The organism is Mucilaginibacter sp. cycad4, assembly GCF_034263275.1.
Lineage (GTDB): Bacteria > Bacteroidota > Bacteroidia > Sphingobacteriales > Sphingobacteriaceae > Mucilaginibacter.
The window spans coordinates 173014-288356 of sequence record NZ_CP139559.1 but is presented as its reverse complement, the minus strand read 5'-3'; the positions used below and the strand labels follow the sequence as shown (position 1 = coordinate 288356).

104 protein-coding genes (1 of these 104 running past the window's edge) are annotated in these 115343 nt (G+C 43.3%); 41 read left to right on the top strand and 63 right to left on the bottom strand.

The annotated features are described in order from the left end of the window. Nucleotides 1–342: 342 nt before the first annotated feature. The 11 genes from SNE26_RS01295 to SNE26_RS01245 all read left to right on the top strand — a co-directional run bounded on the left by SNE26_RS01295 (nt 343) and on the right by SNE26_RS01245 (nt 10446). Nucleotides 343–2025 carry a S8 family serine peptidase gene (locus SNE26_RS01295; protein ID WP_321557583.1) on the top strand — a complete coding sequence of 561 codons (1683 nt, stop codon included), beginning with the start codon at nt 343–345 and terminating at the stop codon, nt 2023–2025. Nucleotides 2026–2312: 287 nt separating this feature from the next. Next, nucleotides 2313–3398 (top strand): Glu/Leu/Phe/Val dehydrogenase, encoded by a 1086-nt coding sequence (locus SNE26_RS01290; protein WP_321557582.1) that lies wholly within the window; start codon nt 2313–2315, stop codon nt 3396–3398. A 57-nt stretch (nt 3399–3455) separates the two neighbouring features. Next, nucleotides 3456–4403, top strand: a complete 948-nt coding sequence (gene nusB / locus SNE26_RS01285; protein WP_176628507.1) for a transcription antitermination factor NusB — start codon at nt 3456–3458, stop codon at nt 4401–4403. Between the two features lie 9 nt (nt 4404–4412). After that, the gene (locus SNE26_RS01280; protein ID WP_321557581.1) at nt 4413–4844 is read left to right on the top strand and encodes a DUF1573 domain-containing protein; all 432 of its coding nucleotides are present in this window, start codon (nt 4413–4415) and stop codon (nt 4842–4844) included. 16 nt (nt 4845–4860) lie between these two features. Then, complete coding sequence (gene yajC / locus SNE26_RS01275; RefSeq protein ID WP_321557580.1) at nt 4861–5193, top strand: preprotein translocase subunit YajC; 333 nt, start codon at nt 4861–4863, stop codon at nt 5191–5193. 168 nt (nt 5194–5361) lie between these two features. Continuing rightward, the gene (locus SNE26_RS01270; RefSeq protein WP_321557579.1) at nt 5362–6312 is read left to right on the top strand and encodes a YbbR-like domain-containing protein; all 951 of its coding nucleotides are present in this window, start codon (nt 5362–5364) and stop codon (nt 6310–6312) included. Beyond that, entirely contained in the window at nt 6312–6908 is a 597-nt protein-coding gene (coaE, locus tag SNE26_RS01265) for a dephospho-CoA kinase (RefSeq protein WP_321557578.1), read from the top strand. The genes SNE26_RS01270 and coaE overlap by 1 nt, the downstream gene beginning before the upstream one ends. Further along, nucleotides 6908–7846 carry an MBL fold metallo-hydrolase gene (locus SNE26_RS01260; RefSeq protein WP_321557577.1) on the top strand — a complete coding sequence of 313 codons (939 nt, stop codon included), beginning with the start codon at nt 6908–6910 and terminating at the stop codon, nt 7844–7846. Before coaE ends, SNE26_RS01260 begins: the two co-directional genes overlap by 1 nt. Next, on the top strand, nt 7846–8022 hold the full coding sequence (locus SNE26_RS01255; RefSeq protein ID WP_321557576.1) for a DUF5522 domain-containing protein: 177 nt from the start codon (nt 7846–7848) through the stop codon (nt 8020–8022). The genes SNE26_RS01260 and SNE26_RS01255 overlap by 1 nt, the downstream gene beginning before the upstream one ends. Nucleotides 8023–8079: 57 nt before the next feature. Further along, complete coding sequence (locus SNE26_RS01250; protein WP_091175216.1) at nt 8080–8529, top strand: MarR family winged helix-turn-helix transcriptional regulator; 450 nt, start codon at nt 8080–8082, stop codon at nt 8527–8529. A gap of 627 nt (nt 8530–9156) precedes the next feature. Beyond that, nucleotides 9157–10446 (top strand): IS4 family transposase, encoded by a 1290-nt coding sequence (locus SNE26_RS01245; RefSeq protein ID WP_321555129.1) that lies wholly within the window; start codon nt 9157–9159, stop codon nt 10444–10446. Nucleotides 10447–10710: 264 nt separating this feature from the next. Here SNE26_RS01245 and SNE26_RS01240 read toward each other — a convergent pair whose 3' ends face one another. The 8 genes from SNE26_RS01240 to holA form a co-directional block, all read right to left on the bottom strand. After that, on the bottom strand, nt 10711–11796 hold the full coding sequence (locus SNE26_RS01240; RefSeq protein ID WP_321557575.1) for a family 10 glycosylhydrolase: 1086 nt from the start codon (nt 11794–11796) through the stop codon (nt 10711–10713). Beyond that, the gene (locus SNE26_RS01235) at nt 11789–12928 is read right to left on the bottom strand and encodes a carbohydrate-binding family 9-like protein (RefSeq protein WP_321557574.1); all 1140 of its coding nucleotides are present in this window, start codon (nt 12926–12928) and stop codon (nt 11789–11791) included. Before SNE26_RS01235 ends, SNE26_RS01240 begins: the two co-directional genes overlap by 8 nt. Further along, the gene (locus SNE26_RS01230) at nt 12925–13332 is read right to left on the bottom strand and encodes an EVE domain-containing protein (RefSeq protein ID WP_090528071.1); all 408 of its coding nucleotides are present in this window, start codon (nt 13330–13332) and stop codon (nt 12925–12927) included. Before SNE26_RS01230 ends, SNE26_RS01235 begins: the two co-directional genes overlap by 4 nt. 137 nt (nt 13333–13469) lie before the next feature. Next, the gene (locus SNE26_RS01225; protein ID WP_321557573.1) at nt 13470–13997 is read right to left on the bottom strand and encodes a hypothetical protein; all 528 of its coding nucleotides are present in this window, start codon (nt 13995–13997) and stop codon (nt 13470–13472) included. Nucleotides 13998–14271: 274 nt separating this feature from the next. Next, the gene (locus tag SNE26_RS01220; RefSeq protein ID WP_321557572.1) at nt 14272–15102 is read right to left on the bottom strand and encodes a sulfotransferase; all 831 of its coding nucleotides are present in this window, start codon (nt 15100–15102) and stop codon (nt 14272–14274) included. 24 nt (nt 15103–15126) lie between these two features. After that, complete coding sequence (gene cysC / locus SNE26_RS01215) at nt 15127–15687, bottom strand: adenylyl-sulfate kinase (protein WP_321557571.1); 561 nt, start codon at nt 15685–15687, stop codon at nt 15127–15129. A 281-nt stretch (nt 15688–15968) separates the two neighbouring features. Then, nucleotides 15969–16343, bottom strand: a complete 375-nt coding sequence (locus SNE26_RS01210) for a hypothetical protein (protein WP_321557570.1) — start codon at nt 16341–16343, stop codon at nt 15969–15971. Nucleotides 16344–16365: 22 nt separating this feature from the next. Then, nucleotides 16366–17388, bottom strand: coding sequence for a DNA polymerase III subunit delta (gene holA / locus SNE26_RS01205; RefSeq protein ID WP_321557569.1), 1023 nt, complete (start codon nt 17386–17388; stop codon nt 16366–16368). Nucleotides 17389–17819: 431 nt separating this feature from the next. Between holA and SNE26_RS01200 the strand changes: the two genes are divergently transcribed. Then, nucleotides 17820–18272, top strand: coding sequence for a type I restriction enzyme HsdR N-terminal domain-containing protein (locus SNE26_RS01200; RefSeq protein WP_321557568.1), 453 nt, complete (start codon nt 17820–17822; stop codon nt 18270–18272). 233 nt (nt 18273–18505) lie between these two features. After that, entirely contained in the window at nt 18506–20326 is a 1821-nt protein-coding gene (locus SNE26_RS01195; RefSeq protein WP_321557567.1) for a sugar-binding domain-containing protein, read from the top strand. A gap of 682 nt (nt 20327–21008) precedes the next feature. Here the strand turns inward: SNE26_RS01195 and SNE26_RS01190 are convergent. Further along, nucleotides 21009–22814, bottom strand: a complete 1806-nt coding sequence (locus tag SNE26_RS01190) for an ATP-binding protein (RefSeq protein WP_321557566.1) — start codon at nt 22812–22814, stop codon at nt 21009–21011. Nucleotides 22815–22913: 99 nt separating this feature from the next. Further along, nucleotides 22914–25649 (bottom strand): valine--tRNA ligase, encoded by a 2736-nt coding sequence (locus SNE26_RS01185; protein ID WP_321560064.1) that lies wholly within the window; start codon nt 25647–25649, stop codon nt 22914–22916. Between the two features lie 542 nt (nt 25650–26191). Here SNE26_RS01185 and SNE26_RS01180 point away from each other — a divergent pair. The 4 genes from SNE26_RS01180 (at nt 26192) to mnmD (ending at nt 31530) form a co-directional block, all read left to right on the top strand. Then, complete coding sequence (locus SNE26_RS01180) at nt 26192–28267, top strand: M13 family metallopeptidase (RefSeq protein WP_321557565.1); 2076 nt, start codon at nt 26192–26194, stop codon at nt 28265–28267. A gap of 157 nt (nt 28268–28424) precedes the next feature. Further along, nucleotides 28425–28871: a DUF1569 domain-containing protein gene (locus tag SNE26_RS01175; protein WP_321557564.1), complete on the top strand. Its 447-nt coding sequence runs from the start codon at nt 28425–28427 to the stop codon at nt 28869–28871. A gap of 261 nt (nt 28872–29132) precedes the next feature. Further along, a complete protein-coding gene (locus SNE26_RS01170; protein WP_321557563.1) occupies nt 29133–30479 on the top strand; it encodes an MBL fold metallo-hydrolase in 1347 nt (448 codons plus the stop codon). 373 nt (nt 30480–30852) lie between these two features. Further along, nucleotides 30853–31530 carry a tRNA (5-methylaminomethyl-2-thiouridine)(34)-methyltransferase MnmD gene (gene mnmD, locus SNE26_RS01165; protein ID WP_321557562.1) on the top strand — a complete coding sequence of 226 codons (678 nt, stop codon included), beginning with the start codon at nt 30853–30855 and terminating at the stop codon, nt 31528–31530. An 8-nt stretch (nt 31531–31538) separates the two neighbouring features. On the opposite strand, the gene SNE26_RS01160 is transcribed toward mnmD, so the two are convergent. Together SNE26_RS01160 and SNE26_RS01155 are read right to left on the bottom strand one after the other, a co-directional pair. Further along, nucleotides 31539–32099, bottom strand: coding sequence for a hypothetical protein (locus tag SNE26_RS01160; RefSeq protein ID WP_321557561.1), 561 nt, complete (start codon nt 32097–32099; stop codon nt 31539–31541). 55 nt (nt 32100–32154) lie between these two features. After that, the gene (locus tag SNE26_RS01155; RefSeq protein ID WP_321557560.1) at nt 32155–32358 is read right to left on the bottom strand and encodes a hypothetical protein; all 204 of its coding nucleotides are present in this window, start codon (nt 32356–32358) and stop codon (nt 32155–32157) included. Between the two features lie 138 nt (nt 32359–32496). Between SNE26_RS01155 and mazG the strand changes: the two genes are divergently transcribed. The 5 genes from mazG (at nt 32497) to SNE26_RS01130 (ending at nt 36784) form a co-directional block, all read left to right on the top strand. After that, complete coding sequence (gene mazG, locus SNE26_RS01150) at nt 32497–33300, top strand: nucleoside triphosphate pyrophosphohydrolase (RefSeq protein WP_321557559.1); 804 nt, start codon at nt 32497–32499, stop codon at nt 33298–33300. Between the two features lie 75 nt (nt 33301–33375). Beyond that, the gene (locus tag SNE26_RS01145; RefSeq protein WP_321557558.1) at nt 33376–33804 is read left to right on the top strand and encodes a hypothetical protein; all 429 of its coding nucleotides are present in this window, start codon (nt 33376–33378) and stop codon (nt 33802–33804) included. A gap of 169 nt (nt 33805–33973) precedes the next feature. Beyond that, on the top strand, nt 33974–34528 hold the full coding sequence (locus SNE26_RS01140) for an RNA polymerase sigma factor (RefSeq protein WP_090528126.1): 555 nt from the start codon (nt 33974–33976) through the stop codon (nt 34526–34528). Then, nucleotides 34521–36041, top strand: a complete 1521-nt coding sequence (locus SNE26_RS01135) for a hypothetical protein (protein WP_321557557.1) — start codon at nt 34521–34523, stop codon at nt 36039–36041. The genes SNE26_RS01140 and SNE26_RS01135 overlap by 8 nt, the downstream gene beginning before the upstream one ends. Next, the gene (locus SNE26_RS01130; protein ID WP_321557556.1) at nt 36038–36784 is read left to right on the top strand and encodes an outer membrane beta-barrel protein; all 747 of its coding nucleotides are present in this window, start codon (nt 36038–36040) and stop codon (nt 36782–36784) included. Before SNE26_RS01135 ends, SNE26_RS01130 begins: the two co-directional genes overlap by 4 nt. A 174-nt stretch (nt 36785–36958) precedes the next feature. On the opposite strand, the gene SNE26_RS01125 is transcribed toward SNE26_RS01130, so the two are convergent. From SNE26_RS01125 to SNE26_RS01115, 3 genes are all read right to left on the bottom strand, one after another. Next, nucleotides 36959–37894: an IS3 family transposase gene (locus SNE26_RS01125; RefSeq protein WP_321554647.1), complete on the bottom strand. Its 936-nt coding sequence runs from the start codon at nt 37892–37894 to the stop codon at nt 36959–36961. An 8-nt stretch (nt 37895–37902) separates the two neighbouring features. Further along, a complete protein-coding gene (locus SNE26_RS01120) occupies nt 37903–38304 on the bottom strand; it encodes a hypothetical protein (protein ID WP_321555051.1) in 402 nt (133 codons plus the stop codon). A gap of 121 nt (nt 38305–38425) precedes the next feature. Beyond that, nucleotides 38426–39577, bottom strand: a complete 1152-nt coding sequence (locus SNE26_RS01115; protein WP_321557555.1) for an FtsX-like permease family protein — start codon at nt 39575–39577, stop codon at nt 38426–38428. A 349-nt stretch (nt 39578–39926) separates the two neighbouring features. Between SNE26_RS01115 and SNE26_RS01110 the strand changes: the two genes are divergently transcribed. Together SNE26_RS01110 and fmt are read left to right on the top strand one after the other, a co-directional pair. Then, nucleotides 39927–40973, top strand: a complete 1047-nt coding sequence (locus SNE26_RS01110) for a DUF1343 domain-containing protein (RefSeq protein WP_321557554.1) — start codon at nt 39927–39929, stop codon at nt 40971–40973. A 33-nt stretch (nt 40974–41006) separates the two neighbouring features. After that, nucleotides 41007–41924 (top strand): methionyl-tRNA formyltransferase, encoded by a 918-nt coding sequence (fmt, locus tag SNE26_RS01105; RefSeq protein ID WP_321557553.1) that lies wholly within the window; start codon nt 41007–41009, stop codon nt 41922–41924. A gap of 353 nt (nt 41925–42277) precedes the next feature. Here the strand turns inward: fmt and SNE26_RS01100 are convergent, their stop codons facing one another. From SNE26_RS01100 to SNE26_RS01060, 9 genes are all read right to left on the bottom strand, one after another. Beyond that, complete coding sequence (locus SNE26_RS01100; RefSeq protein ID WP_321557552.1) at nt 42278–44236, bottom strand: M1 family metallopeptidase; 1959 nt, start codon at nt 44234–44236, stop codon at nt 42278–42280. Nucleotides 44237–44671: 435 nt separating this feature from the next. Further along, nucleotides 44672–45547, bottom strand: a complete 876-nt coding sequence (locus SNE26_RS01095; RefSeq protein ID WP_321554928.1) for an IS3 family transposase — start codon at nt 45545–45547, stop codon at nt 44672–44674. Nucleotides 45548–45576: 29 nt separating this feature from the next. After that, complete coding sequence (locus tag SNE26_RS01090) at nt 45577–45957, bottom strand: hypothetical protein (RefSeq protein ID WP_321554927.1); 381 nt, start codon at nt 45955–45957, stop codon at nt 45577–45579. Between the two features lie 129 nt (nt 45958–46086). Then, the gene (locus tag SNE26_RS01085) at nt 46087–47349 is read right to left on the bottom strand and encodes an anthranilate synthase component I family protein (protein ID WP_321557551.1); all 1263 of its coding nucleotides are present in this window, start codon (nt 47347–47349) and stop codon (nt 46087–46089) included. 180 nt (nt 47350–47529) lie between these two features. Continuing rightward, on the bottom strand, nt 47530–48807 hold the full coding sequence (locus SNE26_RS01080; RefSeq protein ID WP_321557550.1) for an adenylosuccinate synthase: 1278 nt from the start codon (nt 48805–48807) through the stop codon (nt 47530–47532). After that, a complete protein-coding gene (locus SNE26_RS01075; RefSeq protein WP_321557549.1) occupies nt 48807–49436 on the bottom strand; it encodes a nucleotidyl transferase AbiEii/AbiGii toxin family protein in 630 nt (209 codons plus the stop codon). The genes SNE26_RS01080 and SNE26_RS01075 overlap by 1 nt, the downstream gene beginning before the upstream one ends. Further along, nucleotides 49391–49684, bottom strand: a complete 294-nt coding sequence (locus tag SNE26_RS01070; RefSeq protein ID WP_321557548.1) for a hypothetical protein — start codon at nt 49682–49684, stop codon at nt 49391–49393. Before SNE26_RS01070 ends, SNE26_RS01075 begins: the two co-directional genes overlap by 46 nt. A 4-nt stretch (nt 49685–49688) precedes the next feature. Further along, the gene (locus SNE26_RS01065; protein WP_121231377.1) at nt 49689–50156 is read right to left on the bottom strand and encodes a transcriptional repressor; all 468 of its coding nucleotides are present in this window, start codon (nt 50154–50156) and stop codon (nt 49689–49691) included. A gap of 171 nt (nt 50157–50327) precedes the next feature. Next, on the bottom strand, nt 50328–52550 hold the full coding sequence (locus tag SNE26_RS01060; RefSeq protein WP_321557547.1) for a bifunctional (p)ppGpp synthetase/guanosine-3',5'-bis(diphosphate) 3'-pyrophosphohydrolase: 2223 nt from the start codon (nt 52548–52550) through the stop codon (nt 50328–50330). 109 nt (nt 52551–52659) lie between these two features. Here SNE26_RS01060 and SNE26_RS01055 point away from each other — a divergent pair, with 109 nt between their 5' ends. From SNE26_RS01055 to bshB1, 3 genes are read left to right on the top strand one after another with little or no spacing between them, the layout of a single operon-like run. Next, nucleotides 52660–53274: a DUF4294 domain-containing protein gene (locus SNE26_RS01055; protein WP_321557546.1), complete on the top strand. Its 615-nt coding sequence runs from the start codon at nt 52660–52662 to the stop codon at nt 53272–53274. A gap of 4 nt (nt 53275–53278) precedes the next feature. Then, complete coding sequence (locus SNE26_RS01050) at nt 53279–53785, top strand: glutathione peroxidase (protein ID WP_321557545.1); 507 nt, start codon at nt 53279–53281, stop codon at nt 53783–53785. A gap of 13 nt (nt 53786–53798) precedes the next feature. After that, a complete protein-coding gene (gene bshB1 / locus SNE26_RS01045; protein ID WP_321557544.1) occupies nt 53799–54524 on the top strand; it encodes a bacillithiol biosynthesis deacetylase BshB1 in 726 nt (241 codons plus the stop codon). A gap of 102 nt (nt 54525–54626) precedes the next feature. Here bshB1 and SNE26_RS01040 read toward each other — a convergent pair whose 3' ends face one another. Both SNE26_RS01040 and lat read right to left on the bottom strand, forming a co-directional pair. Next, on the bottom strand, nt 54627–55064 hold the full coding sequence (locus tag SNE26_RS01040) for a hypothetical protein (RefSeq protein ID WP_321557543.1): 438 nt from the start codon (nt 55062–55064) through the stop codon (nt 54627–54629). Between the two features lie 224 nt (nt 55065–55288). After that, nucleotides 55289–56620 carry an L-lysine 6-transaminase gene (gene lat / locus SNE26_RS01035; RefSeq protein ID WP_321557542.1) on the bottom strand — a complete coding sequence of 444 codons (1332 nt, stop codon included), beginning with the start codon at nt 56618–56620 and terminating at the stop codon, nt 55289–55291. A 497-nt stretch (nt 56621–57117) separates the two neighbouring features. Here lat and SNE26_RS01030 point away from each other — a divergent pair, with 497 nt between their 5' ends. Next, nucleotides 57118–59217, top strand: coding sequence for a PAS domain S-box protein (locus SNE26_RS01030; RefSeq protein WP_321557541.1), 2100 nt, complete (start codon nt 57118–57120; stop codon nt 59215–59217). A gap of 83 nt (nt 59218–59300) precedes the next feature. Here SNE26_RS01030 and SNE26_RS01025 read toward each other — a convergent pair whose 3' ends face one another. After that, a complete protein-coding gene (locus SNE26_RS01025) occupies nt 59301–60191 on the bottom strand; it encodes a pyridoxal-phosphate dependent enzyme (protein ID WP_321557540.1) in 891 nt (296 codons plus the stop codon). 75 nt (nt 60192–60266) lie between these two features. Between SNE26_RS01025 and SNE26_RS01020 the strand changes: the two genes are divergently transcribed. From SNE26_RS01020 to SNE26_RS01010, 3 genes are all read left to right on the top strand, one after another. Then, complete coding sequence (locus SNE26_RS01020) at nt 60267–61301, top strand: RluA family pseudouridine synthase (RefSeq protein WP_321557539.1); 1035 nt, start codon at nt 60267–60269, stop codon at nt 61299–61301. A gap of 75 nt (nt 61302–61376) precedes the next feature. Further along, the gene (locus SNE26_RS01015) at nt 61377–62213 is read left to right on the top strand and encodes an aminotransferase class IV (protein WP_321557538.1); all 837 of its coding nucleotides are present in this window, start codon (nt 61377–61379) and stop codon (nt 62211–62213) included. 205 nt (nt 62214–62418) lie between these two features. Continuing rightward, on the top strand, nt 62419–63483 hold the full coding sequence (locus tag SNE26_RS01010; protein ID WP_321555889.1) for an IS110 family transposase: 1065 nt from the start codon (nt 62419–62421) through the stop codon (nt 63481–63483). A 548-nt stretch (nt 63484–64031) separates the two neighbouring features. Here SNE26_RS01010 and SNE26_RS01005 read toward each other — a convergent pair. After that, complete coding sequence (locus SNE26_RS01005) at nt 64032–64829, bottom strand: DUF3050 domain-containing protein (RefSeq protein WP_321557537.1); 798 nt, start codon at nt 64827–64829, stop codon at nt 64032–64034. A 494-nt stretch (nt 64830–65323) separates the two neighbouring features. Here SNE26_RS01005 and SNE26_RS01000 point away from each other — a divergent pair, with 494 nt between their 5' ends. Further along, entirely contained in the window at nt 65324–66631 is a 1308-nt protein-coding gene (locus SNE26_RS01000) for an IS110 family transposase (RefSeq protein WP_321555135.1), read from the top strand. A gap of 563 nt (nt 66632–67194) precedes the next feature. On the opposite strand, the gene SNE26_RS00995 is transcribed toward SNE26_RS01000, so the two are convergent. The 5 genes from SNE26_RS00995 to SNE26_RS00975 all read right to left on the bottom strand — a co-directional run bounded on the left by SNE26_RS00995 (nt 67195) and on the right by SNE26_RS00975 (nt 70817). Continuing rightward, nucleotides 67195–67800: a DUF2071 domain-containing protein gene (locus SNE26_RS00995; RefSeq protein ID WP_321557536.1), complete on the bottom strand. Its 606-nt coding sequence runs from the start codon at nt 67798–67800 to the stop codon at nt 67195–67197. 50 nt (nt 67801–67850) lie between these two features. After that, nucleotides 67851–68651: a M48 family metallopeptidase gene (locus SNE26_RS00990; RefSeq protein ID WP_321557535.1), complete on the bottom strand. Its 801-nt coding sequence runs from the start codon at nt 68649–68651 to the stop codon at nt 67851–67853. A gap of 5 nt (nt 68652–68656) precedes the next feature. Next, the gene (plsY, locus tag SNE26_RS00985; RefSeq protein ID WP_321557534.1) at nt 68657–69310 is read right to left on the bottom strand and encodes a glycerol-3-phosphate 1-O-acyltransferase PlsY; all 654 of its coding nucleotides are present in this window, start codon (nt 69308–69310) and stop codon (nt 68657–68659) included. 103 nt (nt 69311–69413) lie between these two features. Continuing rightward, a complete protein-coding gene (gene nadC, locus SNE26_RS00980) occupies nt 69414–70259 on the bottom strand; it encodes a carboxylating nicotinate-nucleotide diphosphorylase (protein ID WP_321557533.1) in 846 nt (281 codons plus the stop codon). A gap of 162 nt (nt 70260–70421) precedes the next feature. Continuing rightward, complete coding sequence (locus SNE26_RS00975; RefSeq protein WP_321557532.1) at nt 70422–70817, bottom strand: DUF4783 domain-containing protein; 396 nt, start codon at nt 70815–70817, stop codon at nt 70422–70424. Between the two features lie 195 nt (nt 70818–71012). Between SNE26_RS00975 and gpmI the strand changes: the two genes are divergently transcribed. Both gpmI and SNE26_RS00965 read left to right on the top strand, forming a co-directional pair. Continuing rightward, on the top strand, nt 71013–72536 hold the full coding sequence (gene gpmI, locus SNE26_RS00970; RefSeq protein WP_321557531.1) for a 2,3-bisphosphoglycerate-independent phosphoglycerate mutase: 1524 nt from the start codon (nt 71013–71015) through the stop codon (nt 72534–72536). A 28-nt stretch (nt 72537–72564) separates the two neighbouring features. Then, nucleotides 72565–73089: a hypothetical protein gene (locus tag SNE26_RS00965; protein WP_321557530.1), complete on the top strand. Its 525-nt coding sequence runs from the start codon at nt 72565–72567 to the stop codon at nt 73087–73089. 22 nt (nt 73090–73111) lie between these two features. Here SNE26_RS00965 and SNE26_RS00960 read toward each other — a convergent pair whose 3' ends face one another. Continuing rightward, complete coding sequence (locus SNE26_RS00960) at nt 73112–73756, bottom strand: tetratricopeptide repeat protein (protein WP_321557529.1); 645 nt, start codon at nt 73754–73756, stop codon at nt 73112–73114. A gap of 369 nt (nt 73757–74125) precedes the next feature. Here SNE26_RS00960 and lon point away from each other — a divergent pair, with 369 nt between their 5' ends. After that, the gene (gene lon / locus SNE26_RS00955) at nt 74126–76600 is read left to right on the top strand and encodes an endopeptidase La (RefSeq protein ID WP_321557528.1); all 2475 of its coding nucleotides are present in this window, start codon (nt 74126–74128) and stop codon (nt 76598–76600) included. 136 nt (nt 76601–76736) lie between these two features. On the opposite strand, the gene SNE26_RS00950 is transcribed toward lon, so the two are convergent. Beyond that, nucleotides 76737–77168: a DUF1801 domain-containing protein gene (locus tag SNE26_RS00950; protein WP_321557527.1), complete on the bottom strand. Its 432-nt coding sequence runs from the start codon at nt 77166–77168 to the stop codon at nt 76737–76739. A gap of 207 nt (nt 77169–77375) precedes the next feature. Here SNE26_RS00950 and SNE26_RS00945 point away from each other — a divergent pair, with 207 nt between their 5' ends. Continuing rightward, entirely contained in the window at nt 77376–78335 is a 960-nt protein-coding gene (locus SNE26_RS00945) for a lipid A deacylase LpxR family protein (protein ID WP_321557526.1), read from the top strand. A gap of 74 nt (nt 78336–78409) precedes the next feature. On the opposite strand, the gene arfB is transcribed toward SNE26_RS00945, so the two are convergent. Then, nucleotides 78410–78826, bottom strand: coding sequence for an alternative ribosome rescue aminoacyl-tRNA hydrolase ArfB (gene arfB / locus SNE26_RS00940; protein WP_321557525.1), 417 nt, complete (start codon nt 78824–78826; stop codon nt 78410–78412). Nucleotides 78827–78897: 71 nt separating this feature from the next. On the opposite strand from arfB, the gene cmk reads away from it, so the two are divergent. Further along, nucleotides 78898–79575 (top strand): (d)CMP kinase, encoded by a 678-nt coding sequence (gene cmk, locus SNE26_RS00935; RefSeq protein ID WP_321557524.1) that lies wholly within the window; start codon nt 78898–78900, stop codon nt 79573–79575. A gap of 105 nt (nt 79576–79680) precedes the next feature. Here the strand turns inward: cmk and SNE26_RS00930 are convergent, their stop codons facing one another. Next, entirely contained in the window at nt 79681–80154 is a 474-nt protein-coding gene (locus tag SNE26_RS00930; RefSeq protein ID WP_321557523.1) for a dCMP deaminase family protein, read from the bottom strand. A 112-nt stretch (nt 80155–80266) separates the two neighbouring features. After that, complete coding sequence (locus SNE26_RS00925) at nt 80267–81901, bottom strand: MFS transporter (RefSeq protein WP_321557522.1); 1635 nt, start codon at nt 81899–81901, stop codon at nt 80267–80269. 168 nt (nt 81902–82069) lie between these two features. Here SNE26_RS00925 and SNE26_RS00920 point away from each other — a divergent pair, with 168 nt between their 5' ends. After that, nucleotides 82070–82726, top strand: coding sequence for a LysE family translocator (locus SNE26_RS00920; protein WP_090531882.1), 657 nt, complete (start codon nt 82070–82072; stop codon nt 82724–82726). Nucleotides 82727–82954: 228 nt separating this feature from the next. On the opposite strand, the gene SNE26_RS00915 is transcribed toward SNE26_RS00920, so the two are convergent. The 3 genes from SNE26_RS00915 to SNE26_RS00905 all read right to left on the bottom strand — a co-directional run bounded on the left by SNE26_RS00915 (nt 82955) and on the right by SNE26_RS00905 (nt 88426). Beyond that, nucleotides 82955–84862: an amidophosphoribosyltransferase gene (locus tag SNE26_RS00915; RefSeq protein WP_321557521.1), complete on the bottom strand. Its 1908-nt coding sequence runs from the start codon at nt 84860–84862 to the stop codon at nt 82955–82957. Nucleotides 84863–85034: 172 nt separating this feature from the next. Then, nucleotides 85035–87014: an amidohydrolase family protein gene (locus SNE26_RS00910; protein WP_321557520.1), complete on the bottom strand. Its 1980-nt coding sequence runs from the start codon at nt 87012–87014 to the stop codon at nt 85035–85037. A gap of 803 nt (nt 87015–87817) precedes the next feature. After that, on the bottom strand, nt 87818–88426 hold the full coding sequence (locus SNE26_RS00905; protein ID WP_321557519.1) for an alpha-ketoglutarate-dependent dioxygenase AlkB: 609 nt from the start codon (nt 88424–88426) through the stop codon (nt 87818–87820). Between the two features lie 316 nt (nt 88427–88742). Here SNE26_RS00905 and SNE26_RS00900 point away from each other — a divergent pair, with 316 nt between their 5' ends. Both SNE26_RS00900 and SNE26_RS00895 read left to right on the top strand, forming a co-directional pair. Then, nucleotides 88743–90752 carry a KUP/HAK/KT family potassium transporter gene (locus SNE26_RS00900; RefSeq protein ID WP_321557518.1) on the top strand — a complete coding sequence of 670 codons (2010 nt, stop codon included), beginning with the start codon at nt 88743–88745 and terminating at the stop codon, nt 90750–90752. A gap of 298 nt (nt 90753–91050) precedes the next feature. After that, a complete protein-coding gene (locus SNE26_RS00895; protein WP_321557517.1) occupies nt 91051–91590 on the top strand; it encodes a dihydrofolate reductase family protein in 540 nt (179 codons plus the stop codon). 290 nt (nt 91591–91880) lie between these two features. On the opposite strand, the gene SNE26_RS00890 is transcribed toward SNE26_RS00895, so the two are convergent. From SNE26_RS00890 to SNE26_RS00810, 17 genes are all read right to left on the bottom strand, one after another. Next, nucleotides 91881–93188, bottom strand: coding sequence for an ammonium transporter (locus SNE26_RS00890; RefSeq protein ID WP_321557516.1), 1308 nt, complete (start codon nt 93186–93188; stop codon nt 91881–91883). 95 nt (nt 93189–93283) lie between these two features. Further along, nucleotides 93284–94777: an NADH-quinone oxidoreductase subunit N gene (locus tag SNE26_RS00885; RefSeq protein ID WP_321557515.1), complete on the bottom strand. Its 1494-nt coding sequence runs from the start codon at nt 94775–94777 to the stop codon at nt 93284–93286. Nucleotides 94778–94800: 23 nt separating this feature from the next. After that, entirely contained in the window at nt 94801–96405 is a 1605-nt protein-coding gene (locus SNE26_RS00880; protein WP_321557514.1) for an NADH-quinone oxidoreductase subunit M, read from the bottom strand. Nucleotides 96406–96410: 5 nt separating this feature from the next. Next, complete coding sequence (nuoL, locus tag SNE26_RS00875) at nt 96411–98474, bottom strand: NADH-quinone oxidoreductase subunit L (RefSeq protein ID WP_321557513.1); 2064 nt, start codon at nt 98472–98474, stop codon at nt 96411–96413. Nucleotides 98475–98612: 138 nt separating this feature from the next. Then, nucleotides 98613–98918: an NADH-quinone oxidoreductase subunit NuoK gene (gene nuoK / locus SNE26_RS00870; RefSeq protein WP_091222011.1), complete on the bottom strand. Its 306-nt coding sequence runs from the start codon at nt 98916–98918 to the stop codon at nt 98613–98615. Beyond that, nucleotides 98915–99463 (bottom strand): NADH-quinone oxidoreductase subunit J, encoded by a 549-nt coding sequence (locus SNE26_RS00865; RefSeq protein WP_321557512.1) that lies wholly within the window; start codon nt 99461–99463, stop codon nt 98915–98917. Before SNE26_RS00865 ends, nuoK begins: the two co-directional genes overlap by 4 nt. Next, nucleotides 99460–100050, bottom strand: a complete 591-nt coding sequence (locus tag SNE26_RS00860) for a 4Fe-4S binding protein (RefSeq protein WP_321557511.1) — start codon at nt 100048–100050, stop codon at nt 99460–99462. Before SNE26_RS00860 ends, SNE26_RS00865 begins: the two co-directional genes overlap by 4 nt. Before the next feature lie 111 nt (nt 100051–100161). Further along, a complete protein-coding gene (locus tag SNE26_RS00855) occupies nt 100162–101232 on the bottom strand; it encodes a complex I subunit 1 family protein (RefSeq protein ID WP_321557510.1) in 1071 nt (356 codons plus the stop codon). A gap of 364 nt (nt 101233–101596) precedes the next feature. Next, nucleotides 101597–102445, bottom strand: coding sequence for a glutamate racemase (gene murI / locus SNE26_RS00850; RefSeq protein ID WP_321557509.1), 849 nt, complete (start codon nt 102443–102445; stop codon nt 101597–101599). A 66-nt stretch (nt 102446–102511) separates the two neighbouring features. Continuing rightward, on the bottom strand, nt 102512–103024 hold the full coding sequence (locus SNE26_RS00845) for an OmpH family outer membrane protein (protein WP_321557508.1): 513 nt from the start codon (nt 103022–103024) through the stop codon (nt 102512–102514). A 223-nt stretch (nt 103025–103247) separates the two neighbouring features. Continuing rightward, complete coding sequence (locus SNE26_RS00840; protein ID WP_112567111.1) at nt 103248–103760, bottom strand: OmpH family outer membrane protein; 513 nt, start codon at nt 103758–103760, stop codon at nt 103248–103250. Nucleotides 103761–103808: 48 nt separating this feature from the next. Then, the gene (locus tag SNE26_RS00835) at nt 103809–104339 is read right to left on the bottom strand and encodes an OmpH family outer membrane protein (RefSeq protein ID WP_321557507.1); all 531 of its coding nucleotides are present in this window, start codon (nt 104337–104339) and stop codon (nt 103809–103811) included. A gap of 16 nt (nt 104340–104355) precedes the next feature. Further along, nucleotides 104356–106908: an outer membrane protein assembly factor BamA gene (gene bamA / locus SNE26_RS00830; RefSeq protein WP_321557506.1), complete on the bottom strand. Its 2553-nt coding sequence runs from the start codon at nt 106906–106908 to the stop codon at nt 104356–104358. A gap of 63 nt (nt 106909–106971) precedes the next feature. Next, complete coding sequence (locus SNE26_RS00825; RefSeq protein WP_321557505.1) at nt 106972–107712, bottom strand: isoprenyl transferase; 741 nt, start codon at nt 107710–107712, stop codon at nt 106972–106974. Nucleotides 107713–108093: 381 nt separating this feature from the next. After that, nucleotides 108094–108621: a biopolymer transporter ExbD gene (locus SNE26_RS00820; protein WP_321557504.1), complete on the bottom strand. Its 528-nt coding sequence runs from the start codon at nt 108619–108621 to the stop codon at nt 108094–108096. 176 nt (nt 108622–108797) lie between these two features. Further along, nucleotides 108798–109583, bottom strand: coding sequence for a DUF6089 family protein (locus SNE26_RS00815; protein ID WP_321557503.1), 786 nt, complete (start codon nt 109581–109583; stop codon nt 108798–108800). Nucleotides 109584–109592: 9 nt separating this feature from the next. After that, entirely contained in the window at nt 109593–110474 is an 882-nt protein-coding gene (locus SNE26_RS00810; RefSeq protein WP_321557502.1) for an NAD kinase, read from the bottom strand. A gap of 269 nt (nt 110475–110743) precedes the next feature. On the opposite strand from SNE26_RS00810, the gene SNE26_RS00805 reads away from it, so the two are divergent. After that, complete coding sequence (locus SNE26_RS00805) at nt 110744–111406, top strand: helix-turn-helix transcriptional regulator (protein WP_321557501.1); 663 nt, start codon at nt 110744–110746, stop codon at nt 111404–111406. Nucleotides 111407–111482: 76 nt separating this feature from the next. Here the strand turns inward: SNE26_RS00805 and SNE26_RS00800 are convergent, their stop codons facing one another. The 5 genes from SNE26_RS00800 to SNE26_RS00780 all read right to left on the bottom strand — a co-directional run. Next, entirely contained in the window at nt 111483–112145 is a 663-nt protein-coding gene (locus SNE26_RS00800; RefSeq protein ID WP_321557500.1) for a CBS domain-containing protein, read from the bottom strand. Beyond that, the gene (locus SNE26_RS00795) at nt 112146–112919 is read right to left on the bottom strand and encodes an alpha/beta hydrolase (RefSeq protein WP_321557499.1); all 774 of its coding nucleotides are present in this window, start codon (nt 112917–112919) and stop codon (nt 112146–112148) included. Nucleotides 112920–113136: 217 nt separating this feature from the next. Further along, nucleotides 113137–113586, bottom strand: a complete 450-nt coding sequence (locus SNE26_RS00790; RefSeq protein WP_091172583.1) for a GatB/YqeY domain-containing protein — start codon at nt 113584–113586, stop codon at nt 113137–113139. Between the two features lie 135 nt (nt 113587–113721). Then, the gene (locus tag SNE26_RS00785) at nt 113722–114480 is read right to left on the bottom strand and encodes an SDR family oxidoreductase (RefSeq protein WP_321557498.1); all 759 of its coding nucleotides are present in this window, start codon (nt 114478–114480) and stop codon (nt 113722–113724) included. Nucleotides 114481–114825: 345 nt separating this feature from the next. Then, nucleotides 114826–115343: the 3' portion of an outer membrane beta-barrel protein gene (locus tag SNE26_RS00780; RefSeq protein WP_321557497.1), read on the bottom strand. Its footprint extends 217 nt past the window's final position; the window shows 518 of its 735 coding nt (coding positions 218–735); its start codon lies beyond the right edge, outside the window — the gene reads right to left on this strand; it ends in the stop codon at nt 114826–114828.

Below are 115343 nucleotides of genomic sequence, written 5' to 3'. Positions count from 1 at the left end.
GAAATTTGGCAATACATTTTAGCTAAAGGATCAACCACACATAGAATATAAAGCAGCAGTGAGTTCTTGACGCAAGTCGGGCATTGCCTATATCCAGCGTCAATATCCCGCACGTCACTAATAGTAACATCAATTAAAATTCGGGAACCAAAAGCTTTCGGATACTAACCGAAGCTTTCTGATTTATAACAGACCTTTAATATTATTGGTTTATAAATACCAGGCTCGTAAAATCAAACATGATGCCTGGTATTTCCTGCAATAACAGTACCTTCGCCGCGTTTACAAAACAGAAATGGGTAACATTGATCTGCTTTTATAATTTAAAACAAACCTTAACCTTTGACCAAAACACCTTTCCCGCTCCTGATGACTGCCAAATTATGTACACTGCCTTTATACTTATTACTACTAATATGTTTCGTTTCAACCGGATGTAAAAAGACCGACAATCTCCCGAAGGCAGCTACAACAATAGTTATTAATCCATCTTCTTTAAACGTAGTTAAAAATCCGGCCTATTCTTACCGGTTAACGACTACGGTTAGCAATGGTTCCGGGGCTGCACAAATTACCTGGAGTTCTGAAAACACCAGGATAGCAACAGTTACTGCCGATGGATTGGTTTCATGCTTAACGGCAGGGCAAACCAATATTGTTGCTACCCTTGCAGATGGAAAAACCTCGGCAAAATGCAAAGTAACCATTGCCGACAATAATGATTACAAATACAGGCTCATACTTAAAGATAAAGGCTCATCTGCTTATTCAATAAGTAAACCTTCCGAATTTTTATCAGCGCGGGCAATTGAGCGTCGCCGAAAACGCAATATCCCGGTTGATGAAACAGACCTCCCGATCTCTGCCGATTATATTAAAGCGATAAAACAAATAGGCGGTGTGATAGTGGCGCAAAGCAAATGGCTTAATACAGTTAGTGTAAATACATCTGACGAGTTTTTAGTAGATAAATACAAAGCATTGCCATTTGTAAAAGATGTAATATTGGTATGGGAAGGGCCAAGGCCGGCTGCTATACCAGCTAAATACACGGATATACCGCAGTTAGGTTCAAACCAAACCGCCAATACACCGCTTGACTATGGCGCAGCGACAGCAAATATCAGCACATGCAACGGGCAGGTCCTGCACAACAAAGGCTTTAAAGGTGCCGGGATAGACATTGCCGTTATTGACGAGGGCTTTATCAACCTGAAAAACAATCCGGCCTTCAACAATATCAGCATAAAGGGGGCAAAATCTTTTGTTTATGAAAGTCCCGATCCTTACGCCATTGATAACCATGGCATATGGGTTACATCATGCATGGCGGTCAACAAACCCGGAACCTATGTGGGTACTGCGCCCGAAGCAAATTACTGGTTATTCCATACTGAGGATGCACTGACAGAGTATCCTATTGAAGAAGATTACTGGGTTAATGCCATTGAATATGCCGATAGCGTTGGGGTAGACATTGTTAATTCATCGCTTACTTATACAAATAATTATTACCTGCCCCAAGCCAAGTATAAATTTGAGGATATGGACGGAAAAACTGCGATGGCCACCAGGGCAGCCAACGTTGCCTTTAACAAAGGAATTTTTATTGTATGCTGTGCAGGTAACGACGAGCAATGGATAGGTACCCCGGCCGATTCACCTGGCGTACTGACGGTTGGTGCAGTTAACCCAGCGGGTATTATTGCCCCTTTCTCAACATTTGGAATAACGGTTGATGGACGTGTTAAACCCGATATTGTAGCAGTAGGCTTAGGAGCCGGTGTGATAAACCCTGCCGGTGTTGCGGAATCACGAATGGGTACATCCTATTCCAGCCCTATCATGTGCGGCCTGGCTGCCTGTTTATGGCAGGCGTATCCAAAACTCAGCAATAAAGATCTGCTCATAGTACTCAGAAAATCGGCTAACAAATATAATAACCCGGTTATGCCTTACGGCTATGGCCTTGCCGATATGCAAATAGCTATGGACCTTGCCAAAAACATATCAGATACTAAATGATGCGATTGTTGAAATAACATGAGTATTTTCTTAACTGGAGCACAACTATCCATTAGTACCTGGCCAATTGATTTTGAGGCGGAACCGCAAACCCAATTGGCCGAAGTAATCATACAAGGCGATTATTGATGTTATTAATATCGTTTATGGTATGGGAGCTGAGCGTACTAATTGTTACAGATACTTATTTAATAGTAATTTCATACTTACACCTCACTTAATATCTTTGCCAGTATTAAAAAAAACCTCTACTTTTGTGCGCTTAAAGACATTTACTTACAGTACTAATGCCTGAACAACATCCACCGGAATCCATATTTAGCCAGCTTGACGCTTTCGGGCATAAGAAAGTTGTTTTTTGTACCGATCCTGATACCAATCTGAAAGCTATTATTGCTATCCACAATACTACGCTTGGCCCTGCATTTGGCGGCGTGCGTATGTGGGCCTACAAAACCGAAGGCGACGCCCTTAATGATGTATTGCGTTTAGCCAAAAGCATGACCTACAAGGCTGCTATAGCAGGCCTTAACCTTGGCGGCGGTTATTCGGTAATCATCGGCGATTCGCGCCAGGACAAGAACGAGGCTTTACTGCGTAAATTTGGCCGCTTTATCAAAAACCTTAACGGCGAATTTATTGCGGCCGAAGACGTGGGCACCAACCCGCGCGATATGGAGTACATTAAAATGGAAACCAATCACGTTACCGGTGCCCCCGAAAATATTGGCGGCAGCGGCGACCCATCGCCTATTACAGCTTTGGGCGTTTTGATGGGCATTAAGGCTTGCGTAAGGGAAATGTACGGCAGCGATAGTTTAACCGGTAAATCGGTTATTGTACAGGGTATTGGCCACGTGGGCGAAAACCTGGTACGCCTGCTGAGGGACGAAAACGTAAAAGTTTACGCCAGCGATATTAACGAAGAGCGCGTAAGCCAGATCTCCAAAAAATATGGCGCACAGCCGGTATCAAACAATAATATTTTTGATATCGATGCCGATATTTATGCACCATGCGCCATGGGCGGTACGGTGAATACACAAACCATTGCCAAATTAAAGTGCGGCATTATAGCCGGCTCGGCCAATAACCAGCTGCTTGACGAAAACGTGCACGGGCAAATGCTGCTTGATAAAGGTGTACTTTTTGCCCCCGATTATGTGATCAATGCAGGCGGTATTATCACCGGTTATTCGGAGTTGATGAATTTCAATAAAAAGCGTACCTTACAGCTTACAGAAAATATTTACGAAGCTACACGCAATGTCTTAAAGCTGTCAAAGGCCGAAAACATTCCAACCATTAGCGCAGCCAATAAAATAGCCGAAAAACGCATTGAAGACATCAGGAAAGTAAAATCATCCTATTAAAACAATTAATTTTTATATAAACCGTTTGCATAAGCAAACCAAATCGTTCTTACAAAAATGTTAAACAGAAGGCACCTCCGGGTAAAGGTATTACAGGCACTGTACGCGTATCATCAATCAGATACGAAAGATGTTAAGCTATTCGAGAAAAATATGCTAAGCAGCATTGACCAGGTTTACGAAATGTATATCTGGATGCTATCATTAATTAATGAAGTAGTAAGCTTTGCCGCGAATGACGCGCAGGAACGCGCCAACAAACACCTCCCTACCGCCGATGACTTAAATGCAAACCTTAAAATACTCACTAACAGGTTTATCCTGAGCCTGAATGATAATAAGGAATACATTACAGCCTGGAAAAAGTACAAAGTTGACTGGACCTTTGAGCCCGAACTTGCAAAATCTCTTTTTATTATCCTTAAAAACTCACCCGAGTATGCCGAGTATCTTGCCAAAACAGGCGATACACTGCAAACAGACAAGGATATCATTAAATTCATTTTCAAAAAGGTTATCCTTAAATCGTCATTAGCCGAGCAGGTTTTTGAAGACAGGTTTATTTTTTGGCCTGTTGATAAAGATGTGCTCCAGGCGCTTATTGCCAAAACGTTCAAAAACTTTTCGCATGATGATTACAAGCTTAACCAGCTTGCCGAAATTACCGGTAACTGGGTTGAAGACCGCGAGTTTGTGGTAAACCTGTTTCAGCAAAGCATCAGGTACAATGAGGCTTACCATGAGCTGATAGCCGCCAAAACCCAAAACTGGGAGCCGGAGCGTATTGCCATGATGGATACCCTGTTAATGAAAATGGCTATAACCGAGTTTATTAACTTCAATTCTATCCCGGTTAAGGTTACTATAAACGAGTACCTTGAAATATCAAAAGAGTTTAGCACGCCTAAGAGTAATTCATTTATAAACGGTATCTTGGACAAGATTTTAATAGAGCTTAAAGCCGAAAACAAGATCAAAAAGATAGGCCGTGGCTTAATAGAATAATATTAAAAAATGAAAAAACTATTTTTAAGCTTAGTAGCAGCGGGCGTGTTATTATCGGCCTGCAACAGCAGCACAGCCGGTAATTCATCAACAACTACCGCTGATAGCGCGGCAAGTGCAGCCAATGCACCGGTAGCTAAATTTGAAAAAGAAAGCCACGATTTCGGCAAGATCAAAGAAGGCGACAAGGTATCGTACGATTTCAAGTTCACCAATACCGGTAAATCGCCGTTAATTATTACCAACGCGCGTGCTACCTGCGGCTGTACTACCCCTACCTGGCCAAAAGCACCAGTTAAACCCGGCGAAAGCGGCGTGATCAGCGTTACTTTTAACAGCGCAGGCAAAAGCGGTTTACAGGATAAACAAATAACCGTTACAGCAAACACCCAGCCCGCCGAAACTATGGTACATTTAATTGGCGAGGTTTTAAAAAAATAACAATTAATTTAAACAAATGATAGCTACTATTTTATTACAAGCCTCAGCAGGCGGCGGCTTAGGCAGCTACGGTTCATTGGTGCCAATGGTACTGATCATCGTGGTATTTTATTTTTTTATGATCCGCCCGCAGGTTAAAAAGCAAAAAGATCAAAAGAAATACGTTGAAGAACTAAAAAAAGGCGACAGGGTTATAACCACAGCCGGTATCCATGGCCGTATCATTGATTTGAACGATGCTACATTTTTGGTTGAGGTTGAAAACGGTAAAATCCGCTTTGACAAATCGGCCATATCACTTGAGGCTTCAAAGGCATTGAACACCCCGGCGGTTGAGAAAAAAGCTTAATTCTTTTAAGGCGAAAGGTTAAAGGTAAAAGGCGAAAGGCAGAAGCCGGTCGCTTGATACCAGAAACCTTTACCCAGATAAAATAAACAATGACGAAAGGTTAAAGGAAAAGGAACGCATGAAAGTGCTTGACCTTTCACCTTTAACCTTTCGCCTTTAACCTTAAATATGGCAATAGTAAAATTATCGGCAACAGAACGCAGGCGGCTCTCGGTATTTTTTACCTGTTTGTCGCTGGCCATCATTGCCTGGATTTTTACTACGCTTTCCGATCCTCTTCCTTACAGGGTAAAAAAGGTTTTAACTTTTAAAAATGCTCCGCAAAGGCGGGCTTTTCATTCGCTGCAGCCTGATACTGTGGATGCAACCATACAGGGTACCGGCTGGCAAATGCTGTTCTCCAGGATCAACAGCGATAATAAGCCGCTAACTGTTGACCTCCGCTCGCTCGAAACCCGAAATTATGTGGTTATTGACAGCACGCAACTTAAGCAGATCAACATAGGGAAAGACCCGGCCAACCGGATCTTATCCATTGACCCTGATACGCTTTATTTTGATTTCAGTAACCGCCTTATCAAAAAAGTCCCTGTGCAGCTTACCATGGGCGTTAGCTATCAAAAGCAATTTGCCGTATCGGGCAATATAACGGTGCGGCCGGCTTATGTAACCGTGAGCGGCCCTATTGAGCGCCTGAAGCAAATCACTTCGTGGAAAACAGACTCGCTTAAATTTAGTAATGTTAATGAAACCATTAATACCAGGGTTAATTTAAAGCCCAGCAATGAGGGCAACCTGAATGTTTATCCCCGCTCGGTACAGGCTATTGTCCCGGTTGATGAATTTACAGAAAAAACGCTGGAGATCCCGGTAAAGCTGATCAACAACAACAGTTATTATAACGTAAAAGTATTTCCGCAAAAAATTAAAGTAACCTTTACCACATCCTTAACCCGGTATGCCGATATTGATGAAGACCTGTTTGAAGCCGTTGCCGATCTTAACCTTTGGCGCGATAAGGGTTATACAGCCTTGCCGGTAAAACTTATCCATATGCCGCCCTTTTGTAAAGTTGTAAGGGTGTTTCCTGCCAATATTGACTTCTACATAAAAAAATAATGCTTAAAATAGGTTTAACCGGTAATATAGGCAGCGGCAAAACAACCGTGGCCCAGGTATTTGAGCTGCTTGGCATCCCTGTTTTTTATGCCGATGATGAAGCTAAAAAAGTAATGGTTACCGATAGGCTGCTTATTGAAGGTATTAAACAAGCTTTTGGCGCACAGGCCTATTTTGATGATGGCAGCCTGAACCGCAAGTATATATCGGGAATAGTTTTTAACAATAAAGCCGAACTTGAAAAACTTAACGCCCTGGTACATCCTGCCGTGTTCAGGGCTTTTGATAGGTTTGATCAGCTGCACAAGGATGCCCCTTATGTAATCCGCGAAGCAGCCATTTTATTTGAAAGCGGTTCATACAAAATGTGCGACAGGGCCATTATGATCACCGCTCCGCTTGAAGCCCGCATTGCCCGTGTTATGGAGCGCGACGGCATTAGCCGGGCCGATGTTGAAAACCGCGAGGCCCGCCAGCTATCGCAGGATGAAAAACTGAAACTGGCCAATGATGTAATTATAAACGACGGTAAACAGCTGGTTATACCCCAGGTACTGGCCCTGCATGAACTGTACTTATCGCTTGCCCGCAATTAATGATACTTGACGATTTTGTTTCTTTTGACGAAAAAGGGCTGTACTGCAAATACGGCGACTTTTATATCGACCCTCAACTGCCTGTAAAAACTGCCGTAATATCCCATGCCCATGCCGATCATGCCATAAGCGGTAACAACAACGTTTACTGCACCCGTGCCACAGCAAGCATTATGCAGCTAAGGTATGACCGTACCGCTGCTAAAGTTTTTAATATCGCGGCTTTTAACCAGCCGTTTGAGGTGGGCAGGGTTACGGTAACACTGATCCCGGCGGGGCATATGCTTGGTTCGGCACAAATACTGATGGAGTATGAAGGCTCAAGGTATTTATACACCGGCGATTATAAACTACAGCCCGATGCCACCTGCGAACCTATTGAATGGGTTACCACCGATGTGCTGATCACCGAAAGCACCTTTGCCAATCCGGCGATTATCCATCCCGATCCTGTTGCCGAAATCCGCAAGATCAATGATATCAAAAGCAACATTTTGCTTGGTGCGTATGCACTGGGTAAAAGCCAGCGGTTGATCAATCTCATTACCGAACATGTTCCGCAAAAAAAGATCCTGGTACACCATAAAATAATGCCCATCAATGCCATTTATGAACAGATGGGCTTCCACCCCGGCAAGTATCAAATTTACGGGCGCAAACTGATGAAGGTGCAGGATGAGTTTGTTTATATTGTGCCGCCTTTTACTTTCGACAGCTACATCAGGGCCACGGGAGTAAAACGCCTTTTTGCATCGGGATGGAAAAACCTGCAGGTTAACAGCCAGGATACCCTCTTTATATCCGACCATGTGGACTGGAACGATATCCTGCAAACCATCGTCGATACCAAACCCAAACAGGTGTGGACACTTCACGGTAAGGGCGATCATCTGAAAGCTTATTTTAAAGATGATATCTTTGTAAAAATTCTGAACTGATGTTGCAGGAAGGCATTGATTATTATATCAACAAAGACGGCAATTTTGTTTTTACGGAAGCATACCATTTAAAGCGGGGCTATTGCTGTAAAAACAAGTGCCTGCATTGTCCCTGGGGTTATGGCAAGGTAAAATTGTTTGGAAATAACACTGAATCAGATGATAGCGCTAAATAAATCAATGTTAAATTAAAAATAATTAAACATATTTGCATCCCATTCATTACTACTATTATGCGAATAGAAGACGAAATACAAAGTACCAATTTTGAAGACAACTACCACAAAGTAGCCATTAACGTGGCATACACGCAAGGTTGGCTGGCTAATTATTTTCGTTGCCATTTTGAAAAACATAATATTACCCAGCAGCAGTTCAATATACTGCGCATCCTGCGCGGCCAATATCCAAAACCAGCTACCATAAATTTGCTGAAGGAAAGGATGATTGATAAAATGTCGGATGCATCGCGCATTGTTGACCGCCTTGTTCAAAAAGGCCTGGTGTCACGCTGCACCAATAATAAAGACAGGCGCGCCGTGGATATCCGCATCAGCGAAGAAGGCCTTGCAACCCTTTCAAAAATGGATGCCGAGTTTAAAACTAAGGAGATCCTAAGCAATAACCTCACCGAAGATGAAGCAGCAACGCTAAGTGATCTATTGGACAAAATGCGGGGATAAGCTTTTGAGGCGGTTGATTTGAGGCGAAAGGGAAAAGGTTAAAGGCGAAAGGTTTTTTGCCTTGATTGCACCAATCAAAAAAAATGTCATTTCCTTTGGTCTAACAAGAGAAAAATAATAGAAATAGTTATTGTTGGAAAAGGGGGGTGCAGGGGGTGTTAAAAACTAAAAAGTTAACGTCCCCTCAGGGTCTCTCGCAGAGGACTCTGAGGCATACGCTATGCGGATTCACTATTCTGAATATCCTGGCAGATGTTTAGAATGTGGTGAACCTCAGGGTCCTCTGCGAGAGACCCTGAGGAGACATGAAAACCACGTCATTGCGAGGCACGAAGCAATCGCGGACTATACAGAGCGACTCTGCTGATCGGGGATTGCTTCGTGCCTCGCAATGACGGTGTGAGAAACAATGGGGATATTTTATGCCTTAAAAGCCGCTACTTCATCCTTCAGTATCGCCAGCACTTCCGGCCTCCCCCGCTGCCGCAAGCCCAATGTCATTAAGTTAGCGAATAAGTTACTAATAATCAGTTATTTATCTTTATTTAATTGATTATTTTTCCTATATTTAATTCATAATCAATTAGTTAAAGTGCAAAAAAAACCTCATTTTTAATCATAGAAAAATTGAGGGAGACAATTTTCAGCAAGGAGCTTGCTCTGAAGTTTAAGATGAATGAACAAGACTTTACCAGGAACAGAAAGCAGCCTTTTAGTTCAACTTTGCTATTTATGTTCAATTTATTAAGAAGAAGCCTTGCCATTGAAATAGATGGCTTCGTACGTTATTTGAATGAGCATTTTTCTTTTGGCAATGCCCGCTCTTTTACCTCAAGCGCTTTTATTCAGAACCGGAAAAAGATCGATCCAGCCGTTTTCAGTCACCTTTCAAATGTGATTATTGAGAACTTTTACACGACAGACAACGAGACGGCAAACTATTTAAATGGTATTAGGATACTGGTTGTTGATAGCACCAAACTTACTTTACCTTATACTGCCGAATTAAAAAAGTGCTATGGCGTAATGAAAAATCAGTCCACAGTGGAAGTTGTACAAGCAAGAGCATCTGTTTTATACGATGTTTTAAATGGCTTAGTCTTAGATGCAGCTTTAGATGGTTTGAATAAAGGGGAAAGGGAACTCGCGCTAAGGCATAACCAAAAATGGAAAAAGAAAGACCTGATCATATATGACAGAGGATACCCTTCTTACGATTTTATACATGAGCATGTTAAATTGGGGGCTGATTGTTTGATACGGGTAACAGTAGCGAATTTTTCGTTCGCTACTACCTTTGTAGCCGGCGGTAAGAAATCTGTAGTTACGGAAATATATCCCTCAGAAAGTCATTCACTAAAAGATAAGGATTATGATAAAAATACTCCGTTAAAAGTGCGTTTATTAAGGGTTGACCTTCCGAGCGGAGAAGTAGAGGTACTGATAACAACTTTGTTGGATAGTACTAAATACCCTGCTAAACTGTTTAAAAAGCTATATTTCATGCGATGGGGAGTTGAGACCTTTTATGATGAATTAAAGAACAAACTTAAGGTCGAACACTTCACAGGTTACTCACAAGCGAGCATATTGCAGGATTTTTATTGTGCCATTTTTATCAGCAATCTTCAATCGGTTATTGTAAATGATCTGGAACCGGAATTGTCTATACAAAATGAAGCCAAAAAATACGATTACAAGGTAAATACAAACCTCTCTTATGGGTTCTTAAAAAACAGGATATTAGAATTGCTTTGTAAACAAGCCCCTTTAGAATCTGTATTTCAGGAATTAGAAGCTTTGTTTATTAAACATACTATCCCGGTGAGAAATAATCGAACGTTCCCAAGACATGCCGGTAAATACAGAGCCAGGATCAGACCTAAAGTAACTAAAAATCAAAAAGATGCAATCTAAAACCAACTTAACTTAATGACATTGGCCGCAAGCCTCCCGGCTTGTGGCCCGCGTTTGGTCAGCAGCTCAATGAGACGCTTGCATAGCTTAGCATGATGGCCACAAGCGAGGACGCTTGTGGTAGCGATAGTTTACGTTACAAACGTAAACCCACGTTAAGCACTCGTTACAAACGAGCGCAAGAAATAAACTATACAGAGCGGCTCTGCTGATCGGGGATTGCTTCATGCCTCACAATGACGGTGTGAGAAACAATGGGGTATTTTATGCCTTAAAAGCCGCTACTTCATCCTTCAGTATCGCCAGCACTTCCGGCCTCACATTACCGAAGAAAGACACACCCATAGCCCCATTTTTCAACGCCACCTGGATGCCGAGGCGAATTTCGTCGTCGCTTTTAAAATCAGATAAATACAAGCCTGCATACAGCGGGAACCTTCCGGCCAGGAAATGAACGCCTTCGGCTACGGCATTGCCTATCCAGCTTACGCCTTCTTTATAAAAACCGTGGTATATCATGGGGCAGATGCCATCCATGTTCCAGTTTGTCCAGTCCTGCCTTACGTTACGGCGGGCTACTTCGGGTGTTGGGAATACGGCTGCAGTTATTTGTTTTTTATGCTGGTGGGCCACGGTCGAGATACCGTTAACCACCCGGGTAATATTGTTGTACCTGAACAAGCGCCACGAAAGGCTGGCTTCGGGGTATTGGATCTGGTCAAGATCCTGGTTATATTCTTCTTTGAATTTGGCTTTGCAAACATCGCAGTAGCAAAAGTCATATTCGGGCAGCTCTTTGGTTTGCTCAATTTTATATTTATCCCAAAGGTTTACCGGTAATACAACATCGCAGTAACGTACGTAATCCAGATGGATACCATCGATATAATCTTTGGCTAAAATATCATCGACAGTTTTGGTTAAATACTCCTGCACTTCAGGGCGCGACGGGCAAAGCCAGCGGTAATACTGCACATAAGGCGGATGATCGGCACATGATTCGCCTTTACGGTTTTTGCTGTACCATTCGGGCTTTTCGTTTACCAGCTCGGCACGGTTAAAAGTCCAGATCCAGCGGTGGGCTTCCAGGCCTTTAGCTTTGGCAGCGCGGAAATGGCGCTCGCTGTCGTTCTCGAAAAATATGCCGGTTATACCCGATGCTTTGTAGGAAGCGTAACGGGTGGCCAGCTCGTCATCAGTATCTTTCTGGTTAGGGTTGATCCATACCCAGTTTTTCATGGCCTTTTTCTTGCTGCTTTTGGCAGCTTCAACAGCGGCATTGCTTACTAAGGGCAACTGGGCAGCCACGCCGGCCAGTAAACCGGCCTTTAAAAATTCGCGCTTATTCATGGAGTTTAGGGATTATCTGTTGCTGCACCAGGCCATCCTGGTCAATGGTATAGGTGGCATTGGTTTTAGTATCACTAATATAAGTTATAAACTGATGAGCGGTTGCTTCGAGCTTAAGTTCGTTAGCATGGCCTGCAACTGTTACCTTATTTTCAATACCTAATTTGTTTAACGAGGTGAGGTACTCATGATGATCTTTAAACCACTGCTTTTGCTTGTAATAAACCAGCCACAGGTATTTCTTTTGCTCTTCGGCATAAGGCATTTTAAACGCAGCCTCATCAAACTCATGATCGCTAAACAGCAGATAGCCCCAGCGTTCGGGGTAATGCATGTTGATAAGTCCCTGGTTGCTCCATACCCAGTTATGCTCCGGCAAACCATGCCCGGCATTATCCTGCAGCTTTACATATTTGCCGTTCTGCACTTTAGTATCATACTGCACCCGCGAAAAATTGATACGCCACGTGGTGCCATCTTTTATCACAGCCCGGTTAAAGCCGCCGGCTATGGCTTTAAATGGAATAGCCATTTCAACCGTCCAGCCTTGATCAGTATCCGAAGGATCATTTAGCGTGCCCTGAACTTTTACCGCCGACCGTAACCCATGCGTATCCCAACCGGTTACAGCAGCCCCGTTATTACGATAAGGCCTGGTTAAAAACAAATCGAAAATGGTGTTGAGGGCATTCACCTCAATTTCAAAATATTTATGCGTGCTGTTAGTGGGATCGATAAACAACTCAAAGTCATTGTCGCGGTAAACAATATCATCATGATGTTTAAGCGTAGCCCAAACATGTGGATCTCTGATCCGGGCTGCTACATACAGGCAGCTATCACCCCAAAGCATTTTAACGTTGGTTTGCAGCGGCGGCTGTGGTTTAAGGCGGCCTTCAATATCCTGGAAATCTTTAGTCCATTTGGCCTGCTGCCATACAGCATCTTCCACATCGCCATCAATTACCGGTGCTTGCTTAACATGCTTTACAACGTAGCTTTCAGGAACAGTAAATAGATCAGGAAAACCTTGAAAAACATCCTGTGCCTTCACCAGCCCGGGCAGTGCAAATAAAGCAGCAGTTAATACCGGTTTAATAAAATGGCTCGGGCGGGCGCTTATCCATTTCATTTACTGCCCAGCGCTAAGATATAATCAAACTCTTCGCGCTTTACACCCATCACCGATAAACGCCCCTGCCTTACCAGTCCTATATCCTGTAATTTAGGGTCGGCTTTGATCTGCTCAAGGGTTACCGGGGTTTTCAGGGCTTCAACCGGGGCCAGGTCAACAACTACCCAATTGGTATCATCGGTTGTGGGGTCCTGGTAGGCTTCCTTCACTACTTTGGCTATACCTACAATCTCTTTTCCTTCGTTGCTGTGGTAAAATAAAACCAGATCGCCTTCCTTCATTTCCCTGAGGTTATTGCGTGCCTGGTAATTGCGCACGCCATCCCAAAAGGTACGACCATCCTTATTAAATTTTTCCCAGCTATATTTAAAGGGCTCACTTTTTACTAACCAATGTTGCATTTGTACGGTATAATTTTTTTGTAGCGTAAAAATGTAAAAAAGGGAGCACAAACTAAAATGCCCTATGGACATACAGGGCATTGTTACATTGAAATTACGGGGTGGAGTGGTAATGTAGGGGTTAATAAACCCATTACTTATTCATTACTGGTCAACAACTGGGTTAACCTTTTAGCGTTCTGCGCATTGATAGCGTTTGTTAAGGGAACAGAGGTATAAACAGCTATTCCCTGGTCGTCATCGGGGTGATAACTCAGCATGAGTTTTACCGTGCGCGAATCCCACAGGTAAACGTCCTGGTAATCATCGGGTTTTGCAGTGAAGGTACCGTACCAGTGCAAAAATTTACTGAGCATTTTGTATCCCTGGTTGCGGTTAAAGAAAACATAAATATTTACAATTTTATTTTGCCAGGTACGTACACATATATGGCTTGCTATTAACCCACCTTCCAGTTCCAGTTGCTTGTCAGAGTGATATTCATAGGTAACACAGCTATCAGCGTCAGGCTTGCTGCCTTCACCATCAATGTAAGTTAAACCCTGCTCCTGCTCGCCGGTTAATAAACCGCCTAAATTAAATCCGCCAATCCCGTTGCGGGCCCTTAAATAGGCCAGCGACCCAACTTTCCCCGCCTGCGAAAAACCCGGCGAATGTAAACACATGATAATCAAAAGCCCCGTAACTACTCTGTAGGGCAAGTAGCAAAAAAACTTAGCTTTCATATCCTCCTCCTTCGTTTTACAATGGCTAAATCAGCACCGTAACAGGGGGGGTACTTAAGCCATTGAGTAAAACGAATTTGAAGAAATAATTAGCTGATTATCAAACCCTAATAACGATTGTATCACAAATTGAGCTGCTTTTACACTTTATTGCACAGATATCTGTTTACTTCTTTCGCAACAATGTATAATAAACCGAAAAAAACTTTAGATACTAATCAGTCAGCATATATTCTTTAAGCTCAGCCTGTAATTTTACGGCCTGCGTAATGAGGGATTTATCTTTGATGTACTGCTCAAAAGCGACATCGGGACCGATAAGGTTTTCTTTAAAAATGTCCTTAAATCTTGAGTACTTTAATGCCAGGTTCCACTTGCTTTTCATGTATTCAAAAACCTGTTCATCCTCGTCTTTCAGCATCGAATAATTAATAACTACAAAAGCATTCCGGGGCAGTGTTTCAATACCTTTCAGAATGTCCCGGTTATAAGCTATCCAAACTTTTAAGTATTCGGTAGCGTATTCATTATAAAACTGCGCCATGCGGCGCGACCGTCTGAATTTCATCCATACCAGCCTTGAAAAATATTTACGCGCCATGTATCTGTCTTCCACCCATTTAAATTCGCGCCGCAAAAGTGAGCTCACTACCGACTGATAATCGCGCAGGATAACCAGGTAGCAGGCATCGGGCAGCAGTTCTTTATATACATCCAGGAACAGGCAGGTCCGCGGGTCCTTCCAGCCCCATTGGTCGTACAACTGTTGTTTAACTTTAATGATGCTTTTAAGCTTTTCCTTTTCGTACAAGGTAAACTGCGCCACATGCTCAACCGTAAGCCCCGTTGTTGGCAGGTTATGACCGGCCAGGATCTCTTCGTGCATTTTTAAAAATTCGATATCCTCAAAATGCCCTTCAACATTGCCGTGCCCGCCGGGCACCAGTTTTTCGCCTGTTTGCAGGCCGCATTTGCTTAACCATTGGGTAATAAGCGAGGTTCCGGAACGGTGCATCCCGGTAATGATCAGTACTCTTTTTTGCATAAATCTTTATAAGCTCCTTTTTTGTCAGGAATAGCTTGGTATCTTATTAGTCTGCTTAACAGGATGCAGGTTATTTATAATATAATAAAGCAGTGAAGAGGTACTTTGTTGTATGGTATAATTGCAGGTATCAATATACAGGTCGGGCTTAACAGGTACATCAAACCTATCGTTAACACCTGTCAGGTTAGTTAGTTTATCAGGATGCCCATCGGGCAGCAGCGCCCTTTTGTACAAGCCTTTGGTATCGCGGCTTATCAACTTTTTCACGGGGCAATCAATATGAATAATGCTTACATGGTTATATTTTTCGGCAAGTTCCTGCCTGATATCATCATATGGATTTATGGCGCTCACAATGGTAACAATACCCTGCGCGCTGAAGCGGCTGGCTACAAACCCGAGGCGGCGAATGTTTTCGTTCCGGTCTTCTTTACTAAAGCCCAGGTCGCGGCAAAGTGCTGCGCGGTACTCATCACCGTCAATGATTTCAATTTTAATACCCAGGCTTGTTAATTCGGCGGCTACACTTTTTGCCAAAGTAGTTTTTCCCGCACCTGATAATCCGCAAAATAAAAGTATCATGCCTTAATTTTTTATTTAGTATGCCTTATTGATCAGCTTAACATATTGCTTAGGATAAGTGAACTTAGGAAATTAATCGGCTGATGAATTTTGTTACATTGTAAATAATCAATTACATGTAAACCAGGGAGGTAGAAAGTCAGGCTAAAAATCGGCCTATACCGGCTAAAAATGAAGTTTTAATAAATAACCGTATGTATACGGTCAAACACTAACCAACGCTACACTTAACAAAAATGTTACATTATTTAACTTATTAGAAATGATCCTGGAGCGCTTTTTTAAATTTCTTTAGCAACAGGCTTCTCTTTATCCGGCATGAAAAGCAAAACAAGGGAACCTATTTGCAGCAGGTCGATTATGACAGCGATGCAGCCCGCATATATGTTTGCCTTAAAAGTTGCGGGCAGATTTATAACATCAGGTGTTATGGTTAAGATTAGTAAGCCTAATAACAGCCATTTTGCCCATTTATAACCCCGTCTGATAAAAAAAGCCAGTAAAAGTAAAATACCCAGCGCAATGCAGGTAGCTAAAGCGATTTGAAAAGAAGCCGACCTTCCCCCGTTCAAATAATAATAAACCAGGTACAAAACCGCCGATACGCGGATCATGCCGGATGCTATATTGGCTTTTGATTGGGAGGATAGGGTCATAACAGTTAAGGTGAAAGTAATATCAATGCAAGATCTTAAACATCAGCTCTTTCATCAGCTCCCCATGCGGGGCATTTGATTCAACACCTTTGCTTTTCAGATCATACTCGCGCAGGTAACTGATCACCTGGAAAACTTTACCGAGCGGGTAGTTGCGGGCGGCCTGCTCATAATCTTTTATAAAATAAGGATTAACACCCATTTCACGGGCGAGGTTTTGCGGGGTCTTATCCTTCACATAATGGTACACCAGCACCTTGCTAAAAAAGTTGTTCAGGTTGCCCAGCACCAAAACAATAGGGTTTGATTTGGGATTGGCTTCAAAGTAATTGATGATCTGGTTTACCTTGTAAGCATCTTTTTTAGTAAGCGCCGTTTGCAGTTCAAATACATTGTACTCCTTACTGATACCAATATTATCCTGGATATGCTTCAGGGTAATCTCCTGCCCGGAGCTAACATTCAGCATCAGTTTTTCGAGCTCATTGGCTATTTTGGACAGATCGTTACCCAGGTACTCGGCAATCATGGCCGATCCCTGCTGGTTCATTTTATAGCCTTTATCGCTTACAAACCCCTCAATCCAGGCCGGCACCTTATTGTCATACAACGTAGCCGACTCAAAGATAAGCCCATTCTTTTCAATGGCCTTATAGGTTTTCTTGCGCTTATCAAACTTGCCGTACTTGTAGCAAAAAACAAGGATGGTGCTTGGCAGGGGATTTTCGAGATAACTCAATACCGGGTCGATGCTTTTTTTATTATCATCGTCCTTTCCCCATTTCATGTCCTGTGCCTCTTTTACCAGCACCACCTGATAATCGGCCATCATGGGGTAACGCTTGGCAGCGTTGAGCACGGTCATGATGTCGGTATCCTTGCCATAAACTACGGTTTGGTTAAAGCCGCGTTCATGTTCGGGCAATACATGGTGCTCAACGTAGTTGCTTACCAGGTCGATAAAATAAGGTTCCTCACCATGCAGCAGGTACAGTGGTTTAAACTTACGGTTCTTAAGGTCCTTTAATATCTCGGCAGCAGTCATATTTCGCAGTCAAAAGTACTAAGTCGAAAGTCAAAAGTGGAATGTATTTTTATTTAGGGAAATAAGGTGTCGGAAATCATCCTATTTTTTGTCAGCAGAAAAGTTTCGGGCGAAAACAGGCAGAACAATGATGGCCTTGTGCGATGGTAAAGGCATCAGCGAATTTTGTCGCAGGGGAGGTGTAAAGGTCGGGCAAAATTTAGCAGCCGCGGTTCTGCCTGTTTTGCAGCGGGGCCTGTGCGGCAAAGAAACCTCTCTGCTGACTTGATTTATTCGCAGATTATTTTTGTTTTATCGGTACTCATGAGTCCGCTACGCTCAGTTTTTGGTTACTTTTGTATCAAGACAAAAGTAACAGCCCTCCCGCGGCAATTGAGCGGGCCAATGTTCTTTGTTAATGACATTACTTATTGTTTACTCCTAATTGAAAAATGCTCCAACCGCTTAACCTCCCACCCTACCCTTTTAAAATAAGCGACGATAACGGCACACTGACCCTTTTTGACGAGATCCGTAAGAAAACCATCATCATTACGCCCGAAGAGTGGGTACGCCAGCATTTTGTACAATACCTTATCAAACAAAAAAGCTACCCCCGCTCATTAATTAAGCTGGAAGGCGGCCTTAAGCTCAATACGCTGCAAAAACGTACCGACATTGTAGTTTTTAACTCCAGCGGCGAACGCATTTTAATGATTGAGTGCAAAGCCCCATCGGTAACTATCGATCAAAAAACCTTCGACCAGATTGCCCGGTATAACATGGTGCATAAGGTTCCATTGCTGGCGGTAAGCAATGGCCTGCAGCATTATTATTGTACCATTGATCATGAAAAATGTACTTACCAGTTTATTGAGGAGTTGCCGGGGTATGTTAAGGGTTAGCGCAAAATATATGGAATCGTCATTGCGAGGTACGAAGCAATCCCTAACTGTACAGGGAAACTTGCATAGCTGCCCTGCTAATCGGGGATTGCTTCGTACCTCGCAATGACGCTTTTTGGAATAGCCCTTTAATTAAAGGGCTGCATTAATTTATCCTCAATAAAATGTTATGATTACAGTTATCTAATCCCTATTTTGGCGTTCATAACCTCATCAATTATAACATCCTTACTATGAAAATTTACAGCAAAGCAATTGTATTGGCTTCAGTACTGATAGCTGTCAGTTGTATAGCATCTGCCCAGGAAGCTAAACTCCCTACTCAATGGACAAATACCGCCCTACAAGCTGAAATCCCGTTGTCTGAATACCCCCGCCCTCAGTTGCAACGCAACGACTGGCTCTGCCTTAACGGACATTGGGATTACCGTGGCGGTAAAGCCGCCCCTAATGCTTTGAATCCTCAAACGCCGGCATCTTTTGATGACAAGCCGGATAAAATACTTGTGCCTTATTGCCCTGAATCGGTATTATCCGGTGTACAGCGTAAACAGGAGATTAATATGTGGTACCGCCGAAACTTTGAAGTGCCCGAAAAATGGCAAAACAAACACGTTATTATTCATTTTGGGGCAGTAGATCATGACGCCACCGTTTTTGTGAATGGTAAAAAAGCAGGTTCGCACTCGGGCGGGTACGATTCATTCAGCTTTGACATTACCTCATATCTTAACAAAGGCAGTAATACCCTTATTGTTGCCGCTCATGACCCAAATGATGGCAAAACACCATCGGGCAAAAACGGCCCGCGCGGCGACTATACCTTTTCGTCGGGCATCTGGCAAACCGTTTGGCTGGAACCCGTAAATGAATCATATATTAAAAACATCCGCCTCTTGCCCGACGTTGAAGGCAAACGCTTAAAAGTATTTGTTAATAGTACTGGTACGGGCAAGATCAGGGCAGTTGCCTTAAACAATGGCAAAGAAGTTTCGCAGGTTAGCGCAACAGGCGGCTCGTATTTCTATATGCCAATTGACAACCCTGTTTTATGGTCGCCCGATTTTCCGTTTTTGTACGACCTGAAACTTACGCTTTACAATGCCGACGGCGGCGAAGCAGACGAGGTTAAAAGCTATTTCGGTATGCGCGATATTAAACTGGGTAAGCTTAATGGCGTGATCAGGCCGCTCATAAATGGCAAATTCATCATGCAGCTCGGCTTGCTTGACCAAGGCTACTGGCCCGACGGAGTTTTAACCGCGCCTACAGAAGAAGCCCTTAAGTTTGATATACAATACACCAAAAAGGCCGGCTACAACCTGATCCGTAAACACATGAAAACCGAGCCGCAGCGTTTTTATTACTGGGCCGATAAAATGGGGCTATTGGTTTGGCAGGATATGCCGGCCATATGGTATCAGAATGAAGATACTACCAAAAACAGGAAGGTTTACCGGAAGGAATTAAAAGCCATTATTGACGATCATTATAACTCGCCTTCCATTATTACATGGGTACCCTTTAATGAAAACTGGGGCGCCTTTGATGTGAACAGTATCACCAATTGGGTTAAACAATATGATCCGTCGCGATTGGTTAACGGCAACTCGGGCTTTAACAATAACCCCAGCTACCAAAAACCTTACGGCGATCCGGGCAATGGCGATTATGTGGATACACATATTTATGTTGGCCCGTACGGTGCCTCTGTTCCGGATGGCCGCCGGGCCGCCTCGCTGGGCGAATTTGGGGGCGTTGGCCTGTTTGTTCGCGGGCATATGTGGCCGGTTCACAATAATGCCTACGATTACGAACCAACCAAAGCCAGGCTTACCGACCGTTACGTTTTTTTACTTGATGAAGTAGAGCAGCTTATGAAATATAAAGGATTAAGTGTTGCCATATATACCCAAACCACCGATGTTGAACACGAAGTAAACGGCGTTTTAACCTACGACAGGGCTGTTGAAAAAATGGAGATAGAAAGGGTACGGGAAGTGAACCAGGCTGTAATTAAGGAGGGGGATAAATTGAATAAGAGCCCCCTCTAATCTCCCCCGGTAGGGGAGACTTTTTTGTTGTTAGTTTTTGAAGCCCTCCCCGGAAGGGAGGGCTTGGGTGGAGCTTACACCACCTACTCCACGCGTTACGGCGTTACGTAAGCAACCAAAAAGCTTAATATAGTAATATGAAATAACGTGATTAAAAGAGTATTAGGGATTGTTAGTGACAACACCATAAGTGTTCGGAAGATTCTTAATTCCCTCCCCTGGGAGGGGCGCGGCTGGATTGCGTAGTGGCAGGGAGGGGTTTATACGCCATTGCAAGCGAATAAGCCTGTCGATGAAACCCCTCCCTACACCCTCCCTGGGGCTACAGTGTGTACACATCTTTTAAATAAAAGAAAATGTCATTTCGATTGAGCAGGGGCGGGCTAAGAAGTGGGGCGAAAGAGAAATCTTCTACATCAGGCTCTACAATCATACTTATAAAAGCAGGGCGTAGAAGATTTCTCCTCACCCCCCTGCGCGCGAATTCTCCCACCAGGTTCGTTCGAAATGACATTTTTTTCAATTATTGATAGAATTTAAAAGATGTGTACACACAGTAGCTCCCAGGGGAGGGAATCGCACATCCCTACGCTTTTTTATTTCTTCCGAACATTTATAGTGACAACACCAACGATGGCGTTGTTTTTAAAGCCCTCCCTTCCGGGGAGGGTTTGGGTGGGGCTTACACCTTATTCAAAGTATAATTACTAAGCTTCTCCAGCAGCTCATCCGGTTTAAATGGCTTGGATACATAGTCGTTCATGCCGGCCTCGTATACCTGTTCTTTGATATCAAAAAGTGCGGAAGCAGTAAGTGCTATGATGGGTATGCCCGATTTTTTAGGATCGGCCATTTTACGGATCTCTTTAGATGCATCAAAACCGTTCATCACCGGCATCTGGAGGTCCATTAATACAATGTCAAAATTGCCATATTGCATAAACTCAACTGCCCGTTCGCCATTTTCGGCAATGGTTGGGTTTATATTCCACTTGCTCAGCAATTTCTTCATCAGCATCACATTAACCATATTATCTTCGGCAATAAGCACACGCAAACAGGCCAGCGGGTTTTTTGCCGATTGTTTAGCTTCCGGCGCAGCCACTACTACGGGCAATACTTCTGTTGATACAGGAAATTCCATATGAAAAGAAAACTCTGATCCTTGTCCCATTCTGCTGTTAACGGTCATTTGCAGTTCCTGCAGCTCGAGCAAACGCTTAACTATGGCCAGGCCAAGCCCGGTGCCGCCATACTCGCGGGTAGTAGCCAATGACTCCTGCGTAAATGGCTCAAATATATTTTCAAGGTTCTCTTTTTCGATACCGATGCCTGTATCCCTTACCGAAAAATTTACGGTAACGGTATTATGCCTGTCTTCCACACAAGTAACCCTCACCCATATGTTTCCCTGCGGCGTAAATTTTATAGCGTTGCTCACCAGGTTAAAAATGATCTGGGTAATGCGGGTAGGGTCGCCAAAAAGCACTTTGTCTTTCAGCGAGCTATCAACATCAAGCTTAAAAAGCAGTCCTTTCTCTTCGGCCTTCAGTATTTGCCCGCCGCAAATATTATGCATCAGCTCAATAAGGTTAAAGCGGATGTTTTCAAACACCACTTTCCCCGATTCAATTTTGCTGAAATCAAGCACGTCATTGACAATGGCTAACAGGTTATTGGCCGAAAACTTAAGAATTTCGAGGTTCTCCCGCTGGTCGGGCCGCGGGCTGCTCATCATCAGCAAATTACTCATCCCTATAACCGCATTTAACGGCGTACGGATTTCGTGCGACATGGTTGACAGGAACTCCGATTTGGCCTGGGCCGATTTTTCTGCCTTTTCAATAGCCGTTTCCATCTTATTGTAAAGCCTGGCCTGCTCCCTGCTGCTATCTTTAAGGTGCTTGATATTTTTTAAGAAGGCAGTATAAAAATGACTATGGATAAAAATGAGCAGTATAAAATTGGCAAACAGGCTGATGATGATGGTAGACTGGTCAATTTTATTAGGTTTTATACTAATAATGTACCCGCTGTTGTACTCAATGATCATAAATACCAAAACCGGTACCGTATTAAGCAACGAGTACATGAGCCCCCATTGCTGGCCAAGCATATAATAGCTGAATACGATGACAATAATAATTACCTGCACGGTAATGATATTTACCGTTTGCATAGAGGCATAAACCAGGCTGGTATTAACAAGGGTACCCACAATAAGCAGGGCATGCGCTGCGCCGCGCCAGTCGGGCCGCCAGGTTAAATACTTAAATAACACTACTATCGCTCCCATCAAAAACAGGGCGGTATAGGCAAGCATTTTTTGGTTTTGGAAATAAACGTTCAGGTAAAGCGCCCCAAGGGCAACAAAAATAAGGAAGAACCCATAATACAATAAACGAATCCGGGCCTGGTCAAGGAACGATTGCTCCTTCGACAAAATCTTATAAATTGATAAGTTAAAAAAACTTACTTTATTACTCATATTCAGAACTTAACATTGGCCCTGCAATTGAACAAGCTGCCACACAGCAATCAAAATACTGTATGGTAGCTTGTTACGCAAAGCCTGTAAGTTCTGCAATTAGCAAGCCAAAGCTGCTAAGTTTTCTTCAATGATCGTTAATTTGGCTTCGGCATCGGCCTTTTTCTTTTGCTCCACCTCAATAACTTCGGGTTTTGCATTGGCCATAAAGCGTTCGTTACCCAATTTGGCATTAACCGATTTCAGGAAACCCAGCAGGTATTCCTGCTCTTTTTTTAATCGCGCACACTCGGCAACCGGGTCAATTTCTTCGCTGAAAGGAATATAAAACTCATCTGTTGAGGCTAAGAAATTAATAGCCCCTTCAATTTTATCGGCTACGGATTCAAACTTACTGATGTTGGCAAGCCTTGCAATGATAGCTTCGTACTGGCCGTAATTGATCCCTGAATTTGATTTAACAAACAACTCAAGCGGTTCTTTGTCAGAAATTTGTTTTGTTTTGCGGGTATTCCTGATGTTGGTTACAACATCCTTAACAAGCTCTGTTTCATTCAATAAGCGTGAATTTATTTCCCCAATAGCGGGCAATTGCGCTACAATACAGCAGTCTGTTTCAGTACGTTCACCAAACAGCTCATCATGCCATAATTCTTCGGTAAGAAAAGGCATAAAAGGGTGCAATACCTTCAAAATATTCCCGAAGAATTGAATAGTAGCCGTATAAGTAGCCTGATCAATAGGGTGCTGATAAGCAGGCTTGATCATTTCCAGGTACCATGCGCAAAAATCATCCCATACCAGCTTATAGGTATCCATCAGGGCCTCTGATAAACGGTACTGGGCAAAGTTGGCTTCAATTTCGGTCAGGGCCTGGTTAAACCTGCTGCCAAACCATTCAATGGCTACGGCGTTAGGATTAGCCAGGTTTTCATCAACCTCCCAGCCTTTTACCAGTTTAAACGCGTTCCATACTTTGTTGGCAAAACCGCTGCCCTGTTTGCAGTAGCTTTCATCAAACATTAAGTCGTTACCGGCAGGTGAGCATAGCAGCATACCTACACGTACGCCATCGGCGCCGTAAGTCTCGATCAGGTCAAGCGGATCGGGCGAGTTGCCTAATGATTTTGACATTTTGCGGCCCTGTTTATCCCTTACGATACCGGTTAGGTACACGTTCCGGAACGGTACTTCGCCCCTGAACTCATGACCGGCCATGATCATCCTGGCAACCCAGAAAAACAAGATCTCCGGCGCGGTAACCAGGTCGTTAGTTGGGTAGTAATAGTTGATATCGGCATTGTTAGGGTCTTTAAAGCCATCAAATACCGAAATTGGCCATAACCATGATGAAAACCAGGTATCAACCACGTCTTCGTCTTGTCTTAAATCTTCAGATTTGAGATCTGAGATTTGAGATTTGAGATTTTTTGCTTCTTCAAAAGCCTCTTCCCTGTTCTTAGCAATCACAAAATCGCCGTTTGGCAGGTACCATGCCGGGATCTGCTGTCCCCACCATAACTGGCGGCTGATATTCCAGTCCCTTACATTCTCCATCCAATGGCGGTAAGTGTTCACAAACTTTTCGGGGATCAGCTTGATCTCGCCGTTCAATACATAATCCAAAGCAGGTTTAGCCATCTCGCCCATTTTGCAAAACCACTGCATAGATAGTTTTGGCTCAATAACCGCGTTGGTACGTTCACTGAAACCAACCTGCGATTTATATTCTTCAACTTTTTCCAGTACGCCGGCTTCTTCCAGCAGTACTGCTATCTTTTTACGGGCAGCAAAACGGTCTTCACCAACCAATATCTGTGCTTTTTCATTCAGCGTACCATCATCATTCAGGATATCGATAACGGGCAGGTTATGGCGCTGGCCCAGTTCATAGTCATTCAAATCATGCGCAGGAGTAACTTTCAAACAGCCGGTACCAAAATCCATGGTTACGTAGTTATCCAGTATCACCGGGATCTCACGGTTGATCAGCGGGATGTATACCTTTTTACCATGCAGGTGCAGATAACGCTCGTCGTTAGGGTTGATACAAATAGCAGCATCAGCCATAATGGTTTCCGGGCGGGTAGTAGCGATGGTTAAGAAGTCCGCAAGTCCGGAAGTCCGTGAGTCCGAAAGTTCGTTACTTTCTGACTTTTCAACTTCCGGACTTTCCGACTTTCCGACTTCCGGACTTTCCTGACTTTCCAGACTTTCCGACTTAACAGCATAGCGGATATAATAGAGCTTCTGGTTAACTTCTTTACGAATAACTTCCTCATCACTTACCGCGGTTTTGCCCTGCGGGTCCCAGTTGATCATGCGGATACCGCGGTAGATCAGCCCTTTTTTATACAAGTGGATAAACGTATCAATAACCGCTTCCGAAAGGCTCTCGTCCATGGTAAACCTGGTACGGTCCCAATCGCATGAGGCGCCTAATTTTTTAAGCTGTTCCAGGATAATGCCGCCGTATTTTTCCTTCCACTCCCAGGCGTAGGTTAAAAACTCTTCGCGGGTAAGGTCTTTTTTGCTGATGCCGCGTTCTTTAAGCATGGCAACAACTTTGGCTTCGGTGGCAATACTGGCGTGGTCGGTACCGGGGACCCAGCAGGCATTTTTGCCTTTCATACGGGCGCGGCGAACCAGCACATCCTGAATAGTATTGTTAAGCATGTGCCCCATGTGCAAAACCCCGGTAACATTTGGCGGCGGAATCACTATAGTGTAAGGCTCACGCTCGTCGGGCACCGACTTAAAAAAGCCGTGCTGTAACCAGTAACTGTACCATTTTTCTTCGGTTTCTTTAGGGATATATGTTTTAGCAATACTCATAACGCGCAAAAATACGATAGTTAGCGGTTCATAGCCAAAGGTTGAGGGATTTTTTTGTGCTTGGTTCATGGTTGATAGTTCATAGATCATGGTTCATAGCTGGATAATAGCCGTTATTTAACGATGAGCCCGTGCGCGGGCCGCATTAGGGAAGTCTGAACCTGGATTAAACGGATTAATGGATTAACCGGATTTTTGTTCCCGCGCATTGTCATCATCAAAGCTATGCCCCCTTTTTTTCCGCTAATCCAACCGTAAACCATGATCTACGAACTAACCACAAACCACCACCAAACCATGAACCACGATCCATGAACCATGAACCCTTTTCCACTCCCACAATATTTTTACAATTAACCAGTTATTATATATGTAACATTCAAATTGTCATGAAAACAATACCCTTACACCGTTTCTGGCTTGATATTTTGAAAAAAACAAAGCTCGACGCCATTATCAACTGGTTCAATCACTAACGGCCTGCCCCCGGCCATTTTTGCTTAATACCTGTTATTTGTTAACTTTAATTTTTAAGTATTGACATGAAATTAAAGTTTAACTATTTATTACTGGTTGCCGGTCTTGGCATGTCGGTAAATGTTTTCGCTGTAGATGGCCCCAAACCCGTAAAGCCAAAGCACAAAACTGCTGCTCCTCCTAAAAAATTTATTGATCCCGCCAACATGGACCTGAGCGTAAAGCCCGGCGACGATTTTTTTGAATATGCCAATGGCAGCTGGTTAAAACAAAACGGCATCCCGGCCAAAGAAGCCCGCTGGGGCAGCTTCAATATTCTCCGCCAGGAAAATACAGATAAACTGATCGGCCTGCTGAACGAAGTAAGCCGGATATCGGCTTCACAGCCCAAAGGCAGCCTGAAACAACGCGTTGGCGATCTGTATGCCAGCGGAATGGATAGTTTAACCATCGAAAAACGCGGTTACGACCCTCTCAAAGCTGATCTGCAGCGCATTGGCCGGTTAAAAACCCTTGATGATTTTATTAATGAACTGATTTATGAACGTGTTAATGGGTTAAACTCGCCCATTTTCAGGTTTGGAGTGGATCAGGACGAAAAGAATGTAAACAAATACATCATAAACCTTGGCCAGGGCGGCATCACCCTGCCCGACAGGGATTATTACCTCAAAAACGATCCGCGTTCAAAAAAGGCCCAGGAGGCTTTGAAAAAGTTCGCTGTAACCTTGTTCACCCTTACCGGAAGCAGCCCCGATGAAGCAGCCAAAAATGCGGCTATAGTTTATGACCTGGAATATACCTGGGCCAAAGCACAGTTGAGCCGTGTAGCCATGCGCGATCCGCATGTTACCTATAATAAGTTCCTGGTGGCCGACTTTGAAAAGCAGACCCCTCACTTAAAATGGTCAAAAATATTACCGGCCCTTAATGCCGGCGGACAGGACAGCATCCTGGTTGGTCAACCATCGTTTTTCAGAACTACCGACTCCTTATTTGCCGCTACCCCGGTTGCTAAATTGAGAGTATACCTGCAATGGAGTATGTTAAGAGGAGGGGCCAATGGGTTAAGTTCGGACTTTGTTAACGCAAACTTTGCCTACAACACCGTGCTAAGCGGTCAAAAAGTACAGACACCACGTACCGAGCGTACAAGTGCCCTTGTTGACGGCAACATCGGCGAATTACTGGGTCAGCTTTTTGTTGAAAAATATTTTACACCTGCCGCTAAACAATACATGGTTGATTTGGTGAATAACCTTAAAGAAACCCTCGGCGACCGGATTAAACGCCTTGACTGGATGAGCCCGGCAACCAAAGAACGCGCGCTTAAAAAGCTCAATGCCTTTACGGTAAAGATCGGCTATCCTGATCATTGGGAAAAATACGATGGCCTGGTAATTAACCGCGATGATTACTTTGGCAACCTGCGTGCGCTAAATAAATGGCGTTACAATTTTAACGTAACACGTTTAGGCAAACCGGTTGATAAAACCCGCTGGGGAATGACACCGCCAACCGTTAACGCCTATTACAACCCCACCAATAACGAGATTGTGTTCCCTGCCGGGATACTACAGTTCCCTTTCTTTGATTTTAATGCTGATGATGCTGTTAATTACGGCGGTATTGGCGCTGTGATAGGTCACGAAATGACCCACGGTTTTGACGACTCGGGCCGCCAGTACGATGCCGACGGCACCCTACGCGACTGGTGGACAAAAGATGATGCCGACAAATTCAAGTCGCGTGCCGACCAGGTTGTAAAGCAGTACGATGCTTTCACTGTTCTTGATTCCCTGCATGTAAACGGCAAACTTACCCTTGGCGAAAACCTGGCCGACCTTGGCGGCTTGAACATCGCTTATGAAGCTTTCAGCAAAACCAAACAGGGCCAGTCGGCCAATACTATTGACGGCTTTACGCCCGATCAGCGCTTCTTTTTATCATGGGCACAGGTATGGCGAGCTTCTCAAACTCCCGAGTCGGCAGCGCAAAGGATCCTGACAGATCCGCACTCGCCCGAGCGGTTCCGTGCCAATGCGCCTATAACCAATATCAATGCGTGGTACAAAGCGTTTGACGTAAAACCCGGCGATAAAATGTATAAAAAACCAGAAGACAGGACGAAGATCTGGTAAGCAAAATTTTGTTTTTTTGATGCAACAGGCCCGATTGATGAACCGGGCCTGTTGTGTTTTATAAAATATTGGCATAAATCCTCCCTGCTTATGGCTCAAAAGCGCCTGTGCCTGTTTGTAATTTCGCAGTAGCTTTATGTCATAAACCTTTAAAACAATGAAAACAATATTTGATAAAGAAACCCGCGACGGCCTGATCAGCAGGATCAACTTACTTGATGAAAACAGCAAACCGCAATGGGGCAAAATGAACGTTTATCAAATGTTGAAACATTGCACCCTTTCCGAAGAAATGTACCTGGGGATTAAAACGTATAAACGCACGTTCATTGGTCGCCTGTTTGGCAAAGTGGCGCTGAACGGCATGCTCAGGGATGATAGTCCGTTAGGAAAGAATGCCCCTACCGTTCCGCATTGCAAAGTAACTGAACAAAACGGCGACGTAGCGGCTCAGAAAAAACAATGGATTGAACTTGTTGAGGAATATGGCAAGACTTCAAAAACTGATTTTGAGCATTCGTTTTTCGGAAAAATGACCAGGAAGCAGATGGGCCAATTAGCATACAAACATGTTGACCATCATTTGAGGCAGTTTAGTAATTAAAGCATGCTGAAAAATTCCCACACGAATTCCTTTCAAACTCATCACAATTAATCGAATTACACGAATGTCAATTAACTCCCAATTCAAAATTGGTGTGATTCGATTAATTCCCAAAAATTAGTGTAAAGATTCTTTGTTGATCGTTTTCTGATCTGCACTAACGACCCGCTTCACACATTCACACAAAACCGCTCAATATTTACACCACTCAAACATTGCACGAGTAAAACATATTGCCTAAGCATTATCTTTGCTGCAAATATGATCATTCAGCAATTTTACGATAAAGGCCTGGCGCACGGTTCATATGCCGTTATCCGCACGGGCAAAATGATAGTTATTGACCCGGCCCGTAACCCGCAGCCTTACTATGACTTTGCGGCCCAGCATGATGCCGATATTGTGGGGGTTATTGAAACCCACCCGCATGCCGATTTTGTAAGCTCGCACCTGGAAATTCACCAAACCACAGGCGCTGTTATTTATTGCAGCAAACTCACCGGTGCAGCATATCCGCACGAAACCTTTGATGACGGCGACGTTATCCAGCTCAACGATATCAAATTAAAAGCCATCAATACCCCAGGCCACTCGCCCGATTCTATCTGTATTTTACTGGTAGATGAAGAAGGCCGCGAAACAGCCATCTTTACCGGCGATACACTGTTTGTTGGCGATGTGGGCAGACCGGACTTACGGGAGAACGTGGGTAATATCACCGCTAAAAAAGAGGAACTCGCCCGCCAGATGTTCCAGAGTACCCGGCAAAAACTCATGACCCTGCCCAAAAACGTAGTGGTGTACCCGGCGCACGGCCCCGGTTCATTATGCGGTAAAAGCATGAGCCCCGACCTGGAAAGCACCATCGGTCGCGAACTGCGCGAAAACTATGCTTTGCAACTCATGGACGAACTGGAGTTTGTTAAAACCCTCACCACCGATCAGCCTTTTATGCCCAAGTACTTTGGCCGCGATGTGGAGTTGAATAAAAATGGGATATCGGGTTTTGAGGACAGCATTACAGCTGTACCACGTATTGATGAAGGCAGCGTTTTGGAAGATGATATTTTAATTGTTGATTCCCGCCCCAAAGCACAGTTCAGGAGTGGCCACCTGCATGGCGCCATCAACCTGCAGGATGGTGAAAAGTTTGAAACCTGGCTGGGTTCTGTGATTGGCCCCGATGAGCAGTTTTATCTCATTGCCGAAAATGATGATAAGCTTGATATCCTGATTAAAAAAGCAGCCAAAATTGGCTACGAACAAAATATCAAAGGCGCATTGTTAGCCCCTGTAAACACTAATGAAGTATCTCCGGATCTTAATTTAGATGCGTTCAGGGCAAATGAAAATGATTACACTATAGTTGATGTACGTAACCATGGCGAAGTTGCCGCAGGCAAAGTATTTAAAAATGCCATCAGCATCCCCCTGCCCGAACTGCGCGAACGTGTTGGCGAAATCCCTTCGGATAAACCAATCGTGGTGCATTGTGCGGCAGGTTACCGTTCAGCCGCAGGCGTAAGCATTGTTTCGGCTGCAATAAATGCCGTGCCCGTTTATGATCTTGGCGAGGTGGTTACGGAGATGATAAAAGAGGTTCACTGATAATCTTAAAAAAAAACCGTCATTGCGAGGAACGAAGCAATCCCCGATTGGCAGAGCGGCCATGCGAATTTCTCCGTACAGTTAGGGATTGCTTCGTTGCTTATAATGACGTGATTGTAAGTTTGTTGATTATCAATTGCGTTTTTTTGGAGTGATTTTATAAATATGGGCGTTCCCGTTAGCCAACGGGCCGTGCTCATACTGCACAGGCATAATCCGTTGGCTAACGGACGGTATCCGCTCCTATCACTAACGCAGCCCCGCGCACTATCGCTAAGATATTTTATACGTCATCACGGTTTTTTTTAGGATTTTCCTGATGGATACTCGCAATGACACTTGATTTTTATAACAGCATTTACACAAGCGTTTCATGTCTCAACTAACCATAGTCACTACCGCCGACGGCTCAAACACTATTTACAATGCCGAAGTTGGCGAGCATTATCACTCGCGCCATGGGGCATTGCAGGAGAGCCTGCATGTGTTTGTTAAATCGGGCTTGCAATATTTCCTGGATCGGAACGACGATGTTAAGGAAGTAAGGATCCTTGAAGTAGGCTTTGGCACTGGTCTAAATTTTTTATTAACTGCCGATGCATGTACCGGTAAGCAAATGCAGCTTAATTATACCGGTATCGAAGCCTACCCTATAAATGCCGGTATGATGGCGCAAACCGGTTATCAGCAATACATCCCTGCACTGCTATGGGAACAATTCAACAGCAATTACCCTGCGGCATTAACAAGTAAAATTGAAATTGATAGTACTACACGGTTGCATATCGCCCACAACAAGCTTCTGGATTTTAAAACAGACGAGCAGTTTGATATTATCTATTTCGACGCGTTTGCCGCTGCCCATCAACCCGAAATGTGGGATGAAGAAGCTATCGGCCATACCGTCAGCTTTTTAAAACCTGGCGGCGTATTTGTTACCTATGCTATCACCGGCAACCTGAAACGCATGCTCAAAAGCCGGGGCTTCAAAGTTGAAAAAGCGCCCGGAGCACCCGGCAAACGCGAAATGCTCAGGGCAGTAAAACTTTAAATCTCTGCCTACAAGAACCGGAAGCCTACGTTAAATTTCAGTGTAAAACCGTTGGTGGTTGGCAATTCGCGGTAAGCAAACTGGCCCTGGGTTGCCGCACTGCGGGTGGCATAAATAATTGGGCCGCCACAAAGTGAAAACGCCAGCCGCGAATTTACAGGGGCGTAATTAAGCGACGGGCCAATCAACAAGCGGGCGCCACCTTCGGCCTCATCAGCTTCCCAAAAACCTTCCAGGTCCTGTCCTACTGCTTCAAAGCCGCCAAAAAGCTGGCCCGAGATATGACGGTGTACCCCAACGCTGGTGATCAAATCCAAACCATCGCGGCTGGTTGCAAATGCTTTTTCAAAGCGAAGATTGGCGCCAAGCTTCCATTTTGATACCTCATATGCTGCAGTTATGCGGCTGAATGCTACGGCATCGCTGTTAAACTCCCTTCTGAAACCCAGGCTTGCCCCGGCCCTGAAGCCCATAGGCTGGGTACCGCCAATAAAATCACGTAATACTTCGGCTTGCTGCAGGGTACGCACGCCACCGTTATTACTAAAACCTGTGCCCAGCATGGCCATCAGGGTAAACTTATTGCCCAGGTACCCCTTGGCCGAAAAATTTTGATCAACACCATCAAACCCAAGCGGTGTAACGGTACGCTCTCCATATCCGCAAACTCCAATTGCGGCCTTGCGGGTTAAGTGTGCTCACGGTGAACAGGAAAGGCTGTGGCTGGCTAAAGGTGCTGTTTGCCGCATCGCCGGCAGGCAGCTGCTGGGCATAGCTTACTTTAAATATCGAAACAAAAAGGAAGATAAACAGGTAAGTTTTTTTCATGATAAAATGTGCTTTCAGATGGTATTAACAATGGGCTAATAAAATTAATTAATGTTAGCTTAAAATTAATGATACAGTAAGTTTTCATTAAAGATGTTATCATACCTTTGCAACATAAGTATTCATTATAAATAATTTATGCCTTTAAAAGCCCCTGAAACTGCCCCTACCGCCTCCATCGCGTTCGACAGACTGCTCATTATCATGGACGACCTGCGGGCCAATTGCCCATGGGACAAAAAGCAAACGCTTGAAAGCCTGCGCCACCTCACCATTGAAGAAACCTACGAGCTAAGCGATGCCATTTTAGGCGGCGATATGCCTGAAATAAAAAAGGAGATTGGCGATATTATGCTGCACCTGGTTTTTTATGCCAAAATAGCTTCCGAAACCAACGACTTTACCATTACCGATGTTTTGAACAGCGTTTGTGATAAGCTCATCAACCGCCACCCGCATATTTACGGCGATGTGGAGGTGCAGAACGAAGAAGATGTAAAACGTAACTGGGAGCAGATCAAGCTTAAAGAGGGCAACAAATCTGTTTTGGGTGGCGTACCGGCTTCCTTACCGGCATTGGTAAAAGCATTGCGCATACAGGAAAAAGCGCGCGGTGTGGGGTTTGACTGGGAGGAGAAAAGCCAGGTTTGGGCAAAAGTTGAGGAAGAGATGCAGGAGTTTAAAAACGAATTCAATGCCGAAGATGAAAGCACTATCGACCATGAAAGGGCCGAAGCCGAATTTGGCGACCTGCTGTTTTCGCTGATCAATTACGCCCGCTTTATCAATATCAACCCGGAAAACGCCCTCGAAAAAACCAACAAAAAATTCATCAAACGCTTTCAGTACCTTGAGCTTAAGGCACAGGAAAACGGCAAACAACTGCACGATATGAGCCTGGCCGAGATGGATGTTTTTTGGGACGAGGCAAAAAAACTATAAAAATATTGTTGACTGGTGTATCGTTTTATTAAAAAGATGCGTAATGGTTAAAAATTGATAACGAGATAAGATTATATGAAACGTAATTTATTTTACCTGCTGCCATTACTGTTAACATTAGGCGTAGCCTGCTCGCCCAAAAATGAGGTTGTTCCGGTTGCCCAACCGCAAGGCAATTTTACCGGAACATTTGGTGCGCTGGTTAAAAAAACAAGCGGTACCGGCTATGATACCGTTCGCGATACAATAGCTTTAAAACTTACTGCGGCATCATTATTCAAAGTAGCTGCCGACACCAGGAAACACGTGGCAAGCTACGGTGGCTTTGTATACAACGGATACTATATCCAGTTTAATGACTCATCGGCGGTAGTACCGGGCGTCAATAAATTTCACCTTAAAGGTGTTTACCAATATTATTATGACGGTAATGTATTTCAATTGCAGAGAAACAGCAACGGCGATACGTTAACGGTTCAATACAATTTGAAGAAAACTAATTAACTACTTTTATTGTTTTAATTACGTTGCCGGTGCCTGCATTGAGGGTACCGGCTTTTTTTGATTACAGCAGCAAATTATCCCGGCAGAATTTTTTTTTATTTTGTATCATTTAACGCTTTTGCTGCGTAAAGGCTTTAAAAACAACATTTAGCGGAACTAAGTACATTTAATGCATCCACCCCCTCGCATTACCGAAGAAGAGATCGTAAGGCAATGCAAAAAAGGCAGCTTAAAACATCAGGAATTGCTGTATAAGCAGTTCTATGGCTATGCTATGGGTATAAGTTTGCGTTACAGTTTAAACCGCGATGATGCCCTTGAAGCTGTAAATGACGCTTTTATAAAAGTGTTTAACGCTATTGGCGGCTACAACATCGATAAGCCGTTTAAAGCCTGGCTCCGCACCATTTTGGTTAACACGGCCATCGACCGCCGGCGCAAAGACCTTAAATTCCAGCTTAATGTTGAATTGGAAAATGCCGCCCCCATCAGGAGTAATATGGGGCCGGTTGATAATTTAAATGTACAGGATATTTTAAAACTGATGGTTGAGCTCCCGGCTATACAACGAACAATTTTTAACATGTATGAGATAGACGGCTATGACCATGACGAAATAGCCACAACGCTCGGCATCCCGGTAAGCTCATCGCGCGTTTACCTGAGCAGGGCGAAAGAAAGATTAAGAAGTATATTAAGAAAAGAAGCACAAAACCATGGATGACCAGTTGGATAACGACTTAAGAGACCGCATCAGGGAAGTGTTTGATAATTACGAAGACACTACTGCTGATGAAGGCTGGCTGCTGCTCAGGGAGAGGTTCCCTGTTCAGGAAAAACAGCGCCGCCCGGTTTACCTATGGTGGGCAAGCGCCGCTGCTGTCCTGTTGTTGTTTTTGAGTATAGGCTTGTGGATAGCATCGAACAAAAATAATGTTAATAATAATGGCCAAACATTTTCGGCTAAACCGGTAAAACCTGCGCTGCCGCAAAGCAACACTGCAGATAGCAACGTTCAAAACGTTACCCCGGTACAGCCTCCTGTAACAACTAAGCAATCACCTGCAACAAACCTTGCAGGCAACAATAACACCCAATCTTCGGCAACAAAACTGAACCCCGCCGGCAACACCCCGGCAAATAAATCAAATGTACTTGCAAAAAATAGCGCTTTAAATAAACCGGCGGGCAATGTAATCGTAAATCAACCGGCAACAACCGTACCCGCGTTTACACCTGTGCCTGCAAATCCTGTAAGTGCAAACCCTGTTAATGGAATTGCCAAAACCGGCATATCTCCTACCGTTCAACCGGCTAATAACGGCATAATCAATGCAACTCCGGCTAAAAAAGCTGATAGTGTAAAATCTGTATTGCAGCAAACCAATACGCAGCAATATGCTAATAACCCTGTTGTACAGCCTCCGGCAAATACCAAACCTGTTACTGCAACCCCGCCTGCTGTTCCATCGGTAGTAAAAGTTAAGCCAAAGATCAACTCTATGGAATCTTTGCTTGCCAGTGATCAGGAGCAGCCTAAAAAACCTGATATGGAAGTAAACGAGCGCAGGGTAAAATTCAGTGTTTACGCTGCTACATTCTTTAACTATGCCAAGGGTAGCCAAAACCAGGTAAATGCCGGTGCCGGCTTTACATCGGATATTAAGCTGAGCAAAAACCTCAAACTTTCAACAGGTTTGGCCTTGGCCCAAAACACACTTAATTATAATAAAAGTCAACCCTCAAATGGTGCGGCTGCGGTGTCATTTTCGCCATCATTAAGCACAGCCTATAATACAATGGCCGATTTTAGTAAAGTATCGTCCACACCTTCATTTAAAAACTACAGTGCTAACCTCATCGGTCTTGACATCCCTGTTAACCTTAAGTATGAATTTAATCCGCAAAAAAATGATACTTATATTTCTGCCGGTTTAAGTTCGGGCACCTTTATTAATGAAGCCTACACAGCAAGTTACAGTTACCCGGGACTGGCGCAGGCTGCCGGTGTACAGCCGCAAACATCCGATGAAACAACGCACAAAAGCTTCAATAGCTTTTATTTTGCCAAAACCCTGAATGTGGCATTTGGTATTGGCTATCCCCTGGGTAAAAGCAACAAGCTAATTATTGAACCATTTTTGAAATACCCGCTTGACGGCCTTGGCTCACAGCAGATAAAATTTGGAGCAGGCGGTTTAAACCTGAAACTGAACTTTACAACACATAAAAAATGAAAAAGTACCTTGTTATCCTTACCCCGTTAATGCTTAGCGGGCTGCAGCTCTGCGCCCAAAAATTAGAAGTTTCTGTACAGGCCAACACCGGCTTATTTCATTTTGCAGGTAAGTCAGCAACAGCTACCACCCAGGTATTACAGGGCTCAACCACCGGCGATCCGATGAACCGTGCCAATAACCCATATGGCAGCAAAAATGGCTTTAGTTACGGCGGCGGCATCCAGGTTCAAACGGTATCAAAAGGCGGGTTTATAGTTGGGCTGCAGGGTGGTTATGAATTATTAAGGAGCAAAGCCGAAGTTAATAAATATACACCGATCATTCTTAATCCAACGGAATACAATATAATAGCCAACGACGCAAGCTTCGCGGTAACGGGCCATGTTGCTTTACAAAATCAAAGTATTAATTTTAATCCGTATATCGGCTATCGCTTTCGGCTTAACAAAGTTAAACTTGATATTTTACCGGGGATGGACATCGGTCTGATATTGGATACCAGGGATAAGGGCGAGGTAAAAGACAAAGAAGGCAAGATTTATAAAGTTGACTACAAAAGAAGCAAAGCCCCAGCCGATGTTCGGTTACGCCTTGGCGCGGCGGCCAGTTACGGCCGCTATGGCTTAAATGCAAGCTTTGCCCACGGAGTTAGCAATTATATGAAAGACATGGTAGGTGATGCCTCGTTTAACGCGCATAGTGAATATTTTAGGTTGGGATTAAGCTACAGGTTGTTGTAAATTAACTTAACGTCGCAATAAAGAAACAGGAGGCACCTCCGGAGCCAATGTTTCCATTAAAAAAGGCTATAAACATGTTACTCCTACGGAGTTTGAAAAATTTCAGATCACAACTCCGTAGGAGTAACATGTGTCTCGTCCTAAAAAAAGTTTACATTTTATGAGATAGTCCTGTTATGTATTTACAAGTGTAGTGATGTCCTGTGATACGTTTACAATGTTAGTGTTTTTGCGATAATAGTTCTTCCACAATTTTTGAGGTAGCAAGCTTTTATCATGCACATGTTGGGGCGTTAGCAGACCGATACTGAAGTGTGGCCGGTGTTTGTTATACAACTCGATAGCTCTATCCAGTAATTGTTTTGCTTGTTGCTTATTCTCAGGCCGGTGATGCTTAAGATATTCTTCTTTAAGAATGCCGTTCATTCGTTCAGCAACGGCATTCTCTAATGGGTCACCGTTCTCGGTCATACTGATCTTGATGTATCTGTCCTGTAATAGCTTTACATAGCTTTCTGTGCAATATTGCACTCCCCGGTCCGAGTGATGTATAAGTGCCTCCGGCAATTGTTCAGGCAGGTCTTTTAAAGCCATTTTCAAGGCCTGTATCGTTTCGATCGTTTCTAAGGTATCAGCCAAATGATAGCCAACTACTTTGTGCGAATAAGCGTCCGTTATCAAACTGATGTACAAATGTTCTTCTTTTACTTTCCAGTAGGTGATATCGCTTACCCACAGTTGGTTAGGCCTGACGACCTCCAGGCTGCGTATGATATTCGGCCATCTGTTGAACCGGTGACCCGACCAGGTCGTCACATGCCGCCTGCGGCGTTTCTTTACTAACAGTCCATTAGCTGACAACAGGTCGAACAGTGCATCCCGTCCCATTTTAATGCCATGATCAAGCAAAAAAGGGTGCAGCTTTTCATAAAGCTTCCTGCCACCCATTGCCCGGTGGTCTTGGCGAATGCTGACAACCTCCTGCAATATAAGTGTATCCTCTATTCCAGATGCTTCTTGTTGCCAAAAGTGCTGATAATAGGCCTGGCGGGTAATACCAAGTAACCGACATAATCGTACAAGGCTGATCCTTGTATACATGTCTTTCATCTCATGGATCACTTGGTATCCGACTTTTTTCGGATAGGAATATTAAGATCACGTTCAGCAATCTCGATCATACGCTTGTACATTTCACTGCGAAGCTGCTCATCTTCAAGCTGACGTTCGAGTTCTTTGATGCGTTGTTGTTCTTGCGACAAGGCACCTGTAGGCGGATCTTTATGGGGCTTCTTTGCGGGCAAGGATAGTGGTTTTACTGATGACAAATATCTGTCTTTTTCCGAAACTTCTGCATAACCTAACTTCTGCATCCAACGCGTTATGCCACTATGTATCTTGATATCATATTTCCTCAACAACGCCTTTTGACTAACACTGCCAGCCAAATACTCTTTGATAACTGAATGCTTAAATTCAAGTGAATAATGTCCTTTTCCATCAATAATGATCTTTTCCATGTAGTTTATTTTTGTGTAAACTCATTTCAGGACAAGACAATGTTTATAGGAAAAATCAAATGAAACCAGGCTCCGTAGGTGCCTCCTGTCAGCCATTTGATTATAACCAGGCTGGTTAAACTTATTTAAACTGGATAGCCTTTACCGGCGAGATCCTGCTTACCAGCGTTGATGGAATGATAAGGACCAGCAGACAAATGATCAGCGTGCCAATATTGAGGGCAACAATATCAAAAACATTAAACTCAACAGGCACAAAGGTCATATAATAGGAAGCCTGGTCCAATTGGAAAAAATGCGTGTACATCTGGAAATATCCCAGGCCTATTCCCAGTAAATTACCCAGCAGCAGTCCTAACCCTATCAGGTAGCTGGCATTGATCAGGAAGATTTTGCGGATAGCCCAGTTGGATGCCCCCATGGCTTTGAGCATCCCAATCATAGCGGTTCGTTCAAGGATCATGATCAGCAAGGCCGATATCATATTGATTACGGCAACCGCTACCATCAATACCAGCATCACTATCGAATTAACATCGAGCAGGTTGAGCCATTCAAATATGGTAGGATAATCTTCTTCAATGGTATACTCTTTCAATTTTACAGGCAAAACAGTCTCGAGCGCATAGGCAGCTTCATTGATATGATCAAAATCGGCTACGCGTAGTTCATACTGGCCTATCTCGTTCGGCTTCCAGTCGTTAAGGCGGTTAATGAGCGATAAGGCACCGATTACAAAGGTTTTATCAACCTCTTCAACCCCGATGTTAAAAATGCCTTTTATTTTAAACTGGCGTTTACGCAATGGCTCCTGCACAAAATACATCAGCAGCTTATCCCCTACTTTCAGTTTAAGCCTGTCGGCCGTTGTTTGGGAAATCATGATCTCCTTTTGCGCCTCAACCGAATCGGCAAAACTGATCACCTCGCCGGCAACCATCATTTTTTTAAAGTAGCTCCAGTCGTAGTTTTTGTCAACGCCCTTAAGTACCACACCTTCAATTTCGTTATTGGCCTTAACAATGCCCGGTTTGGTAGCCACCGGCATTACATGGGTAATAAACGGGCTTTTGAGCGCGCGCTTAACAAATTCGCTATCAGCAGGAAATGAGGAACTTTGGTAAGAGTTATTCAGGTCGAACTTTACTACACGGATATCGCCGGCAAAGCCACGAACTTTATTGCGGATTTCGTGTTTAAACCCTTTAACGATAGCAAGTGACAGTATCATTACACCAAGGCCCAGCATAATGCCTATAATTGCAATACGCACTATCAGTTTTGAAAATGTGCGTTTTGATTTAAATGTTATACGGGCTGATATAAAGGAGGCGAAACTCAATGCAGACTGATTTTTTGTACCTTCGCAAATATGCGGTTTTGCTGTTAAACCTGCTACTTTTAAAATTGTTTCAACTCAATATTTTATGAATAAGATTTGTGCTTTTTTACGATTTGCCCTTATAACAGTTTTACTTGCAAACACGGCATGCAGCCAGGCAACTGATTGTAAAAGCTGCAAGACGGCATCCATCCAAAAAAACAAAAAAAACAGCCCCATTATTCCCGGGGCCGATCAAGTTTCGCAATATATTAACTATCTTAAGGGGAAAAATATAGGGATGGTTATTAATCAAACTTCGGTTATTGGTAAAAATTTAACTGCCAGTGTAGATAGTTTGGTGCATTTAGGGGTAAGCGTAAAAAAAATCTTCGGCCCTGAGCATGGTTTCAGGGGCAATGCCAGCAACGGCGCTACCGTTGGCGACACTAAAGACCCTAAAACCGGTTTATCTGTAATATCGCTGTACGGTAACAAGCATTACAAACCAACCCCTGCTGATTTGAAGGGCATCGACCTCATGATATTTGATATACAGGATGTTGGCGTACGCTTTTACACTTATATCTCAACCCTGCATTATTTAATGGAGGCCTGTGCCGAAAACAATGTAGAGCTCATGATATTTGACCGCCCAAACCCCAACGGTTATTTAATTGACGGCCCAATCCTGGATACGGTTAACCGCTCATTTGTGGGCATGCACCCTATCCCTATTGCCCATGGTATGACTATTGGCGAATACGCCCAAATGATAAACGGTGAAGGCTGGTTAAAAAATGGGGTTAAATGCAAGCTGAAGATCATTAAAGTGGCTAATTATAAACATAATTTGCCTTATACCTTACCCGTAAACCCTTCGCCCAACTTAAATACGCCTATATCGATTTTATTATATCCGAGTACCTGCTTATTTGAAGGCACAACATTTAGCCTGGGCAGGGGTACACTCTTCCCCTTTGCCGTGCTGGGGCACCCGGCGCTGAAGGGGAAATACAGTTTTTCGTTCACGCCAAAAAGTATCCCGGGTATGAGCGAGAACCCACCGCAGAAAGACCAGGAATGTTTTGGCATCAATCTGCAAAATATTCCGCCAACTGATATCACCGGTACAGGTGTTATTAATTTGAAATGGCTCCTGGAGTTATATAACGCCTTCCCCGACAAGGACCATTTCTTTAATGCCTATTTTATAAAGCTTACAGGTACAGCCGAACTAAGGAAACAAATTGAAACCGGCAAAACCGAAGAAGAGATCCGTGCCGGCTGGCAACCCGGACTAACTAAGTTTAAAGCCACACGCAAAAAATATTTACTATACGAATAACAAAATAAAGCACATCTAATACCTAAACATACTATGAGAATTATATTTATGGGGACCCCCCAGTTTGCCGTTGCCTCGTTAGACGCTTTAATTAAAGCCGGCAGTGATATCGTTGCTGTTGTTACAGCGCCTGATAAACCGGCCGGAAGGGGGCAAAAAGTTAGTGAATCGGCTGTTAAACAATATGCTGTAGCTAATGGTTTAAAAGTGCTCCAACCCGAAAAACTTAAGAATGAAAACTTTATTGCCGAATTAAAAGCCTTGAAAGCCGATCTGCAGGTTGTAGTAGCCTTCAGGATGCTGCCCGAAGCTGTTTGGAATATGCCTGCCAAAGGCACTATAAATTTACACGCCTCCTTGTTGCCTCAATACCGCGGCGCCGCGCCAATTAACTGGGCGCTGATTAACGGCGAAAAGGAAAGCGGCGTTACTACCTTCTTTTTAAAACATGATATTGATACCGGTAACATCCTGTTTACCGAAAAAATAACCCTTACAGGCCATGAAGATGCCGGCGAACTGCATGACCGCCTGATGAACAAAGGTGCCGGATTATTGGTAAAAACAGTTAAAGCGGTTGAAAGCGGCCGTTACAACGAACACCCGCAATCGCAATTAGCTGAAGGAACAGAATTAAAACACGCACCAAAGATTTTTAAGGATGATTGCCGGATTGACTGGACACAGCCGGCCTTGTCTATTTATAACAAAATTCGCGGCCTGAGCCCGGTGCCAACCGCTTATACCGAGCTTAATGGCAAAAGCCTGAAGGTTTATGCATCTGAATATCAATTATCAGAACCAGCCATACAACCCGGCGGCTTTTTAACCGACAATAAAACCTATCTGAAATTTGCCGCTAAGGATGGTTTTGTATTGCTAAAAGACATTCAATTAGAAGGCAAGAAACGGATGGGTATTGAGGATTTTTTGAGGGGCGTGAAGTTGTAAGAACCCCCTCGCAGAACATCAGGGTCCTCTTCGAGAGACCCTGATGGGACAGAAAAGGCAAGAAACGTATGGATATTGAGGATTTTTTGAGGGGAGTTAAATTGTAAGAGAATCCTCGCAGTACATCAGGGTCCTCAACGAGAGGCCCTGATGGGACAAAACTTGTTTCAGCACCTCACTCGCTAAGCGGCCATACCAAGCAAAGCGGTTACCTGTCCTATGGGGTGCCGAAATAAATTCGGCATGACGATAGGCATATGTTATCTTTCCTTCAGAGCCAGCCGGATTTAAAACTCGCAATCACGTGATGAAGAATGAGTCAGCGTGCTCTTCGTTTTCTACATGAAAACAGTTTACTTTTTCACCTCATAACCATTATTGCTCCTATCCACATCCGGATAGACCTTATCCGGATCAATAGCAACTTTTACAACAGCTGCTTTTTTATCACCGGTAAAAGTATAAACGCTGCTATACTCCCAAATTTCAACCGGGAATTCACGATGTTCTGTTGAGCCATCGGCATAGGTTATTTCAACTATTAGCGGCATGGCAGCTTTATCCATATTTTCAATGGTGATGTTGGGTTGAGCACCAACCGAACTTTCCACTTTGGTTATCTTTTGATCGAGACGATAATTTTCCAGAAACATCGATTTCCAGAACCAGGTCAGGTCTTCACCGGCCGAACTATCCATACTCCTAAAAAAGTCCCATGGGGTTGGATGTTTATAGGCCCAATCACGAATGTATTTTCTGAAGGCACGGTCAAAGCGCTCCTGACCTAAAATCTGGTTTCGCAAAAGTGCTAAGGAATAAGCCACCTTTTGATACTGCAACGGATATACCTGGTTACCAGGCAAAGCATCGGGCCGGGTAACGATAGGCAATAACTTTTCTGAAAACAGGGAATCAAGCGGACTGTCGATCTCCGTATAACCTATAAATTCACCCTTGTTAAAAACTTTGGCAGCTATTTTATCAATGAACATATTAAACCCTTCGTCCATCCAGGCGTATTTGCGCTCATTGCTGCCCACAACCATCGGGAACCAGGTATGCCCAAGTTCATGATTTACTACTGCAAAGTACATATTGCCGGTGTCTTTTGCCGAACAAAAAACCATACCAGGATACTCCATGCCATCAAGGTTTGAGGCTACGTTAACCGCTTTATTATAAGGGTATGGGAACCATTTCTCCGAAAAATGCTGCAAAGTAAATTTGATATATTCTGACGAACGCTTCCAGCTGTTTTGCTTCTCCGATTCAATGGGGTATAATGAGCTGCCCATTATCCTTTTACCATCAACAAGCTTAAAACTCAAAGCCTCCCAAACAAATGAACGCGAGGCAGTCCAGGCAAAATCACGGGCATTATCCAGTTTAAACTTCCATGTACAGGTTGTTTTAGCAGGTCTCGACGACGGATCGGTTACTTCCTTTGCCGTGCGGATCTGCACGGGTAAATCACTTTGTTTGGCTGCTTGCCAGCGCTTTAATGCAGATGGCGTTAGCACTTCTTCAGGATTAAGTAAATCGCCCGAGCTTTCAACAAGAAGGCCTGCAGGCACTGTGATGTTAACCCTGAAATTGCCATACTCGAGGTAAAACTCACCATTGCCCAAATAAGGTAGCGTGTTCCATCCTTCTATGTCATCTAACACGCACATCCTGGGGTACCATTGTGCTACTGCATAAATATTGCCGTTTTTGGTTGGGAGGATATCGGTTCGATTAACCAGGAAATCGGCATTTTTATAATTTACCGGGAAGTTATACCGATAGCGGATGCTAAAGCTTATGGCCTGCCCGCTTAAAAGGGGCTGTGAAAGTTCAAGCTGCATGTGGGTATCATAAATATGATATTTAATATTCCCGCTTTTATTGCCTGCAAGCCGTACACCTTCTACCTGGTACCCGCCGTCGGGAGTAGTTTTTTCAGGATCCTGGTAAAGGAACAATTTGGATTGGATCCCCCGCGAATCTTTTTTAAATACATTTTGCTCCAATTGTAACCACAAGGCAGAAAGTGTCTTCGGGCTATTGTTGGTGTAGGTAATGGTAGCAGTGCCGGTAATTACATTGGTTTTATCGTCAAGAGCTACATCAATTGCATAATCGGCTTTGTTTTGCCAGTAAGCAGGTCCCGGTTCGCCGGTGGCGGTACGGTATGGATTGCCCGGAGGCAGTAAGGGCAGGGCTGGGAACAGATCAGCAGGACGGTATTTTGTTTGGGCTGAGGTGATGTGAGCAATAAATAATAACAGACCGGCTATGATGAATTTTATGTTTTGTAGGGGTTTTAACATATTAATAATTAATAAACGGGGATTTGAAATTTTTACTGCTCAATATAACAAAAGTTGATGATCTGTAAAACGTGTTTTGTAGAGGCGCATTACATGCGGCTCCCATAGGACAAAGTATCAGACAAATTAATTTATTCGTAATTTGCATACGGAAGACGCATGTGATGCGTCTCTACGAAGAAAACTGCTGCACTCTTTAGCGCAAGTCTTGAGCGGAGAAATGCGCGTTTGGAGACTTGTGCTATCTGCAGGCACAAGTGAGCATGTACACGGGCCATCGCTCAACACTTGCGCCAATAATGCACTCTTTAGCGCAAGTCTTGAGCGGAGGAATGCGCGTTTGGAGACTTGGGCTGTATCGTCCTAAAATAAGTTTACAGTTTAATTGATTAATCCTGCTATAGGTTTACATTATTGATTAGTCCTAAAATAGGTTTACAGATTGACATTTTTTGAATTATAATAACTTTTCCAATTTCGCTGTACAGATAGGTTATTTTGATGTACGATCTCAGGTGTAAGCATATTGCAACTCATGTGAGGCCTTAGCTTATTATAAGTGTTTACAGACTTAGCTAAAAGTTCCATAACCTGGTTTTTATCATTAAGTATATGATGTTCCAGGTACTCCTGTTTCATTATTCCATTTATCCGTTCCGCTACTGCGTTCTCTAAAGGGTCTCCGTTTTCGGTCATGCTGATGATTATTTCATTGTCCTGTAATAGCTTTACATAATCATAGCTACAGTACTGAACACCTCTGTCTGAATGATGTATTAAGCCAGTCAAAGGCTGGTCACTTTCTTTAATGGCCATTTGTAAAGCACTAAGTGTGTGAACTGCATCCAGTGTATCAGCGGCATGATAGCCGACGATCTTTTTACTATAGGCATCCGTTATAAAACTGATATAAACGAATCCCTTCTTTGTCCTGTAGTAAGTGATATCTGACACCCATATTTCGTTCACTTTAGTCGGAATAATTTCTCTTATGCAATTAGGATATTTTCTTAGCCAATGAAAAGATTGAGTAGTATGTATGCGCCGCCTTTTCTTTCTAACTAACAAGTAGTGAGCAGCAAGCAGATCAAAAAGCGCATCCCTGCCCATTTTTATCCGGTGCTCAAGCAAAAAAGGCTGCAGCAAAACATAGAGTTTTTTACCGCCAATAATCGGATGTATGGCCCTTATTGCCCGGACCTCATTTAATAATATTTCCTGCTCAAAGCTTATCGCTTCTGTCTCCCAAAAATGCTGGTAATAGGCCTGCCGGGTAACTCCAAGTAAACAACAGCACTTCACCAGGCTCATCCCAGGGTAGCTGTCTTTAATCTCACGGATTACTTGGTATCGGACTTTTTTCGGATATTGATCTTAAGATCTCTTTCGGCCACTTCTATCATTTTACGATAAAGCTCCTTCTCCAGCAATGCATCTTCAAGTTGCTTTTTTAATAACTTAATTGATGCGCTGTTTTCGGCCGGGACATCCTGATCTTTCTTGGTTGGCATATCATTCGAAGATACATAAATTGTTTTCTTCATCTCCAATCCGAATGATTTGAGCCAAAACGCAATACGGCTATTGCCTAATTTGTATTTCCTTTCAATCGTTGTTCGGCTTTCCTGACCTTCTAAATATTCTTGACAAACTTTACGCTTAAACTCCTCGCTGTACTGGCTTTGCCATTTGCTGCCATACACTTTTGAATATCTTTCCATTTTTGTTTACTGTTGTGTAAACCTATTTTAGGACAAGACAGGCTGTCAGCAGGCACAAGTGAGCATGTACACGGGCCATCGCTCAACACTTGCGCCAATAATGGTGATGCGTATCTACGGAGAAAACTGTTATCCGCCCAAAACCTCCATCACGGCAGCAGCTTTCAATAAACATTCTTCATATTCATTTTCGGCAGTGGCGTGGTAAGTAATAGCCCCACCTGCGTGAAACGAAAGGTATTTGTTTGAGGAATTATAAAGCAACGACCGGATCACCACATTAAAATCAAAATCACCATCGGGACTAAAATAGCCTATTGCACCTGAATACACCCCTCGCTTGCTACGCTCGTATTGTTCCATTAATTGCATGCAGCTAACCTTGGGTGCTCCGGTCATGCTGCCCATGGGGAATGTGTTTTTGATAGCCTGTACATTTGATAAGCCCTCCTGTATTTCACAAACCACGGTCGAGATCATCTGGTGTACCTGCTTAAAACTGTAAATGCCAAACAGCTCTTCGGTTTTAACCGTACCTGGTTTGGCCGATCTGGTTAAATCATTTCTCACCAGGTCAACAACCATTACGTTTTCCTGCAGTTCTTTGGGATGGCTGCGCAGGCCTTGTTTGGCCTGTTCATCGGCTTCAATATCATCCATCCTCTTAGCCGTACCTTTTATGGGTTGCGAGATGAGTTTACTTCCGCGTTTAGCCAAAAAGCGTTCGGGTGAGGCGCCGAGAATGTAGTTTCCATTCCATTTAAAAAAAGTTGAGAAAGGATTGGGTGACACCTCATTGAGTTTCATGAATATGTTAAGCGGATCAGGAAGCACGTTCTCTGCAAAAAACTCCTGGCAAAAGTTGGTCACGTAAATATCGCCGCGGCTGATATGTTCCTTTATTTTATTAACCGTATCAATGTACTCCTGCCTGCTAAACCGTGGCTTTAGGCTGATGGCAAGTTGCTGACCTGCAGCAGATGATTCCTGCTCATTGATGGCTTTTATAACGAGGTGTGGCTCATTGGCAATAATTTCCACCTCATTGCCTTTAATAAAGACGAGGTATTCAGGAACAAAGAAATACAGGTCGGGAAATTTCAAACCATCGGGATTGGAGGACGTAAGCGCTTCAATTTCATTTTTAAGGTCATAACCCAGGAAGCCGGTTATCCAGCCAGGGTTACTTTTCCTGAACTGATCAAGCTGATCAAATGCGTTGCCTGCACTTGCAGTGAGTTTGGCACGTGCTCCTGCAGCAATCAGCGTATCAAATTTGGAATAGGGATCGGTGAAACCATTTGAATCGAGGTAACATAGCGTATCAAAAGCTGCAGCCCATTGCAACGCCTTTTTCCTGAATCCCGGCAGATCATTAACCTGTACTATCACCCTGCAAAAATAACCAAGTAAATGAAAAAAGGCCGGTTTAATATTTTTCCAATTAGCATTTGTGATTATGGTTCGTGGGACACGAACCGGGGAATTTTAATTAAATGATAAAGGCCGGATACACCGGCCTTTATCATTTTTCCTCCCCTTGCCCGTGTCCCCACGGGCAAGCATTGTATTTTAATGCAATACTAAAGTCTGTTTCCTGTCCGGCCCTACAGATAGGTATTTTACCGGTACCCCAAGCTCAGCTTCGAGGAAATCAATGTATGATTGCAGTTTAACAGGGATCTCAGACAGTTCGGTAATACCGGTTAAATCTTCGTTCCAGCCATCAATTTCCTTATATACCGGTTCCGGTTTTACCGAGCAGATATCATAAGGCATATAATCAATCTGCTCACCTAAATAGTTATAATGAGTAGCAGCATAAATTTTCTCAAAACCGCTTAAAACATCGGCCTTGGTCATTACCAATTGGGTAACGCCATTAAGCATAATGGCATATTTTAAAGCCGGCAGGTCAATCCAGCCGGTGCGGCGGGGCCTGCCTGTAGTAGCACCAAACTCGTGACCAACCTTGCGTAGTTCTTCGCCTGTTTCATTTTCCAGTTCGGTTGGGAACGGGCCACCACCAACACGGGTGCAGTATGCTTTAAAAATGCCTATTACATCACCAATTTGCTGCGGGGCAATACCTAAACCAGTACAAGCGCCTGCAGCGGTAGTATTTGATGAGGTAACAAACGGATATGAACCAAAGTCGATATCGAGCATAGCACCCTGGGCACCTTCGGCCAAAACTTTTTTGCCTTCCTTAATATAGTTATTAACCAAATGCTCAGAATCAACCAGCGGGAACTGGCGTAAAACGTCAAGCGCTTCAAAAAACAAAGCTTCACGCTCTGAAAAATCTGCCACCTCGCCATAAAGCTGCTGTAGCATAGATACGTGTTTATCAACCAGTTTCTGATAACGTTCTTTAAAATCGGGCAGGGTAATATCACCAATACGTAAACCGTTACGACCAGTTTTATCCATATACGTTGGACCAATACCTTTTAATGTTGAACCAATTTTGCCTTCACCCATCTTTTTCTCGTTAGCGGCATCAAGCAACTGGTGGGTTGGCAGTATCAGGTGTGCTTTTTTAGCAATTAAAAGATTCTTTTTAGCTAACAGGTCATGCCCGGCATCTTTTAATTTATCCAGTTCTTTCTTCAGGGTGATAGGATCAATCACCACACCATTACCGATAAGGTTGATGGTGTTTTCAAAAAATATACCTGAAGGAATGGTGTTTAAAACAAACTTTTTACCGTCGAACTCCAAAGTGTGACCAGCATTTGGTCCACCCTGGAAACGTGCAATCAGGTCATAACCTGCACTAAGCACATCAACAATTTTTCCTTTTCCTTCATCGCCCCACTGGAGGCCTAATAATACGTCAACAGCCATTAATTTTTATTTTGTATATATGTATTGAATGTTTTTAAAATGTCTTTTTTAATCTTGCTCCACTTTACATTTCTGAAACTATGCGGGTCGGCATCTAAATCAGCTTCAACAAAGTAAGTGATGGATTTTAGGATCATCATTGTTGAATTATTAGGATATCGCTTTTGATAAAATGAAAACATCTCATCAAAGGTGAAAACGTTTAATAATTCATGAAGATCCCAAAAATCTTTTTTTGCTCCCCGGCCAGCTATCGCATTTAGTTTCAGCGCAATAATTTCCTCCAAAGATGCAAATCTTATATCTTCAATTATATTATTGGCAAAAGTGAACTTTTCAAACGTATGTACAAAATCTACTTTTACGTTATTTATATAAGTGAAGTATAAGCGGGAGCCTTTTTTTTCTTTAGCAGTAAATTGGGAATAGTTTTCAGATAGTGTATTGGCGATTAGATCACTATCAAATGGTTCATCGGTAAACAAATCAAGGTCTATAGAAGTACGATGACCTAAAAGTAAAGATAATGCTGTACCCCCAACCAGTCTGAATTGCTTCAGTTCCGGCAGAGCCATTAACTCGGTCAGTAAACCCAAAGTTGAGGGTTCAACTGTTTCTTTATAAAGCATTTAAAGTCGTTAGGTTCAAGATTAAAAATCGCGCAGCAAAAATAAATCTCTTTATCGCCAATCCATTTGGCATTGACTATTTCTTTCCGGATTTTTTTATCTCCATAAAATTTTCTCATTTCAATAAAGTCATCAAATGAGCCACGATCAACAACCTTTTCAATAACATAGCGCGCATGTTTCTGATAGTCGATACTATCCATATCAACATCCCAAAATGCCTGCTTGCTTAAAATAGGTTTGTCCATGATTTTATACTCTTCTATCGCAATGCCCCTCTCTTAATTTGGTACAATTACCATAAAGATTTAAAGAGTGGTGTTTGATGTCAAATTTCAATATATCGCCCATCATACTCTGGATCTGCTGAATGCGTGGATCACAAAACTCAACTACCTTGCCGCAGTCGATACAGATGATGTGGTCATGCTGCTTGTAGCCGTATGATTTTTCGAACTGGGCCATATTTTTGCCAAACTGGTGTTTGGTAACCAAATCGCACGAAACCAATAGTTCGAGCGTGTTGTAAACGGTTGCACGGCTTACACGATATTTTTTATTTTTCATGTGGATGTACAACGACTCCACATCAAAGTGATCTGTACGGGAATATATCTCTTCGAGTATAGCAAAACGTTCAGGGGTTTTCCTGAGGTTTTTATTTTCGAGGTAAGCCTCAAAAATTTTTTTAACCATTGGTATGGTATCCTGCTGTGACATAATGATGTATTAACGGGGGCAAAGTTATTAATAAATTATGGAAAAGAATCAGGAAGTCAAGAACCAGGAATCAAGAGATCAGAAATCAAGACCAGAAAAATTGATCTGCCCTGTTCTTTGATTCTTAAGCTCATTTCTTGTCTCTTGATTCTTGACTTCTTGCTTCTATTTTCACGACGCTTTCTCAATAGCCGAATCAAAACGGTTAACCGCGGTTACGCCTTTTACTTGTTTTAGGTTTTTAATCAGGGTGTCGAGGTGGCTGGTATCATTAACATACAACATCAGCGACCCTTCAAATATACCATTATCGCTATCAACTGTAATAGACCTGATATTTATTTTAAAATCATTTGAAATTACAGTGGTGAGCTTGTTGATCAACCCAACCTCATCGATACCGGTAATGCGCAGGCCGGTAAGGAAAGCAAGCTCCTGCTGATTTGTCCAGCGGGCTTTTACTATCCTGTAACCATAGTTGGCCATTAATTTAGCCGCATTAGGGCAATTGGTACGGTGGATCTTGATCCCATCGCTCACGGTAACAAAGCCAAAAACATCATCGCCGGGAATAGGGTTACAACAATTGGCCAGCTTATAATCAATCTTTTGCATATCCTCCCCAATGAGCAGGATATCACTGTCTTTGGCCTTGATATTTTTAATGAGGTTTTGAACCTGCTCCTGGTCTATTTTATCCTGTGGCTTATTGTCAATTACTTTTTCGGATGCCTGGTACTCTTTCAGGTCCTTCATGTCAATTATGCCTTTGGCGACATTGTAAAAAAGGTCCTGGGTGGCCTGCAGTTTAAAAAAGTAGCTGATCTTTTGCAGATTTTCGGAGTTGTAGGTGATCTTAAGCGATTTCATTTTACGCTCCAGGATCTCTTTGCCATCCTCGGCAATCTTGCGTTTCTCTTCTTTTAAAGCCGACTTGATTTTAGCCTTAGCCTTGGCAGTAACTACAAAATTAAGCCAGTCTTCCTTAGGGGTTTGTTTGCCCGAGGTAATGATCTCTACCTGGTCGCCGTTTTGGAGCTTATAGCTTAGTGGCACCAGCTTGTGGTTTACCTTGGCGCCGATACAGCTTGCGCCTACATCGGTATGGATCTCGAAGGCGAAGTCGAGCGCTGTAGCATTCAACGGCAATTGGATGAGCGCGCCTTTAGGGGTAAAAATGAAGATCTCATCACTAAAGAGGTTCATCTTAAAATCGTCGATGAAATCGAGCGCGTTGGTATCCGGGTTTTTGAGCATCTCGCGTACCTTGTGCACCCATTGGTCAAGGCCGCTGTCTGTACTGGCCTCTTTATATTTCCAGTGTGCGGCAAACCCCTTCTCGGCAATTTCGTTCATGCGTTTGGTACGGATCTGTACTTCAACCCACTGCCCCCGCGGGCCCATTACGGTGGTATGCAACGATTCATAACCATTGGCCTTGGGTGATGAGATCCAGTCGCGCAACCTGTCGGGGTTGGGACGGTATTTGTCGGTTACTATGGAGTAAGCTTTCCAGCAGTCGGCCTTTTCAGTTTCAGGGGAGCTATCCAATATAATCCGGATAGCGAAAAGATCATATACCTCTTCAAAGGGTATCGACTTCTTTTTCATCTTATTCCAGATGGAATGGATAGATTTGGGCCTGCCAAATGTATCAGCCTCAAGCCCCTGGCTTTGTAACGATTTATTGATAGGCTCGATAAAATCGCGGATGAAACGCTCACGTTCGGCCTTCTTTTCGTTCAGCTTATTTTTGATGAACTGGTAAGTTTCACGCTCCATGTATTTCATGGAAAGGTCTTCCAGTTCAGATTTTATGGCGTACAAACCCAGGCGGTGTGCAAGGGGCGCATACAGGTAAACCGTTTCTGACGATAGTTTAAGCTGCTTGTCCCTGGGCATAAACTCCATGGTACGCATGTTATGCAGCCTGTCGGCCAGCTTAATCAGTATCACCCTTACATCATCGGCAAGGGTAAGCAGCATTTTACGGAAGTTTTCGGCCTGCAATGAGCTGTTGGTATCAAATACGCCTGATATTTTGGTAAGGCCATCAATAATTTTGGCCACCTTTTTACCAAACTCCATCTCAATTTCATCAAGCGTCATGTTGGTATCTTCAACCACATCATGCAGCAGGGCACACACTATTGAGGTAGTGCCCAGGCCAATTTCTTCGGCAGCAATCTGGGCAACGGCAATAGGATGGTATATATAGGGTTCGCCGCTTTTACGGCGCATATCCTTATGGCTTTCAAGGGCCATATCAAATGCCTTGCGTATCATACGCTTATCGCCCTTTTGCAGGGTTGATTTACAGGCACGCAACAGGGCACGGTATCTTTTTAGTATCTCGTTCTTCTCGGCTTCCAGGTCAATCACTAAATCTTTCATGTACGGGGTATTAGTGGTATTTAATCTTAAACATGCAGCAAATAAATATTATTGCAGGTATTAGTAAAATACCAAAAAAAATTACATTATTTTTGTATTAAGTAAAAATATGAAATTTATTGGTTTTACGTTGCTGTTATGTTGCTTAATGGGTACTGCAAAGGCCCAAACAGCTACGCCTGCTCCTGTAATGCTTGGCAAAAATGATACCATCAAAACGGCCATGACCAACCTTGACGGCGAGCTTGTGCCATGGATAGTTGAGCCAGAGGTTAAAATTGTAGATACCCGTATTTTTGCAAGCGAAGCCGACAGGCTAAACTACCGTCGTTTGCGTTATAATGTAATGAAAGTACTGCCTTACGCACGTTTTGCAGGGCAAAGGTACCGCCAGTTACAGCGCGACCTGGCTGTTACTGCCGACAGGAAAAAACAAAAAGAATTAGTAAGCACCTGTGAGGGTGAAATAAAAAACCTGTTCAATAAAGAAATCAAAAACCTGACAATTAGTCAGGGAGAGGTTTTAATTAAGCTTATTGACCGCGAAACCGGGCAAACCAGCTTTGCTATGGTTAAAGAATTAAAAGGCGGCTTTAAGGCTTTCATGTTCCAGTCGGTAGCCAGCATATTCGGTCATAATCTCAAAGAAACCTACGACCCTGAAGAACAGAAGGATATCGAGGCTATATTAAACCAGGCCGGGTATAATTCATACAGCAATTAGTTTAATGGATAACAAAAGTATTTACCGGTTTAACATTACAACGTTAAACGGTGAAGAGATCAGTCTTTCAAAATATAAAAACAAAGTTCTTTTAATTGTAAACACGGCATCACAATGCGGCTTTACGCCTCAGCTAAAAGAACTTGCAGCTTTAAAAGCCGGGCTTGCCGGCAAGGACTTTGAAATCCTTGCATTCCCTTCAAATGATTTTGGCGGCCAGGAGCCTTTAGATGGCGAGGCTATTGCTGTTTTTTGTGAAAACTACGGGGCCAACTATCCCATATTTGAAAAAATAAGGGTACGCGGCCCATACGCCAATCCTTTGTATCAATTTTTTGCCGATAAAAAGGAGAATGGAAATATTCGGTCGGTTCCCCGCTGGAATTTTCACAAATTTTTGATTGATAGGAATGGGCATGTGGTTGATTTTTACTACCCTTTTACCAAACCCAACTCATCAAAGATCAGGCGAAAGATTGACCGCCTGCTGACAGCGGCAACTAACCAATGAATTACTTTTGCGCATGCTTAAATTAGATATCTTAGTTTTATCGGTACATCCTGATGATGCTGAATTAGGTTGTTCAGGTACAATTTCAAAACATATTGCCCTTGGCTATAAAGTTGGCATTGTTGACCTTACCCGCGGCGAGCTGGGTACCCGCGGCTCGGCCGAGATCCGTAAACAGGAAGCCGCTGCCGCTGCCGAAATATTAGGTTTAGCCGTACGTGAAAACCTTGGCCTGCCCGATGCCTTTTTTGAAAACACGCGCGGGCACCAGGTAAAAGTTATTGAAGCTATCCGCAAATTTCGCCCTTCCATTGTAATAACCAATGCTTACCATGACCGTCATCCTGACCACGGCCGGGCAAATGAACTTGTTGAAGCCTCGGCATTTTTAGCGGGCCTTCGCAAAATAGAAACATTTGATAGCAATGGCATACCACAGGAAGCATGGCGGCCAGACATGGTGCTTCATTTTATACAGGATAATTATATAACCCCTGATATATTAATTGATGTAACCGAACACTGGGATAAGAAGATAGAGAGTATTTATGCTTACGGGTCGCAGTTTTATAATCCAAGCTGGGAAGGTGAACCCCAAACCTATATTTCAACTCCCGATTTTATTGAAATAGTTACAGGCCGCGCACGCGAGTTTGGCAAAAGCATCCAGGTAAAGTATGCAGAGGGCTTCACCAGTAGAAAAATTTTAGGAGTAGATAATTTATTTAACCTTAAATAATAATTATACTTAACTATAAGTTATATATAATTAAATTTATCCTAAATAAAGAAGGAGCCTGATTTTCAGGCTCCTTCTTTATTTAAGCAAGTATGATGATACTTATGCTTTAATATATTCAAAGCGATTATTTTCATTGCTTCGCTCTCTTCTAAGCTTATTTTCATTAGCTAATTTTAAGAGGATACCTGAAAGTTCGGATGTTTTAAAGTCAGAGTCATACTGCTCTTTACAGTAATTGGCAATTGATGAAATAGAACGCTGAGTATCAAAAAAATCTGTATTTAACAGTTGATTAAGTATTTTGGTTGCACCAGGCTTTTTACGTCCTGAAACACCTCCGCCTTCTTCCTCAATGCGCAATTTCCTTACTTTTTTACCAAACATTTCAACACCCTCGGCATCTACTTTCTCCGATTCGATCATAACTTCCAGTAAACGGTCAATTATTCGAACCTGCACGGCTTCAGATTTGAATGAGTTTACAACCTCGGCTACTTCAACCAGTTGTTTCTTTAATTTCTCTATGTGTTTGCTCATGGTGCTTGAAATAGAACTAAGTTACTTTAATAGGGTTGCAACAAATCTAATCGGAATAATAACAAAAAATATAGCGTATTTTGGAAAAAAAGTAGCGTATATTAATATCTTTCCATTTTTGAAAATAATAGATGTCGATTTTACCTTATTAAATATTAGTTAATTTCATCCGTTTCATGAGCGGATTTAGCTGTAGCCGGGATTAATTTTCTTTATTTCCTGTGTTATAAAGTGACCGAAAGCTGTTCAAGCATATCAAGGCCTATATCAATGTGGCTTTTTTCAATGATCAGCGCAGGGCGGAAACGCACGCTCCTTTCGCCGCAGCCAAGGTACATAATATTATTATCAAAACCTTTTTTAATAAAGCTGTCCCTTATTGCTTTGTCCGGGAAATCAAAGGCAGTAAGCAATCCTTTCCCCCGCACATTACTGATAACAGGGTGCTGTTCGGCAATTTCACTTAAGCCGTTTTGCAGGTATTCTCCCATCGCTGCTGCGTTATCGCAAAGGTTATCCTCCTCAATAATCTCCATTATTTTTGACGAGCGCACCATATCAACCAAACTGCCCCCCCAGGTTGAGTTTATGCGCGATGATACTTTAAACACGTTATCTTCAACCTCATCAATGCGCCTGCCGGCCAATATCCCGCAAACCTGCATCTTTTTACCAAAGGCAAGAATATCCGGGCGTGCCTTTTCACCAAAGTGTTCATGGCACCAGAATTTGCCTGTTAAACCCACTCCGGTCTGTACCTCATCATATACCAGCAATGCTTCGTACTCATTAGCAAGCTCACGCAGCTTCTCTAAAAACTCTTTGCGTACATGGTTATCGCCGCCTTCTGATTGTACAGGCTCAATTATTATAGCACATATATCATCCTTATTATCTTCAAATGCTTTCCTGATCTGTGCCACCGAGAGTTGCTCCCTCCTTAGCAGGTCTTCATGGTTGGCATCGCTGTAAGGGAAATTCATATAAGGTACAGATACCCGCGGCCAGTCAAACTTGGCAAACCACTTGGTTTTATTAGGCAAGGTATTGGTAAGGCTCAGCGTATAACCTGAGCGACCGTGAAAAGCATGTTCAAAGTGCAACACCTTAAAGCCTTTTTCTTTGGTATATCCCCTGGCAAAATTTTTCTGCACCTTCCAGTCCATTGCTACTTTCAGGGCGTTTTCAATAGCCAGCGCGCCACCTGCAATAAAAAAAGCATGCGGCAAATATTCAGGGATCCCTATCCTGTCAAATGTTTCAACAAACTGGGCGTATTGCGTAGTGTATATATCCGAATTTGAAGGATTGGTTAAAGCCGCAAGCATGAGGTTTTTCTTAAACTCTTCATCATTCAGCATTTTGGGATGGTTATAGCCCAAAGGTACCGAAGCAAAGCAGGTAAAAAAGTCAAGCAGCGTGCGGTTATATTTTGCATCATAAATATAAACACCCTTACTTTTTTCCATATCAAAAGTGAGGTCGAATCCATCGGCCAGTACATGCTTTTGAAGCGATGCCTGGACATCCTGCGGAGAAACAAGTAGGTTGTACATATTAATTTGGTTTATTACAAATTTAGTAAAAACCGCCTAAAATCAAAATTTAGGCGGTTTTTGAACCGATTGACAAAAAAGTAACTTTAAATTGTTTAAAGTTACTTTTTGTACCAAACTCAAAACCGGTACACCTGTTTTTATGAAAATATTTATAAAAAAAGACAGACGAAAACTACTTTACCACCCGACAATAATTAAACACGATACTGTATCCGCTTAAATCAAACCCGGGGGATCACCTTTAAAAGATCATACCTTTGAATAAATGGGAGTGAAAAATTTTTACACGAATTGATTTTCAAATCGGCCACAATTAATCAAATTATACGAATTTTTTATTGATGTTGATTTGAAATTCGTGTAATTCGATTAATTCGGAAAAATTTGTGTGAAAATTTCTTATCCATCCTCCTCTGATAGTTAAACACTTTTTAAAAACGATTTCTCATAAATTGCGCAGCCCGATCTCAACAGATATTTTCTTTTTAATTAATTTGACATGGGTTGATTATTTTAATATTAAATTAGTAGCAGATACCACCAAAGAGGAGTATATAACCATGGGAGAAGAGCCATTATCTGCCAGTCACTCAAAACCGGTCCAAAAAGTAACATTTAACCATAATGCCGACTGGGATTTACTTGAAGACCTGCCCGTTGCAGTTTATACCTGCGATAAAGAGGGCTATATAACCTCATTTAACAAAGCAGCAGTAACGCTTTGGGGCAAAACGCCTGAAGTTAATAAAGACAAGTGGTATATAAACTGGGAGATATTTACCTCCGACGGGATACTGCTGACTCCTGATGAAACACCAACGGGTAAAGTGTTAAAATATGGCAAAGCTATAAAGCAGCAGGAAATACTTATTAAACGTCCCAATGGAAGTAAAAGCTATATATTATCTAATCCTAAGCCCCGTTTTAATGAAAATGGCGAACTGGCAGGCGCCGCCAATACCCTGATAGATATTACTGAACAAAAAAATGCCGAATCAAAGCAAGGGATGCTGGCATCTATCATTGAATCATCAGAAGATGCCATTGTAAGTAAAAACCTTGATGGTGTAATTACCAGCTGGAACGGCGCAGCCCAACGTTTATTTGGTTATACCGAAGATGAGATCATCGGTAAACACATCACGGTTTTGATACCGGAAGACCGCTATGATGAAGAAGAAATGATCATTAATAAAATACGGGCCAACGAACGGATAGAACATTTTGAAACCATACGTAAAACAAAAAGCGGCGAAGAAATACAAATTTCACTTACCATATCACCCATAAGAAACAGGGCTAATAAGGTAATCGGGGCTTCAAAAATAATACGTGACATAGGCAGGCAAAAAAAAGCCGAAGACAGGTTGCAGCAGTATGCCGAACGCCTGGAGATCTTAAACTCCATAGGGCAGGTTATTTCGGCCGAACTGGATATTCAAAGCATCCTGCAAAAAGTTACTGATGCCACCACCCAACTGTGTGGTGCGCAGTTTGGTGCATTTTTCCATAACCAAGTTAACGAGCAGGGCGAATCATACATGCTGTTCACTCTTTCGGGGGCGCCGCGCGAGGCATTTGAAAAATTTGGTATGCCACGCAATACGGCAGTTTTTCACCCCACTTTCAGCGGTGAGGGAACGGTACGGGTTGATGATATTACCAAAGACCCGCGTTACGGAAAAAATGCACCACATTTTGGCCAGCCTAAAGGGCACCTGCCGGTAGTAAGCTACCTGGCGGTTCCGGTAAGGGGCAAATCGGGCGAGGTGATTGGGGGGTTATTTTTTGGACATGAACAACCGGCCAGGTTTACCAGGGAACACGAGCAACTTGTTTTGGCTGTTGCGGCCCAGGCGGCGGTAGCACTTGATAATGCCAAACTTTACGAAAACATTAAAGAGCTTAATGAAAAAAAGGATGAGTTTATAGGACTTGCAAGCCATGAGCTCAAAACACCGGTCACCAGTTTAAAGGGGTACCTGCAAATCATTGCCCGTAACCTTGCCCCGGATGATAAAAGTAAAGTACTGGCCAACAGGGCATTGGAACAGGTAGGCAAATTAACCACCCTGATATCAGATTTGCTTGATGTCACCAAAATCCAGACCGGTAAACTGCCTTTTACTTATGCCAATTTTGATGTGATCAAACTGCTTACCGAATTGAGGGAGATCCTGCAACAAACCGATCCCTCCCATCAGCTCCTTTTAAATTTACCTGCCGGGGAATTAATGATCCACGCCGATAGCCAGCGTATTGAGCAGGTTGTCATTAACCTGGTAACCAATGCCGTTAAATATTCGCCAAAGGCAGATAAGGTGATCATCGGGGCCGTTGTTATCAACAATAAATTCAGGGTGTCGGTACAGGATTTTGGCATCGGGATCCAGCCCGATCAGCTGGAACGTGTTTTTTCGCGCTTTTATCGCGTTGAGAACCTTGCCTCTCACATGTCGGGATTAGGGATAGGCCTGTACATTTGCCAGGAAATAGTTAACCGTCACCAGGGCAGGCTTTGGGTTGAAAGCACTTACGGCGAAGGGTCAACCTTCCATTTTGAAATCCCAATAAACATATACACGAATGCTTAGCATATTATTAAGCAATTAAAACGAATTATTGGGGTTCGCGAAAATTCGAACTCATTCGTGCAATTAGTGTTGATTAATTAGTGTTATTTAAATTTTTCCTTCATTCCCAACAACCCCCAAATACCACCGCTATGAATAGCCAGGATTTTGCTCCCGGGCTTAAAATCTCCTTTATTTATCAAATCATATAAGGCATACATCATTTTACCGGTATATACAGGCTCTATCAATATGCCTGTCGCGGCTACAAATTGCTTAATAAAGCTAATAAGCTCGTCATTGGCCTTGCCGTAGCCGCCAAAGTGATAATCGGTATGTATCTTATAATCTGCCGGGGCAGTTAAAAACCGGTCTATTTCCTCCTTAATAAAACCTCCGTTTTTAAACACCGGCACCGCGCTGAATTTTGTTTTAAGCTGATGATCGCTTAAACCGTTAATGATGCCTGCTGCTGTTGTACCGGTACCGCAGGCACAAAAAATATGATCATAGCTTTCTGTTAACTCGTTAACCAGCTCGCTGCAACCTTTTGCCCCTTCGGCAGATGCGCCCCCTTCATCAATAAAAAAAGCCTGGTCATCATTACCAAAATACTCATTGAACAGGGTGGATTTATCACGATAGCTGTTGCGATCCGTAAATTGGAGGTTCATACCATGCAGGCGGCATAAAAACAGGGTGTCGTTATCAACCTCCTCGCCGCGTACAATACCTGTGGCTTTAAAGCCAAACTTCGCCGCTGCAGCAGCCGTAGCCATCAGGTGGTTGGAGTAAGCGCCGCCAAAAGTTACAAGGTGTGTTTTTTGTGCAGATTGGGCCTGTTTAAGCACGTATTTAAGCTTGCGCCACTTATTGCCCGATATCATGGGATGGATGAGGTCATCGCGCTTGATGAAAACTTTTACGCCGCGAGCATCAAACATGGGGTTGCTGATTTGCTGTACCGGGCTAAAAATTTCAAGATCGATGTTCATAAAATAATACAGCGTTAATGCTATTGCAATATTACGTTTAACCTACCATAAAAAACGATTACTTTTGCGCCTCAAATGGCACACGAACCCGAACTTATAGAGCAGGAAGAACAGGACTTGTATGAGCACTTACGCGTAGTGGTTGACAAGGGCCAGTCGCTTTTGCGGATTGATAAATTTTTGATGCACCGCGTGGAGAACGCTTCGCGCAACCGCATTCAAAATGCCATTGAGCTGGGCAACGTGCTGGTGAACGATAAACCCATTAAATCAAGCTATAAGGTAAAGCCGCTCGATGTAATTTCGGTAGTATTGCCCCATCCACCGCGTGACACTGAGGTTTATCCAGAAGACATCCCCATCAATATTATTTATGAAGATGATGATGTATTGGTTGTTGACAAGGAAGCAGGTATGGTGGTACACCCCGGCTATAACAATTACACGGGCACACTGGTAAATGCGCTGGTATACCACTTTCAGCAATTGCCGACATTGCCGGGCAACGACGGCAGGCCGGGTTTGGTGCACCGTATTGATAAAGACACTTCGGGACTGCTGCTCATCAGCAAAAATGAGCGTGCTATGAACTGGCTGGCTAAGCAGTTTTTTGAGCATACCATCACCCGTAAATATATAGCACTTGCCTGGGGCGATTTACCTGAAGACGGCACCGTGACCGGCTATATCGGCCGCAGTGTGGCCGATAGAAGGGTAATGTCGATATATGATGATCCTGAAAAAGGAAAATGGTCGGTAACGCATTATAAAGTATTGGAGCGGATGGGTTATGTTACCCTGATCGAGTGCCAGCTGGAAACCGGCCGCACCCACCAGATCAGGGCGCACATGAAGCATATTGGTCATCCTTTGTTTAGTGATGCTACTTATGGAGGCGATAAAATTTTGAAGGGCACCATGTTCAGCAAGTACAAGCAGTTTGTTGAAAATTGTTTTGAGCTGATGCCGCGACAGGCCCTGCACGCACAAACACTGGGCTTTTTACATCCCACGTTAAAAAAGCAGGTACATTTTGAATCGCCCCTGCCGGCCGATTTTGAAGCGGTACTTGCAAAATGGCGAAAGTACAGTGATACAGATACGAAATAACAGACGTTAGATAGAAGAGCAGCAATACCCGGTAATTATTAACAACACGATCAAATTATAATATCTATCTGTCCCATGATGCCCGTATTCATCAATTTTAACGGCGAATATCTCCCTCAAAACACACCATTGCTTACCATTGGCAACAGGGGGTTCAAATATGGCGACGGCCTGTTTGAAAGCATGCGGCTTATGAAGGGAAAACTGAAGTTTGCCGAACTCCATGCCGACCGGCTTCAGCGGGGCATGAAAGCCCTTAAAATTGACGGCTATTCGCAAATGGATACCTGGTTTTTGAACGATATAGTTAATGAACTTGCCCGCCGAAATAAAGTAAAACACGGCAGGCTGCGCTTAACCGTTTACCGTGATGCCGAAGGGTTATATACCCCTACCCAAAATAAAATGGGTTATTGCCTGGAACTAACACCATCAGAAGAGCCCCGGTATTTTTTGAATGAGAAAGGCCTGATCATGGATGTGTTTACGGAATTGCCCAAACCCTCCAATTATCTATCCAATATTAAAACCTGTAACTCGCTCATATATGTAATGGCGGGCTTGTACAAAACACAAAACAAGCTGGATGATGTATTTTTGCTGAACCAAAGCGGTAACCTGTGCGAAGCCAGCAGCTCCAATATTTTCATCAATTATCAAAACCATTTATACACCCCTGCGCTAAGTGAAGGTTGTGTTGAAGGCATAATGCGCCAGGTAGTAATCAAACTGGCAAAGGAAAATAATATTGATATAACGGAAGCCCAGATCAACCCCGACATTTTGTACGAGGCCGATGAGGTATTTTTAACCAATGCTACCCGCGGTATCCAAACCGTTATGGGCTTTGGGGTAAGGCGCTACTTTAACCAGTACAGCAAAGTATTGATGGATGAGTTGAATAAGCTGTAGCCAAACATATTTTAATAAAAGATGTCATTTCGACGAATCGGCGGTGGGCTAAGCGTTGGAAGTGAGGAGAAATCTTCTACGTCAAGCATGATCGAAACGCATGGCGTATAAGATCGTATGCATGAATTAGTTAAAGAAGAGTTCTTGAAAAAAAGGTTGTAGATTAAAGTGAAAACTAAGAACAAACACTTTAAATCAAGAACTCATGAAACAAGTTACACAATTAGATTTTAGCGGACAAAAGATTTTTGCAGGCATAGATGTTCATAAAAAGTCATGGAAGGTGAATATCCGGAGTGAGCAGATGGAACTGAAGACGTTTTCGCAAAATCCATCGGCAGAAGAATTAAGTGCTTACCTGAAGCGCAATTACCCTTTAGCGGATTATCATGTTGTTTACGAGGCAGGCTTTTGTGGTTTCTTCCATCAGCGGAAATTTAACGAGGCGGGGATTAACTGCATCGTGGTTAACCCGGCTGATGTTCCGACTACAGGCAAGGAAAAGCAACGCAAATCAGACCTTGTAGATTGCCGGAAATTGGGTCAGGCCTTGAGTAAAGGTCAGCTCACTGGTATTTTTATTCCCGGCATTGAACAACAGGATGACAGGGATATCATCCGCACTTATAATCAGATGGTAAAAGACCAGACGCGTTATAAAAACAGGATCCGGGGATGGCTTAACTTCCAGGGGATAACATTCGGTGAATCAGAGAGCCGGTATTGGTCTAATGTTTTTACCCGTTGGCTTAAAGAACTGTCACTGAATCCATCGGCGAGGACAGCACTTGACCTGAAGCTACAGGGCTACCAGCAGGCCCGGGATATGGTGCTGGCTGCAACCAGGCAAGTTCGCATCCTGTCCAAACAGGAACGGTATAAGAAAAGAATAACCCTGATCCGGACAATTCCAGGCGTGGGTGAGATCACCGCTTTATGGTTTGTAACAGAGGTGGGAGATGTTAACCGGTTTAAATCACTTGACGCTTTATGCGATTATGTTGGCCTTGTGCCAAATACTCACAGTACCGGGGACAAGGAAAAAGTATCAGGCCTGACCAGAAGGGCCAATCACCAGCTCAGGGAAAAACTTATTGAAGCCAGTTGGACAGCTATACGTACCGATCCGGCTATGACAATGGCATTTAACGATTATTGCAAGCGGATGAAAAAGAATAATGCCATCATCAGGATAGCTAAAAAAATCCTCAACCGGATCCGTTATGTGATGAAGAACGAGGCTCCGTATGTAATAGCTGTAGTGCAATAATATAGAACTAATAATGCAGGATAAAACAATCTGTTTTGTTATCTGATGATAAACCGGAATGAGAAATCCGCAGCCCTTTTGAGGTGTCTGCTTGTATAAGACTACGGTTATCATTTTATCTAATAATTTAAACGCGATGCTGCGGCCCGTTATGGTGTCCGCTTATAGGAGATTGATTGTTGTTTATCGATGCATTAACATCACTAAAAGTCGGTGAAGGTTTTCTTAGCCATGGGCGAAAAAGATAGACAATAAAAAAGTCTCCTGTTACAGAGACTTCTTTTATCTAATTCGGCGGATCATATTGCTGGCAGGTTGCTCCTCAGCAGAGCCTGTTTCCTCTTCTGATCTGCAAAGGAAAGTTAAGAAAACATGGCAACGCTTTGCTTAATTATTTATAAATTATAACTTTATAAAAAATCTATTAACCCAATTCTGGAATATCAGCCTTGCTTTAGATTATTTTCATCATAGGAGATTTCTCTTTCGCCCCAGCGCTCAATCTCTAACCCATGCTCTATCGAAATGACACTTGATTAAGAGGAGATTTAGAGGGGGCTTATTTCCTGCACTTTAATGGCCTCCAATATTCCATCCCAAAGCGCAATACGTGCCTGTAACGCTTCTTTAACAGCCGTAGTAGCCTCTGCCCATTTGCTGTCATCCCCGCCGCAAAGTTCGGCGGTCATTTGGTAGGCCAGTTGGGAGTGATGGTCGCCGTCAACTTCAATATGGCGCTCAAGGTAGTAGAGCAGGATATCAACCTTGCCCGGTAACTGCTGGCTCAGCCCTTTTACTATGCTCACAAACATATCCGGGATCAGGTCTTCGCGCCCAAAGGTGAATACTGCAGCTTGCAGATAATCTTTATTGGTATCGATAACATCAAAGGTATGCTGTACAAAGTTACGGGCAGGAACAGGAATATTAGCGATGATCAGCGCTTCATCAATATGCTTACCGAAATTGAGTTCATTAAACAGGTTATTGATGCCTTCCGCGGTACTGCCCGCCTGTTGCATAGCACGCAGATAAAGTTCAAAATGACTTGCACGATTGCCCTGCTCGTCGATATCGCTTTCTTCGCCGGCAACAATTTCATTAATAAGATAACGGGTATTGGCATTCCCGGTTGGCATCCATGGGGTAACAGTGCAGGTAAGCTTTTGCTGCAAAGCTTTTAACAGCGACATAAAATCCCAAACGGCAAACACATGATGCTCCATAAAAACGGTAAGCTCATCAAGCGATGTAATATTTTTATAAAGCTCATGATTAATAAGCTGGTCGCGTAAAGGCTGGATCTCGTTTTTTAACTGTGCAATGCGGTTGCCGTAATTTGCCATGTATCAAAAATTTATATGGGTTGCAAAAATAGCAAACAAGGTGATTGTTAATGAAGTGATTGTTTTTTTTGACGGGATGGTGATAGGAGTTAAAACGATTTTAGAAGAATGACGTTTAAAACGACACAATGTCAATTACGAATTGAAAATAGAACCTCCGCCACGTCATCGCGAGTATCCATCAGGAATCCCTGAAAAAAAATGTAATGACGTACAAGCTATACTTTAGGGATGTTGCGCGGGGGGCGCGTTAGGGAAGTCTGGCCGGGTTTCCGGTTGGTTTATAAAGGGACATGCCTTAAATTTGGATAAGGCTTTACAGGAAGTAACAGTGCTACAAATTAGTGTTAATTACCTGATAGGGAATCTTGTTCCAGTTGCTTATTGAAAGGTTTATTGGTGATGCCGTTCTATAGAGCGGTATTCCCGTGCAGGATGCTATCGAATTTTATAAGCAGCAGGCCTTAAAGCTTATTTATTTAACCATTAGGCTTATGTCAAAAACACTTGAGATCGTCCATCCCAATGCGGCAGGGATAGATATTGGCAGCAGAAATTTCTTTGTAGATGCAGGCGAAGATCAGATCCGTATCTTCCCCACTTTTACGGCAGACTGTAACGCGATCCGTGATTACTTGCTTTCTTTAGGTATCAATACAGTAGCGATGGAATCCACGGGTGTTTACTGGATAACACTATACACAGTTTTGGAGGAAGCGGGTGTAGAAGTTTACCTTGTAAATGGGCGTGATGTAAAAAATGTCCCAGGTCGAAAAAGCGATGTGAAAGACTGTCAGTGGCTTCGTCAATTGCATGGCTATGGCCTTTTACGGAAAAGTTTTATACCGGAAATTGAAATGCGTAAAGTTAGAAGTTACCTCCGTTTGCGGCAAGATCATATCCGTGCCGCCGCCACACAGGTTCACTTGATGCAGAAAGCTCTAACCCAAATGAATATCCGTTTTACAGAAGTGATTAACGATATCAGCGGAGCGAGCGGAATACGCATGATAACAGCCATACTTGGAGGCGAAAGAGATGCCATTACGCTGGCAGAATTATGTCATGAGCGGATACTGGAAAAGAAAAGAGATCTGGTGATTAAATCACTGGAGGGGCATTATAGCGAGGAGCATCTGTTCGCCTTGCGTCAGGCTTATGGCACCTGTTGCTATTACAATAGTTTAATAAAAGAATGCGATGCAGAGATAGAGCGTCAGTTAAAAGATATGTCAAAAGATAAAGACGATATTGAAACAGCTGTAAAACGCAAACCGATTCGTTACCATAAACCTGAAATAGATAACCTGCATAAGCCTTTGCTGAAATTGACAGGAGGCAAAGACCCGATAGGCATAGCAGGAATAACCGATTACAGTTTTCTCCAGATCGTAAGCGAGGTGGGAACAGATATGAGTCCCTGGCCAACAGAAAAGCACTTTAGTGGCTGGTTGAAACTGGCACCGATGAAATCGAGTTCGGGAAAGATGCATAAACGGGTACGGATGAAGCGTCAAAATAATGCAGGGCTGATATTCAGAAATCTGGCCCAGGGTCTATTGAACAGCAAACACCTCGCTCTTGGGGCATTTGGTCGGAGAATACGTGCAAGGCGGGGAAGTCCTATCGCCATAAAGGCAATAGCGCGAAAGATAGCGTGCTATTATTATAGGGTAATGACTAATGGCAGTGAGTTTGTAGAAAAAGGAATAGAGGCCTATCAAAACCATTTAAAAGAACAGAAAAGGAAGCAACTTGAAAAATTGGCACTACAGTTTAATATGCAATTAGTCCCTGCATAAAAAAGTGTGTCCTCAGGATAGCAGCGTAAAGCCCACAGCGCGGGTTGGGTTTGCGGGCAGGCAAGGCGAGGACTTGCATCCGCCAGCTGGCGGACCGGCCCGTTAGCTAACGGGAACGCCCATATCATAAAACGCATCGAAAAAATATCTTAATAATCAACAATTTACGATCACGTCATTATAAGTTACTGATTATCAGATGTGTTTTTTTGGGTAATTTTATAAATATGGGCGTTCCCGTTAGCTAAAGACAGTACCTATCCGCTCATACTACACAGGGCCTTATCCGTCAGCTGACGGACGGTATCCGCTCCTATCACTAACGCGGCCCCCGCGCACCATCGCTAAGATATTTTATACGTCATTACGTTTTTTTTCAGGATTTCCCTTATGGATACTCGCAATGACGATTTATATTAAGCAGCTTTTGACATGTCCTTACTCACCCAACCACTATCCTCTCCCCCATCCGCACTGCGATATCCGATCCAAGAGCATAAAAAGCCGAAACAGGCTCTTTTTCAAGGTATGGTTTAAATACTTCTCCATAGAGCGCGGTTATATCAGCATCGAAAACATAATCGCGTACAACCGGTTTGCCATGAAATATGCTCAACCTGGTACTCCATTGTTTTTATTTCGCTTAAACCATTGTATCCCCAGTAATGTTCTAAAATAAACTCCTCAGGACTTCCGGGGCCGATATCAACCAAAGTGTCACTTACCGTAGCGCCGAGTTTATTCCATCGGCCGTTAAGTTTCCACTCGTATAAAAATTGGGTATGGTTATCTGCTGTCGTGGTAATAGAGCTTCGCATAGGCAGTGCGCGGTAATGCTCCTTATAAAGGTTATTGGCAATAAGCGCAATCATGCTTTTAGGTACTATTTCGCTTATAAAAACAGCGCCGCGTTTCCATTCGGTGCCATTGTAGTAACGCACATAAAAACGCAGGTTAACTTCTTCAAAGTTTACATGCCATGGCCATTTAATACCTAATACCCGCGTATCGCGAAATACAAAACCAACCATACTTACCAGCGCTTTTCCTTCCCAAAGGTCGAGCAGCGTGCCTGCCGGGATGTAAGGTTTTAATATTGCCGCATCAACCTCGTAATTAAGCATCACCAGGTTTTTCCATTGCGCTTTTAAAAATTTGCTTTTAGCCATAAAAACAAAAATCCCGCCTTTTCACGGGCAGGATCCACTAAACTGATTAATTATTTTTTATAATATTTCATGGCCTCGGGTATGAGGTTCTGGATATTGGCAATACGGGTAGCATCGGCAGGGTGAGTGCTCAAAAATTCGGGTGGCGCGCCGCCTTTATTTTGGGCTGCCATGCGTTGCCAAAAAGCAGTGGCATTATGCGGGTCATACCCGGCCATGGCCATAAAGGTTAAACCCAAGCGGTCGGCTTCCGACTCCTGGTTACGTGAATAAGCCAGTAATTTCAGCTGGCTCCCAACACCGTATAAAGTACCTATTGCGGTTTGTGTAGCCTGTGATTGCTGGCTTGTGGCTGCGCCTACCAACTGTCCCCCGCCTTGTACCAGCATCTCCTGCGAGATCCGTTCGGCCGAGTGACGGGCAATGGCATGGCCAATTTCATGCCCCATAACTACTGCAAGGTAAGCATCGGTATTGGCTACAGGCAGCAAGCCACTGTAAACCGCAACCTTACCGCCGGGCATACACCAGGCGTTAACCTCGCTGCTTTGAATCAGGTTAAACTCCCACTGAAAGCTATACTGATCGCCATAACCGTTTTCTTTGAGGTATTTTTCAATGGCTACAGCCAGCCTGTTACCAATGGTTTTAACGCGTTGCGCATCGGCACCGCTCGCCACCACTTTGGTTTTGGGGTCGGAAAGCAGTTGCTTATAGCTTGCCGCGGCCGACTGGTTTACTTCGGCATCGCCAACAAGACTTAATTGTTTACGGCCGGTTAGCGGCACAGTTGAACAGGAAAAGACAGCCATGATGGCTATCAGGACTAATACAGGTTTAAACTTTTTCATGGTGATCAGGCAGCTGTTGTTTTCTTCTTAAAAAAATTAACTTTCGATTCTTTGCCTCTTATTAAGCGTTCAATGTTTTTTTGGTGGGTTACCAGCACAAGTATGCAAATACACATGCCATAAATTACTATCGAGCGTATAGGTGTCGGAAAAACAAATGTAACGCCTATAGGGTAAGTAAAGGCTGCTGCAATTGAGCTAAGCGACACATATTTCGAGATCAGTAACACCGTTATAAAAACCACTATACATAATAAGGCAGCATGAAAATGTATAGCCAAAATCATTCCAAACAAAGTTGCTACGCCCTTGCCGCCCCTGAAACCTGCAAAAATAGGGAACAGGTGCCCCATAACAGCCGCTATGCCTAAAGCCAGTTCATAATTGGTGTATGCGGTTGAGTTGATAGCACCCGTAGCAGATGCACCAATGAAATAAGCGAAGTTTGTAGCTGCCCAGCCTTTAAATATATCAAGCAGCATCACAGGGATACCTGCTTGTTTACCAAGCACACGAAAAGTATTTGTTGCGCCGGCATTACCGCTTCCGTACTCGCGTACATCCACATTGTAAAAAGCCATACCAATCCAAACGGCCGTAGGTATTGAGCCGCACAGATAAGCCATTATAAGCGCTGTAACAGAGTAAACGGTTATCATTCTCCTGCAATATTACAAAATTGAAGCGGTAAAAGCGTTTTAATAGCAGCGCTTTTACCACTAAACTTTGTTTAACAATGTGTTATTTGATATTTAAATTACCCTATTTTACGGCTTTCAGGCTAAGGTCAAGGCTTTTAACCGAATGGGTAAGCGCACCGACAGAAATGTAATCGACCCCGCAATCGGCATATTCACGTATATTATCAATGGTGATACCGCCCGAAGCTTCGGTAATATAACGCCCCTGTATTATACCAACAGCCTGCCGCAGGTCATCAAAATTGAAATTATCAAGCAGTATACGGTTTACCCGGCCGGTTTGTAAAACCTGCTCCAGTTCATCGAGGTTACGCACCTCAATTTCAATGGCAAGTTTTTTTCCGTTATCGGTTAAATATTGATTAGCGCTTTCAATAGCTTGTCTTATTCCCCCGGCATAGTCTACATGGTTATCCTTAATCAGGATCATATCGTACAAACCAAACCTGTGGTTTACGCCCCCGCCTATGCGCACCGCCCATTTTTCGAGATAACGAAGCCCTGGCGTAGTTTTACGGGTATCTAAAACTTTGGTATTGGTTCCTTTCAGCAAATCAACTATCTGCCGGGTTTTTGTAGCAATTCCCGACATACGCTGCATACAATTTAGTACCAAACGCTCGGCGGTTAAAATACTTCGTGAACTGCCCTCAACCTCAAAAGCTACGTCTTTATACTTAACGGGGTCACCATCCTGCAAAAACACGTTAAGCTTAAGGTTTGGATCAACCACATGAAATATTTCGGCAGCCAGCTCAATACCGGCCAGTATTCCTTCGTCCTTAACTAAAAGTTTTGCTTTGCCGGTAGCGTCGGCCGGGATGGTTGAAAGCGAGGTATGATCGCCATCGCCCACATCCTCACTTAAAGCATTATTTATAAACTGGTGTATTAGTTCTTTATCCAATTGTGTACTTTTTGAGTGTCAAAAGTAACAACAATTTTTAAATGGAGGGGTTTGATGGCGATGTATGATAAAATGAAATTTGAAAATGTGCCGATTTGAAAATTTGATCATATCAAAACATATTCATTTTCAAATTAACCAATCTTTAAATTTTCAAATTAATTACTTCACCTTTTCATCTTCAATTTTTAATTCAACAACATTGGCGGTTTTACCTGCATCCTTCAGGGTAATGGCAACCCGAAATTCGCCCTTATCGGTACTCAAAATATAAACACCGAAATGATAATTACCCCCCGAATTTATTTTATGTAACAGCTTAATACCTTTAGGCTTATTCCTGGCGAAGAACTTATCCAATATAACCGTAGCCTGGTTTTGCGAATAAACATTCTCGTCTTCCATAATGGTTATCTCCACATTATTGGCAAATAGCCTGGAAAGCTCTTTGGTATTACCTGTTTTTAAAAGATTAGCAACGTTATCTATCGCATCTGCCGATGAGGCATACGGAAGCAGCAGTAAAAAAATAAACGACGGCAGGTATATTAATTTCATACAATAATAACGTACTAACAGGTGCTAAAGTTACAAAGAGCGGCTAAAGGGCTTACAGGCTTTTTAACAAAAAAAAGCTTTGTTTTATAAAACTGTATAATAAACACTAACAGTATAATTTAAGTTTTATTTCAGGCTGCTAACCTAAATTAAAAAATTATATATAAAGTACCCCGTTGCCTTTATATTTGCATTGTGGAAAACAAAAAGAAACTCGCACTAATAATACTTGATGGCTGGGGTTATGGCCGCAACGATCAATCAAACGCTATACTGGCCGCCAATACTCCTTTTGTTGATGGCCTGCTTAAGCAATATCCAAATTCAAAACTTGAAGCCTCAGGAACAGCGGTAGGTTTACCTGCCGGGCAAATGGGCAATTCGGAAGTTGGTCATATGAACCTGGGTGCAGGCCGCGTGGTTTACCAGGAACTTGGCCGCATTCATAAAGCAGTTGATGACAATGAGCTGCCAACTATCCCTGTATTGAAGGATGCATTTGAGTACGCTAAACAAAATAATAAAGATGTACATTTTATCGGTTTAGTATCTGATGGCGGTGTACATTCGCACATCAGGCATGTAAAAGGCCTTTGCGACACCGCCAAACAACTTGACGTTAACAATGTATATATCCATGCCTTTTTAGACGGCCGCGATACCGACCCTAAATCGGGTTTGGGCTTTGTTACCGAGCTTGAAGAGCATATTGCAGGTACCGGCGCCAAGATAGCTTCGGCCATCGGTCGTTACTATGCCATGGACCGTGATAACCGCTGGGAGCGTGTTAAACTGGCCTACGACCTAATGGTAAATGGCGTTGGCGAAGCCACTCAAAACGTTACCGACCTCATCAAACACTCGTACCTTGAAGGTGTTACCGACGAATTTGTAAAACCAATAGTTGCTGTTGATGACGCAGGAAAACCTTTAGCAGTTATTAAAGATGGCGACGTGGTGATCTGCTTCAACTTCCGGACCGACAGGGGCCGCGAGATCAGTATCGCCCTGACGCAAAAGTCGTTCCCTGAATACAACATACACCCGCTGGCTATCCGTTACATCACTATGACACCATATGATGAAACGTTTAAGAATGTTCAGGTTGTGTTCAATAAAGAGGATCTGACCAAAACTTTGGGCGAGATCCTTCAAAATGCCGGAAAATCACAGATCAGGATCGCTGAAACCGAAAAATACCCTCACGTAACCTTCTTCTTTTCGGGCGGAAGGGAAAAAGAGTTTGTTAACGAAAAAAGGTTATTAGTACCGTCGCCAAAGGTTGCCACTTACGATTTGCAGCCTGAGATGAGCGCTGCCGGCATCCGCGATGCTATTATCCCGGAGTTGGAAACCGGCTGGCCTGATTTTGTTTGCCTTAACTTTGCCAATACCGATATGGTTGGCCATACCGGCGTTTTCAGCGCCGTAGTTAAAGCAGCCGAAACTGCCGACAGCTGCACCAAAGCTGTTGTTGAAGCAGGCTTAGCCAATGGCTATTCGTTCATTATCCTGGCCGACCATGGTAATGCCGATTACATGATCAATGAAGACGGATCGCCCAATACGGCACATACAACCAACCTGGTACCATGTATTGTGATTGACAAGGATGTTAAAGAGGTAAAAGACGGAAAACTGGGCGATGTGGCGCCAACAATATTAAGCATATTAGGTGTTGCCATACCTCCCGAAATGACTGGTAATGTATTGGTGTAATCCAAAAAACATAAGCAAAGCCGCCCTAATGGGCGGCTTTTTATTGTTAATAGCAAATTTATATTCCTGCAGGCCCGATAACAGGCAAAGCGGCGCCAAACTGGTTTACTTTGACCTGAAAGAATTTTTCAGGGCCGATTCGGCACGGCTTACCAGGCTAAACCCCGCAGTAAACAAAACGGTTACCCACAATGGCGTTACCGAAACCAAAGTGGTGCATATTGGTAACTGGAGCCAGGAGCTTAATTTGTTTATCCAGTCGGACATTAACCGCCCGGCCTGGAAAAACAGCTATACAGTCAGCACAAGCGATAGCGCTATTATTTATAAGGCCCGCACCCCCGAGCTTAAAACCCGCCGCATCATTATCAAAAAAACCGGCGATAAAGTAGCGTGGATCCTGATCTATAACCACACTAAAAACCTGCTGTACGAAACCAACGAAAAATTGAGTTATTTTCCCGATTCACTTTACCTGATCCAAAAAACACAACATGTGAAATTGATGGGCCGGAACGACTATAAGGTGCAGGGAACATTGCCAAAAAGGTAAAAGAGGAATTCAAAAAAATTTCTTAATGCTTCACCAGCGTATTACCCGTGGTGGCCTGGATCAATTTTTCTTTCGACTGGTCGATCAGCGCAGAGATATCCATCCGGCTTGGGTTATCGGCAAGCACTTTTTCCAGGTCAGCTATAGATGCTTTTAATGAATTGATACCTCTTGCTTTATCGAAAAAATGAGAGGCCGGTTGCAATTTGAACATGCCATAGTCGCGGTAAGCTATGCCCCTGTTTTGGTAATATTTGTTATCCCTGAGATCGCTGTTGATAGAGATGGCCTTTGTAAGATCAACAATAGCGCCTAACAGGTACAGCTCCTTATCCGCCGCCGAAGCCTGGTTATCTCTCCCCAGGTAACTTTTTGCCCTTGCCCTGTAATAGTAAGCTGTTGCATCGGCCGGCTTTATTGCAATTACTTTGGTATATGCCAGTATCGATTTTTTGTAGTTATCGCTGTGATAGTATGAGTAGCCCAGCATCCACATAGCGTTGGCATTTGTTGAATCAGTTATGCACGCCTTTTCCAGGTGCGACACTGCCGAACGGAAGTCGCCATCCATGAGTGCCTGCTGGCCGAGCCGTACATAAGCGTTTTGCGCTATAGCCGACTCAAGCGAAGACATGATCAGAAGGGGCAGGATAACTGATAACTTCATTAAACGGATTACTGATAAAACAAAAATGGTATTATATTAACTATTAATATCCCCAATTATTATGCCTTATAGTGGTTTTCTATAAAAAAATTCACATATGCAAATAATTTGAGCACAGCGATACTATGACTTTTTTTCATCTTTACCAATAAAATCTTATTTATTTACAATCCGTGCTACGAATTTGTAACAAACATGTACACAGTACGTTAAATCACCAAATTAATTGTTGTTATTTATTATCGTAACTTGGCACAGCTCTTGAACCATTGTTATGTGCGATTGATAATCGCAATTTAACCTGTAATTAGCGTGGATACTATCTTACAGGCTGACAACATGACGTTTTATTCTACTAAAATATAATTAATGAATTTCGATCCGTTTGATTTTAAAAATGCTTTACCGGTTATAAATGAGGATTCAGAGTTTTTCCCGCTAATGTCATCGGAAGATGAGGAGGAGATGAATAATGAGGAGCTGCCCGATGTAATGCCTATTTTACCCTTGCGCAATACCGTACTTTTCCCCGGTGTTGTGATCCCAATTACGGTTGGCAGGGATAAATCAATAAAACTAATCCGCGATGCCAATAAAGGCAGCCGCATGATTGGGGTGGTTTCGCAACAGGATGTGGGGATTGAAGACCCTACTTTTAACCAGCTTAACAAAGTTGGCACTATAGCACTCATTATAAAAATGCTGCAAATGCCCGATGGTAACACCACCGTTATTATCCAGGGAAAAAAACGTTTTTATTTAAAAGAAGAAGTACAAAGCGAACCCTATATAAAAGCTACAGTTGAGCCCTTTCATGAAATAAAAACCAAGGAAGATAAAGAGTTTAAAGCCATGGTATCATCCATTAAGGATATGGCCATGAATATCATCCAGCTTTCGCCGAATATACCGAGCGAAGCAGGGATCGCTATCCGTAATATCGAAAGCACATCGTTCCTGATCAACTTCATATCATCAAATATGAACGCTGATATGACAGCCAAGCAGCACCTGCTTGAAATTGCCAACCTGCGCGAACGTGCCAACCTGGTGCTTGAGCATCTAACGCTCGACCTGCAGATGCTGGAACTAAAAAACCAGATCCAGACCAAAGTACGCGTTGACCTTGATAAACAACAAAGGGATTATTTCCTTAACCAGCAGCTCAAAACCATACAGGAAGAGCTGGGCGGTAACACACCCGACCTGGAAATTGAGAGCCTGCGCCAGCGCGGTATTAAAAAGAAATGGGCAAAAGAGGTTAAAGATCACTTTAACAAAGAACTTGAAAAGCTGGCGCGCACCAACCCTGCCGCCGCCGATTATTCGGTACAGATTAATTATCTTGAGCTGTTGCTTGATTTACCATGGAATGAGTTTACCAAAGATAACTTTGACCTTAAGCGGGCGCAAAGGATCCTTGATAAAGACCACTTTGGTTTAGACAAGGTAAAACAGCGTATTATCGAATACCTGGCCGTGTTGAAATTGAAACATGATATGAAAGCGCCTATCCTTTGTTTGGTTGGCCCTCCCGGGGTTGGCAAAACATCGTTAGGTAAATCAATAGCCAAAGCTTTGGGCCGTAAATATGTGCGTATGGCATTAGGCGGTATCCGCGATGAAGCGGAGATCCGGGGCCACCGTAAAACATATATTGGTGCTATGCCGGGGCGTATCATCCAGTCGATAAAAAAAGCAGGCGCATCAAACCCGGTATTTATTTTGGATGAGATAGATAAAGTAGGCAACGATTTCAGGGGCGATCCGTCGTCGGCCCTGCTCGAAGTACTTGACCCCGAACAAAACGGCACCTTCTCTGATCACTATGTTGAAATGGACTACGACCTTTCAAACGTAATGTTCATTGCAACAGCCAACTCTCTGAGCACTATCCAGCCTGCTTTGTTAGACAGGATGGAGATCATTGAAGTGAACGGCTATACCATTGAAGAAAAAATTGAGATAGCCAAGCAACATCTTGTACCTAAACAGCGCGAAGCACACGGCTTAAAAATAAAAGATGTAAGCCTTAAAGCTGATGTACTTGAAAAGGTAATAGTTGATTACACCCGCGAATCGGGCGTACGCTCACTGGAGAAAAAGATTGGCTCGGTTGTGCGCGGCGTAGCCAAGAACATAGCTATGGAAGAACCTTACAACAGCGTTGTAAGCAAAAAAGATATCGAAAAGATATTGGGCGCACCTATTTTTGATAAAGATCTTTATGAAGGCAATGACGTTGCTGGCGTTGTAACGGGCCTGGCCTGGACTTCTGTAGGCGGTGACATCCTGTTCATTGAAGCCAGCTTAAGCCCCGGAAAAGGCCGCTTAACACTAACAGGCAGCCTTGGCGATGTTATGAAAGAATCGGTGACCATCGCCCTCGCTTACCTGCGCGCGCATGCTGCCGATTTCGACATCGACCCTAAACTGTTTGATCAGTGGGATGTGCATGTACACGTACCGGCAGGCGCTACGCCTAAAGATGGCCCGTCGGCAGGTGTTACCATGCTTACGGCACTTGTTTCGGCATTTACGCAGCGTAAAGTAAAACCTAATTTGGCCATGACCGGCGAGATCACCCTTCGCGGGCGCGTTTTGCCTGTGGGCGGTATCAAAGAAAAGATCCTGGCTGCCAAACGCGCTAATATAAAGGAGATCATCCTGTGCAAATCAAACCAAAAAGATATTCTGGAAATTAAGGAAGATTACATAAAAGACCTTAACTTTCATTACGTTACCGATATGAGGGATGTAATAACCCTCGCCCTGCTTAACGAAAAGGTTAAAAATCCAATAAATCTTACTGTTAAAGAAGACGACAAAGCGGTGGTTAATTAAGCGGGAGTATTTCCCGGGATAAAATAAAAAAGTTTCACAGTGCTTAACTGTGAAACTTTTTTATTTTATAGGCTCCTCATGGTCAGGGGCATCAAAAACATAAGTCAATTTTTAAAGTAGTGTCCCGGCTTGAAGTTTAATTTTCACTTGTAACCTCAACCCCATATCGTATTGCCGCTTCAAGTATATTAATGTTTATATCTTTTAAATTATTAAACTTAATACAATACCCGGTCACGCTGGCCTTGCCTATTTCTTGCCCGTATGTTTGAGCTAAGTATTTCTTATCCTTGATACCCAGGATGTAGATAGAAATCCCCGTTGTATTTGCGCTCATGCCAATTTGAAAAAACTCCCTGGTTGTTCCATTAGCATATTTTATGGTGTAAGATCCATATCCTACATTAGGGTTACTAACAATCCGGCCTTCAGTGTTTCTGCCATCCTCGAACCATAATTTACATCCAGGTAATATTTGAAGTATATGCCTATGCAATGTTTGCATATCAGTGCGCTTTGGCTCAGGTTGGCTGGTAATATATTCTTCAGTTTGTTCCTGCACGTTCATATAAATACAGAATTATGGGTTGTTTGCTTTGCCTTTTTAAATTTCGTTTTATTTTTAGTAATACACTAATTCATTTTTTCAATTTCTTTTTCCTTTGGTTAATCAATCTAATTCAAACTGTAACATTCCGTAAATTTATAACTGCTTTATTTGCATCGGGTTTTTTATATATTAGCGCACATATACTATCATACTATATAAACCCCAATGCCTAATAAACTATTTTTAACACTGGTATGCCTGCTAAGCGCTACCTGTTTATTTGCACAAACCCGCGGTCACGAATTTGGTATTCAATCTGACAATGATTCATTCCTTGGTCAGGGGTCTGACAGGTACTACACCAATGGTATTTTCTTTTATTACCGAAAAGCATTAACAGTAAAGCCATCCGAAAATGCACTCCAAAACAAAGTTTTAGGATTCGAGTTAGGACAAAAAATGTTCAACCCCCAATCGGGCTTTGTACGCGGGCCATTTGATATTGACAGGCCGTTTGCTGCATATACTTATTTAGGATCAACACTTAACTTACTGTACAAAAACGAAAGTAACCTGAAGCTTGGTGCCCAGATAGGCCTGGTTGGCCCCGCCGCAGGCGGTGAACCTGTGCAAAAGCTCATTCACAACACCTTTGGTTTTTACAAACTTAACGGCTGGCAATACCAGATCAAAAATGATGTGGAGCTCAACCTTTCGGCCGAGTATAATAAGCTGCTGGCTCGTGCCTCATGGATTGACCTGAGCTTTAGCTCGTATGCCAACCTCGGTAACGGCTTTACCGGCGCGGGTGCCGGGGGTATGGTACGCCTGGGAAATTTTAATCAGCTGTTCAATTCCATCAGTACCCAAAGTACGGTATCAACCGGCGGCGGGGAAAAATTACTGCACAAGCACGAAATCTTTTTTTACTACAAGCCTTTGGCCAATTTGGTTGGTTATGATGCAACCATCCAGGGCAGCCTGTTCCGCAAACATGACGACCCAAACAGCCTGGAAGTTGTTTCAGAAAAGAAACCTTTTATATTTAGCCAGCAGGTAGGTATAGCTTTTACAACCAGCCGTTTTGCGTTTGATATAGCGGCTATATTCCACACCAAAGACACTAAAGAAATGTTTCGGTCTCATCAATGGGGGTCGATTACCGGGTTTTATAGATTTAAATAGGGAGATTAGAGGTTGAGGTTAGTGATTAGGAGGCAGATTTTATAGACTTTGTCCTAATCTCTAATCTCCAACCTCTAATCACTAATATCAAATCTCTTTCCCCGCCCTTCCTTCTTGGTAGATTGCATTTTCTTGCTGTCCAGCCTTGCGGCTTTGGCGGCTTTGCTTACTTTGGTGGGCTTGCGCGCTTTGGGTTTTTGAAGGGCTTTTGTTAACAGCGATGTCAATCTTTCAATCGCTTTTTCTTTATTAAGATACTGGCTCCGCTCTTCGTCGCATATTACCTGCACGTAACCATCTTTGTTAAGCCTGTTTTGCAGTTTTTCGGTTAACAGCTGCTTTTCCTCATCGGTAAACAAAGCAGATGAACCTATTGAAAATAACAGTTCAACCTTGCTCGAAACCTTGTTTACGTTTTGGCCGCCCTTTCCTCCGCTTCTTGATGCTTTGTAGCTTGTTTCCTTTTGGAGGTCAGCCTTAGTAAAATTCATCTTCAAAAATAAGTGTATTTGAATTAGGTCTGGCAGGTCATTTGCTGATAATTTGTTAATTTAGCAGTTCTATGAACAACAATATCGTAGTAGCCATTGACGGTTATTCCTCGTGCGGAAAAAGCACCCTGGCAAAAGCTTTAGCAAAAGAGCTTCATTTTATGTATGTTGACAGCGGCGCTATGTACCGTGCGGTAACCTTATACTTTTTAAGGCATAACATTGATCTTGCAAACCATGCCCAGGTAGCCGATGCATTACATAATATCCATCTTAACTTTCAAACCCATAATCATAAAACCTTTATTACTTTAAACGAGGAAGATGTATCTGAAGAGATCCGCCAGATGCATGTGGCTGATAAAGTTAGCCCGGTAGCTGCTATTAAAGAGGTACGCGTAGCCATGGTAAGGCAACAGCAGCGTTTAGGTCGCTCCAAAAACATTATTATGGATGGCCGCGATATTGGCACCGTGGTGTTCCCTGACGCGCAGGTGAAGCTATTTATGACTGCCGATCCAAAGATCCGTGCCGAACGCCGTTATAAAGAGTTATTACCAACCAACCCTAACATTACCTTAGAAGAAGTTTTTGACAACCTGGCACACCGCGATTATCAGGACACCACCCGTGAAGAAAGCCCCCTCACCCGCGCCGAAGATGCCATTATATTAGATAACACCGACCTGAGCCAGGATGAGCAATTACTCTTCGCCCTGAGCCATATTGAGCCGTTTATTGCGGAGTAGTGGGAACCATGATTTTCAGGATTTAAGGATTTCTTGATAGTTAAAGTCTATCAAGGAACCCCTTAATCAAGTGAATCAGGGTTCAGATAGGCATCAGGAAATCTTCTAATCAAGCGAATCAAGGTTCTTTTTGAACTTCTCCGCCTTAACCCCAAAACGGTTTAAAAAATCCACGCCCTCGTCGCTTGCTAAGCCTTTATATTCGGCATATGATTTATCGTAGTAAACCTGTGTTATCCCGGCCGAATAGATGAGCCTTGCGCAAGGCAAACATGGCGACAGCGTGGTATACAACGTAGCGCCTTCAAGTCGTGCACCATTCTTTACCGCGTAAAGTATCGCGTTCTCTTCGGCATGCAGGGCAAGCGAACAGCTGCCTTTTGAATCGCGCGCGCAACCAGTCCCAGGCCATTCCTCATCGCAGTTATGCGTACCGGCCGGCGGACCGTTATAGCCTATGGAAATAATCCGCGTATCACGAGTTAAAACCGCCCCCACATGCGCTTTAACACAATGTGACCGCTGCGAAAGATCAGTGGCCAGGTTCATGAAAATATGATCAAAGCTGGGTTTTGCCATCAGTGGTTAGAGTTTAGAGATTCGAGATTAGTTAAAATTATTGTAAAAAGAAAAGAGGTTGAAAATTAAAGGCCTAACCTCCAATCTCCAACCTCCAATCTCCTAAAAAATATTAATGTCCGCCTTTAACTTCAACGTGGTCAAGGTCGATGCCCTGACTGCGAAGTTCGTGGCTAACTTTCCATGCAAAATAAGCAAGATAAGCGAAACCAATTACAGGCACTATGTACGAGAAGTGAATACCGCTCATGCCTGGTACAACATTACCTGCCCCATCGGCAACTTTACCTTGCAATGGCGGGATAATAGAGCCCCCTAAGATCATCATGATCAAAAATGCCGAGCCCTGGCTGGTGTATTTACCCAAACCTGTAATAGCTAATGAGAAGATTGATGGCCACATGATAGAGCAGCATAAACCACCGCTGATAAAAGCAAAGGTAGCTACCTTACCTGTAGTAAATAAACCGGTAAGCATGAACGCTACGCCCAACAAACCAAGTACAGATAAGGTACGGGTTGGTTTTTGCTGACCGATAAAGAAAGCAACAATCAGGATGGCTACGCAAATTGCATAAGCATAAAGATGGCTCACGTTAGCACCCGAAAAAATATTCACAAGCAACACTATACCAAATGCAAGGAAAGGGACCAGAACATATAAAATGTATTTAACCGATTTTGAGAGATTGAACGCGTCGATAGATCCGGCAAAACGACCGATCATCAAACTGCCCCAGTATAATGAAATATACGGTGCGATATCCGATTCGGCGAAAGAACCAAACTCCGGGGTTTTCAATAATGAACCCATATTACTTTGAATAGTTACCTCGGTACCTACATACGTAAATATGGCCAGCATACCTAATATTAACTGTGGATATTGCATGGCGCCCCAGCCTTCTTTGCTCTTTTTAGCGGCAAAAATAGTACCTACCAGTGTAAATACGATTATAGCTAACGACGCATATACAAAATATTGGCTTGGTATGCCTATAGCTTTGCTGATAGGGTCGGCTGCAAGTATCAAACAAAACGCTACAAACATCACCAGCAACGGTGTATTTGCTTTTGAGCTTGATTCGATCTTTTCATCGCTCGTTACCTTTGGCAGGTTAGAAAACCAGAAGAACAAGGCAACAGCAATGAACAAGCCAGCCAGCAGGTAGTACAAATTATTGATTGATGATATTTTAACATCAGCCGCGGCAGTTTTTGCCGTTGCCGAACCAAATAATACCACGCTTACTACCACAGGGCCTAATAACGCACCGATGTTATTGATACTACCTGCAAAATTTAAACGGTTTGAACCGGTTTCAGGCGGCCCCAGGGCCACCACAAATGGGTTTGCGGCAGTTTGCTGTAACGAAAAACCAACAGCTATAATAAAGAATACAGCTAATATAAAACCAAATGCGCCCGAAGCTACAGCAGGGATCATAGCCAATGCACCAACCGCCGAAACAACGAGGCCTAAAATGATACCATTTTTGTAACCTAACTTGTTCATAATATCAACTTTACTGGCTTGTGATGCAAAGTAAAGTATCAATGAACCAATGAAATACCCACCGTAAAATGTAAAGTCGATAAGTTGTGATTCGAATTGGGTAAGGTGAAAGTGCTCTTTACAGAAGGGTATGAAAATACCGTTGGAGGCTGCTAAAAAGCCCCAGAAGAAAAACACGGTTATCAGCGTATACAAAGCTGTGCCGTAGTTCTTAGCATTGTTTTGTTCCATTTTTAAAGTAGGTTGTACAGATTTGATTTTTGAATCTCTAAACATAATTCAATTTTGGTAAAACTCTCCACTCTTTTTTAAATAAATTAAATCACAATTTTAACTTTCGTTGTTTATGAGATAAAATTGCATATTCGCAATGTTCAAAAAAGAACAAAGCTTAACTTAATGATAAAAGCCATTGTTTCGGGTATCGGGTTTGGATTAGTGCTTACATTTATTACCGGCCCGGTTTTTTTTGCGCTCATTAAAACCAGTATCGAAAAAGGGTTTCATGCCGGTGTTTCGCTTGCCCTTGGCGTGGTTTGCAGCGATGTTGTTTTTGTAGGTGCAATCCTGTTCGGTTCCCAATATATCGATGTATCCGATCATACCAAAGTTATAGCAGGTGTTGTAGGCAGCGCCATATTGTTTGCGCTTGGGCTGTATTACATGTTCAAGAAAAGCGAGATCAATTATGAAAACAAAGTACCATCAGGCGCCGACCGCTTTGGCTATGTGCTTAAAGGCTTCCTGATGTGCATATTTAACCCTACCCTCCTCTTCCACTGGACGGTAGTGATCGGCGCGGCCAGTACCACATTCCTGGTGGGCACCCCGCACAGGTCGTTTCACATAGCCGTTATGTTTTTAACCATACTGATCATCCAGTTCGGTATGGATACCCTCAAAGCCTTTTACGCCAATAAACTCCGGGCGCGCATCTCGGTTAAATTTATTCACCGTCTAAACGAGGTTGCCGGGATTGCGCTTATTATTGCGTCGCTGGTGCTTATTGATAAGCTGGTTACGCATTTTGTATTTGCGGCGCCTGCCGGATCGTAGGTTATCTATCAATCATAGTCATGCCGAACTTGTTTCGGCACCCCACACGCTTAGTCTCTTCTATGTTAAGCAACCGGCGACTTGTCTTATGGGATCCCGAAACAAGTTCGGGATGACGGAAGAGGAGCATAACATCACACATCTAATAAAAAGTCCTAAAACACAAAAAAGGCGATGAAAAAAATCATCGCCTCATATATCATTCCCCCTTCAGGGGGTTAGGGGGCTTTACATATAAGCTCTTTGGTTTTTACCTTCCATCCAGTTAACAAAGGCGCGGTTAACAACCTTGTTACCGCCCGGAGTTGGGTAATCACCGCTGAAATACCAGTCGCCCAGGTTATCAGGGCAGGCGATGTGCAGGTTATCCAACGTCTGGTAAATTACCTGTACTTCACAGTTCACATTTTTAGGCGTGATGATCTTAGCGATACGGTCGGAGATCTGCTGGTCGGTAAACATGGCGTAGATCTCTTTCACATAGTTTTCAACCTCTTCCTTCGGTAACTTCTGGCTGTCTTTACATTTCTGGTAAACATCCAGGATCACATCCTCCCTGTCCATTTCTTTTAACAGGCTGATAGCTGCTTCAAAAGCAACAAACTCGCCCATCCGCGACATGTCGATGCCGTAGCAGTCAGGGTAACGTATCTGCGGAGCAGATGAAACCACGACTACCTTTTTAGGCCCAAGCCTGTCTAATATTTTCAGGATGCTTTGTTTCAGCGTAGTACCGCGAACAATGGAATCGTCCAATACAACTAACGTGTCGGTACCTTTTTTGATCAGTCCGTAAGTAGTGTCGTATACGTGGGCCACCATTTCGCTGCGGTCGGCATCCTGGGTGATGAAAGTACGCAGCTTAACATCCTTAATGGCTATCTTCTCAACCCTTGGTGCTATCTGTAATATTTCAGCAATATCTTTTTCAGTGATATCACTTCCAAGCTCCAGCAGTTTTTCATGCTGATATTTCTTTACATACTTATGCATGCCCTCAACCATGCCATAAAAGGCAACTTCGGCAGTGTTTGGTATGTAGGAGAATACGGTGTTTTTGATGTCATGATCAACAAAATCCAAGATCTGCGGGCAAAGCAGGCGACCTAATTGTTTACGCTCACGGTAAATGGCCGAGTCGCTGCCGCGTGAAAAGTAGATCCGCTCAAACGAGCAGGCTTTCTTTTCTTTTGGCTCGCTGAACATATCTTCAGTTATCTTACCATTCTTCTTTACGATCAAAGCATGACCCGGGCGAATTTCCCTGATCTCTTCCATCGGTATGTTAAATGCCGTTTGGATGGCAGGGCGCTCTGAAGCTGCAACCACGATCTCATCATTGTAATAGTAAAACGCCGGACGGATGCCAACGGGGTCGCGCATTACAAAGGCGTCGCCATGGCCCAGGATCCCGGCAATGGTATAACCACCATCCCAGTTCTTGGCCGATTTACGGAGGATCTTGGCTACGTCCATATCGTTAGCTATCAGTTTACTGATTTCCACGTTATCATCCAAGCCTTCGCGTTTATACTGATCAAACAAGCCCTGGTTTTCAGTATCAATAAAGTGGCCTATTTTTTCGAGTACGGTAATGGTGTCGGCTTGCTCTTTGGGGTGCTGGCCAAGATCATAAAGTTGTTGCAGCAGCTCATCAACATTGGTCATGTTGAAATTACCTGCTATAACCAGATTACGTGTTTGCCAGTTGTTCTGCCTCAAAAATGGGTGGCAGCTTTCAATGCTGTTTTTACCGTGGGTGCCATAACGCAGGTGCCCTAATAAAACCTCGCCGGTAAAACTAACATGTTCCTTAAGCCATTCGGCGTCAAGCATTTTTTCGGGAGTTTCTTTCTGAATATCAGCGAATTTCTTCTGGATGTATTCAAAAATATCAGCTACAGCATTCGAGGCCATAGAACGGTGACGACTGATGTAGCGTTTGCCCGGAGCAATATCCAGTTTAATGGTAGCAACACCTGCGCCATCCTGGCCGCGGTTGTGTTGTTTTTCCATTAAGAGATAAAGTTTGTTCAGGCCGTACAGTGCAGTTCCGTACTTTTTCTGATAATAAGATAGTGGCTTTAGTAAGCGGATAAATGCCACACCGCATTCATGTTTAATCTGATCGCTCATGATTCGGAATGAGGCTGCAAAGGTATCATTTTAAAATGAAGTATCGGTAAAATCTATTGTCATTAATTAGTAGTTTGTTTATTCTTTGGTTGATTGGGTGAATGGTTGATTTAGTGAGTAGTTATCTACTGAAAATCAACCACTCACTAAATCAACCCAATAAACTATTCACTCATTTCTTAAACCCAACCATCTGGTGCAGCTTAACCGGGTCATAGACCCTGCCCTCTTTTATTACTACCGATACCTTCCTGATCTCCCTGATATTGTTTAGCGGGTCACCGTCGATAATTACCAGGTCAGCTTGCTTTCCGGCTTCAATCGAACCTGTTGTTTTATCAAGCCCCATCACTATAGCAGGTGTTATGGTTGCCGTTTTAATAGCCTGCGCCGGGGTAAGACCGGCTTCAACATATAATTCAAGTTCGCGGTCAAGACTATTGCCGGGGAACCCCATATCTGTGCCCGCAACAATGGTAACTCCGGCATCATACAACACCTTAACGGTTTTCTTCATGCTTTCATACAAAGGTTTCAGCTTAGCGGCCTTCTCAGGTTCTTCGCCCATGTTTTTAAACAATGCCTGGAGCGGCAGCGGCAGGGTATAATAGTTGGGCTCAAGTTTGGTTATATCATCCTTAACATTACGGAAGGCGAGCTCGAAAACACCTATAGTAGGGTCAATTACCACATGATGGTCTTTTATAAATTTAATTGCCGCAATACTTACCGAATCATCGAAAATAACCGACCTGTCTTTATTCCGCTTCATGATAGCATACACATACTGCACATGGTTAACCATATTCATCCCCGAATCAACCCCTTGCTGCAGGGTCATCCCCTGTGGGATATGGCCTGTTACGGTTAAACCCAATCGGTGTGCCTCATCACAAATAACTTTAACTATGGCCGGTTTTACCGAACTATAGATCTTGATCTGCTGAAAACCATTTTCTTTATAACGGTCTACTGCCTTTATAGCGTCCTCCTTAGTATCAGCCTGGATAATCCCCAGGGCATAAGGCCCTTTTCCGTCAATAATGCCGGCTTTAATAATGTTGGGGCCCACACCTTTGCCGCCATCAATAGCGGCTTTTATAGCGTTGATGTAACCAAACTCATTACCACAATCGCGCACGGTAGTTACACCTGCTGCAAGATAGGCAGGCCCCCACTCGGCCTGCTCAAAGTGCGAGTGCATATCCCACAGGCCCGGTAAAATGGTTTTCCCTCTGGCGTCAATGATCTTAGCACCCGCCGGAATTTTCACGTCGCCAACCTTACCTGTTTGTTTGATAATGCCATTCTCTATTAAAACAACCGCATTAGGGGTGCCCGTACCGGTGTTTACATCAATTAGGTTGCCACCGGTAACAGCAATCACTTTATCAACTGTACCGGTTGGTGCGGCAGCTTTAGCAAACAGTTCCATGCCATAGGTAGCCGCCTTGCTGATGAGCTGCGGTAACAATTCTTCGTAAGGTACACGCATCATTTCCAGCTTGTCGCCTTCAGCGTCATTAGTGATGAGGCAAATAAGTTTACCTTCTTTATCTGTCCAAACCAGTTCGTTACCCCAAACCAGTCCGCTTATGGTGAGCCGGTTAAGTGTAAGCGGCTTGCCGTTGAAAGTAAGCTGATCAATACCTGCTTTTTTGATCTGTACCGCACCAAATGGCAGCGTACGGATGCTTGCAGGCAGTTTATGTTTATTCCAATACTGAATGAGCACCTGCTGCACTGTACCCGGCGAATAGCCCGCTACCGGGAAGCTGAGCGGCTGTACTTTTTCTGTATATGATGAATCATTAACCCTGATGGATGCTTCGGTTCCGCGAATGGTCACCTGATCATCAATGGTCGAAAACCTTGAAGTGTTGCCTTTTATGGTCAATTCCAGCGGATCGGTTACGGGGTTCACCTTCAGTCCGGCAGTAAGCGGCACCGGCGAACCGCGGTCAATGAACTTAAAATTGATATTGTAATGAACGGCATCTTTATACTTGTGCACATAATAAGTTTCCTTACCAATGTGTTGTTCAAATTTATGCAGGAAAAAGGTACCGCTATCGGTTGGCAAATCGGTTTGTGCGTTGGCGTTTGTTATTGAGGCCGAAAAGGCGGCAAATAATAATAAAGGTGTTTTCATAAGGTCAGTAATGTTAATGTAAGATAGGGGTTTGTTTGGGATGTTACAAAACCGCTTGTGAGATTTTGGTTAAAGCCCTTATTGGGTTCACTATTGATCGTCGGTTAAAACCACTGGCAATGAATCTTTACTGGTCGAAGTTTAGCGATAGCGTAACTTCGTCCTAAAATTATGGAAGCATCCTGCTTCCGAAAATCAATTGTATCCAAAACTTTTTGGTATGGTTCCCGCCGTTGTTGGTGTTGTCACCATAGGTGTTCGGAACATTTTTAATTCCCTCCTTGGGGTGCGGCAGAGTTGCGTAGTGGCAGGGAGGGGTTTATACGCCATTAAAGCAAATAAGTCTGCCGGCGAAACCCCTCCCTACACCCTCCCAAGGGCTACTGTGTGTACACATCTTTTAAATAAAAGAAAATGTCATTTCGATTGAGCAGGGGCGGGCTAAGAAGTGGGGCGAAAGAGAAATCTTCTACATCAGGCTCTACAATCATACTTATAAAAGCAGGGCGTAGAAGATTTCTCCTCACCCCCTGCGCGCGAATTCTCCCACCAGGTTCGTTCGAAATGACATTTTTTTCAATTATTGATAGAATTTAAAAGATGTGTACACACTGTAGCTCCCAGGGGAGGGAATCGCACATCCCTACGCTTTTTTATTTCTTCCAAACATTTACGGTGACAACGGCACGAGACTCCATTCATTGCCGTCGGTTTTAACCGACGGGCTATATAAAAGCGAAAAGCGGCTTTAGCCAAAACCTCATCATAACAGCTTTTAATGAACATCATCCAAAATAACTTCCCTAACCGATATACCTGAATGTAATATTAATCCTCGCTCCCTGCATCCTGCTTGTTTTAGGCACCTGGTGAACCCAGTGATGCTGCGTTTGCCCCTGCATGATCAGCAAATCACCATTATTAAGAACGATGGAAACTTTCGCGTTTTTCTCCCGCTTATATTTAAACTGAAAAATCCGCGAAGCACCAAATGATACCGAAGCGATGACAGGGTTACCGCCAAGCTCACTTTCATCATCACTATGCCAACCCATGCTGTCGCTGCCGTCACGGTAATAATTAAGCAACGCTGTATTAAACCGGTGACCGCATTGCTGCTCCGCCGCCTGCTTAATGCTACCAAGCAGCGGACTAAACTTAACCGGCACATTCACCACACCTGAATATACATATACCTCGTCGCTCTCTCCGTACCAGGCCGTAAGCCGGGGGAAGTTCACCTCCTTACCATATATCTTCATTTTATCCTGCTTCCACGGGGTTTCCTCAACCAGTCGCGTAAATATATCTTCCTTAAAAAAATGAGGATAAAGCAATACCTCCCCATCAAAAGGCAATAAGTTTTTTGGCGCACCAAACAGGTTCAGCTGGTCATTATTGAATAGATCCATGTTCAAATATCCGTAATACTACCATAAAAAATACGATCTCCGCCATGTTATCAGAATGATAAAACCTATCATTTTGATAGCTTTTCCTGATATTGAGAAAACCTTTCTCATTTTGATAAACAACTGTAAAACAATACGCTAATTAAAATAAAAACGCCATGGCATGCTTATTGGCTATGCGGCATTCATAGTACAAAATATAATTTACGATGGCATTGTTTATCGCTGCTACAGCAAAATTCATAAAACGGACAATTAGCTCCTCCACTGCAGCAGGTATGATCCCCTCTTTTTCCCCTAACAATTTATACAATTCATGAATTCGCACGTTAAGCAACTCACTTTCGCGGGTATGATCGTTACCCTCGGTATTATTTTTGGCGATATCGGTACTTCTCCCCTCTATGTTTTTCAAACCCTGCTGGTTGAAGGCGGTAAGGTGAACCCCGCGCTGGTACTAGGTTCTATTTCCTGTATCTTCTGGACACTCACACTGCAAACTACTTTCAAGTATATCGTTATTACGCTGCAGGCTGATAACAAAGGCGAGGGTGGTATTTTTTCATTATACGCGCTGGTAAGGCGTTACGGTAAATGGCTGGCCATTCCTGCTATAATTGGCGCAGGTACTTTGCTTGCCGATGGTATAATTACTCCGCCCATCTCCGTAACATCGGCCATTGAGGGTTTAAATTTAGTACCGGCATTTTCAACCGTTATTGTCCCCGGCAATAACCTGATCCTGATTATTGTAATCACCATCATTTTATTGCTGTTCTTTTTTCAGCAGTTTGGCACCAAGGTGGTTGGCTCGGCATTCGGGCCGGTTATGCTGATGTGGTTTATTATGCTTGGCGTGTTGGGCACTATACAAATAACACATTTCCCTTCTATTTTTAAAGCTCTTAACCCTTATTATGGTGCCCATTTACTGATGAACCATCCTAAAGGTTTCTGGCTGTTAGGCGCGGTATTTTTATGTACCACCGGTGCCGAAGCCCTGTACTCCGATCTGGGCCACTGCGGCAGGCGCAACATCCAGGTAAGCTGGATCTTTGTAAAAACAACCCTGATATTAAATTACCTGGGGCAGGGCGCCTGGGTGCTGTCACAAGCCCCGGATAAGAACTTTACCGGCGTTAACCCTTTCTTTGAAATTGTTCCTCATTTCTTCCTGCTACCTGCCATAGCTTTGGCAACAATGGCAACCATTATTGCCAGCCAGGCTTTAATCAGTGGCTCATTTACGCTCATCAGTGAGGCGGTGAGCATGAACTTTTGGCCAAGGATCACTATTAAATATCCTTCAAACATCCGCGGGCAGATCTATATTCCAAGCATTAACTGGATACTTTGTATCGGCTGCATCCTGGTATCACTGTATTTCCGTACCTCAAGCGCAATGACAGCCGCTTACGGCTTCAGTATTACCATTGCTATGCTCAGCACCACCATTTTAATGTATTACTTTATGCGCTATGTAAAGCACTGGCCGGTATGGCTGGTTACCATTATCCTGTGCTTATTTGTAACCGTTGAATTCTCCTTTTTTGTAGCTAACGCCGTTAAAATACTAAAACGTTTGTTTTTTGTGGGATTTGAAGTTGGTCTGATCTTTACCATGTACACCTGGTTCAGAGCGCGTAAGATCAATAACCGCTTCCTTAATTTTACCGATATTAAGGAGAAACTGCCTTTGCTAAATGCGCTGAGCAATGATACTACCATCAACAAATACGCTACTCATTTGATCTATCTTACCAAAGCCAATAATGGCAAACAGATTGAAGAAAAGATCATCTACTCCATCATGAGCCGCCGTCCCAAACGTGCCGATACCTATTGGTTTGTGCACATTGAACGTACCGACGAGCCATATACCATGGAGTATAGTGTTGACCAAATTGAGCCGGGCAAGGTGATCCGGATCGAATTCCGCCTCGGGTTCAGGATCCAGCCGAGGGTAAACGTACTTTTCCGCAAAGTGGTAGAAGATATGGTTGAGCGCGGCGAAGTAAACATTACCAGCCAGTACGAATCATTGAAGCAGTATAATATGGCTGCCGATTTCAGGTTTGTGATCATGGAAAAATTCCTGTCGTACAATAACCTGTTCAACGTATCGGAGAGCTTTATCCTGAACAGCTATTTTGCCATAAAAAAACTGGCCCAGTCAGAAGCTAAAGCTTTCGGCCTGGATACCAGTGAAACACGCATTGAAAAGATCCCGCTGGTGGTAAAACCGGTTAATAACATCCATATTAAACGGGTAGACCCGGTTACGCATAAAGCGGTTGAGGGTATGGGTAAAAAAGTTTTTGCGTAGGGCTAACCACTGTGTATTGCCCCACATCGCTGTGCATGTTGCCCCTCTTGCTTCGCAAAGAGGGGCTTTATTTTTTCCCTTTGCGCTCATTTTCAACGAGTGCTTATTGCGGACGGGCAATTGCATCGCTCTTCGCGTTTTAAACTAAACCTCTGTTAAGCAGTCGTTGCAAACGATCGCGGGAAGAAATACTTCTAAAATGTCGCAATCATAACGGTATAATGTCGTGATCATGCCTTCTTCTGCAGCCGCCGGGCCAGTAACTTTGTAATATCAATTTACCCTAAAACGGATCGGCATGAGAAAGTTAAAATTACAAATGAACCTTGCACTCAACAATAAGTGGGACAGTGGAATGTCTGATTTTAGTATCGACAATCTTAAGAGTGTTGATTGTATTTTACATGGACGAAAAACAGGCGAAGGTTTTATTCCCTATTGGACAGAAATAGCAAACAACCCTAACGACGCTGAGTATAAGCTTGGAAGGCGTTTCGCGGCTATTCCAAATGTTGTTTTTTCAAACACCCTCAAAGTAAGTCCATGGGACAATACAACAATTATAGGCGGCGACATAAAAGCGGCGATAGAAGCATTGAAAAAGAAAAATGGTAAAGACATCCTTGTTTATGGAGGAGATTCGTTTGTATCATCCTTAATTCAACATGATCTGATTGATGAGTTTTATTTACTTGTAAATCCAGTTGAGATTGGTAACGGACAACCAACCTTTAACCCTTTAAAAAATGATTTAGAGTTAAAACTGGTGAGTTGTAAACCATTTGCCTGTGGTACGGTTTTGCTTTATTATACAAGAGCGCAAGAAGAAGAAGTATAAAAGAGGCTGTCTCAAATGAAGTGCCCCCGCTTTTGGGTGTGCAGATGGTGCCGGGCCGACTTGTGACTCCACAGCCAAGTTATCCGCTTCACCTTTTGGCGCAAGTCTTGAGTACAGGCCGGTGCCAGGCTGACTTGTGACTTCATCGCCCAAGTTACCCAACGCTTCTTCCATCTCACAAAACTTGAGCTAAGACGACAAAATAACGAACTGATATCTCCTTAAAGCAAAAAACCCGGCCTTTCGGCCGGGATTTCATTAGGTTTATTGGATTGGTTGGAAATACGTGATTATAATTTTTCGCCGTGCTGGCTGATGTCAAGGCCCTGCTCCTCTTCTTCGGCAGAAACCCTTAACGGCGAGATCATATCGGTGATCTTTAACAATAATAATGAACCAAAAAATGCAAATACCGATACGCACACCAGTGCTACCAACTGTACGAGGAACAGGTGCGTTTCGCCAAAAAACAAACCGTTACCCGTTGTATTATTGGGGTTAACATGCTGGCTTGCAAATACACCGGTTAACAGCATCCCTACCATACCGCCAACGCCGTGGCAAGGGAATACATCAAGCGTATCATCAATAGAAGTGCGGGTACGCCACTCCACAACCAGGTTACTCACTACGGCCGATATGATACCGATGGCCAGCGAGTGCGGTACCGATACAAAGCCTGCGGCGGGTGTAATAGCCACCAAGCCTACAACAGCGCCAATACAGGTACCCATTGCTGATGGCTTGCGGCCAAGCAGCATATCAAAAAAGATCCAGGTAACACCAGCAGCCGCCGAAGCAGTAGTACTGGTTGCCAAAGCAGTAACCGCCAAAGCATTAGCCCCAAAAGCCGAACCTGCATTGAAACCAAACCAGCCAAACCACAACAAGCCCGTACCTATCATTACATAAGTAATCCGGGCCGGGGAATGATTAGCCTCATTACGGCGTTTTAAATATAAGGCCGATGCCAGGGCAGCCCATCCGGCCGACATGTGCACCACTGTACCGCCTGCAAAGTCAAGCACACCGAATTTAGCTAAAATGCCATCAGGGTGCCAGGTGCAATGCGCCAAAGGCGAGAATATAAATATAGAGAACAGTACCAGGAAAATAATGTACGAATTAAAACGGATGCGCTCGGCAAATGCACCGGTGATAAGCGCCGGGGTAATAATGGCGAATTTTAACTGGTACATGGCAAAAAGCAGTAAAGGAATAGTTGGCGCAGCTTTCCAGGTGGCGTTACCTAACATGCCCTTCATCATGAAATAAGTTCCGGGGTTACCGATGAGGCCATAAAAGCTATCGCCGAAGGCCAGGCTGAAACCAAAGATCCCCCACATTACCGTAATGATCACCATGCAAATAATACTTTGCAGCATGGTGGAGATCACGTTCTTCTTATTAACCATCCCCCCGTAAAAAAACGCGAGGCCGGGTGTCATGATCAAAACCAGCGCCGTCGACATCAGCATCCAGGCTATATCACCCGTGTTAAAGTTTGGGTGACCGGAATCCTTAAAATCAACCGACGGAAAAATGAAAGTAAGTGAAAGTATAATTAAGATCAGGAAAAAAGGGAAATACCTCTTCATGTATTCAGAAAAAATATGTTTTAAATCAGCACGAAAGGTATGATTTTTTCTAAAAACAAAAGAAACTAATTAACTTTTGTTGAAAAAAACATCAACTACAGATATTTCAGGATAGAATTAGGGAAAATACCTAATAAAACAAGCAGAAAACTTATAACAACAGCTAAAACAAGCAAATTATAAGATCTTTCACTGGCAACTTCAGCGTTTTCTATTCTTTTCAGAAATAAATACAAAGGAATTTTAAGGTAATAAAACAATGATACCACCGTGGTTAAGGCACCGGTAATCATCAACGCCAGCAACCAAATGCTATGCGTTTGCTCATAAGCGCTGTAAGCCGCCGAAAATACAAACAGCTTACCGGTAAAACCGGCAGTAACAGGAATTCCGGTAAGGGAAATAAGGATAATTACAAAACAAACCGAAGCTACAGGGTATTTTAAGCCCAGGCCTTTGTAGGCTTCCACCTCTTCGGCATCCACAATATTGCTGAAGTACGATGCCAGTGCCAGCGCCCCGATATTGGCTAATGCATAAACGGCAAGGTAATAGGTTAATGATGATAGCCCCTGTAAATTGAACGTAACCACTGCAATTAAAGCAAAACCCGTATGGCCGATACTTGAATAAGCAAGCATCCTTTTCACGTTACTTTGCAAAACGGCTGCAAAATTTCCGGCAATCATGGTGATGATCCCGATGGCTGATAAAACAATGCTAAAATCAATCCCCTTCCAGTCGGCCGAAAACAAGAACAAAGGCATCACATTTACCAGCAATGCAAAGGCTGCTATTTTAGGCACAGTTGACAGGTATGCGGTAACAGGTGTGGGCGCGCCCTGGTAAACATCGGGTACCCAAAAATGCATCGGCATAAATGATAATTTAAAGCCTATGCCAATCATCACCAATACCAAAGCAAATGAAGCACTCACCGGGTTTACATTGGGCAACTGGGCTACAATATTCAACAGAGCCAGCGAGCCGCTGAAGCCATACAGTAACGAAATCCCGTATAACATAACTGCCGACGATGCCGCGCCGAACAACACATACTTTAAACCGGCCTCGGTACTCAACGCGGTTTCAGAACGGTAAGCCACCATCAGGTATGACGCTACGGATACCATCTCGATAGCAAGATAAACCGATAACAGGTTAATAGCCATCGCCATTAAATGCAAACCTAATAAGGATGCTATGGAAATGGTATACAGGTCTGATAGCCCTTTCGGATGCGCCTTCAGTTTATCATCCCAGGTAAAATTCAATAACAGGATGAATGACAGCAGATCGATAATGATCTTAAAAAATACCGCCGACCTGCGCAGCAGTAACATACTGCCGAAGATAACATGATCTCCGTCAAGGATCAGGGATACCTGCTGCAGGTCTTTAAACAACACCAGCAGCAAGCCGGCACAGGCTACTATTTTACAAAGCTTTACAGATCTGCGCCCAAATATCAGGTCGGTTACCAGCACTACTAAAAACAGCCCGGTTAAATAAATTTCGGGCATAAAATAGGGTATACTGCCAAAAACATTGGTTAACTGAACTGATATATGGGGGAGCAGATCGTGCATTTATATTTTATTGTACTATGATTTTATTTAGCCTGTAAATACTGGATCAGCGCCAGTACCGAATCATTGATCTTATCAAAAACCAGCCCCGGCATTATACCCAAAGCCAGCGCCGCAAGGGCCAGGGGGGCAAGGGTTAGTTTTTCGCGAAGGTTCAGATCGGTTAGCGCTATCTTCCAAACCTCTCCTCCTTTTAATGATACTTTTCCAAAGAACATGCGCTGCAATGTCCACAGGAAATAGGCTGCGCTAAGCAGGATGCCTACCGAACCGCAAACAGCCATCCAATATGGCAGCAATCCGTTTACTGTTGCCGATTTAAAAGTACCGGTAAGCGTAAATGCTTCGGCCACAAAAGCTGAAAAACCCGGTAAACCCAGTGAAGCAAAAAAGGCGATCATGACGAAAGCGGTATACTTTGGCATATGGGTGCCCAAGCCGCGGAAATGATAAATATCCCTGTCGTGCACGCGGTTATAAACCACGCCCACCAAAAAGAACAGCATGGTTGATAAAAAGCCATGGCTCACCATCTGCATTACGGCGCCGCTCAGCCCTTCGGCCGTTTGTGAAGCGATACCGAGCAGCACAAACCCCATGTGCGATACGGACGAATAAGCGATCATCCGTTTCAGATCGCGCTGGGCCAGCGCATTGCAGGCACCGTATAATATCGAAATAACACCAAGCAAGCCAAGCCAAAAAGCACCGGATGCGGCTATTTCCGGGAAAATCCCCAAACAGATCCGGATGATACCGTAACCGCCTATTTTAAGCAACACACCGGCAAGGATAATAGATACCGGCGTTGGCGCCTCTACGTGGGCATCGGGCAGCCAGGTATGCAGGGGCACAACCGGCACTTTGATAGCAAAGGCAATAAACAACACCACAAAGCCAACCGTACGCGCAGGCATACCCAATATAGTTTGATGGGCCGCTGCCGAAAACACCGAACCCTGGGCATAATTAGCTGGGTTCATCATCTGGATGATATTAAAAGTATGATTGCCTGTTGCCGGGTCGCTTACTGAAAGGTACAAACCAACCATCACCAGCAGCATAAACACCGAACCAAACAAGGTATACAGGAAAAACTTGATGGCCGCATATTCCCGGCGAACGCCGCCCCACATCCCGATCAGGAAATAAAGGGGCAACAACATCAGCTCGTAAAACAGGTAAAACAGGAAGAAATCCAATGCACAAAATACACCCATCACGGCCATATCCAGCAGCAGGAACAGCAGGAAGAAACCTTTGAGGTTGCTCTTGACCTCCCAGGAAGCCAGGGTAGCTATAACCATTACTAATGCCGACATCACCAGCATCGTTACCGAAATGCCGTCAATCCCCACAAAATAATCTATCTGCATTTTGCCCATGCTGCCCAGGTTAAGGGCAATCCACGGCAGTTTCTGTACAAACTGAAACTGGTCTTCATGATTAATACCAGCCGTTGCTGCACCGGTTTTAAAGTTAAGGTAGATCGCGATGCTGATACCCAGCTGCAAAAGCGTAGCCAGCAGGGTAATATATTTAAAACTCCCCCGAACCGACGATGGCAGCAATACGATCACCAACGCAAACAGTACAGGTATAAATATGAGCAGGGTTAGTAGGTTCATTAAATTCAGATCAGTATTTTTAAAATAAAGAGTACCAGCACAATGAGCAGCATACTATACAAATAATACTGCACTTTGCCGTTTTGAAACTTACGTGCAAAATTGCCAATACTTTGCACTAATGCAGCCATTAAATGCAAAAATCCGTCAACAATATATTTATCGCACCATGCAGCAAGGTTTGCCACCAGCTGGCTCGTACGTTCAATTAAATGGATCAGCCCGTCAATGATATTCCTATCGAACCAGAAGCAGGTTTTGCCCAGACCAAGTATAGGCTTTACAATTGCTTTTTTATAGATCTTGTCCAGGTACCATTGGTTATAAGATAAGCGGTACAGGAAACCCGTTTGCGGGAACGAGAAGGTATTTTGTTTTACATAGATAGCGTACGCCGTGTACATCACAAATACGCTCAGGATATTCACCGCTATCGGGATAATGGTATGGTAGATGTTTTCGCGGGCCATAAAATTGGCAGGCTTTAAACTTTCGAACAGCCAGGCCTTTTCGTAAAAGAAAGGGTTAAGTGAAAACAGCGGGAATAAACTGCAAACCGCCAGCAGGATCAATGGTACACTGTATTGCCAGCCGCCATCGCTGATATGGAATTTGATTTCGGGATTACTTTTCAACAGGCGAAACTCGCCAAAAAACACTTTTACTATCAATCGTGATACGTAAAAAGCGGTAAGCCAGCTGGTAAATAACGCAGCTGCCGGGATCAATTTAAGCCATGCACTCCTGCCTTCGCTCCATTCAAAGGCCTGGATCAGGATGCCATCCTTTGACAGGTAGCCCGAAGTAAGCGGAATCCCTATTAGCGCCAGCGAGCCCACAACCGCGGCGATAAACGTCAGCGGCAACTTTTTACGCAAACCACCCATATGCAGGATATTTTGCGGATCGATATCAAGGTCGTTTTCTTCCTTGATATGCTGCATTTCGTGGATCACTACACCGGCCACCAAAAACAGTAAACATTTAAAAAAAGCATGCGTAGCCAAATGGAATAAGGAAGAGCCATAAGCCCCGACCCCCATCGCCAGGATCATATAGCCCAATTGCGATATGGTTGAATAAGCAAGCACACGCTTCAGATCGTTTTGCGTAAGCGCGATGGTAGCCGCCATAAAAGCGGTAAAACAGCCGATAATAGCTAAAACAGTCAGTTCTGTATCGGTAAACAACGGGTAAACCCTGCCCAGCAGGAACACACCCGCCGCAACCATAGTAGCCGCGTGGATCAATGCCGAAACCGAAGTCGGCCCTTCCATCGCATCAGGAAGCCAGGTATGCAGCGGAAATTGTGCCGATTTAGCCGTAATAGCCATAAATACCCCCAAACAGGCGATGTATTGCCATATAGCCGGTATCTGACCTGTGGATGAAATCCATAAGCTATCGTGTATGACAGATTTAAATGCCAGTCCCCCACCGTTAATGAAAAGCTCGGCAATATCAAATGTATGAAACTGGGCAAAAATGATAATGATAGCACTCAGCAAGCCGATATCGCCGATGCGGTTCATGATAAAGGCTTTTTTGTTGGCCTGCACCGCTTTATCCTTAGTAAACCAAAAGCCAATAAGCAGGTATGATGAAAAGCCTACCAACTCCCAGAAAGCATAAAACAGCACCATACTATCCACCACTACTAAAGCCAGCATGCTGAAACAAAAGAAACTTAAGTAAGTGAAGTAACGACTGTACCTGTCGTCATGCTTCATGTAGGCAGTGGAATAGATGTGTACCGGCAAAGCAATCAGCGATACCAACAGCAACATCAATACCGAAAGGTTATTAAGCAGGATGCCCGCAAAGACTTTGGTAGTACCGATGGTAAACCACAGCTTTTGGGCATGCAGGGGTTGCTGGTTCCATACCCTTGCAAATATCATGGCCGATAAAACGCAACCCGCCAAAATAGCCAGTGTTGATACCCAGCCCGCCACCTTACTTTTTACCGGCAGGCAAAAGTTGATCAAAGCAGCAAACAGCGGCAAAGCCACAGCTGCGACGGTGTAGCTGATGATGGTTGGATCGGTATATAGTAACGCGTTGTTCAATTATTTACTATCATGTTGAGTCACATGTGATGTGTCTCGCCGTTATTTTTTATTTCCTGTAGAGACGCATAATTGCGTCTCCGAATGTGCAAATCCGCTTGTCCTGCGCGAGACGCAATTATGCGTCTCTACAGTATTTTAATCCCTCAAATTTTTAATCTCATCCGGATCAATGGTTTTATATCTCCGGTAAACGTTCAAAATGATAGCCAGGGCTACCGCAGTTGTAGCAGCGGCCAGCACAATAGCAAACAGGGCAAATACTTGTCCTCCGTTATTCAGCTTATCATATTTACCAAAAGCTACCAGGTTTAAAATGGCGGCGTTCAGCATCAGCTCAATACCTATTAACACTTGTATGGAGTTACGTTTAGATACGATCATGTACATGCCCGTACAAAAAAGCAAGGCACCTACCAGTAAAAAATCGGTCAGCGTGATCATGCCTTGCCCTCCTTGCGTGATAAATGCGCCGCGCCTACCAAAGCCATCAGCAATAAAACAGAGATAGCCTCAAATGGCAACAGGTAAGTGGTCATTAAATTAATGCCGATATTTTCGGTCATCAGTGTAGTTGGCGCAATCTCATTTTTTTGCGCGATGGATTGCTTTACCCATGGCAGGTTATCGGCATCGGCTTTAAGGATAATGTTTACAATCACCGCTAAAAACAGCACAGCCAGTATAACCGCCGGCACTTTAGCCATGTTAATGAATTTCCCTTTTTGCTGTTGGATCACATTCAGCGTTTCACGACCCGAAAGCATAAATGCGAAAAGGATGAGCACCAGGATCCCGCCCACATAAATTACTACCTGTGTTACCGCCACAAAATCGGCGAGGGCCAAAACATACAGGCCTGCAAGAGCAAACAGGGTCACAAAAAATATGAAAATACTCCTTACCAGGTTTTTGCTTAAAGCAGCATAAAGGGCCGAACTTACGGCAATAAAACTCATCACATAAAACAAAACACGCACCAAGGTCATGCCCCACCCTCCTTTTGTTTCATAGCGGCTAATTTGGCAGCCTGCTTTTCGGCTTGCTGTTTGTCAAAAAGAGCACGCTTTTCGGCTGCATCTTCTGGTGACATATCTGAAAACTGGTAAACCAGGTCACTTAGCTGAAAAACGGTTTTATCGTACTGGTTGGTCATGGTGATGCATTCGGTTGGGCACACAATGGTACACAGGCCGCAATACATACACTTGGCCATATCAATATCAAACTTAGCGGCATACAAACGTTTGGTTGTACCGTCGGATGTTTGGCCGATAGCCTCCGTTGCCTTAATCGATTCGATATCGATACAATTAACCGGGCAAACCTTGGCGCAAAGGTCACACACTATGCAGTCGTCCATTTCCACATCCAATTGATAGCGGCCCACTTCTGGCACGGGCAACTGTTGTTTTGGGTACTGGATGGTGTTGGTGCCATGCTCCAGTTGTTTAAAGTAATTGCTGTCGCTCACGGTCACGATCTCCCTTTTGCCGTTACCCGCAAAAAGGTGCCGTATGGTAAGGCTTAACCCTTTCCATGCCGTTGTAAACGCTTTGATTACTTTCTGAACCATGATTTTTAGGATTTTGGGATTACCCTGACTATCCTGTTTACGTTATATTTTTTATAATCTTTGATACTTCTGTCTTTCGGACTTTCCGACTGGGGACTTCCGACTAAACGCTTACATCAACCACAACCTCCACACGCCCGAGATCAACATACAGCCGAAGGCCAGCGGGGTTAGTACTTTCCAGCAAAGGTTCATCAGTTGATCAACCCTTAAACGGGGCAGTGTCCACCTGATCCACATCTGAACGCCCACCAGGCCTAATGTTTTTATTACCACCCATAATATTCCCCAGGCTACCCCGGTTGTCCATGTTGCCAGCTTAACACTGCCAATATTAGGCAGCGGGGTATTCCAGGCTCCTAAAAACAAGATCACTGCTATCATGGATACCAGGAACATCATCGAATACTCGGCCAAAAATACCAGCGCAAAGCGGATGCCTGTAAACTCGGTATGAAAACCGGCAACCAGTTCCGATTCCGCTTCCGGAATATCAAAAGGTGCACGGTTACTTTCGGCTAATGAAGCTATGAAATAAATTACGAATGCGATCAATAAATGTGGTGCACGGAAAACATTCCAGCTAAAAAGGCCACCTATTTGAGATACGTCCCAGAAGCCGGCAAATTTTATCTTTTCAGTAGCCAGGATACCTTGCTGGGCCGAGATCACCTGTAAATCCAGCGTTTGGGCTATCATCACAACCGATATAATGGCAAAACCGGCAGGGATCTCATACGAAATGATCTGCGCCGCCGAGCGCATGGCACCCAATATTGAATATTTGTTATTTGATCCCCAGCCTGCCATCAGGATGCCCAATGTTTCGATGGAGATGATGGCAAAAATGTAGTAAAGACCGATATTAGTTTTTGAGGGAATAAGCCCGGGTGCCCAGGGCAGCGCGGCGAAGCCGAGGTACACGGCTATAAATATCACCGCCGGGGCCAGCATGAACAACCATTTATCGGCAGCTGCCGGGATGATCAGCTCTTTCTGAAGCATCTTTAAAATATCGGCCAGTGTTTGGAGTGAGCCATATTTTCCGGTTTCCGTTGGGCCAAGCCTGTCCTGTATAAAAGCTGATATTTTACGCTCGGCATATACACCGAATAAAGCGAAAAAGGCCGAAAAACTGAACAACCCAATTGCTGCAATAAAATATGTAATATAATAGTTCAACAGGAATATTTGCTTAAGGGTGCAAACTTACTAAATGTTGAGTTATTTAGAATGATTAAATTATATATTAAGTTGATAGGGATTGTTGTTTATTGAGTGAGTGGTTGATTGGGTTGATTAGGAGAATGGTTGATCCTTAAGAATAGTTGATAGGATTGATTGGCTAAATGATTGTTTCTTTTCCTGGCGCCGTTTTTAGCGCAAGTCTTGTGTGACGGGATTGGCGTGGCTGACTTGTGCTTTTCAGGGCAAAACAGGGACTTAAGTTAAAAACTTAAGTCATGGCGCAACCACGGGTTACGCCGCGCTAAACCCGCGGCAGATAATCTTTTAAACCACTCACCTAATTAACCCAATCAACCACTCACTTGCAAGTCACCAAATCATTTGCCGATATAAACGTTGATTTTACCGGGGCAGAAAAGAAAAGCGAAGCATGATGATCAAAATCGGCGGTATCATCGGTGGTGGTATAAAATTTATTTTCACCGTTGCGGCTGATCTTTTGCTCAATTTCGGGATGGCGGTTTAAGTATTTAACCAGGCTTTGAGCTACTATATCGCCCTGGCCAACTACATTAACGCCTTTGGGTAAATGAGCTTTAATTTTTTCCTGGATGATGGGGTAATGTGTGCAGGCCAGTAAAATGGTATCAATGTTAGGCGATTGCGCCATAATCTGATCCAGGTATAGCTGCACAAAGAAATCGGCACCGGGTTTATCATATTCGCCATTTTCAATCAGCGGTACCCAAAGCGGGCAGGCCTGCTGGTAAACTTTTATATCGGGGAAAAAGTTGTTGATCTCTAACAGGTATGAACCCGATTGTACTGTGCCTTTTGTACCAAGCACCCCTATTTCTTTGGTTTTAGTATAATCGCCAATAACCTCGGCCGTTGGGCGAATGACACCCAGTACCCTTTTCAACGGGTCTTCTATCTGTTTAAGGTCCTGCTGCTGAATGGTACGCAATGCCTTAGCCGATGCGGTATTACACGCCAGGATCACCAGCGGGCATCCCTGGTCAAACATCCATTGCACACACTCCCAGGTGTACTGGTGTATGGTGCTGAATGAGCGGTTACCATAGGGTGCGCGGGCATTATCGCCCATATAAATATAATCATAGGCGGGCAGTTGCTCAATAATAGAACGGAATACGGTTAACCCGCCAAAGCCCGAATCAAAAATACCAATGGGTTGATTTGACATACACAAACATAAAAAAAGCGCCCCGTAATTACGGGGCGCCCTTGTATAATTTACTTAAAGGTGATTTTATTTTAAACCTAATTTCAATTTCACAGCAGCCATCAGGTCATCGCCTGCAGGGGAAACGATCATGCTAACCTGTGATGAATCCAGTACATAAGCATAACCTTTTTCTTTAGCTACTGCTTGTACCGCAGCCGAAACTTTATCAATAATAGGTTTGCCCAACTCTTGCTTTTTAGCATCTACTTGTTGCTGAGCGTTATTTTGATAATCGTTCATGCGTTTCTGAATATCCTGTAATTCAGAAGTTTTTGCCGAACGGGCAGCATCAGTCAAAGTTGAACTGTTTTTTTCCAGATCGGCACCCTTAGTTTGCAACTCATTGTTCATAGTGGTTAACTGATCAATGAATGTTTTTTGATAGGCTTGTAATGTTGTAGAAACAGTTTTAGTTTCAGGCATCTGATCAATAACCTGGCTAAAATTAACATAACCTATTTTTGTTTGCGCTTTAGCAAAACTACCCACGAACAACATACCTGCTGCAACTAAGGCGACTTTAAATAGTTTTTTCATTTTGTTTTGTGTCCTGTGTTTAATAATGGATAATAATTATCTGTTTGTTTTTGTAATGTGTATCAGCAAATTACTCATGAACCAACCCCGAAACAGCTTAACAATGAACAGGAACATTGGCGGCTATCCTTACCGGGCTAAGTAATGATATGTAATTTAATTGGTAAACATAAAAAAAGCGTCCCGTTTAATCAGGGCGCTTTTTCTATATCTTTTGTAATTCTTATTTCAAACCTAATTTTAATTTCACAGCTGCCATCAGGTCATCTGCATCAGGAGATACTAATAAAGTGATCTGTGATGAATCCAGTACATAAGCATAACCTTTTTCTTTAGCTACAGCCTGTACCGCCTGGGTAGCTTTATCAATAAGCGGCTTACCTAATTCCTGCCTTTTAGCATCAACCTGCTGCTGGGCATTATTTTGGTAATCATTCATACGTTTTTGAATATCCTGCAATTCGCTTTCTTTAGCACCACGTACAGCATCGGTCATACTTGCCCTTTTTGATTGATAGTCCTGGCCTTTTGTCTGGTATTCATTGTTCATTGTGGTGAGCTGATCAATGAATGTTTTTTGATAAGCCTGTATCGAAGCAGTTACAGTTTTAGTTTCGGGCATCAAATCAATCAGCTGATTGAAGTTGATGTGGCCGATCTTAGTCTGAGCATTTGCAAAGCTGCCCGCAAATAACAAACCTACTGCAACTAAGGCAACTTTAAATAGTTTTTTCATTTTCCTTTTTCTGTGTTTAAATAATAGTTCGATTTATTTTAATTCAAATTATTTAGCAAATATCCCGGGTTTTAGTCCCAATCTGGTTATAACATCCGCGCTTTTATCATACCGCGGGCTGGCATATAACATAATAACCTCGCTGTTTTTATCAAAAATCATATCCAGGTTATCGCCTTCGGCTATTGCTTGTACAGCTTTAGACACCCTATCCTGAATTGGTTTAATCAGTGCTGTGCTTCTTTGTGAAAGTTCACCATCCGGACCAAACTTCTGACGTTGAAAATCTTTCGCGGCCTTTTCTTTATCAACAATTTCGGCCTCACGGCGTTTTTTCATATCAGGGGTCATCAGCACCTGGTCGGCCTGGTAGGCCTTGTACAGGCGATCAATTTCCTGAAAACGTCCGTCAACTTCCTTCTGCCACTGATCAGATAACGCAGCCAATTGCTTTTGTGATGAAGCATATTCGGGCATGTGCTTTAATATGTACTCCGAATCAACATAAGCAAAACGTTGCGCATAAGCGCCTGCAAAAGCAGTTAACGTTAAAAAGGCTACTAAAATTATCTTCTTCATATATTCGGAACGCAAATTAATTAAATCCGCCGGATAAACTCTGAGAAATTGTAAAATGGAACTGGCCTTTATTTGCATCAGGCTGCCCCGGTATTTTATCAAAGCCATAACCATAATCTAACCCAAGCAAGCCAAATATAGGTAAAAATATCCTTGCGCCCACACCTACCGAACGCCTTACGTTAAACGGGTTAAACTGGCTAAACTGGTTCCAGGCGTTACCACCTTCGGCAAAAGCCAAAAGGAATATCGTTGCCGACTGGCTTGCAATAACCGGGTGCCGAAGCTCCAGTGTGTATTTGCTGTAGATAGCGCTGCCTGTATTGGTGTTCTGATCTTCATTTGAACCTTCAGGTACAATCGAGAAGTTTTGGTAACCACGTAAACCGATGATCTCACTACCCTGTAAAAACTGGTAACTCTGCATACCGTCGCCGCCTAATTTAAAGCGTTCAAATGGTGATGGGCCAACTTCATGATTATACTGGCCAAGGAAACCAAACCTTACCTGCGACATCAGTACAAACTTACCTGCCAGTTTCGAGAACCATTGTGCATCGTATTTAAATTTGTAATACTCAACAAAATGGTAACGCTCTTCGGGGGTAGCTATACGATAATTGATATTGTTAAACAATGAGTACGGCGGCGTAGCCTGTACAGTAAACTTAATATTTGAACCCTGTGTAGGGAAAATAGGCGCATCTATCGAGTTACGTGTCAGCTCCTGGGTTAATTTAATATTGTATGATGTACCGTTGGTAAACAGGTAACCTCCATAGTTATCAAGGCTGTAATGGTCAAAGTTAAGCGAGTAATTTAACTGGAAATAGTTATCAGGCCATTTCAAACGTTTACCTAACGTAACGCCCACGCCATTAATACGTAAATTATTGTAGCGGGAGTCTGTTTTTGCATAGTACTGACCTGTTGAGCTTCCCTGCGTGTAGGCTGATAACGCAAAGTAGATTGGCTTTTTACCACCTAACCACGGCTCGGAGAATGTGAACGAGAAGTTTTGATAAGTACGGCCGCTTGACTGCCCCCTTAAGCTTAGTTTCTGACCATCACCTTTAGGCAGTGGTTTGTAAGCTTTAAGGTGGAAAATATTACGGATGGAGAAGTTATTAAAGGTTAAGCCCAGGGTACCTACCAGCTGGCCGCCGCCAAAACCACCCGAAAGCTCGATCTGGTCGGAAGGTTTTTCTACCACGTTGTAAACCAAATCAACAGTGCCATCCTGCGGATTGATGTTGGTTGGTTTAGGCTCGGTTTTTTGCTCGTCAAAGTTGCCCAGCTGGCCAATTTCACGTGCACTGCGGATCAGTAACTCTTTGTTGAACTTTTGACCGGGCTTAGTCTGGATCTCGCGCATTACCACTTTATCGTTGGTAACATCGTTACCTTTTAACATAACGCGGTTAATAGTATACTGAGGGCCTTCATAAATCCTAACATCAACATCTACAGTATCGTTATAAACCCTTGTTTGTACCGGATCGGCATTAAAGGTCAGGTAACCATCATTCAGGTAAAGTGATGAAACGTCATCATTACCCGGTGTTGGGCCACTTAAACGTTTGTTCAGTTCATCTTCGCTAAATACGTCACCTTTTTTAACATGGAGGATCCTGTTTAACAGATCTGTATTATATTTAGCATTGCCCGAAAACTTAACATTACCGAAGTAATATTTAGGGCCTTCATAAACTTTCAGTTTTACGTTTACGGTTTCATCATCATGCTTCCAAACCGAATCACTCAGGATCTCGGCATCACGGTAGCCTCTGCCCTGCATTTTTTCAACCAGGTTCTGTTTATCCTCTTCGTATTTGTCCTGTTTAAATTTCTTTGAACCAAAAAGGTTGTACCATTTACGTTTACGGGTTTTACTTAAAAAACCACGCAGGGTTCCGGCGCTAAATGCCTTGTTGCCTTCAAAAATAACATCGTTAATTTTAACCTTGGTCTTTTTATCAATGGCAACATCCAATATAACACTGTTCACATCGCCCTGATCTTTACGCTGGGTAATGGTAACGGTAGTGTTTAAGAAACCTTTTTCGTTAAAATGCTTTTTAATGATAGCGGTTGTAGTGCTGATGAGGTTTTCGTTTACGATCTTGCCCACACGGTCGTTCAGTTTTTTCTGAACGTCTTCAATCTCACCTTTACGAATGCCGGTTAAGTGCATACGTGATAAACGCGGACGCTCCAAAACAGCAATCTCCAGATAAATGGTATCCATATTTATTTTGGTGATATTTAACTGAACATCATCAAATAAGCCCTGTTGATATAAGGTTTTAATTACCTCGGCATTACGCTCGCCCGGCAGGTTGATGCGATCGCCTTTGGTTAATTTGGATAACTGGATCAGGATGTCTTTATCAAGATATTTTGCGCCACTAACAGAAATACCACCAATAATATAATCTTTAGGATTAAGATAACTTAAACTATCAGCCGGTATCGATTTTGACAGTGTAGGCCTCGGCCCATTGGATATCTGGGCGAAAGCCGTAGTAGCCAAAACCGAGAAAAGAATAGCAAAAAGAAATTTATACATTCGAATATTTTAGTGGGCTAAAAATAATTTATACAGTTGTTAAAATTTGTTAAAAGTAAAAATTTAGTTCACCTGCTCACTTGTTAGGCCAAAACGGCGCTCACGTTTCTGGAAATCAATCACTGCTTCATACAGGTCTTCTTTCCTGAAATCGGGCCATAATTTGGTTGTAAAATACAACTCGGCGTAAGCAATTTGCCATAATAAATAATTACTTATACGGTATTCACCGCTGGTCCTGATCAGCAGCTCGGGGTTTGGCATATCGCCTGTAAAAAGGTTTTGTTCAAAAACATCTTCATTAATATCTTCTGCATTCAACTCGCCATTTTTTACTTTTATGGCGATATTTTTTGCGGCCCTTACAATTTCACGGCGCGAACTATAGCTCAAGGCCAGCGTAAGCACAACACCGGTATTGCCGGCTGTTGTTTCAATAGCGTTATTAAGTTCGCGGAGGCATTTTTCGGGCAGCGTGTCCAGATCGCCGATGGCATTAAGCCTGATGTTGTTTTTCATAAAGCCGGGAACCTCTTTATGAATAGTGGTTACCATTAACTCCATAATAGCCATAACCTCCAGCTTGGGGCGGTTCCAGTTTTCGGACGAAAATGTATATAAGGTGATATATTTTATACCTAATTTATCGGCCCCTTCAACAACATCCCTAACAGATGTTACACCGTTGTGATGGCCAAATATTCTTAATTTGCCTTTGCCTTTTGCCCAGCGCCCGTTGCCATCCATAATAATAGCCACATGCTGCGGTAGTCTCGACAAATCAATCTGATCCAAATAATCCATATTACTCCTTATCAAAAGCCACCCTGTACAAACACACTTGTGTAAAATTTTCCATCAATAGTATGGTCTGCTATATTCGGTTGTTAGACAAATCAATTATTAATTACCCGCATCTGCCATTTTTGCCACGCAAATTGACGGATTTTTCAGGGTACAAAGGTAAAACTTACTTTGTATTTTTTTAGTATCCCGCACTAAAAGAAAATGTTATTGCGAATAATATATTAAAACTGCCTAAACAGCTATCAAAACAATGATTTTTCATAATATTTAGCTTAATGCTCAAAAAAATAAAAAGCCGGCAGCCACTATCTGCCTGATAATGAAAGCTGCCGGCCCTGAAAAGCTGCCCGTAAATTTGCTTACAATTGCATTACATTATTATATCCCTTTTTGTTTAAGCGCATCAACATCGGCGGGCATAATATCAACTATGGCATATTGCTGAATGCCGGTAATTGCCAGCTCATCAAGCGTACTCACTAAGTTGCTGTATTGCGATTTATCGCTTGGTTTTACCAATACTATCATGCTTTTGCCGGTGTTATCATGTACCATTTTATTGGTTTCGATGATTGCCTTTCGAATGCCATTGGCACTAAAATCAGTAACTGATGGCGATATAACCGGGTTCTTTAATTCGCCGAGGAAATAAACAGCTTTATTATTTTTACCTAAAACAAGCGTGAGGGTACGACTCGCAGGTACAGGCATGTCACCATCCGGCTTGCTTTTATCAGGCATAGACAGATCCATCGCTTTTGGTTTAGCCAGCGTGGTGGTCATAATAAAAAAGGTAATGAGCAGGAATGCCAGATCGACCATTGCAGTAAGATCAACACGGGCGTTTATTTTTTTGCGTTTGTACTTTCCGCCGCCGTTTTGGGGAGATGAATTTAATTCGGCCATGACTTTAAAGATTTTAGGTTAATAATTGATTGCAATACTAAATTAGCAAATATAATACAAAAACAGAATTAAATATTGTATTTTAAATTTAAAACGAATTAAATATTGACTTATTATCCAAAAAGACATAATAATTTCACAACACTTGTACATCGCTTAGTGCAGACCCGACCTAATTAGAAGTAGCAATTTGCAGTTACAAAAGTAAATGAGATTGTAAAGTTGAGGAAGAAGTAGGTATCATGCGATTTAAAATCGCCACGCTGAGAACCAATGGTACCAATATAATTGCCGGTTTTTTCGCCCGAACGGTCAGAAAGCCGGGCTGCGGTCCCGGTCATTTTGCTTTTATCGGCATATACACCGCTTACATCATCCAGGTAATCTGTAAATGCATACCGGTAGCCCATATCAGCCATAACTGTAAACTTACCCGATAAATTATACTTGATACCTAAACCATAGGGTATTACGACGGTGTTATTACCGTAAGGCTTAAGCTGACCTTCGGTTTTTTGTGGCCTTAAGCCTACCTCCCGCCCGTTAAAATCCTGCGCGCGCGGCGCGTAAGATGCAACACCAATGCCTGTAAATATATAAGGTGTGTATTTGTTTCGCCCTGCATCGGGGATATAGTTCATAAAGTTAAACTCGCCGATAAGACTAACCTCCCGCAATTGGTCTTTAAAATTGAGGTTACGATCACGAAACTGCTGATAGCCGGACCGGTTGTCATAAGCTGCTATATTGCCAACACCAATATTCAGCTTAGCCGAAAAATAGCCATCGAAATTTCTTTTGCCAAAGATACCTGCTGAAACGCCGCTTACTTTAACGGGGTTATTAGGGTTAAGATCACCTATATATCCCGCGCCTCCTATCGACCCGCCTATTTCCCAGGTTTGGGCCCGCAGCTGATAAGTTAAAAACAAGAGTATGGTAAGAAGTAGAAATTTAGGCATTAATCAAATTTAGTAATTACGGGCATCAAGGCCCCAAAGCAGTTTATTCCTTAACGTAGTTAAATAGCTTTCATTACTAAGGCGAATTAAATTTAACTGAAAACTGGCTTTTTGCACATGAAACTTAACTGTTTGATCTAAAACTTCTGTCCTCGAATCGCAGGAGATGATATAGTTAGCGCTGCGGCTTTCAACCTCAAAACAAAGCTTGCTGGTATCAGGGATCACTATAGGCCGCACGTTAAGGTTATGGGGCGATACCGGGGTTACCACTATACTATTTGATTGCGGGAAAATAATAGGCCCTCCGCAGCTTAATGAATAAGCTGTTGAGCCGGTTGATGTTGAGATGATAATGCCATCGCCCCAGTACGAATTTAAAAACTCATCGTTTAAAAATACGTGGGTTATGATCATGGCGGCGTCATCACGCTTATGGATGGTTACATCATTAAGGGCAAAATTATTGCTGCCAAAAACATTCGGGTCCGAGTCGACGGTAAGCAATTCGCGGCAATCGCAGGTAAACTGCCTGTTCACCACGGCATGAATAGCTGCTGTAATATCACTTTTATTAACACTGGCCAAAAAACCCAGGCGACCAAAGTTGATCCCTATAACCGGGATCCCCGAATCACGAATCAAGGTAACTGTATCAAGCAGGGTACCATCGCCTCCAAGCGTTATAAAAATATCTATAAAACCTTTTAAGGTTTCGGCCGGGCGCAACACTTTATATTGCACCGTGGTTAATTTATCCTGCAAATATTCGTGAAGTTGCTGGTGTACATAAATATCAACACCATGCTGTGCAAGGCTATCAAAAACCTGCTGTATAAAAGGTAAAACAGATGGCTCATTAAACGGCCTGCCGTAAACTGCTATTTTCATTTTTTAAAAAAGCGAATATCGAACTTTGAAAGTACATTAATGCAGCAAGGCATAAATAATTAATACCGGTATAAACTATACACCACAACCGGTACCCATCCGTCACGATACATTTTTCTTATAATGGCAAATCAGGCACAATTGTTTGCTTATATTTCCTGATAAAGCCGTTTTAATTGCTTTAACAGATAAATAACTTCAAAGTAAAATAATTAAGTTTAACTATTTTGGCCTACCTTACCAATATTTAAACAACGGTTATTTTATTGATGGATAAAACTTTTACCCAAAAACTATCGGATATACAGTCAATTGCCAATGAGCTTCCCTCTGCATTAATAATCCATGAGGTTGAAACCCTGCAGATTGTATATATGAACAATGTAGGCCTTAATATACTAGGCACCTCGCTTGAAGAACTGAAGGCCATGGGCCCGGAAACATATCATATAAAGTATTTTAACACTGAAGACAGCGACGAGTACGTACCTAAAATATTGCACCTTATAAAAAGCCGTACCCAGGAACAGGTATCTTACTTTCAACAGGCCCGCTCGTCAGAGCAAGCAGAATGGCAGCTTTTTGTTAGCACAACCAAAATTTTTGCCCGCAATGAGGCCGGCGATGCCACACACATCTTAACTTTAGCCACTATGCTTGACCCTGTTCATCATATTACCACAAAAGTGAACCGGCTTATGGATGATGTGTCGTTTTTGCGGAAAAACAACCTGCTGTTTTCAACCCTTACACGGCGCGAAAAGGAGATCCTGAAATACATTGCCATGGGTATGAGCTCGGCAGAAATTAGTGCAAAACTATTCATTGCCCCGGCCACAGCCGAAACACATCGTAAAAACATCAAGAATAAACTGCGGTTAAAAAATAATTATGACGCCGTGCGGTTTGCGCAGGCCTATAATCTGGTTTAAATTATGAGTCTTAAGTTTAAGTCTCAATATTTGGTGAGATAATCCATGATATCGACTTAAGATTTCGGACTTAAGACTACAAATTAAGGTAGTTCATAAGCGAATCGTACCTGTCGCGGGTGGTATCGTTGATATCGGTATGATTAAAGGTAGCCTTGATATCATACTCATACCGAAGGAAGCTGGCAGTTATGGCCGAGATATCCTGTTTGTTAATTTTAAGGGTAACTTCCATCCGGGTTGAATCGGGAAAGGACTGAACATAGGAGCTCAGGATCTGCGCGTTGTCTGACTCAACTATCTGCGCCATGTGCGCAAGCGAATTATTCTTGTTACCAATTTCAAGCACGATGATACCTCCCGGCTGTGATACCGAAGTTATTTTGGCGAAATACTCTGTAATTGCATTAATGGATATCAGGCCAAGATAATTGCTTTTGGCGTCAAGCACCGGTACAATGGTAAGCTGCTGCTCATAAAACAGGCGGATAACATCATAAATATGCTGATCTTCCAGTACATAGGGATTAACCAATGAAAGGGCCAGGGCCCCTATGGGTGTTTGGTAATCACTTTCGGCTATCAGGTCATCCTCAGCAAGCAAGCCTAAAAACTGCTCTTCATTTACAATAGGCAAATGCCTGAGGCGAAACTCAACCATACGGTCAAGCACTTTCTGAATGGTATCAGAAGTGTGTACCGGCGGTATCGAGTCAGCTATCAGGTCAAGTGCTATCATCTATGCATTTACTTTGGTTTCTAATTTAGCTAAAAACTGTTTAAGCAAAGTATTAAATTCTTCAGGATGCTCCATCATAGGGGCATGGCCGCATTTATCAATCCAGTGCAGTTCCGAATCGGGCAGCAGCTCATGAAATTCAACAGCTACCTCGGGCGGGGTGATCTTGTCATTACGCCCCCATATCAAAGATACCGGGATAGTGATCTTATGCAAATCTTTTTTCATATTATGCCTGATGGCCGATTTTGCCATTGCCAGCAAACGGATCACCTTGTGCCTGTCGTTAATGGTCTGAAACACATCCTGCACCAGGTCATCGGTGGCTATAGCCGGGTCATAAAAAGTGAACTGCACTTTTTCGCGTACAAAATCAATACTTTCCCTGCGTGGGAATGAACCGCCAAAAGCATTTTCATACAAACCCGAACTACCGGTTAAAACAAGCGCCTTTATGTTTTCGGGATGCGTGGTTAAATAAACCAATGCTACATGCCCGCCAAGCGAGTTACCCAGTAAGGTAATATTGCTAAGCTTTTTAAACTTTATAAACTTATGTACAAACTTCGACAAACTTTTTACCCCGGTACTGATCAGCGGCATGTCATAAACAGGCAGCATGGGGATAATAACCCTGTACTTTGATTTAAACTCTTCAATAACACCATCCCAATTGCTCAACGCGCCCATTAAACCATGCAGCAGTAACAGCACCTCTCCTTCGCCCTCATCGATGTAACTAAAACCGTGTTCCTCTTTAAGCACGAACTCCATATAAAATATTAAAAATTAATTTTTCAAATTATCGTATACCAAAATCGCTTTCAGTACAAATTCCTGTTATTCCGCTGTAAAATTAGTTTATTACGAACGACATTTAGCAAGTATAGTAATTATTTATCAATGTAGTAATGTTAAGCTTTTATTAAATAAGGTTAACATTAACACAACATTACGTAAAAAAGCGCTGTACTAATTAAATGGTAAAAACTTAACCCAATAACTGCTTAACCACCTCTGATATTGTTTTACCATCAGCCTTACCTGCAAGCTCCTTACTGGCCATACCCATTACACGGCCCATATCTTTTACGGATGTAGCGCCTATCCTGCCAATGAGCTCTTCAAGGTAGCCTTCAATTTCAAACTTGCTCATTTGCTGCGGCAGGTATTCTTCAATAACCAGCATTTCGGCTATTTCAACCTGGTACAGGTCGTCGCGGTTTTGTTCTTTGTAAATATCGGCCGATTCCTTACGTTGTTTCACCAGCTTTTGTAATACTTTAATTTCTGCATCTTCGGTTAGTTCATCGGCAGCGCCCTTTTCAGTTTTTGCCAAAAGCAATGCCGATTTGATGGCACGTAACCCCTGTAAACGATCTGCCTGCTTGGCAAGCATGGCCAGTTTAATGTCCTGGTCTATTTGTGTAATTAATGACATGTCTTTAATTAGTGAATTATTGATTTAGTGAATTATTGAATTTTGATGTGCAAATTTCAAATGTCCATATTATTAACGTCCGCATTTTCAAATCTTCAAATTGACAAATTATCAAATTGCAAATCTGCGCATCTACTATCCCCTGAATATCGTACCTGCGTTGGCTTGCGCTGTAGGCATGATCACGAGGTCGTTAATGTTAACGTGCGCCGGTCGTGATGCAATGAACCAGATGGTTTCGGCCACATCTTCGGCGGCCAATGGCTCAAAACCTTCATACACCTTTTTGGCCCTTTCCTTATCGCCCTTAAAGCGCACCTCCGAAAATTCAGTTTCCACAGCCCCCGGATGTATCGCCGTTACCTTAATGCCATGTGGTAAAAGATCAATCCGCATACCTTTATTTAAAGCATCAACTGCATGCTTGGTAGCGCAATATACATTTCCGTTGGCATAAACTTCCTTCCCGGCAATCGACCCAAGGTTTATAATGTGCCCCGTACCATTTTCTATCATCCAGTTTGATACCACGCGGCTTACATACAGCAAGCCCTTAACATTGGTATCAATCATGGTTTCCCAATCATCGATGCTGCCTTTTTGAATGGGATCAAGCCCCTGGCTTAAACCGGCGTTGTTAACCAATACGGTTACTTTTTTCCATTCGGCCGGCAAAGCCTCCAGGCTGCTAATGGTATCCTTGCGGTTGCGCACATCAAATGATGAAACCGCAACCTCTACATTATATTTATCGTTCAGATGTTTGGCCAGTTTTTCCAGCCTCTCCAACCGGCGACCGGTCAACAGCAGGTTATACCCCTCACGGGCGAAAACGTGTGCACATGCCTCGCCTATGCCGGCGGTAGCTCCTGTAATTAAGGCGATCTTACTCATAGGTATTGATAACTATAAACAGCGAAATTATGTTTTTTAGTTTAAAATATTGTCGGTTGTGGGTAAGGTTGTTTTTGGAAGAGGGTTTTTACTCACCCCGACATCGCTGCGCTCGTCACCCCTTGCTTCGCAAAGAGGGGATTCTCTTTTTTATTTTCCGTACCCTCTTTACGGCGGAGCCGGAGAGAGGGTGATCCAGCGAAGCGCAGATCGGGTGAGTCAACTATGCGCTATACATCAACAATGTGGATTTACCATCCGTTTGCGTTAAATGAATGCAAGAAGTGATGAGCGCAAGAAAGTCAAGAAAACTTTGCGTCTTAGCGCCTTTGCGTGAAATTGACCTTACTCAAAAATCAAACTAAACATAATGGTACGTAAGCCCAACCTGCTAAGAGGTGCCGAATAGGGATTATTCTCGCGCATCAGCACATTGCCCAATGAATTGGAGATCTTAATCTCGGGCGAAAGCTTAAAAAATTCAAAATAGATATCACAGCCCACGCCCGCCTCATACGAGGCAAATCCACCTACGTTTTTAACCAGCTTCTCCGAAAGGTCGAGATTGGCATCTGCGTTTTTCTTAGAGCCTATGGCCTGAGTGTATTTCAGGCCGCCTACAACATAAGCCCTGAAATCGCCCAGCCTGTCCGATTTTAATTTCAATTGCAGTGGAACATCTACCGAAGTAGTCTGCACTTTTTTATCCACATCCTCCGACGGATCGACATAAGAATAATGCAAAGCCCTGTCGGCAAAAATCAATGATGGTGTGGTGCGTACCTCAAGATGCTCGGTGATCCTGTACCGGGTCAAAAAACCTACTCCGAAAGCCGGTGAACTTTTTGAGCTGATGCTGTTAA

Excerpts from the sequence above, each read along its gene's own strand:
- SNE26_RS00835 (WP_321557507.1), bottom strand. The coding sequence starts at position 104,339 with ATGAAGAAGATAATTTTAGTAGCCTTTTTAACGTTAACTGCTTTTGCA.
- yajC (WP_321557580.1), top strand. The coding sequence starts at position 4,861 with ATGATAGCTACTATTTTATTACAAGCCTCAGCAGGCGGCGGCTTAGGC.
- SNE26_RS01130 (WP_321557556.1), top strand. The coding sequence starts at position 36,038 with ATGAAAAAGTACCTTGTTATCCTTACCCCGTTAATGCTTAGCGGGCTG.
- SNE26_RS00800 (WP_321557500.1), bottom strand. The coding sequence starts at position 112,145 with ATGATAGCACTTGACCTGATAGCTGACTCGATACCGCCGGTACACACT.
- fmt (WP_321557553.1), top strand. The coding sequence starts at position 41,007 with ATGAGAATTATATTTATGGGGACCCCCCAGTTTGCCGTTGCCTCGTTA.
- SNE26_RS01160 (WP_321557561.1), bottom strand. The coding sequence starts at position 32,099 with ATGGCCATGCTGGGCACAGGTTTTAGTAATAACGGTGGCGTGCGTACC.
- SNE26_RS01005 (WP_321557537.1), bottom strand. The coding sequence starts at position 64,829 with ATGGCAAATTACGGCAACCGCATTGCACAGTTAAAAAACGAGATCCAG.
- holA (WP_321557569.1), bottom strand. The coding sequence starts at position 17,388 with ATGACTGCTGCCGAGATATTAAAGGACCTTAAGAACCGTAAGTTTAAA.
- SNE26_RS00820 (WP_321557504.1), bottom strand. The coding sequence starts at position 108,621 with ATGGCCGAATTAAATTCATCTCCCCAAAACGGCGGCGGAAAGTACAAA.
- SNE26_RS01125 (WP_321554647.1), bottom strand. The coding sequence starts at position 37,894 with ATGAAAGACATGTATACAAGGATCAGCCTTGTACGATTATGTCGGTTA.
- SNE26_RS01155 (WP_321557560.1), bottom strand. The coding sequence starts at position 32,358 with ATGAAAAAAACTTACCTGTTTATCTTCCTTTTTGTTTCGATATTTAAA.
- SNE26_RS01010 (WP_321555889.1), top strand. The coding sequence starts at position 62,419 with ATGAAACAAGTTACACAATTAGATTTTAGCGGACAAAAGATTTTTGCA.
- SNE26_RS01290 (WP_321557582.1), top strand. The coding sequence starts at position 2,313 with ATGCCTGAACAACATCCACCGGAATCCATATTTAGCCAGCTTGACGCT.
- SNE26_RS01055 (WP_321557546.1), top strand. The coding sequence starts at position 52,660 with ATGAAATTTATTGGTTTTACGTTGCTGTTATGTTGCTTAATGGGTACT.
- SNE26_RS00880 (WP_321557514.1), bottom strand. The coding sequence starts at position 96,405 with ATGAACCTACTAACCCTGCTCATATTTATACCTGTACTGTTTGCGTTG.
- bshB1 (WP_321557544.1), top strand. The coding sequence starts at position 53,799 with ATGCTTAAATTAGATATCTTAGTTTTATCGGTACATCCTGATGATGCT.
- SNE26_RS01280 (WP_321557581.1), top strand. The coding sequence starts at position 4,413 with ATGAAAAAACTATTTTTAAGCTTAGTAGCAGCGGGCGTGTTATTATCG.
- SNE26_RS01080 (WP_321557550.1), bottom strand. The coding sequence starts at position 48,807 with ATGGCTGTTGACGTATTATTAGGCCTCCAGTGGGGCGATGAAGGAAAA.
- plsY (WP_321557534.1), bottom strand. The coding sequence starts at position 69,310 with ATGATAACCGTTTACTCTGTTACAGCGCTTATAATGGCTTATCTGTGC.
- SNE26_RS00975 (WP_321557532.1), bottom strand. The coding sequence starts at position 70,817 with ATGAAATTAATATACCTGCCGTCGTTTATTTTTTTACTGCTGCTTCCG.
- SNE26_RS00900 (WP_321557518.1), top strand. The coding sequence starts at position 88,743 with ATGAATTCGCACGTTAAGCAACTCACTTTCGCGGGTATGATCGTTACC.
- SNE26_RS01135 (WP_321557557.1), top strand. The coding sequence starts at position 34,521 with ATGGATGACCAGTTGGATAACGACTTAAGAGACCGCATCAGGGAAGTG.
- SNE26_RS01190 (WP_321557566.1), bottom strand. The coding sequence starts at position 22,814 with ATGAGTAATAAAGTAAGTTTTTTTAACTTATCAATTTATAAGATTTTG.
- SNE26_RS01100 (WP_321557552.1), bottom strand. The coding sequence starts at position 44,236 with ATGTTAAAACCCCTACAAAACATAAAATTCATCATAGCCGGTCTGTTA.
- SNE26_RS01120 (WP_321555051.1), bottom strand. The coding sequence starts at position 38,304 with ATGGAAAAGATCATTATTGATGGAAAAGGACATTATTCACTTGAATTT.
- SNE26_RS01050 (WP_321557545.1), top strand. The coding sequence starts at position 53,279 with ATGGATAACAAAAGTATTTACCGGTTTAACATTACAACGTTAAACGGT.
- SNE26_RS01090 (WP_321554927.1), bottom strand. The coding sequence starts at position 45,957 with ATGGAAAGATATTCAAAAGTGTATGGCAGCAAATGGCAAAGCCAGTAC.
- SNE26_RS00950 (WP_321557527.1), bottom strand. The coding sequence starts at position 77,168 with ATGAACGTGCAGGAACAAACTGAAGAATATATTACCAGCCAACCTGAG.
- SNE26_RS01025 (WP_321557540.1), bottom strand. The coding sequence starts at position 60,191 with ATGAACATCGATCTTGAAATTTTTAGCCCGGTACAGCAAATCAGCAAC.
- cysC (WP_321557571.1), bottom strand. The coding sequence starts at position 15,687 with ATGATACTTTTATTTTGCGGATTATCAGGTGCGGGAAAAACTACTTTG.
- arfB (WP_321557525.1), bottom strand. The coding sequence starts at position 78,826 with ATGAATTTTACTAAGGCTGACCTCCAAAAGGAAACAAGCTACAAAGCA.
- SNE26_RS01260 (WP_321557577.1), top strand. The coding sequence starts at position 6,908 with ATGATACTTGACGATTTTGTTTCTTTTGACGAAAAAGGGCTGTACTGC.
- nusB (WP_176628507.1), top strand. The coding sequence starts at position 3,456 with ATGTTAAACAGAAGGCACCTCCGGGTAAAGGTATTACAGGCACTGTAC.
- SNE26_RS01200 (WP_321557568.1), top strand. The coding sequence starts at position 17,820 with ATGCTCCAACCGCTTAACCTCCCACCCTACCCTTTTAAAATAAGCGAC.
- mnmD (WP_321557562.1), top strand. The coding sequence starts at position 30,853 with ATGTCTCAACTAACCATAGTCACTACCGCCGACGGCTCAAACACTATT.
- SNE26_RS00825 (WP_321557505.1), bottom strand. The coding sequence starts at position 107,712 with ATGGATTATTTGGATCAGATTGATTTGTCGAGACTACCGCAGCATGTG.
- SNE26_RS01270 (WP_321557579.1), top strand. The coding sequence starts at position 5,362 with ATGGCAATAGTAAAATTATCGGCAACAGAACGCAGGCGGCTCTCGGTA.
- SNE26_RS01240 (WP_321557575.1), bottom strand. The coding sequence starts at position 11,796 with ATGAATAAGCGCGAATTTTTAAAGGCCGGTTTACTGGCCGGCGTGGCT.
- SNE26_RS01235 (WP_321557574.1), bottom strand. The coding sequence starts at position 12,928 with ATGAAATGGATAAGCGCCCGCCCGAGCCATTTTATTAAACCGGTATTA.
- SNE26_RS00785 (WP_321557498.1), bottom strand. The coding sequence starts at position 114,480 with ATGAGTAAGATCGCCTTAATTACAGGAGCTACCGCCGGCATAGGCGAG.
- SNE26_RS01075 (WP_321557549.1), bottom strand. The coding sequence starts at position 49,436 with ATGCTTTATAAAGAAACAGTTGAACCCTCAACTTTGGGTTTACTGACC.
- SNE26_RS01020 (WP_321557539.1), top strand. The coding sequence starts at position 60,267 with ATGGCACACGAACCCGAACTTATAGAGCAGGAAGAACAGGACTTGTAT.
- bamA (WP_321557506.1), bottom strand. The coding sequence starts at position 106,908 with ATGTATAAATTTCTTTTTGCTATTCTTTTCTCGGTTTTGGCTACTACG.
- SNE26_RS01065 (WP_121231377.1), bottom strand. The coding sequence starts at position 50,156 with ATGTCACAGCAGGATACCATACCAATGGTTAAAAAAATTTTTGAGGCT.
- SNE26_RS00840 (WP_112567111.1), bottom strand. The coding sequence starts at position 103,760 with ATGAAAAAACTATTTAAAGTTGCCTTAGTTGCAGTAGGTTTGTTATTT.
- nuoK (WP_091222011.1), bottom strand. The coding sequence starts at position 98,918 with ATGATCACGCTGACCGATTTTTTACTGGTAGGTGCCTTGCTTTTTTGT.
- SNE26_RS00895 (WP_321557517.1), top strand. The coding sequence starts at position 91,051 with ATGAGAAAGTTAAAATTACAAATGAACCTTGCACTCAACAATAAGTGG.
- SNE26_RS01040 (WP_321557543.1), bottom strand. The coding sequence starts at position 55,064 with ATGAGCAAACACATAGAGAAATTAAAGAAACAACTGGTTGAAGTAGCC.
- coaE (WP_321557578.1), top strand. The coding sequence starts at position 6,312 with ATGCTTAAAATAGGTTTAACCGGTAATATAGGCAGCGGCAAAACAACC.
- SNE26_RS01145 (WP_321557558.1), top strand. The coding sequence starts at position 33,376 with ATGAAACGTAATTTATTTTACCTGCTGCCATTACTGTTAACATTAGGC.
- lon (WP_321557528.1), top strand. The coding sequence starts at position 74,126 with ATGAATTTCGATCCGTTTGATTTTAAAAATGCTTTACCGGTTATAAAT.
- SNE26_RS01095 (WP_321554928.1), bottom strand. The coding sequence starts at position 45,547 with ATGAGCCTGGTGAAGTGCTGTTGTTTACTTGGAGTTACCCGGCAGGCC.
- SNE26_RS01250 (WP_091175216.1), top strand. The coding sequence starts at position 8,080 with ATGCGAATAGAAGACGAAATACAAAGTACCAATTTTGAAGACAACTAC.
- SNE26_RS01140 (WP_090528126.1), top strand. The coding sequence starts at position 33,974 with ATGCATCCACCCCCTCGCATTACCGAAGAAGAGATCGTAAGGCAATGC.
- SNE26_RS00890 (WP_321557516.1), bottom strand. The coding sequence starts at position 93,188 with ATGAAGAGGTATTTCCCTTTTTTCCTGATCTTAATTATACTTTCACTT.
- SNE26_RS01220 (WP_321557572.1), bottom strand. The coding sequence starts at position 15,102 with ATGCAAAAAAGAGTACTGATCATTACCGGGATGCACCGTTCCGGAACC.
- murI (WP_321557509.1), bottom strand. The coding sequence starts at position 102,445 with ATGTCAAATCAACCCATTGGTATTTTTGATTCGGGCTTTGGCGGGTTA.
- SNE26_RS00885 (WP_321557515.1), bottom strand. The coding sequence starts at position 94,777 with ATGCACGATCTGCTCCCCCATATATCAGTTCAGTTAACCAATGTTTTT.
- SNE26_RS00930 (WP_321557523.1), bottom strand. The coding sequence starts at position 80,154 with ATGGCAAAACCCAGCTTTGATCATATTTTCATGAACCTGGCCACTGAT.
- SNE26_RS01070 (WP_321557548.1), bottom strand. The coding sequence starts at position 49,684 with ATGGACAAACCTATTTTAAGCAAGCAGGCATTTTGGGATGTTGATATG.
- SNE26_RS00910 (WP_321557520.1), bottom strand. The coding sequence starts at position 87,014 with ATGAAAACACCTTTATTATTATTTGCCGCCTTTTCGGCCTCAATAACA.
- SNE26_RS00905 (WP_321557519.1), bottom strand. The coding sequence starts at position 88,426 with ATGGATCTATTCAATAATGACCAGCTGAACCTGTTTGGTGCGCCAAAA.
- SNE26_RS00965 (WP_321557530.1), top strand. The coding sequence starts at position 72,565 with ATGGGCGGCTTTTTATTGTTAATAGCAAATTTATATTCCTGCAGGCCC.
- cmk (WP_321557524.1), top strand. The coding sequence starts at position 78,898 with ATGAACAACAATATCGTAGTAGCCATTGACGGTTATTCCTCGTGCGGA.
- SNE26_RS01175 (WP_321557564.1), top strand. The coding sequence starts at position 28,425 with ATGAAAACAATATTTGATAAAGAAACCCGCGACGGCCTGATCAGCAGG.
- SNE26_RS01230 (WP_090528071.1), bottom strand. The coding sequence starts at position 13,332 with ATGCAACATTGGTTAGTAAAAAGTGAGCCCTTTAAATATAGCTGGGAA.
- SNE26_RS00795 (WP_321557499.1), bottom strand. The coding sequence starts at position 112,919 with ATGGAGTTCGTGCTTAAAGAGGAACACGGTTTTAGTTACATCGATGAG.
- SNE26_RS00845 (WP_321557508.1), bottom strand. The coding sequence starts at position 103,024 with ATGAAAAAACTATTTAAAGTCGCCTTAGTTGCAGCAGGTATGTTGTTC.
- SNE26_RS01195 (WP_321557567.1), top strand. The coding sequence starts at position 18,506 with ATGAAAATTTACAGCAAAGCAATTGTATTGGCTTCAGTACTGATAGCT.
- mazG (WP_321557559.1), top strand. The coding sequence starts at position 32,497 with ATGCCTTTAAAAGCCCCTGAAACTGCCCCTACCGCCTCCATCGCGTTC.
- SNE26_RS00960 (WP_321557529.1), bottom strand. The coding sequence starts at position 73,756 with ATGAAGTTATCAGTTATCCTGCCCCTTCTGATCATGTCTTCGCTTGAG.
- SNE26_RS00920 (WP_090531882.1), top strand. The coding sequence starts at position 82,070 with ATGATAAAAGCCATTGTTTCGGGTATCGGGTTTGGATTAGTGCTTACA.
- lat (WP_321557542.1), bottom strand. The coding sequence starts at position 56,620 with ATGTACAACCTACTTGTTTCTCCGCAGGATGTCCAGGCATCGCTTCAA.
- SNE26_RS00995 (WP_321557536.1), bottom strand. The coding sequence starts at position 67,800 with ATGGCTAAAAGCAAATTTTTAAAAGCGCAATGGAAAAACCTGGTGATG.
- SNE26_RS01110 (WP_321557554.1), top strand. The coding sequence starts at position 39,927 with ATGGTTATTAATCAAACTTCGGTTATTGGTAAAAATTTAACTGCCAGT.
- SNE26_RS00990 (WP_321557535.1), bottom strand. The coding sequence starts at position 68,651 with ATGAAAAAGTTTAAACCTGTATTAGTCCTGATAGCCATCATGGCTGTC.
- SNE26_RS00915 (WP_321557521.1), bottom strand. The coding sequence starts at position 84,862 with ATGAGCGATCAGATTAAACATGAATGCGGTGTGGCATTTATCCGCTTA.
- SNE26_RS00925 (WP_321557522.1), bottom strand. The coding sequence starts at position 81,901 with ATGGAACAAAACAATGCTAAGAACTACGGCACAGCTTTGTATACGCTG.
- SNE26_RS01180 (WP_321557565.1), top strand. The coding sequence starts at position 26,192 with ATGAAATTAAAGTTTAACTATTTATTACTGGTTGCCGGTCTTGGCATG.
- SNE26_RS01255 (WP_321557576.1), top strand. The coding sequence starts at position 7,846 with ATGTTGCAGGAAGGCATTGATTATTATATCAACAAAGACGGCAATTTT.
- SNE26_RS01185 (WP_321560064.1), bottom strand. The coding sequence starts at position 25,649 with ATGAGTATTGCTAAAACATATATCCCTAAAGAAACCGAAGAAAAATGG.
- SNE26_RS00815 (WP_321557503.1), bottom strand. The coding sequence starts at position 109,583 with ATGCCTAAATTTCTACTTCTTACCATACTCTTGTTTTTAACTTATCAG.
- SNE26_RS01060 (WP_321557547.1), bottom strand. The coding sequence starts at position 52,550 with ATGAAAGATTTAGTGATTGACCTGGAAGCCGAGAAGAACGAGATACTA.
- SNE26_RS00860 (WP_321557511.1), bottom strand. The coding sequence starts at position 100,050 with ATGGTTCAGAAAGTAATCAAAGCGTTTACAACGGCATGGAAAGGGTTA.
- SNE26_RS00805 (WP_321557501.1), top strand. The coding sequence starts at position 110,744 with ATGGATAAAACTTTTACCCAAAAACTATCGGATATACAGTCAATTGCC.
- SNE26_RS01015 (WP_321557538.1), top strand. The coding sequence starts at position 61,377 with ATGATGCCCGTATTCATCAATTTTAACGGCGAATATCTCCCTCAAAAC.
- SNE26_RS00790 (WP_091172583.1), bottom strand. The coding sequence starts at position 113,586 with ATGTCATTAATTACACAAATAGACCAGGACATTAAACTGGCCATGCTT.
- SNE26_RS01210 (WP_321557570.1), bottom strand. The coding sequence starts at position 16,343 with ATGACCCTATCCTCCCAATCAAAAGCCAATATAGCATCCGGCATGATC.
- SNE26_RS01225 (WP_321557573.1), bottom strand. The coding sequence starts at position 13,997 with ATGTGTTTACATTCGCCGGGTTTTTCGCAGGCGGGGAAAGTTGGGTCG.
- SNE26_RS00865 (WP_321557512.1), bottom strand. The coding sequence starts at position 99,463 with ATGACCTTGGTGCGTGTTTTGTTTTATGTGATGAGTTTTATTGCCGTA.
- SNE26_RS00945 (WP_321557526.1), top strand. The coding sequence starts at position 77,376 with ATGCCTAATAAACTATTTTTAACACTGGTATGCCTGCTAAGCGCTACC.
- SNE26_RS01170 (WP_321557563.1), top strand. The coding sequence starts at position 29,133 with ATGATCATTCAGCAATTTTACGATAAAGGCCTGGCGCACGGTTCATAT.
- SNE26_RS00810 (WP_321557502.1), bottom strand. The coding sequence starts at position 110,474 with ATGAAAATAGCAGTTTACGGCAGGCCGTTTAATGAGCCATCTGTTTTA.
- SNE26_RS01000 (WP_321555135.1), top strand. The coding sequence starts at position 65,324 with ATGTCAAAAACACTTGAGATCGTCCATCCCAATGCGGCAGGGATAGAT.